The organism is Ruegeria sp. H8, from assembly GCF_056532905.1.
In genome coordinates, this window is the sequence record NZ_JBQFNY010000012.1 from 1 (window position 1) to 92,251 (window position 92,251).

A 92,251-nucleotide genomic window follows, 5' to 3' on the forward strand; every position below is an offset into this window, starting at 1 on the left:
GAACAGGCATCTCCCAACCAGCAAAATCAACCATCTTGCCGCCAAGCTCGACGTGAAGGTCATACAACGGCGTGCGCTTCGGTGTGGTCATTTCTTCAACCTTTCAATCAGCGGGACTGGTCGCGGACGACCATGACGGTGCAATGCGCATTGCGCACGACACGGGCCAGGTTCGGGCCAATCTCGTAGTTCGGGAAATCGCCCTTGGTCGATGCCATGACGATCAGATCAAAGCCTTCCTTGTAGGCAAGCTTCAGGATTTCGCGGTAAACACTGCCTTCTTCGACATGGACCGGCACGTCGGAAGCCTTGGCATGATCCAAAATCGCCTGAACCGCACCCCGCACGTGGTCTTTTGCGCCGGCACCATAGTTGGCGGGCAGGTTCGGCAGCTGGATGATCTCGGGGATGACGGCAACCGCATGCAGTTCGGCACCGTAGAATTTTGCCTGTTCCAAAGCGACCGGCAGGGCCAGTTTCCACGAGCGGTCGTCGGTGTGATCAATGGGCAGCAGGATTTTCGTGGCCATCACGTCTCTCCTCGAGATATGGAATTCTGTTTCAAAGGCGGGGGGCCGGGATGGCCCCCCGTTTTGGTGGGGCCGAGCTTATTCGGCAGGTGTGCCGCCCGGCTCTTCGGACTTGCCGCCCGAGGCGAAGAACTCTTTCGTCAGTTTGAAGACGATCGGGCTCAGCAGCGCCAGGGCGATCAGGTTCGGAATGGCCATCATGGCGTTCAGCGTATCGGCCAGCAGCCAGATGAAGCCCAGATCCGCGGTTGCGCCGAAATAGATCATCACGATCCACAGAACGCGGTAGGGCATCAGGGATTTCACACCCAGCAGGAACTCGACACATTTCTCGCCGTAGAACGACCAGCCGAGGATGGTGGTGAAGGCAAAGATCGACAGAGCGATGGCGATCAGGTACCCGCCGATACCCGGCAGCGACAGTTCGAACGCGTGGCTGGTCAGCGCCGCACCGGATTCACCCGATGTCCATGCACCCGACGCGATGATGGCCAGACCGGTGATCGAGCAGACGATGATGGTATCGATGAACGTACCCAGCATCGCGATCAGGCCCTGGTTGACCGGACCTTTGGTTTCGGCTGCGGCATGCGCGATCGGGGCCGAACCCAGACCGGCTTCGTTCGAAAACACGCCACGTGCCACACCGAAGCGGATGGCGGCCCAGACGGCTGCACCCGCGAAACCACCTTCTGCGGCGGACGGGGTAAACGCATAGGTAAAGACCAGCGACAGCGCATGTCCGATGTTGCCGATGTTGATCAGCAGAACCAGCAGGCCCGCGATGATGTAGGCAACGGCCATGAAGGGGACCAGCTTACCAGCAACCGCACCGATGCGGGTGATGCCGCCCAGGATAACGGCTGCGGTCAGGACCATCAGAACAACGCCAGTGACCGAGGTGTTCAGGCCAAAATTGGCTTCCAGCACCTGAGCAACACCGTTGGCCTGCACACCGTTGCCGATGCCGAAGGCAGCAACCGCGCCGAACAGGGCAAAAGCCACGCCCAGCCACGCCCACTTCGCACCAAGACCGTTCTTGATGTAGTACATCGGGCCGCCGACATAGTTGCCCAGCTCGTCTTTCTCGCGATATTTCACGGCGCAGACGGCTTCGGCATATTTGGTGGCCATGCCCACCAGGGCGGTCATCCACATCCAGAACAAGGCGCCCGGACCGCCCAGGAAGACAGCAGTGGCCACACCGGCGATGTTGCCTGTACCGATGGTCGCCGACAGCGAGGTCATCAGCGCGTTGAACGGGCTGATCTGCCCTTCGCCCTGACCCTCACGGCCTTTGAACAACAGGCTGAAGCCTGTGCCGATGCGAAGGATCGGCATGAATTTCAGCCCGACCTGCAGGAAGAAGCCAACGCCGAGGATGAGGACCAGCATCATCGGCCCCCACACGACGCCATTGATGGCCCCTACGATTGAATTTAACGCTTCCATGGTTTCCCTCCCATTTGCGTTTGGTTTATGCCCCGGTCGCGATGGCCCGCTGGCGGGCCTGCTTGAGAGCAGTGAAATCTTCGTCGGCATGGAACGATGAACGGGTCAGCGGCGTGGCTGACACGTGCAAAAAGCCCTTGGAACGGGCGATCTGTTCCAGTTGGGCGAACTCCTCGGGTGACCAGAACCGGTCAATCGGATGATGTTTTGGTGTCGGTTGCAGATACTGCCCGACCGTCAGAAAATCGACATTGGCCGCGCGCAGATCATCCATCACCTGACGCACGTCGTTCAGAGTTTCACCCAGCCCGACCATCAGACCCGACTTGGTGAAAATCTCGGGGTTCGAGCGTTTGGCATCGTCCAACAGCCGCAGCGAGGCATAATAGCGCGCGCCGGGGCGAACCGTCGGATACAGGTTCGGGACGGTTTCCAGGTTGTGGTTGAACACGTCCGGCGCTGCGTCAAAGACGATTTTTGCGGCGTCGCCCTTGCCCAGGAAGTCGGGGGTCAGAACCTCGACAGTGGTGCCGGGGTTCTGATGGCGTACGGCGCGGATTGTCTGGGCGATATGCTCGGCCCCGCCGTCGGCCAGATCATCGCGATCAACCGACGTGATCACCACGTGGCGCAGGCCCAGTTTCTTGACCGCCGCCGCAACCCTGCCGGGTTCGAACGCGTCCAGCGCATCGGGGCGGCCGGTGGCCACATTGCAGAACGAACAGCCCCGCGTGCAGATCTCGCCCATGATCATCATGGTTGCATGGCGCTTGGACCAGCATTCGCCGATATTGGGGCAGGCCGCTTCTTCGCAGACTGTTGCCAGACCGTGATCCCGCATCAGACGCCGGGTTTCGTAATACGCGGCGCTTTCGATCTTCTTCTTGCGAATCCATTTCGGTTTGCGCGGGATGACACTGTCGGCCTTCTTGGCCTTTTCCGGGTGACGTGGTCGAAGCTGGATGGTCATCTGGCTGTCCTCACTTACGCGTGGATTGCGCGGCCCATGGCATCGAGGCAGGCTTCCTTGACCGTCTCGCCCATCGCCGGGTGCGCATGACAGGTTGCTGCAACCTCGGCGACGGTCGCGCTTTTGGTCATGGCCAGTACCAGCTCGGCGATCAGATCGCCGCCATGGGCACCACAGATATGGGCTCCGAGGATCTTGCCATCAGAACCGGCCAGAACCTTGACCGCGCCATCTGTTTCACCCGTCGAACGCGCCCGCGAATTGGCCATAAAGGCAAACTTGCCGACAACATATTCGACGCCTGCGTCTTTCAGGGCCTCTTCGGTCTGACCAACCGAGGCCACTTCGGGATCGGTGTAGACCACACCCGGCACGGTGTTGTAATCGACATGACCGGCTTCGCCGGCCAGCATCTCGACACAGGCAACGCCGTCCTCTTCGGCCTTGTGGGCCAGCATCGGGCCGGGAACACAGTCACCAATGGCATAGATCCCGGGCACCGACGTCTGGAATGTGCTGTCGACTTCGATGAAGCCACGCGGGTTCACGGCCACGCCCAGCTCTTCCAGCGCAAGCCCGCGCGTCACCGGGCGGCGGCCCACAGCGATCAGAACCTTGTCGGCTTCGATCACTTCTTCCTTGTCCTTGCCGACGCGGTCTACGGTCAGGGTCAGGCCAGCCGCGGTTTTCTCAACCGATTTGAGGGCTCGACCCAGTTGGAACTTCAAGCCGCGTTTGGACAGCGCCCGCTGCGCCAGCTTGGCGATCTCGCCATCGATGCCGGGCAAAACGCGATCCAGATATTCGACCACGGTGACCTTGGCGCCCAGACGCGCCCAGACCTGCCCAAGTTCCAGACCGATGACACCTGCACCGATCACCACCAGATGATCCGGAACGCTCTGCAACGCGATTGCACCGGTCGAACTGAGCACATCCTGCTCATCAATCTCGATCCCCGGCAGTGAGGTCGGCTCGGATCCGGTCGCGATCAGGATGTTCTTTGCTTCGTATACGCTGTCGCCGACCTTGACTTGACCAGTGGCCGGGATGCTGGCCCAGCCTTCGATCAGATCGACGCCGTTCTTCTTGAACAGGAACGCGATGCCCTTGGTCAGATCACCGACGATCTTGTCCTTGCGCCCCATCATCGCACTGACGTCGATGCTGGCCCCCTCGACCGCAATGCCATGGGAGGAGAGATGTGCAAGCTCGGCATATTTGGCCGAGGAGGTCAGCAACGCTTTGGAGGGGATGCACCCCACGTTCAGACAGGTACCGCCCAGTGCGCCGCGCCCTTCGACACAGGCCACTTTCAGCCCCAGCTGAGCCGCGCGGATCGCGGCAACATAGCCGCCCGGTCCGCCCCCGATAACGATGAGGTCATAGGTATTCATTTCGCGCACTTTCAGTAGATCGGGTAGCTTGCGCAAAGTGCGCGAACCTGTTTGCGGGTTTCCTTTTCGACGGTTTCGTCACCGTCAGGAGACTTCGCGAGCGCCTCCAGAACATCACCGATCAGATGGCCGATCTGCCTGAACTCTTCCGGGCCAAAGCCACGGCTGCACCCGGCGGCGGTGCCAAGACGGATGCCGCTGGTGATGGTGGGTTTTTCCGGATCTCCGGGAACGCTGTTCTTGTTGCAGGTAAAGCCGGCCCGCTCGAGCGCCGCCTCGGCGTCCTTGCCGGTTACGCCGATCGGGCGCAGATCGACCAGCATCAGGTGGTTCTGGGTGCCGCCGGAAACGATGTCACATCCGCGCGCCATCATGACGCTGGCCAAGGCCGATGCGCTGTCAACGACGCGCTGCATGTATTCCTTGAATTCGGGTTTCAGTGCCTCGCCAAAGGCCACCGCCTTGCCTGCGATGACGTGCATCAGCGGGCCGCCCTGTAGGCCGGGGAAGACAGCAGAATTGATCTTTTTCGCCAGCGCCTCGTCATTGGTCAGGATGATGCCGCCACGAGGCCCGCGCAGTGTTTTGTGCGTGGTCGAGGTCACGACATGTGCGTGTCCTACGGGCGAGGGGTGCAGGCCGGTCGCCACCAATCCGGCAATATGAGCGATATCGGCCAGCAGCCATGCGCCAACCTCGTCCGCGATTTCGCGGAACCTGGCAAAGTCGATCTTTTGCGAGTAGGCGGACGCACCTGCGATGATCAGCCTGGGCTTTTCCGCCCGCGCCAATTCGGCGACCTGATCATAATCGATCAACCCTGCATCGGTCAGGCCGTACTGCACGGGCCGGAACCATTTGCCGGACTGCGCCGGTTTCGCACCGTGGGTCAGATGGCCACCTGCATCCAGCGACATGCCAAGAATGGTGTCGCTCGGGTTCAGCAGCGCCAGCTTGACGGCCCCGTTGGCCTGTGCGCCGGAATGGGGCTGAACGTTGGCATATTCACAGCCAAACAGCTTCTTGAGGCGTTCGATCGCCTCGACTTCGACCTCATCGACATATTCGCAGCCGCCATAATAGCGGCGGCCCGGATAGCCTTCGGCATATTTGTTGGTCAAGACCGAACCCTGCGCTTCGATCACGGCCTTCGAGACAATGTTCTCCGAGGCGATCAACTCGATCTGTTCCGCCTGGCGTTCACCCTCGCGCGAGATGGACGCGGCAATGACGGGATCTGCCTCAATCAGCGACGTTTTGAACATAGTCTCCTCCTTTTGCCCCGAATCCTCAGTGCGAAACTTTGTTTCCTATAGGGGAAATAATGTGCTTTAGGCAACAAAAATCTCTTATTCAAGAAGTTGCGTATATATTGGGAGGCATGTAACCTTTGATAAAACAGGGGGAATTCAATGGGCGACGAAAGCCGAAATGATGTTTCCGGACAGGAACTTCTGGATGAAGGAGAGGCTCTGGGCCGCTCCATCCGCGATGCGCGGCGCGCGAAAGGGTGGACTCTGGAAGAAGCCGGCCGCGCTGCGGGTATCGGGCGCTCGACGCTGTCCAAGATCGAAAACAACCAGACGAAGCCAAGCTTTGACATTGTACGGCGTCTGACACAGGCCCTGGATATGAGCACGCCGCAGTTGTTTCTTCAGTCGGGTCAATCCGGCATTTCAGGCCGCCGCGATTTCACTCCGAAAGGCGAGGGGGAAATCAAGGATACGCCCACTTACCTGCATGAACTGCTTTGCCCCGAACTGACCAGCAAGCGAATGCTGCCCTATATCGCGACAATCAAGGCGCGCGACCTGTCGGAGTTCGAGACGTGGATCCGACATTCCGGAGAAGAATTCATGTATGTGCTCAGCGGTGAACTCATCTTCGTGTCTGAACATTACCGCCCTTTGCCAATGAAGGCCGGTGACTCGCTTTATTATGACAGTGGAATGGGGCATGGGTGTATTTCGACCAGCGAAGAAGACGCCAAGGTGCTGTGGGTTTCGCTGGAATAGCCCCCAGGGTTCTTTGGTTTTCCAGAAAAGCGGGCATCGCCATGCGCACCCCATTCAGCCGTCAGACAGGCTTCGGTGGCGAAACGCCGTCGGTGTCTGGCCGAATTCTGCCTTGAATGCCCGCGTCATGGCGCTGGCGTTTTCATATCCGCAACGACCGGCGATTTCGGCGATGGATTGCTCAGTATCTTCTGCCAGATTGCGTGCAAGGTTCAGCCTCAGCCGGCGGTAAAGCGCCTGCGGCGTGGTCTTGAGCTCCGCCTGAACGCGCATTTCGATCCGCTTTTGCGAACACCCGATCTTGCGGGCCAGTTCCCTGATCGAAAGAGGTGTTTCAAGGTTCGCCTGCATGACAGCCAGTGCGCGATTGACCAAAGTGTCTTCGGACTTCAGAGGCAAAGGGTAATGATCCTGCCCATTTCGGCTCATCAGAAGATGCCCGACTTCCATGGACAAAAGGGGGCCGTGATCCCTGCGGATCAGGGCCGAGGCCAGATCGAACGCGGCCATCGCCCCGGAACAGGTCAGCCTGTTGCCATCGATGACAAAACGTTCCTGCACCGCATCCACGGCCGGAAAACTTTCTTCGAACCGGGAAAGTTCTTCCCAGTGAATGGTTGCCCGGTGCTCATCCAGCAAACCGGCGCGGGCCAGTAGCCAACTGCCGGTATCCAATCCGGCCACTTGCCGGTGTCTCCGGGCCGCAGCCAGCACGATGCGCGTGGTCGATCGCGTGTCCAGCTTGCGATACCCATAGGACGGCATGACCACCAGAACGTCGCCTTGCTGGTCAGAGATTGAACCATTCGGTGTAACGACAAGGCCGCTGGAACTTTGCACGGGGTCTCCGTCAATGGAACAGAAACGCCATGAATACAAAACCTGCCTCGACAGGTTGTTCGCAGCCCTGAGCGGTTCGACCATGTTTGCAAGGCAATGGTTCGAAAACCCGTTGAAGAGCAGGATGTTGTAGTGTCGCGTCAAAATTTTCGAATTTGGCATGATTTGATATCAACTCTGCATGTCGCGACCATGAGCGATGGCGTTTGGTTGGTCAACCACCGATCCAGGGAACACGCGCCATGCAGTTTGGTCTGACAGAAGAACAGGACATGATCGTCTCGACGGTCCGAAGCTTTGTTGAAAACGAAATCTACCCGCATGAAGACGCGGTCGAGCGCTCGGGAACCGTGCCTCCTGAGCTGGGTGAGCAGATCAAGCAGAAATGTATAGATCTGGGCTTTTATGCCTGCAACTTCCCCGAGGAAGTCGGCGGGGCAGGTCTGTCTCATCTGGATTTCACCTTGGTCGAGCGCGAGCTTGGCCGCGGGTCAATGGCGCTGACGCATTTCTTTGGGCGCCCGCAGAACATCCTGATGGCCTGCAACGACGAGCAGCGCGAACGGTATCTTCTGCCTGCCGTACGTGGCGACAAGATGGACGCTCTGGCGATGACCGAACCGGATGCGGGTTCGGATGTGCGTGGTATGAAATGCCAGGCGGTGCGCGATGGCGGCGATTGGGTTGTCAACGGATCGAAACATTTCATCTCGGGCGCGGAACACGCGGATTTCTTCATCGTCTTCATCGCGACCGGCGTGGACGAAACCCCCAAGGGCCCGAAGAAACGCATCACCACTTTCCTGGTGGATCGCGGTACTCCGGGGTTTGAAGTGCGCGAGGGCTACAACTCGGTCAGCCACAAGGGCTACAAGAACTATATCCTGTATTTCGACAACTGCCGTCTGCCCGACGCACAGGTTCTGGGCGAGGTTGATGGCGGCTTTGCCGTGATGAACGAATGGCTTTACGCAACCCGCCTGACGGTTGCGGCGTTCTCGGTCGGTCGCGCGCGGCGCTGCTTTGACTATGCGCTGAACTATGCGGCCGAGCGCAAACAGTTCGGCCAGCCCATCGGCAAGTTTCAGGGCGTCGGCTTCCAGATCGCCGACATGATCACCGAGATCGATGCCGCCGATTGGCTGACACTCGCGGCCGCGTGGCGTCTGGATCAAAACCTGCCATCGAACCGCGAGATTGCCTCGGCCAAGCTCTATGCCTCGGAAACGCTGGCGCGGGTGACGGATACCACACTTCAGATCTTCGGGGGTATGGGTTTGATGGACGATTTCCCGATCGAACGGTTCTGGCGCGATGCCCGGGTCGAGCGCATCTGGGACGGCACCAGCGAAATTCAGCGCCACATAATCAGCCGCGATCTTCTACGTCCCTTGGGCGCCTGACCATGAACAAAGACCTGACCCGGCTGCTGCGCCCTAAAACCATCGCCGTCATCGGCGGCGGCGCGTGGTGTCAGCAGGTTGTTCTGCAATCCGAACGCATGGGCTATGCCGGTCAAATCTGGCCGGTGCATCCCAAAGCGTCGGAAATTGCGGGCCACAAGGTTTTCGGCCACATCGAGGACCTGCCCGAAGCCCCGGATGCGGTTTTCATCGGTATCAACCGCCACGCCACCATCGAGGCCGTTCGTGTCCTGTCCAGTATGGGCGCAGGAGGGGCGGTGTGCTTTGCCTCGGGCTTTTCCGAGGCCGTTGCCGAAGATGACACCGGCGGGGACTTGCAGGATCAACTGATTGCCGCAGCCGGTGACATGCCCATTCTTGGTCCGAACTGCTATGGCTTCATCAACGCGCTGGATGGGGCGCTGTTGTGGCCGGACCAGCACGGGGCCACCCCTGTGGACAAGGGCGTGGCGATCCTGACACAAAGCTCGAACATCTCGATCAACCTGACCATGCAGAAACGTGGGTTGCCGATTGCCTACATGATGGCATGCGGAAACATGGCCCAGACCAGCCAGGCCGAAATCGCCTCGGCCTTGATCGATGATCCGCGCGTAACCGCCGTGGGTCTGCATATCGAAGGGTTCAAGGACATCCGGGAATGGGAGGCGTTGGCCGCCAAGGCTTTTTCCAAGGGCATCCCGCTGGTCGCCCTGAAAGTGGGTGCGTCGGAGCAGGCAAAGGCCGCGACTGTCTCGCACACTGCGTCGCTTGCAGGCAGCGATGCGGGCGCGCAGGCCCTTCTGGACCGGCTGGGCATTCCGCGTCTGTCTGCGTTGCCGGACTTTCTTGAGACGCTGAAACTGTTGCACTGCTATGGGCCGCTGCCGGGTGGCCGCATCGCTTCGATCAGTTGTTCAGGGGGTGAGGCGAGCCTGATCGCAGATATGGCGGTTGGTACGGGCCTGAGTTTTCCGCAGTTGAGCGATGACAAAAGGGCGCGCTTGCGTGACGCGCTTGGCCCTATGGTCGCGTTGAACAACCCGCTGGATTATCACACGTATATCTGGCGCGATGAAGAGGCGATGGCACAGGCCTGGTCAGGCATGACGGGTGACGACATCGACCTGACGTTCTCGATCGTCGACTATCCGACGACGGATCCGACCGATTGGAGTTGCGCGACCCGAGCTGCGTTGAAAGTGCGTGCCGAAACCGGCGCCCGGTTTTCGATTGTTGCGACGCTGCCTGAACTTCTGCCTGAAGACGTCGCGCAAGAGCTGATGGCCGGTGGTGTCGTTCCATTCATGGGATTGCGCGAAGCACTGGCGGCCACGCGCGCTGCGGGTCAGATTTCGCCCCCGTCCGCGCATCCTGTCTGGTTGCCTGGAACGGCTGAGGCGACCCAAACCCTGACCGAAGGCGAATCGAAACGGGCGCTGGCCGAATGCGGCCTGCAAGTTCCGCAAAGCCGCACGGTTTGCGGCCCGGCAGAGGCCCATTCGGCCGCGCAGGACATGGAAGCACCCTTTGCAGTGAAAGGAGTTGGGCTTGCGCATAAGTCCGAATACGGCGCCGTTCGGCTGGGCATCAAGGCCGAGGATGTGGCCGATGTCGCAGCCGAAATTGGCACAGATAGCATCCTGATCGAAGAGATGATCACCGGAACCGTTGCCGAATTGCTGGTCGGTGTCGTCCGTGACCCGGCGCATGGGTTTGTCCTGACATTGGGGGCGGGGGGCGTGCTGACCGAAATCCTGCGCGACACGGCGTCGGTGCTGGTGCCAAGCACGCCCGAGGACATCCGTGCCGCGCTTGGCAAATTGAAAACCGCCCCGATTCTGGCAGGCTATCGCGGCCAACGGGCGGCTGATATGGATGCAATCATCGCCGCAGTCGAGGCCGTTCAGGCCTATGTCATGCAAAATGCCGACACGCTTGGCGAGGTCGAGATTAACCCGCTCCTGTGCACGCCGGACAAGGCCGTTGCCGTGGATGCACTGATAAGAAAGGCCTGAGATATGGACCCGATCAAAACCCGCCGCGACGGAGCGATCCTTGAGGTGACGCTGGACCGGCCCAAGGCCAACGCCATCGATCTTGTCACCAGCCGCAGGATGGGTGAGGTGTTCGCCGCGTTTCGCGACGATCCAGAGCTGCGCGTGGCCATTCTGACGGGCGGCGGAGAGAAGTTCTTTTGCCCGGGCTGGGACCTGAAAGCAGCGGCCGACGGGGATGCGGTAGACGGGGATTATGGCGTCGGAGGGTTCGGCGGCCTGCAAGAGCTGCGCGACCTGAACAAACCCGTGATCGCGGCCGTCAACGGCATCGCCTGTGGCGGCGGGCTGGAGCTGGCCTTGTCAGCCGACATGATTCTTGCCGCCGATCACGCCACATTCGCCCTGCCGGAAATCCGCTCGGGGACTGTCGCGGATGCGGCCAGCGTCAAACTGCCCAAGCGCCTCCCTTACCACATCGCGATGGAGTTGCTGCTTACCGGCCGTTGGTTCGACGCAGAGGAAGCCAATCGCTGGGGTCTGGTGAACGAGATCGTCGCCGCGGATCAACTGATGGACCGCGCCTGGGAGCTGGCCCGGCTGTTGGCCTCGGGACCGCCCCTGGTTTATGCCGCGATCAAGGAAATCGTACGCGATGCCGAAGATGCCAAGTTTCAGGATGCCATGAATCGCATCACCAAGCGTCAGCTCAGAACCGTGGACGTTCTCTATGCCAGCGAAGATCAACTGGAAGGCGCGCGCGCTTTCGCCGAGAAAAGAGATCCGGTCTGGAAAGGGAAGTGAACTCTGATCGCAGAACGTGAATTTGCCATTTACTGATCCGCACGGCACGTGCACAGTTAGGCATGCCGTATTTCGAACGAAAACCATATGTTAGTGCATCTCGGGCGGTCAGCCCGATTGCGCCGCAGCTCGACGATCAACCGATTTCCGATATTGCGCGCCGCGTGCTCGACAGGGAACGGGGCCCGCAGCAGCATCTGGACGGTCCGTTCAGGTGCCGCAAAACCTGTCATCCCGGCGGCACCGCCACCATTCTGCTGTCCTTTGAAGCACCGGAAGGCGCGGCCCCTGTTCAGATGCAGTTCGAACCGGGGGATCTGACCAACCCGAACGGTGACATTCTGCCGGCCAACCGCATCAATGTGATCCCGCCACAAATCAAGCTTGAACCGGGGGAAGCAACGGATGTTGCTGTTGCCGTCACTATACCCGATCTCACCGAACCCGGTGAATATCATGGCCGGATCGCCTGTACCGGAACGGACCAGACCTCGGTCGTGGTGATTTTCGAGGTGGCGGGCGCTCAGACCTGACGGGTCACGAGATAGTCCATGAACTGTCCCAGAAACGCGCGCGGCGCGTCTTCTGTACCCGCGAACACCCGCGCGAACTCACTCCGGGCCGAGGCCAGCAGATCATTTGCCGCGTCTTGCGCATAGCGGATGCTGCCGTAATGGTTCATGCGCTCCAGCACCCAGGCGACATCTTGCGTCGACCGGGCATCGCGTGGGTTTGACAGCATCTCGGCCAACCGTGCCTGTTCGGGCTCTTCCGCCTTCAGGCCAAGCTGGCCCAGCATCAGCGTGCGTTTGCCTTCATAGATGTCGCCGCCGATTTCCTTGCCGTAACTGTCCTGAGAGCCGACGAGATTCAAGACGTCGTCCTGAATCTGAAACGCTGCACCCAGGAAAAAGCCAAAGGCATTGAAATCATCCAGATTAAGCGCACCGGACTCGACATCATGTGGCCGTGCAATCAGGGCCCCGATGCGCATCGGGTGAATGAAACTGTACCAACAGGTCTTTTTCAGACACATCCTCAGATAATCTGATGCATCGACGTTCAAACGATTGTCGCGAATCCAGCCAAGTTCCAACGCCTGACCTTCGATGGATTGCTGCAACAGATGGTCGAACTCATCAACCACGCGCATACCGGTTTCCGGGCCCAACGGTCCCAGGTTCTGACGCAGCAGGCGCAGGGCCAGCGATTGCATCCCGTCGCCGGTATTGATCGCCAGGGGAACCCCAAGCCGCTTGTGCATACATTCGCGCCCGCGCCGGAAATCGCTTTGATCTTCGATGTCGTCATGGATCAGAAAGGCATTGTGCAGCAACTCAAGAACTGCGGCCGAGACCCTCGCATTCTCGCTGTTTCCACCGAAGGCTTCGCATGTCGCCAGTAACAGCGCAGGCCTCAGACCCTTGCCCGAGGTTTCGATGTAATCGCGCATCGGGCCATACAGATAGGCCTGAGGCTCACCCGTCGGCAACAGGCCCAACAGCGTTTCGCGCGCCTGATCCCCGTAGGAGGTCAGGGTTTTCAGAAAATCCTGTTTCGCCGCAGGATCCAAATGCGCGGTTCCGGGTTTCACAGGCTCAGCCCTTCTGGGTGATGATCACGCGACTTTTGTTTTCCCGCGCACCGGATCGTTCCGAACCGGCGCCAAAAGCAGAAAGCGGTGCATCCGAAACGGGCAAGGCCCTGGACAGGGCACCTGATTGACCGCTGTCCCGACCCAGATCATACGCGACATCTTCTGCCAACTCATCCCCCGGGATCGGCAGATCGGCAGTGGGCTCGTAATTCGCGATGAGGTCGAACAGCTCTTTCGGGGGGCAGATCATTCGAAGCGCTTCGGCAATGGCTGGCTCCTCGGTGATACCGCCAGGTTTTGAGTATTCCGTTGCCGGTTCTCCTATGGCGGCAAGGGGGCCATCACCGCCACGATCAACTCCTGCCGTGTCCTGACCCATTTTCAGCGCGGCTTCGACCGCGACCGCGAACCGGTTGTCCCACGGAAGGCCAGCCTGATAGCGGGCGTAATCATAGGCACGCAGCGGTTTGAGGATGTCGGGCTCGTGCAGATCCCAAATCTGGCAGGGCTCTGCATCCGATCCACTGCGCTGGAGGATGGCGTTGACGGCACGGCGCGCGGCCTCGTTCGCCCCTTCCATCGTGGCAAGGTCGGTGAAAGTGCGCACGTAATCCGATGCCAGAAAGAAATTCGGGATCAATGTGGCCGCATCCGGGCGCAAGCGCCAGCTGTTGATACGGTTGACCAGCAAGGGTTCGACATTGCTTTGACGCTTGGGGTCGTTCGGGTCTTGAACGATATCGGGATCGAGGAACCAGTAATGCATATCCTCGTCCCGCAGAACGGTTTGGCCATCCACGTTGATGCCGCGCTTGACCTGTTCCCAAACCTCGCTTGCAATCTCTTCCCGGCTGCAATTTCGCGCTGTCTTCCCGTTCAGACCGGGTTTGTCCCATTCGGAAATGTCGATCGACAGCAGGCCTTTGGTCTTTCCTTCAGCCCAGTTGTCGAAATCAATCTGGTGCCAGAACTGTTTTTGCGACACAGCCGTCAAAGCCCATGGGCTGTCGATGAAAATGACGTGGCCATGGGTCAGTTCAACTTCCTTGGTCAGATAGAACTGAATGCCGTTCATCCATTGCACGTCATTGGCCAGCAAGGGCAACTTGGCAAGTGCGGGGTCAACCGCCATCATTTCCGGGGTCACAAGCGGTGCCATGCGTTCAATCGGCATGGCGCTGATGAACCAGTCCCCCGTGACCTGCTTTTCTTTACCATCCTGTTCGACTGTCGCGCCGATAATCCGCCCGTTCCGGCACTCGATTCCGGTGACTTTGGAGTCAAAATTGTACACGACCCCCTTGCTTGTCAGATAATCCAGCCACGGTTGAATCCAGACAAGATTGGTGGGCCCGTTCAGCAGCCTGTTGCAGTGTGGCTCGGGCGTGGCAATGCCCAGCTGAAGCTGAATAGCAATGTCCCCCACTGTCTTCGTGCTTGCCGTCGTGGCCTTGGCGGCCACCAGCGAACGGGTCAGGCCGATGGCAAGGAACTTCTGATAGGCTTCCGAACGGTCCTGCGCGCCGATGAAATCCCACCAACCGATCCGTTCATATTCGTCGAACCGGCGTTCCTTGCAGGAACTCGCGATCCGCCACATGCAGGCGACAAAATGTTCGACATCCTCATACGCGATCTGGTCCCTCGGCGACAGCGCGAAGGCAATGGTCTTGAAGGCATCCGCGACATCCTTGAGCGTGCGGGGGAACCGTTCCGGGACAATGATGCCGGGCTTGTCGAACTGGCTGACCAGAACCTGAGTGGTCGGGACCAGATTGTCAAAGCATGTGCCCTTGTCGTAATACGGCGTGCGGGCCATCGTGTCGGTGATATGCCGATAAAAGTTCGGAAAGAACCTGAACCCATGTTCGCCGGGCAGCCAGGGGCGTTTCACGCCGGGCGGATAACTGGCCCCATCCATCTCGGCCCATTTCTCCAGTGCCTTGATGTGTTTTGCTTTTGAGCCATGATCCCCTTCACCCTTCATTACGGGGATGCTGCGGGCCTTGCCGCCGGGGATCAGCTGGCGTTCGTGGACTTCGACCTCGAACCCGCGTTCAGTCAGTTCGTGCGCGGCGCTCATGCCAGCCACGCCTCCCCCAAGAATGACAACCTTGTCAGGCATCGGAAATTCCTTTCGCGGAATAGACGTCAAAGCGCAGGGTTATGTCTGACAGGCTGGCTTCGCCAATGCCAAAACCCTGCACCCGATTCATCCAGCTGAAATGCGGATTCGAGGTCAGGTAACGCGGTGCAAGCCGTACCGGAGCCGAAGCGGGCAGATTGCCCTTGGACAATGCCGCATATCCGTCCGGGCCGAAGTCACACACACCCGTATCTTCGAACAGGATCGGAGCTTGTCCGATGGACGGTCTTATAAGTGCCTTTGCATGAAGCAGCCCCACACCATCCGGCCGAACGCGCATCCAGTCTCCTCCGATCGGTTCGATCACCCCTTTCAGATGCGGGCCTTCGACGGTGCCCCCTTCTTTGATGGCGAAATGCAGCCAAATCCCGTCCGGCGTCTCGCCCGAGGGGTGAAAGCTGCTTTCGAACGGCACCACAAATTTGGCGACATGTTCCAGTACCGGCGGCGCCACTGCGGTTTTTGCCGGTTCCGGTGCGGCAGGTTCAATTTCTTTTTCGGGCCCGGGGTCAAACTCGCGCCCTCCCGACGTCAGCACCGGACGCCAGGACAAGGTTTTTTCCTGTTTGACCGACGGAAGAATGGCTGCGAATTGTTGAAACCCTGTTTGCGGGTCCCGCAACAAGGGCCACCCGCGAATGGCACGCTCGGGGCCGCCATCTTCCGAACAGATCAGACGTAGCGTGTCATGCGACGACACGGATGGACCGGCTTCCACCAACACCCGACTGAGACCGTCTGCGTTGATCGCCTCGGACCAACGCAGCGTCACGCCCCGATCTGAAAACTCGCGCACGACCCGATCTCCGGTCAACAGGTTATGGTGCGGACGGCCTTAGCTTCCTTGATCCTGAGATGGAACTTCTGCTGCACGCGGAAGACGTGCTCGCCCTCGGCAGAGGTTTGCAGATACTTCACGGCGATATCCGAGGGCACGACGATTTCCACCGGTGCACCCAGCAGGGACACAAGCACTGCCTTGTCCGGGGGCAGGGTGCTGGAACGCAGCAACGGCCCGTCCAGGAACGGGAGAATGCTGTCACGTGGCAGCACCATCGAATTCGGCAGCGGGGTCGTGACCGCACGGAACAGACCGTTGCCCATCACACAGGCATAGGGGCCCAGATAGCCATGCGTTTCCAGTGTGCTGATGCCCTCGACGACGGCCTCGAAAACATCGGTTCCGCTATAGTTCTTTTTGGTCGTGGTATTGGTTTTGTCTTCGCCCGCTTCAAGCAATCCCGGATACTTGCCACCGCCGCTGATCGTATAGATCTGCGGCAATGAGTCGGGCGCGCCGCCAGCGTGTTTGGGGGCCTGTCCGGTGCCGGGTTGACCGTTGAAAATGATGTCGTCCTCTACCCGTGCCACAACGGCGGCCGCTCGGCGGAACATGATCTGAGCCGCCGTCAGTTCCGGATCAGCCACCTGTGCGCCTTTCAGGTACACGTTCACCGATACGGTGGTAAGGCGCAACGTATCATAATCGTTCACGTCAAGACGTTCTTTGGATGCACCAGATGAGTTCTCGACCAGATCCAGCTTGTTCAGCGGGACGGACTGCGTGTCAGCGGGCAGCGGTCCGTACAGGGGCAGGAAACTGGCGGCCACCCGGGCGCGAAGCGCCTCGTCATGGACGGCCTTTCTCACGGCGCTCCACTGATCCTCATTCCAATCCAATGCATCGGTCATTGCAAATCCCTCTCGGTGCTGCTGCCCAATTCGGCGGGGCAGTCAATCTTGTTCATTTTGCTTCTTTCAATCTGTCCAGCAGATCGCGGGCCCGCTGCTCCTGAACAACGCCACGGCAATCCCGGGCAAGCGAAAGCGCTTTTTCCGCCTCGCTGATTGCAGCGTCCAAGTCCCCCTTTGCGGCAAAAGCCTTTGCCCGCACACGGTGATATTCAGGTTTGTTCAACGTCTCGCCGCGCTCCCAGCCGGGAATGCAAACGGTTTCCAGCCGGTCCAAAGCCTGATCAACATCTCCGTGATCAATCATCAACTCAGACAGAACAATCTGATTCTGAGGAAAAGTAAAGTTCCCACCAGATTTGGAAATCAGGTTCATGCATGTCTCGATGCGTTCCGGAACACCTGCGATGTCGCCCTTTCCGGCCTGCGCGAGGCCCATATAGATGTCCTGCATCGCGTGAAGGTAAAGAAACCCTTCCTCATCCGCGACTTTTCTGGCTTCTTTCATCGTCACGTCGAGCCGGTCCCATTCCCCCGCATAGGGCAGGAACATGCTGCAAGCGCCCATGACGTAGACAAGGTTGGGTGCGTGGTTCAGCGCCCTGCTGACCTCGATGGATTCCAGACGCGCGGCCTCGGCTTTTTCGAACTTTCCTTGCTGCCACAGCAGGCATCCCTGAATGGCCAGCAATGACGCGGCCGTGGAAGACTGGGTCATGGGCATCATGGCCATATCCAGCTTGGGTGTGATCAGGGCGAACGCGCGCTCCAGCTGTTGTTCGCATTCCGCAAATTCCCCGCGAAAGTAATGCGTAAAGCTCAGCGCCCGCGCCGCCAGCACATTGGCGACGGGGTCTTCGGACATGCCGGCCATCATGTCCAGCGCCTGTCCCATTTCCATCGCTCGGTTCATCTGACCGGCAACAAAGAAATGGGTCCAACGGCAGAAAGTTGCGGCAAAAAGCGTCTCGCCGTCGCCCAAAGACTGGGCCAGTTCCATCGCCCGGGCGGCAGTTTCGCCGACCTGATCGGACGACCACCCGTAGATCGCCATATAGGCGGGCAGAATGTTCATCTGAACGCGAAGCTCGAAACCGTCGCGATCCGTGTTGGCCTTCATGGTTCCGATGTTGCGCAGGGCGGCCCGGAAAGCGGAGATCGCGGGCAGGTTCGCCAGTCGGGACAACGCCAGTTCACCTGCCGTGACCCAATTGGCGACGGCTTCATCCTTCAATCCGCCAAGATCGCAGTGATGCGCGACGGTATCGGGGGCCGGGGTTCCGAATGCCTTGTGGCCGTCCAGCAATGCTTGGGCGATTTTCAGATGAACCTTCTGCCGGTCTTCCCGCAGCAACGAATTATAGGCCGTATCCTGAACCAGCGCGTGGTTGAACGTGTATGTGGCCGACCCTGAATCGCTGGTGATCAGCACGACGCCAGCCGCCATAAGCTGCATGAGGGCGCTTTCCACATCCATGTCTTTATGCGCCACCGCGTGGATCATCTGAGCCGTGAAACTGCGCCCGATGACCGATCCGAGCTGGGCGACTGGTTTGGCATGTTCCATCCGGTCAAGACGCGACATCAGCGAATCCTGAAGGGTGGCTGGGACGCTCAGCGCATCCAGAACCTCGGCGTTGATCGGGGCATCCTGGGGCAGCTGGTCCAGAACCGCCTTTGTCATTTCTTCGATATACAGCGGCACGCCATCCGCCTTCTCGATGATCTGCCTGATCAGGATGACAGGCAGGCTGTACGGCTCGGCCACGCGCCGGACCAGTTCGGATGCCTCGGTATTGCCAAGCGGAGACAGATCAATGCGCGCGGCTCGGCTTTCGAAATGTTCCGGAGGTTCGTATTCAGGTCGGTGCGACAGAACCACCAGTACCGGAAAGTTGCTCAAGGCGGATGCAAGCGCATCCAGTACGTCCAACGTGGTCGCATCGGCCCAATGAACGTCTTCGACTACCAACAACAACGTGCCGCGCCTGTCACACAGGCTGCCCAGACTGCGCAGCATCACGTCAAGGGATTTGCGCGCCTTTTTCAACGGGTCGGATTCTGACGGGGCGCCGGTCTCGATACCTGCCAGATCCAGAAGAACGGGCAAGTCCGCGTCACTCAACCGTGAGGCCGATTGCACGAAGTCCGAAATCGCCGCCCGGATACTTTCATTTGATTTGTCGCCCGAAACGCGCCTCAATTCTCCGACAATCGGGTGCAGCGGAAGACTTGTCAGGTGCGGGATGCACTGCAATATAAAGGGTTTGACCCCGATTGTTTCAGACAGTGACTTGATCAGCCTCGACTTGCCGATTCCCGCAGCCCCCCCGACAAGCGCCAGCCGGCCCGAGCCTTCCTGCGCTTCGCTCCAAAGCCGGGTCAGGGTTGAAAGATCGTCATGCCGGGCGACAAGATCGACCGCAGATTGACCCACCCGCGCGTCGAACCGGCTGGTGGACATGATTTCCGACACCACGCGATACACTTTGCGCTGATTGTCAAAGCCTTTCAGCTCGTGGCTGCCACGTGGCTCGAATTCAAAGGCACCCTGGGTCAGCCTCCGGGTCTCTGAAGAAATGATCACTTCACCCGGTTCGGCCAGCCCCTGAAGGCGGGATGCAAGATTCGCCGTTTCACCCACCAGAAAGTCCTGGGACCCCAGGCTTTTCGAAGAAACAACGCCCACGACAACCATTCCGGTCGCAATGCCTGCCCGCAGGTCGAGCTTTTCTCCAAACTCGTTTTCAAGGTTCTGAACGGCCTCGATGGTCTCCAATACGGCTCGTACGGCCCGTTCGGCATCATCTTCCATGGCCTTCGGGTATCCGAAATACACCATGATACCATCGCCCTGCCGATAGGCCAGATGGCAGCCGTGCTGTTTCAGGGTGCCGATCGCCGTGTCCAGATACAGGTTCATGATCTGCATCAGGTCTTCCGGATCATATCGCTGTGCCAGCCGGGTCGACCCCACAAGATCGCAGAAAACCAAAGTCAGTTGCCGGCGCTCGGCCTTGGACTGGACTTCGGCCCGCTTCGATGCTTCCTGCGATTTCAGCCTGGCCTGCGCCTTTCGAAAGCGCTTCCTTTCACCAACCGTCAACCCCAGATCACGCAGTTCCGGATCAGTCAATTCGTCCAGAATGTCATCGTCAACGCCCTCTCTCTGAAACAGAGTGGCATAGTCATTCAGATCTGCCAGATGAAGGACTTTTGAAATGCGTGGTGATGCCTCAAGGACTCGCGTCATTGTCTTGCGACTCCTTCCATAACTGTCCCCCTGTTTTCCCCTTAATACATATACATAATGAATATGTATAATCCAAAAATAGAGAGGAATTCATACTGAATCCATAGCAGGAAAAGGCAGCACTGTTAACTTGTTACATTGATTGGCCGCTATACGTCTAAATTACCACAGCGTCACGTGCTTTTCCTGAAAAATCATAAGGTTCAAGTCTCAAGTTGACTTTATTGGCAAGATTTTAGGGCGACCGAACGACCGGATATACCGGCTTATCCCTGACGCCACGTCAAGGCTGACAGAGGTACAAAAGTGCCGTGGTCCTGATGAGGTATCGGGCAGAAAAGCAGACTCAACCCCGGCACCAGCAAAGGGCCGACGCGCGCAAATGTGCTTCGAACAGATACACTTACGCTCCGGGCGCATCCCGTGTCATGCCCGCCCGTTCTTCATTGGGATACAGGTATCAGGGAAAGCGGCTCAAAGATCTGTGGTAAGCTAGGAAACATCCGGTATCTAGGGCGGATCTGGCTGCGGATGAAACCCTATTCCTCGGCCACGGCTTTCACATGGGCCGCAAAGGACGGGGCCAGCATCAGGGACTTGCAGCGTTCGAACCGGTTCGTGGCATAGGCCCAGAAATCTTCGGCGGGGTTTTCATCCGCATGCTGGATCAATCCCCACAGCGTCCACAGCAGGTCGCACATGGCTTTGTAGATCACCATGCGCCCGATCTGAGCCTCGCTCGGCGGGCCGTCGAAATAGGCGGTCAACATGTCCAGCTCCTGTTCGTCGGTCAGCCCGGCTTCGACCGACAGATCACCCAGATCCCAAAGGGCATCGTTCATGCCTGAATACTCGTAGTCCACGATCCACATGCGTTGGCCGTCATCCAGAAAATTCTCGCACAGAGGGTCGCAATGGCTCGGGACCAATGTCCCGGGTTTGTCCCGCAACACCTCGCGGATCGGGGCCGCCTCGGCCACGACGTCCGCGTATCCGTCCGGCAGGGTCGCGTTTTTGTCTGCAAGTACCTTCATGTAGTCGTTGATCATCGAAAACAGCTCGAACCGAAACTTGAACGGCTCGGGGGCATCGTGCAGTTGCCTCAGCGCCTTTCCCGCGCGGGCGGCAGACCCGGGGCGCGTCGCAAACATCTCGGGTGTCATCGTCACGATGTCGGGCACGCAATCACTGATCATCACGCCGGATGACGCGTCTGCCCACAGAACTTCGGGGCCGACCCCGGCTTTTGCCGCCACCTGCGCGTTGTGGATTTCAACCGCGCGGTCGATATAGGCTTCGGTGCCCTCGCCTGGGATGCGCACGATCACCGTCCTTGGCCCACCTTCGACGCGGTAGACCAGATTGGTCAACCCGCCCAGCCGGTAGGTGCGAAGGTCCGTCTCGGCAAGGGTGTCAAACCCCGCCACGTTGCGAAGGGCCTGCATGATCTCAAGTTTTGGCTCATTTTGCATCGCTCTCTCCCTCAGGCTTTCAAACGGCTGTTTGCCGGGTCGAAAAGCGGCCCGTCCACACGCTGGATGGGGTGACGCTCTCCGAACACCTCCACTTCGAATTCTGACCCACCAGCCAATCCCGCAGGCAGATAACCGTAGAGGATGGTCTTGCCGACGGTAAACCCATAGCCACCACTGCACGCCAGCGAGACTGTTTTTCCGGAATGCAGTATGGTCTCTCCTCCGGTGCTCGGCAGCCGCTCATCGGTGATGAACGTGCAGAGCTGCCGCTCGGGGCCGGTCGCTTTCTGCGCCTCCAGCACCGGTCGCCCGATGAAGCCCTGTTTGGATTTCAGATGGACCCGCGCGCCAAGGCCCGCTTCGATTGGCGAATAGTCGGGGGTGATGTCGGCGCTCCAGTAGAGATACCCTTTTTCCAGCCGCAAGGACTCGATGGTGCGGTAGCCGATGTCGCGGATGCCATGGCTTTGACCGGCCTGCCAAAGCAGGTCATAGACATGCAGGGCGAACTCGGTCGGGATATGCAGCTCCCATCCCAGCTCTCCGACGTAACCGATGCGGATCGCGCGGACCTTTGCCGTTCCCAAGGTGATCTCTCGGGCCGTTGCAAAGGGAAATGCAAGGTTCGAGACGTCTTCTTCCGCGACGGTCTGCATCACATCCCGCGCCTTGGGGCCGCAAATGTTGATGACGGCGCGTGCCGACGTCATTTCGATCAGCTGCGCGCGCCCGTCGCGGGGCAGGTGACGTCGGATCCAATCCGAGTCATGCACGCCGAATCCGGACCCGGTGACGATGTAAAAATGATCCCGCCCCAATCGGGTGACGGTGATATCGGCTTCAACCCCGCCGCGATCATTGCACAATTGGGTGTAGATCACCGTGCCATCCGGCTTGTCCATATTTGAAACGGCAAGGTTTTGAAGGGCTTCCAGTGCGCCGGGGCCGATCAGTTCGAACTTTGAGAAACTTGTTTGATCGATCAGAACGACCCCGTCGCGCGCGGCCTTGTGTTCCTGTTCGGCATAGTTTTTCCAACCCGGTGACAGGAAATCCAACTGATCCACCGGCTCGACACCGGGCGGGGCGAACCAGAGCGGCCGCTCCCAGCCATTTTTTGACCCGAACACCGCGCCATGTTGTTTCAGCCTCTCATGCAGGGGCGACAGGCGCAGGTTTCTGGCCGTTTCCGCTTCCTGCCCCGGATATCGCATCTTGTAGTGATGCGCGTAATGCTCAACCGCGCGAGGATACATGAAGGCGCGCGTGGCGTGATGCGGACTGAATCGGCGAACATCCAGAGGCCACAGATCAAGGCTCGGGCGGCCTTCGACAATCCACTCGGCGATCATCTCTCCTGCGCCACCACCTGCCGCGATGCCGTACAGAAATCCGGTCGCCAGCATCAGGTTTCGCAGCTCGGGCGCCCATCCCATGACAAAATCGCCATCCGCGGAATAAGGGATGGGGCCGTTGATCACCTGCCGGATTCCGACCGTGTTGACGACCGGCGTAACCTGACCTGCCAGTTCGGCAAGGGGGGCAAACCGCTCCAGGTTGTCGGGCAAAAGCTGCCGGACAAACGGGCCCGGAATACCCCTGTCGCCGAATGGCAGCGTGTTGTCCTCATACCCGCCGATCACAAGCCTCCCGCCTGCATCCGGTTTGTAATACACCAGCCGCTCGGGATCCCGCAGGGTTGGCAGGCGTTTTACAAGATCGAGGTCGGGCAGGGGTTCAGTTACGATGTATTGATGCTCGACAGCGCAGGCCGGGACAACAACCCCGAGTTTCGCTGCCAGTTCGCGGCTCCACATTCCGGCGGCCAGAACGACGGTGTCCGCTTCATAGTTCCCTTCCGATGTCATCACTTTGGTGATGCGATCGTTATGGATCTCAAAATCGGTGACCTCTACGGATTGGCGGATCCGGGCACCGTGCATCCGGGCACCGGACGCAATTGCCTGACACAAGCCTGCGGGATCGACATGACCGTCCGAGGGGATAAAAGCCGCGCCTTCCAGACCATTCGCGTCGACATAGGGGAAAAGCGCCTTGGCTTCGGCGGCCGAGATTATTTCCATCTCCAGATCAAAACTGCGGGCCATTGTCGCCAGGCGCTTTGCTTCCAGAAGCCGCTCTTTGCTTACCGCCAGGCGCAGGCTTCCGACTTTCTTCCAGTCGAATTCCATCCCGGTTTCTTCGGCCAGACGATCATACAGCGCCACGGACCGTTTCAGCATCCGCGTCGTGTTGCGCGATGACCGCAACTGCCCGACAAGGCCCGCCGCATGCCAGGTGGCCCCCTCGGTCAGGGACGCCCTTTCCAGAAGAACAACATCCGTCTCACCGGACCGTGCGAGGTGATACGCGATGGAGCATCCGATGATGCCCCCGCCAATGATGAGATGTCTGACCGAATGCGTTGTCATGCGTCCACCCATTTCAAATGACATGTCGTCATCAAAAGTCGCAAAGCAACAAAAAGCAACAAAAATGTTTGAAACGTGTTGAAAATGGTCGCTTGAACAGCGTCAACCTTGCAAGTAACCTGATGAAATCAACAAATATCGCGGCGCTTCATGTCGAAATACGAGCAAGACATCCTCAGCACGGTAAACCTGCATGGGCGAATTTCGGTCATGGAATTGGCGCGCATTCTCAACGTGTCGGACCAGACCGTAAGGCGAATCGTGAAGCCGATGGTCGCCAAGGGCAGCCTGTCCAAGGTGCATGGTGCATTGGTCAGCACTCAAAATGTGCTGGATCCTCCGTTTCTGGCCCGCATGGCGCAGAACCGCGCCGCCAAAGTCGCGATAGCCGACGCCGTTGCGGCGCGGATACCGGACGGTTCGGCCATTGCCATTGACACGGGTTCGACCTCGGGCTTCATTGCTCAGGCACTTCGCGCGCGCAAAAACCTCACGGTGGTGACAAACTCGGCCTTCATCGCCGCCACGTTGTCGATGGAAGAGGGCAACAGGGTCTTCATGGCGGGGACGCAGTTGCGCAACCACGACGGTGCCGCTTTCGACCGCGCCGCCTATGACGTCATTGCAGGCTTCTCGGCCCGGACGGCCATTTTGTCGGCGTCACTGGTGCATCCCAGCAAGGGCTTCATGGTTTATGATCAATGCGAAGCTGATATGGCCCGGGCGATGTCTGATATTGCTGACCAGACCTTCATGGCGGTTGATTCCACAAAATTCAACGAGGTCCAGACCAGCCCGGCGTTGCGCCTGCCCGGGTTGACGGAAAAGGATGTGCTCATCACCGATCGCACATTGCCCGCAGCCTACCGGTCCTTGCCCGGAGATGCGGAATTGGTGATCGCCGGCGTGAAATCACATGAAGACAGTCATTGACTTGGTGACGACACTGCCCGGCCCGACGTAACAAGCCGGTTCCACCGAAACCGTGAAACCGGCTGTGTTTCAGGCTGTTGCGCCCTTGATGCGAATGGCAGTGCCGAGGCTTCCTGCACAGACGCCGACCACAATAGCGATGATCAGTTCCAGTGGCTCTACATGCGCAAACCGGAAGCCTGCGAAAACCAGCGTCTCGAATACACCGACTGCGCCGCCCAATGCCGCGCCCAGCCACAGCTTGCGGGTCATCATGCCCAACGCCAGACCGAGTATGCCGGGCAAGCTCAGGACGTTGCCACCGATGGTTCCAAGTAACTCTAACATCTCTGCCCCCACATCAATTCGAGCTGTTGTTCAGGAAATCGCGGATGTCGTCACCCGCGGCGGCGTGCTCCTGCACAACTTCATCTTCCAATGCAGCAGTCACCTTTTCGTATGTTTCCAAATAGTTGGGTGGCAGGCTGTGGGCGATGCCCTGGTGGCAATCGATACAGGTCATACCATTGTCGATGGCGCGTTGGTGTTCCGAGGCAGCGCGGGTTTCCTGAATGGTGAAGTCCATGTAGTCAAAGTTGTGACAGTTGCGGCACTCGCGGCTGTCAGACGCCTTCATTTTCTTCCAGACGGCCGAGGCCATCGCCAGGCGGTGATCCTCGTATTTCTCGGGTGTGCTGATGGTGCCCACCAGTTCATGATAGACGTCCTTCACGGCCATGATCTTGGCTTTGATCTTGTGGTTCCACTCATCCGGAACGTGGCAGTCTGAGCAGATCGCACGCACGCCGGAGTGGTTGTTGTAGTGGATCGTCTCGCGATACTCACCCAGGTTCGTTTCCATCGTGTGACACGAGACGCAGAACTCTTCGGTGTTGGTCAGTTCCAGGGTCCAGTGAAACCCACCCCAGAACAGGATACCGGCCAGAAATCCGGCAAGGATCAGAAAGCCCGAACTGAACATTACCGCCGGCGTCCAGATCGCGTTCCAAAGGCGACCCAGAAAGCCGCGTTTTTCGGGGGAGTCTGCCATGTCGGTGCTCCTTTCAGTCTTGTGTTGGATCAGTTGCCGGTCGAGGGCTGGAACACGTTTTCAACAAGCGGCGGCGCGTCCGCCTGCGGAACGTGACATTGGTTGCAGAAATAACGGGTCCCGGCGACGCGGTCCAATTCGCGGCCTTCGCGATCCAGATAGTGTGTCATTGAAAGGGTCGGTGCGTTACGCTCACCTGCCTTGGACCAGTCATGGCAGGACAGGCACTGATTGGTGCGCACATCAATCTGATATTGCTCGATCGAATGCGGAATCAGCGGTGGCTGCTGGCGATAATTACGTTGCATCCGTCCTTCGACATTTTTGTGAATCTGATCCAAAGGGATCGGCTCGTCTACGTCCGCGCCCCGCAGGGTTTCGACTTGAGCGGACTGGGCAAAGGCCCATCCGCTCAGCAAAACTACGGGTAGAAGGGCAATTCCGCCTGTAACGATTGATCTTTTCATCTTGGCACTCCCCTAGATAGGTCTGGCAGCGCGCGGCTCAGGCGCGGCAACTGGATCGGAAGGTTGAACGACATGGTCGTCGAACCGGTGAGTAAAGTTGAAGACGTCGACTGCGCAGACATCGATGCAGCGTCCGCAGTTTGTGCAGTCAGGTGACAGGATCAGGGGCGAGCTTCCCGGCTTGCCTTTCAGCGCGGGTGAGATCACCTGATTTTCAGGACAGACCGCATAACAATCCATACAGTCATCACAGGCCGTGCGATTGGCGGCACTGACCCGCAGCAGGCTTTTCGACCCGATCAGCCCGTAGAACGCGCCCACGGGGCACAGATGGCCGCACCAGCCATGGCGTGAGACGAATACGTCAAACACGAAGATGGCCGCGATCATGGCCCAGACAAAGCCCATGCCGAATACCAGCCCGCGATGCAGCATGGTGATCGGGTTGACCAGCTCCCAAGCGATCACGCCGCTCAGGCCCGAGACCAGCAGCACGGTCGCCAGAATCCACAGCCGGGTGCCGCGCTTGGGTTGCCAGCCTTTCGGCAGGTCCAGTTTGCGATGCACCCAGTTGGCCGCGTCTGTCACCGGGTTTATGGGGCAGACCCAAGAACAATAGACACGGCCACCAATCAGGGCATAGACCACCAGAACGATCAGTCCACCGATCAGCGCGGTCACTTCGGGCCAATGACCTGCAACGAAGCTTTGCAACAGGATGAACGGATCGGTCAACGGCAGAACGCCCAGCGTCAGTGACCCCGCCAAATTGCCCTCGACAATCCAGATGCCGAACCACGGGCCCAGCAGAAACAGAACCAGAAAGAACAGCTGGCTTGCGCGGCGCATCAGCAAAAAGCGATGCGCCCCGATCCAGCCTTTGTCTTCAACCGCCTCCTGACCGACTGGCATGTGCGTGCGCGTACTCATTGCCCCACCCCCGGCAGATCATATTCAGGGGCAAAACCGCCGGGCGCGGCAAGATTGTCGGTTCCCGGTCCGGGCAAACGATCCGGCAGATCGATGATCCCCTCGACCACCGGCGCGCCTTTGGCGGCCTTTTCCTCCCAACCCTTGCGGTAATGCTCGGCCGAACTGCCGCGGGCCAGCCGTGCCGGCAGAACCTTGATCGCGGCCTCGGGCAGAACACAGCTTTTCTCGCACATGCCACAACCGGTACAGCGTTCGGCATGAACGGTTGGAATGAACAAGGCATGATGACCCGATCGGGTATTATGCGCCGTCTCCAAAGTGATCGCCTCGTCAATGACGGGGCAGACGCGATAGCAGACGTCGCAGCGCAGACCGAGGAAATTCAGGCAGTTTTCCTGATCGACCAGAACGGCAACACCCATCTCGGCATCGTCGATATTCTCCAGCCCAGGGTCCAGCGCCCCTGTTGGACACGCGGCGACACACGGAATGTCGTCGCACATTTCGCAGGGAACATCCCGGGCGGTGAAGAACGGTGTTCCCGTCGCCACCGCATCCGAGCCGAGCTCGGCCAGTTTCAGGGTATCGTACGGGCAGTCCCGCACGCACAAACCGCAACGGATGCAGGCCGACAGGAACTCCTTCTCGGGCAATGCGCCGGGCGGGCGCAAGGCATCGGCGGGCAGGGCGCGGGCGTCGCGGGCCAGATAGGCCAGCAACGATCCGGCGACCACGCAGCCGCCCGCCGCCCGCGCCGAGTCCTGAAGGAACCGGCGCCGCTGCGGCGAAAGGGGTTTATCGACAAGAGACATGGGAACGACCCGTTTGATCCTTGCTGGTTACGCGCGCTCGACCTTGCAGGCGCATTTCTTGAAGTCGGTCTCTTTCGACAGCGGGCAAGTTGCGTCCAGCGTCAGCTTGTTGGTCAGCTGGTGCTCATCGAACCACGGCATAAAGACCAGACCGCGCGGCACCTTGTTCCGACCCCGTGTTTCGACACGGCTGGTAACCTCGCCGCGGCGGGTCGACAGCACAATCTCCTGGCCCCGGCGCAAACCCCGGTCCTTCGCGTCCTGCGGATGCATGTAGACCACGGCAGCGGGATAGGCGCGGTGCAGCTCCGGCACCCGGCGTGTCATCGACCCTGAATGCCAGTGTTCCAGCACGCGACCGGTGCACAGCCACAGATCGAATTCCGCATCCGGCTCTTCTGCGGCAGGTTCATAGGGCGCGAAGATGATCTTGGCCTTGCCATCCTTGTGGCCATAGAATTCCACGCCGGCACCCTCGGACACGTATGGGTCATAGCCTTCGCGGAAACGATAGAGCGTTTCCTTGCCATCCACGACCGGCCAGCGCAGACCGCGGGCCTGGTGGTAGGTTTCGAATGGTGCCAGATCATGCGCATGGCCGCGTCCGAAGTTGGCGTACTCTTCGAACAGACCTTTCTGCACGTAAAAGCCGAAATGTTCGGATTCGTCGTTGTCGAAGCCTTCGGCGGTTTCCGACAGAGGGAACTTGTCGACGCTGCCATTGGCAAACAGAACCTCGTACATGGTCTTGCCGCGATGCTCGGGCATCTTGGCCAGCAACTCTTCGCCCCAGACCTCTTCGACGGTGAAGCGCTTCGAGAACTCCATCACCTGCCAAAGGTCCGATTTGGCCTCGCCCGGGGCCTTTACCTGTTGCCGCCAGAACTGGGTGCGGCGCTCGGCGTTGCCATAGGCGCCTTCCTTCTCGACCCACATGGCGGTGGGCAGGATGAGGTCAGCGGAAACCGCAGTGACCGTCGGGTAGGGGTCTGAAACAGTGATGAAGTTTTCCGGGTTGCGATAGCCGGGATAGCCTTCCTCGTTGATGTTCGGTGCAGCCTGCATGTTGTTGGTGCACTGAACCCAATAAGCGTTCAGGTCGCCATCCTTCAGCTTGCGATGTTGCAGCACGGCGTGGAAACCCGGCTTGTCAGGAATGGTGCCGGCGGGCACGTTCCATGCGGTTTCGCAGATCTCGCGGTGCTTGTCGTTCATCACCACCATGTCGGCGGGCAGGCGGTGCGCAAAGGTGCCTACCTCGCGCGCCGTACCGCAGGCCGACGGCTGACCGGTCAGCGAGAAGGGTGAGTTGCCGGGTTCCGAAATCTTGCCCACCAGCAGGTGCACGTTGTACATCAGCGAGTTCACCCAGGACCCGCGGGTATGTTGGTTGAAGCCCATGGTCCACAGGCTCATCACCTTGCGGTTGGGGTCGGCATATTGCTTGGCCAGACGCTCCAGCTTGTCAGCCGGAACACCGGACAGTTCCGAGGTGTATTCCAGCGTGTATTTCGAAACGGCTTCGGCATATTCCTCGAAGCTGATCGGCTCCAACTTGCCCGAGTTCGGGTTTTCAGCTTCTTGTTGCAGGGGGTTGTTGTCCCGCAGGCCGTAACCGATATCGGTGGCGGTTTTGGTGATGTTGACGTGGTTCTTGACGAACTCTTCGTTCACCGCGCCATTCTGGATGATGTAGTTCGCGATATAGTTCAGGATCGCCAGATCGGTTTGCGGTGCAAAGACCATGCCATTATCGGCCAGCTCGAACGAGCGGTGCTCGAAAGTCGACAGCACATGCACTTCGCAACCCGGCTTCGTCAGGCGGGTGTCGGTCAGGCGCGACCACAGAATCGGGTGCATCTCGGCCATGTTCGATCCCCACAGCACGAAGGTATCGGCGTGCTCAAGGTCGTCATAGCACCCCATCGGCTCATCAATGCCGAAAGTGCGCATGAAACCAACCACGGCCGAGGCCATGCAGTGACGCGCATTGGGATCAATGTTGTTCGACCGGAACCCGGCCTTCATCATCTTGGCGGCGGCATAGCCTTCCCAGACCGTCCACTGCCCCGAACCGAACATCCCCACGCTGGTCGGGCCTTTCTTGGCAAGGGCCTCTTTCCATTTGGCGGCCATCACATCAAAGGCTTCATCCCAGCTGACCGGTTCGAACTCGCCATTCTTGTCATACTGGCCGTTGGTCTTGCGCAAAAGCGGTGTGGTCAGGCGGTCTTTGCCGTACATGATCTTGGACAGGAAATAGCCCTTGATACAGTTCAAGCCCCTGTTCACCGGTGCGTCGGGGTCACCTTGCGTGGCCACCACTCGACCCTCTTTGGTGCCCACCAGAACCGAACAGCCTGTACCGCAGAACCGGCAAGCAGCCTTGTCCCAGCGAATATCGGGCGCGCCGACCTGAGCGTTGGCCTGACCTGCGGCCATGGGAATGCCCGCAGCCGAGGCAGTGGCTGCCGCTGCGGACGCTTTCAGAAATGTACGACGGGATTCAGAGATGGTCATTGCATGGGCCTCCTGCTGGACGGTTGGCTTGGAGCATCAGGACGCGGAGCCGTCTCCGCGAGATCTTCGAAATGGTGATAAGTCAGTGACAGTGAGATCACTCCTGGGATCTGGTGCAGATCCATGATGGTGTCCGAGGCCAGCCTGTCGGCCGTATCCTCGACAACAACTACGAAACGGCCGTCCTCGGCTTCGGCATGAAGCTCGACGCCCTGGGTTTCGGCCATCGCCGCGCGTGCGGCATCGGTGTAATCGGGGGCGATGTGGACCAGACAGCCACAAATATTCATTGGTTCACCTCCGGGTGTAGTGGGGCGGGGCGGTGCATCACGATCGCCCCAGTGGGGCAGGCGGCGGAACAACTTCCGCAGCCGATGCAGGTTTCTGTTTCAAGCGCTGGTTCCGCGCGTCCGCCCAGTTGCAGGCGAAAGCGGATGGCATCCTGTTCGCAATTGTCCTGACACAGGCGGCAGCTTACGCCGTTCGTCGACAGGCAGCTTGTGTCATCGATTCGTGCGCGCCATGGCCATTCGGCAACACGTTCCGACAGCAACGCCGGGGTCGGACAAATGTCAGCGCAGTCACCACACAAGGTGCAACCGCCTGCGGACAGGTCCAGAACGGGGAAACCGGCATCGTCGAATGTGATGATGTCTTCAGGACAAGCCGCGGCGCAGTCTTCGCAACGCGTGCATAGATCGCTGAAGCCAGTTGCAACTGCACCCGGCGGACGGATCGCATCTGGGTCCTCCCGCAGGCCACGCGCGCTTAGAAAAGCGCGTCTGCTGGTCATCTGGCTCATAGCTGGCGACTCGAAATTGGATTGATTAGGTTCGCGTCCTTACTTCCTAGCTGCCTTAAGCAGCGCACGATTTGACCTATATCATACTTTTTTAGATTTTTTTTGTTCGGTCTGAGATTTGTAATTCTTCATCAAACGTTCAATTCGATACGGGCGTCGGGGAAGAACTCCAGGATCTCTTTGGCTCTGCCGGCGGATGCCGCGCAAAGTGCAGTGGACAACCCATCCGCAATGGCCGCTTTCGGGGCAGAAACCGAAACGGTCCTGTCGCGGCTTGAAGGCCCATCCAAGGTAATGATGTGTCCGACTCCCTGGCTGATCTGAGTCGCCAGCGTTGAAGATGTCGCCACTGCCCGATCGTTCAATTCAATCCGCTTCAGAACCGTTTGGTCCGGCGCCGCCAATCCAACTTTCCAGGGCGCACCGTCACCACGCGCACCCAGGGCGGCAACCTCTCCCATATTGACCAGAACATCACGCAGACCATGAGCACGCAGCAGGTCGGCGATCCGGTCGGTGATCGCGCCCTGCGCTATACCGTTCAACGTCAGCGCCGATTTTCCGGGCACCGGAAGGCGAATGGCCGAGGCGTCGAAAACTACTTTTTCCCAGCCTATTGCCGGCTGAACTTCAACCAGATCGCCCGGGCGCGCGCCCGCAGCCAATGCCGCCCACACGGGTTGAATGCTCGGATCAAATGCGCCACCCGATGCCTGATGCAGCGCTGTGCTGAGGCTTAGCACGTCCAACAATTCAGGAGCGGGCGCCGTCAGCAAACCATCGCGATTCAACCGGCTGAGCTGCGATTGCGGGCGATACAGGCTGAAGATATCTTCCAGCCGGGCAATCTCGGTTTCCATGGCGGACATGATGGGTGCGGCCTCAGCGTCCGTCAGGCCCACCAGTCGCAAGCTGGCGGCAGCACCCAGCGCGGTTCCGTGCCAGCGCGCGTCCGAGGCCGCAAGCGGTGTGGCCGCAGCACAGGCGGCTGAGATGATCAGAAATCGGCGGCGCGACAAAGCGGTCATACGGGGGTCTCCAACGACAGTTCAAGATCGACAGGGCCAAGCACTTCGGTATCCGGGATGTCCGGCAGGCTCAGTGCCGTTCCGCCGTAAATCTCAATGAATGCCTGGGCATCGGCAGGATCGGCAAAAGGCACCACTTCGCGCGCACCCATGCCACCTGCCACATTGGCGCCGACGACAAAGGTCGCGCCATCCGCGGCGATCCAGTTCGAGATACCCGGCTGCCGCCAGCTTGGCGCAATACCCATGTCGCTGACATAGATGGCTGTGATGTCGGCATCACGTTCAGGGCTTTTGAGGTATGCCACCATGTCGCGCACCTGCGCAAAGAACAGCGGTGCGGGATATCCTTTCAGATGGATCTGCCCCTTGGGGCCGCCATGTTCGGCGATGTTCATCTGGCAGAAATAGCTCAGCGCGTCCGGGGTCAGATCCACCGGATCGGGGGCCTCGGCCAGGTCCTCCTTGCAGGCCGCCAACGCGATCAAGGCAATCAGGACGAGGGGTTTCATGGCTCGACCCTCCGGAATGCCAGCCGCGCCAGGGCAAAGCCCAGCACCGGCCAGATCAGCAGCGATGCAGGCGCGGCCCAGATGGGCAAGGCCTGTGCCGCCCCGGTCATGCCGGAGGCCATGGCCACGCCTTCCGTCGCGGCGATGTTCCACAGACGGAATGCGTCGGCCGGGTTGGCCACCATCACCCATGGAAAGACGGATTGGGTAAAGGTGCCGCCCTTGTCCATGACGACGGCCCCCAACAGGCCCAGATCATAGAGAACAACAAAAACCAGCCAGAGCCCGGCCGACAGACCCGCCGCCGCCGTAGCCCCCTTAGCCAAGGCAGACAGCAGGTATCCCAGCGCCAGAAACACGGCGCCCAGAAGGATGGATGTGAGGATGAGACGGACCAACGCCATCAGGCTTTCCGGTCCGGCACCGCCAAAGAAGGCCGCCACCGCGCCGGCGGTACCGAAACCGACCGTCATGGCAAAGGCCAGCGCTGCAAGATGTGCGGTGAACTTGCCCAACAGGATTTCTCCGCGCCCCGCAGGGTAGGACAACAGCAGCGACAGGCTGCCCCGGTCCACGTCTCCGGCGATGGCGTCGAACGAGATCATCAGCGCCAGAAGGGGCGCGAGGTAAACCGAAAGCGTGGTCATCGACGCAACCGAAACGGTCAGCATGTCAACGCCCAGCGTTCCGGTTGGCGCACTGCCCGCAAAGGTCAGCGCCAGTGCGAACAGCACCATGATCAGCGTCGCCACCAGCAGCCAGCGATTGCGGCGAAGGATCAGCATTTCGGTACGGGTAATGGCGAAGAAGCGGGTCATGGCCTCTCCTCCTGTGCATAATAGCGATAGAGGTCTTCCAGCTTGGGCGGGGTCATTTCCACATCCGCCACGGCATCGCCCAATCCGGCGATCCGGCGCAGGGCTTCCATCTTGTCGGCGGGGGAACACAGCAGCTCGACCGAAGCGCCGTTGATCCGGTTGCCGCCAAGTTCGGCGGCCAGCACGTCGGCGTTGGCGCTTGCACGTACTTTCAGACGGATCGGCAGGCCTGCAAGGGCCGACAGGTTGTTGAGCGTGTCATCCGCGACCATCCGGCCCTTGCGCATGATGGCGATGCGGTCGGTGCGGGCCTCGACCTCGGTCAAGGCATGGCTGGCGATCAGCACGGCGGTGCCCTGCGCGGCCAGCTCGTCGATGATGGCATAGAGATCCTGGCGCGAGATCGGGTCCAACCCACTGGTGGGTTCATCCAGCAAAGCCACTTTCGGCTGTCCCAGCAGAACCTGTGCCAGGCCCAGACGTTGCCGCATGCCTTTGGAATAGGTGCCGATCCGGCGGTCCAGGGCATCGCTCAGACCTACGCGCTCCAGCAGACCGGCCACATCCGCCCTGGTGCCGGACAGTTTCGCAAACAGGGTCAGTTGCTCGCGCCCGGTCAGGGCCGGGTGGAAGGATACCGCCTCGGGCAGATAGGCCGTTTCCCGCCGCGCCTGGGCGCTGCCGGGGGTGGCGTCTCCGATCCGGATGGCTCCGCCTTGGATCGGCGTCAGGCCAAGGATGGATTTGATCAGGGTCGACTTGCCAGCGCCGTTATGGCCCAGCAGCGCAACACGCTGACCGGGGGCAAGTGACAGGGTGATATCATCAAGAACGCAGGTCTTGCCTCGGTCCTTGCTGACATGGTCAATAATCAGGGCCTTATCCGTCATGAGGCACCTTTTCCATAGCTGGGGGTTCAAGGGGTTGCATCAATGGATTGCTGTCCATCACGCCACCGGGCAACAGTGCCGGAAAGGCGGATTGCGACCAGCGCACCAGCTGCACGGCAGGAGAGCCGAGCAGCAGCTTGGCTGCGGGTTGGGTCCACAGCACATGGTCCATCGAGTCATTGGGGCGATAGGGGGCATCGGCGATGCCGTTGCCATCCACATCATAGGCGGCAAAATCGGACCAGTAGTTGCCGCGCCCGTCTTCGGACCACTCGACCCATTTGGTCGAGACGTATTTCACCTGTGTCCGGTTCCCGATGAAGGAATTGCCAACGATGCGGTTGCGTTCGCTGCCGGCGGTGAAGTGGATGCCGATGCCGCATCCCTGGAACCAGTTGTCGGTGAATTCGTTCTTGTTGGAGTTATAAAGGAAGGTGCACTTTTCCTTGGCACCGATCACCACGTTACCGGTGATCTGACTCTTGTTGGCATAGTTCAGCATCACGCCATGTTCACGGTCACCGATCGAGACGTTGTCTGCGACCTTCACATTGGTCGTGAACATCACCGCATAGCCCAGATCGTTGCCGATCGAGACATTGTCGCTGACCACCGAATTATCGGCATACATGTAATGCACGGCAAAGCGCAGATCGCGGAACAAGTTGCCGGTAAAGGTATTCTTCTTGGACGAGTTCACAAAGATCCCGTCACGGCCATAGCGGATATCGTTGTCTTCAACCCGCGCGCCTGGCGCGTTCCAGACATAGACACCATTGCCGCGGTCATTCATCCGCTGGTCCTGACGTCCTTCGATCCGGTTGCCACGCACGATGCTGTCCTTGGCACCATGAATGTCGATGCCGTAAAGATTGCCCAGCAGCACATTGTCTTCGACCACCGGCGCGCGGGCCGTCTTGGTCAGCTGGATGCCACTGTCGATCCCGTCATGGCTTGAACCCGAGCCGATCACTGTCAGGCCGCGCAGGGTCACGCCCGGGCCGGTTACGGTGATGACGCTGCCGGTGCCTTGCCCGTCAATGGTGGCCTGTCCCAGCCCGTCGATCGTGACGGGCCGGTCCAGAATCAGATGTTCTGCATAAACACCGGGGCTCAGGCGGAGGGTATCTCCGTCCGCCGCCTGAGCCAGTATTTCATTGATGGCCGCCGCCCGGTTGGGCACATCCCAATCCGCCGCCCAAAGAGGCGAGCCGAGCAGGAGCGGTATGAGCAGGGGCCAGCGCATGGGTCAGGCTCCTTGCGGTTCGACCAGCATCCGGCCGCGCATTTCCATGTGCAGCGCATGGCAGAACCACTGGCAATAGAACCAGTGCACGCCCGGACGGTCGGCGGTGAAGGTGACCGAAGCGGTTGCCATCGGTGCGACTTCCATCGCGATGCCGTAGTTGCCGAGGCAGAAGCCGTGGGTCACGTCGTCCACGTCATCGAGGTTGGTGATGTAAACCGTGACCTCGTCGCCCTGTTTGACGGTGAACTTCTCAAGGCTGAAGGTCGGCGCCTGCGAGGTCATGTAGACCCGCACCTTGTTGCCGTCCCGGATCGGTTCTTCCGCGCCTTCTTCCAGATCGATGCCATCGGCTTCGGCCTGTTTGCGGGCGTCTTCCCAGGTAACATCGTTGCGATCCCAGACGTTGACCGGGTTCACGATGTCGCTGCGAACGATGATCGAGTCGTGCGGCTCGGCAAAGGTCGGGCCGTCATGCACCACTTTCATCTCATCCGACGAAATGTCGATCAGCTGTTCGTTCTCGGGTTTCAGAGGACCAACGTTCAGGAACCGGTCTTTCGAGAACTTGTTCATCGAAATCAGCCACTTGCCATCGGCTTCCTTGGTTTCACCCATGGAGGTGGAGTTGTGACCCGGCTGATAGTGCACGTCGACCTTCGAGATGATCGGGTCCACGTCCTCGCCATTGTAGGCGCGGATGGCCTTGTCGATGTTCCACTTCACGATCTGGCTGTCCAGGAACAGCGTGGTGAAGGCGTTGCCCTGACCGTCATAGGCGGTGTGAAGCGGGCCAAGGCCCAGCTGCGGCTCACCCACGATGCACGAGCGCGGGTCGGCATCGCTTTCGAACAGGGCGTCCAGCTTGGTGACGTCCATGATCGAGACGGTCGGCGACAGCTTGCCGTTGATGCAGACGTGCTTGCCGTCTGGCGCGGTGTTGATGCCGTGCGGAGAGTTCGGGATCGGGATGTAACGGGTGTATTTCTTGTTCTGACCCTTGCGCCCGTCCAGAACCTTTACGCCTTTCAGCTCCTGATAATCGCCGGCTTCGATGCCTTTTTCGATCTCGGCGATGTTGAAGACGACGACGTGGTCCAGCTCGTTCTCGGTCATCTCGGCCAGGTTCATGCCCATTTCTGAGTTGTACGAGGTCGAGAAGGCGTATTTGCCCTGATAGTCGCAGTCGGTGTTGTCGAGGTTGCCCGACACGATCACCTGCCACGCCACTTCCATGGTGTCGCCGTCCAGCGCGGTGAAGATGTTCACGTATTGCGACGGATCGTCCAGCACGCTTCCATCGTTGACCAGCGGTGTTTCATCTTCACCATTGGCAAAGACATAGCCGGTGCGCGGGAATTTCTGCGGACGCAGGCCGTGGATCGCCTTGGCGTTCGGGATCTCGGTGATCTTGTCGCATTTCATCACGTCACAGCGCACACGCGCGACGCGGGTGTTGGCCTTGTCGTTCATGAACAGATAACGGCCGTCATAGGTGCCGTCGGTGAACGACATGTGCGGGTGGTGAAGGTCGCCGTTGTCATAGGTCTTCATGCCACGCTTGGCGAGAAACTCCTTGGTTTCAGGCAGCAACCCTTCGGTCATGATCTTCAGTGACTCGTTGGTCTGACCCCAGCCCGTGGCCGAGCAGCGGTTGAACACGGGCACCCGCATCAGCTCGCGCATGGACGGAAAGCCCAGAATGCGCAGCTCGCCGGTCTGACCCGAGGACCAGAAACCGTAATACTCGTCCAGTTCGCCCGGTTCGAGATTGGCATTGGCCGCGGCGCTCGCCTGCTTCGCGGTCATCAGGGTCGAGCCCAGACCGGTCCCGGCCAGCACGGCACCGGTTGCTGTTGCACCCAGCATCCCACGGCGTGTGACTGTTAGTTTGTTGTCATGTTCCGACATGTTCGTTCCTCCTTTTAGGAAACGGATTGCGGTTTGGCGTTCGGATGGTTCGCCGGTGGTTGTCCGAGTGGGGTCTTCATCTGGACCGACCCTGTCTTGGCCCGCCGTTTCAGCTGGCGGATAACGACGGGACATTTGTCCTCGGACTGGTAGAGCACCTGACAATGCAGGCAGGTGACGCACTCGTTCGGATTGATCTCACCGGTGGGGTGGATCGCCTGAACGGGGCATTCATTGGCGCAGGTCTGACAGGGCGTGCCGCAATCCTTGTAGCGGCGCAGCCAGTCGAACATGCGAATACGGGCAGGGATCGCCAGTGCTCCGCCCAGCGGGCAGAGATAGCGGCAATAGAACCGTTCGATGAACAGCCCGATCCCCAGCAGGGCCAGCGCAAAGACCACGAAAGGCCAGTCGCGCATGAATTTCAGAATGATCGCCGTTTTGAACGGCTCGACCTCGGCATATTTCTCGGCCAACGGGATCGAGATGAAGCTGAGCCCGAAAAGACCCAGAAAGATCATGTATTTCGCGGGCCACAGGCGTTCGTTCAGACCCCAGGGCAGCGTCCATTGCGGCACTTTCAGCGCGCGCGCGATCTTGTTGGTCAATTCCTGCAACGCGCCGAAGGGGCACAGCCATCCGCAATAGGCCCCGCGACCCCAGAACAACAGTGCGGCGGCAACGGCGAACCATTGGATGAACACCAGCGGGTCCAGCAGGAACGCATCCCACGAGAATCCTGTGCGCAGGCTGCCCGCCAGTGCCATCAGGTTCACCACGCTCAGCTGCGCGTTGGCGTACCAGCCGATGAAAAACAGGGTCATTGTCAGGTAGCCGATGCGGAACCAGTAGAAGACCCGCGCATTCATCGTCGCGTGGAACTGGAAGAAGAACGTCGCGGTCAGGACCAGCAGCATGACGCCAAGAACGGCGATTTCGACGGTGCGATCCTTCCAGATGCGCTGCCACAGGGCAGCCTTGGCGGCGGCTTCGCCGGTCGCATCGTCGACAACCTTTGGGGCTGCAACCGGCAGCAGGTAACGGTCTGGCAGTTTGTAGCCCAGATCGAATGTCAGAAAGGTTTTCTCAACGGCACCCACAGCGCGCTGTACCAGCAGTTGCAGGCGGAACGGCTCGGTCGGGTCGAACTCGGCATCGGCGGGGATCTTGAAGATGTCCAGCTCTGTGAAACTGGGCGCATCCGGGGCTGCAACCTTGCCAAGGCGTACTTGCTGTTTGTCGAAGAACCGGACCGAATTGTCGCCTTGGATCAACTGGATCCGATCGAAAATCCCGCCGCGCACATAGCCTGACCCCTTGAAGCTGTAGGCACCGCGCCCCAGCACCAGAATGGCCTGTTCGCCCTCGTCCAACCAGTTCACGAGGTTCTGGTACTCGGCGTCGCCCAGCAGTGACTTGCCGATCGACGGAACCGAGACAAGCGCCATATGCATGTCGATGAAAGTGTCATCCGGTTCGCCCGGTTCCGGGCGCTTGATCGCGCGCTGGTCTCCGGTGGCCTCGAAGGCGGCATTGACCTGCCCGACATCCAGCGTCAGCCGACGGATCGAGCCGTCACCCGAAAGGGTCGACCAGTCATAGACCGCATTCTGCGCCATATCGACTTCGCGCTTTGGCCCGTCGGCCTGCAACGGCGACAGGCCGCCCAGACCCAATGCGCGCGCCACCTTGATACCGCCTCGCACAAGGCTGTCGTCGATCACCATGATCGTGACCGTCGCGCCCGAGATGATGTCGAGGTCGTGCCCCTCACCCCCAGTTTCGGCTTCAACCTTCAGGTCAAGGCCCGCATAGCCTTCGGTCAATTCAACCATGCGGGAATTGGGGATGCCGATCAGCACGATGGGTTCCGAGTGCTTGACCAGTTGCACTCCGGTCAACACGGCATCGTTGTCGATGGCGGCAACGACGTGGATCGGTTTGCCGGAATAGCCCGTCGTGCCAACAAAATCCGAGGTCAGGAATGCCCAGGCAACGGTCTCGCCGCCCTTCAGGACGGGGGCGACCTTCACGTCATCGCGCACCGGGCCAAAGGCATCGGCGCCGGGGGCCAGATCGGCAGGGTCGATGTCGGGCAGGAAACTGGCCAGGCTGTCGGCATGGGCGCTGGTCGCCATCAGGCAGGACAGAGTGAAAGCCAGCAGGAAATGGATTGCGCGACTTACGACCACGGCGCACCTCCGATTGCTAGGGTGGACGCCACGGACGCGCGCAGGGCGCGTTCAAATTCTTCTTGGGTCGCGAACGGGGGCCCTCGGGTTTCGGGCCACAGTCGCCTTGAGTTGTACAAAATGCACAGATTCCCGATTGCAGCGGGTACTATCCGTACATTTTCGGATTGCATCAGCAGCGGCAGATCCGGCAGCGGGGCTGCCGTTGTCACCGCGCACAGCGCGCAATCGGCGCATTTCGGGCAAGGCGCGGTCGGGTCATCAGTGCCTTCCTCAAGGTCCACTTCAACCCAGACCGCCCCTGCCTCCGAGCAGATCTCGATCCACATGCTGTCCCCGGGACTCGCCAGCACCGGGCCAAGCATCTGCAAAAGCAACAGGAAAATACCCACCAAACCGCACACCGCGCGGGACACGCGATCAAACAGGCTATGCGGGGGGCGGACGGTAGGCATTGAGAATCCAGCTCGGCGTTCTTTTCAAAAACTTAGGGGATTCTTCCAGGCGAAGACTTGACTTAGGTCAGGTGTCTGAAAATTTGCACCTACCCGTCGGCCTCGTCCATCAATCCGCGCAGCCACCGACCGGCCAGCCATGCCGCAGGAATGCCCAGCGGAATCGACCAGAGGATCGCCGGCACCGGTTCAATTGCGCCGAACCCGACGCTGTGCAGGATAAGCCCGAGCAAAAACAGGTTGATGGCCACGGTCAACGCCGTGGCCGGATACAGCAGAATGGCCAGTTTCCAAACTGGCCATTTCCCCTCAGTGGCTGGTTCCTTCCGAGAAGGTAATCTTGTTCCAGACATTGTATTTCCCCGAAGGTTTGCGCATCGGCAGGCGGCGGGTTTCTTCCAGCGTCTGCGCGTCATAGACGATCACCGCGCCGTCATCTTCCCAGATCGAAACCAGTGCGTGGCTGCCATCTCTGGTGAACTCGACATGGGCCACGGTCTTGCCCGGCGCAGGGCGCAGTGTTTTCACGATTTCAAGGCTTTGCTTGTCGATGACGTGCATCGCGTCCTTGTTGGGGCCAAAGAAAACGTCTGCCCAGACATAAGGCGAATTCTCATGGCTGCGCATGAAAAACCCAGGGCCTTCGGTCTTGATCCGTTTGACGGTTTCCCAGCTTTCCATGTCGATCACCGACACGGCGCCATCTGTCAGGTGCGGCGTGGCCATCACGGTCGTATCGCCGTGTTTCCATGTGATCCCCGAGCCCAGATGCGGCATTCCGGGCAAATCCAGATCGGCCACCTTGTACCCGATCACCAGATCAATCACTTGCCCGCCCTTGCCATCGCGGGACGCCCCCATGACATATTCATAACTCTGGTCGAAAAAGAAATCGTCCAGATAGTCAGCTGTGGTGATCTTGCGCACAGGGAAAGGATCAGGGTTCTTGAACTGGCCTTCGATACGGAAATCATGACCAAGCCCGGATTGCGGGGGATTGGCGCCGTAGAACACTTCCCAAATCTCGGGCACATCCTTCAGCGCCAGAACAAAGCTCTCGCGCGGCGGGGCCTGATAGACGGCAGAGACGCGGCTCGGCAGGCCCTTCTTGCTTTTGACCTCGATGACCTTTGCGACGGAAAGGTCTTCGGTGGACAATACCGTCAGGCTGTTGGGCAGGTAATTCGCCACGGCTACCCATTTGCCATCGCCCGACATTGCAATATTGCGGCTGTTCAGCCCGGCACGCACACGGCCCACCTGTTTCAGCGCCCAGATGTCGTACTTCTGGACCCACCCGTCGCGCGACATGATGAAGACATACCGCCCATCCGGGCTGAACTTGGGGCCGCCATGCACGGCGAAGGGGGTTTCGAACCGGTCCAGAACCTCGAACGTGTCGCCGTCCAGAACGCTGACATGGTGATCGCCGGTTTCCACCACCAAGGTGATGTTCATCGGGTCGCTGTCCCAGACGGGCGCATCCACCGGTACATAGTCCTCGTCCAGCGTCCGGCTGGCCAGTATCTGGGCCTCGTCCCATTCGGGGTCGGATTCCAACGGCGATTTCAACCAACCGGCCAGCTCTTCGATTTGCAGGGCATCCAGCTCGTGCGAGAAGGCCGGCATCTGTGTCGCCGCGCGCCCTTCCGCGATTACCGCGGCAACCCGGGGACCCCGCATGCGTTTGAGCGTTTCAGGGATCAGCGCGGGGCCAACACCGCCCAGACGGTTCTCGCCATGGCATGAGGCGCAATGCTCCGCATAGTCCGAAGGCGCGTCGGCCCAGGCGACACCCGCACCCAGGATCGAGCATAATGCCCCAATCTTCATCTTTTCAAAAATACTCCCGCCGGAGGTTCCCGCACGCGCCACAGGCGCAGCGGTTGAAAACCTCGCACTTACGGTGTCAAAAGAACTGATGCGCCGGATCATGGCTTTTCCCCCGAAACGGTGTGACCTGAAGGCGTTCCCCTGCATCATCCACACCGATTTCCTGGTTGGACAGGTAACAGGCTGGATCCTCGGCCCAGGGATCACCGGTCAATTGCAGGGCGCGGATGCGGGTATTGCCGCCGCACACGTCTTTGAGTTCGCAGGCTCCGCAACGCCCCTTCAGCGGGCGTGGGCGGGTGCGTAGCATGGCAAGCATCGGATCATCGCTGGTCCAGAGTTCGGAAAACGATTTGGTCTTTACGTTGCCCACCGTGTAGTCAGACCAGTAAGTGTCCGGATGGACCCGGCCGAGATTGTCGATATTGGCAACACCCAAACCACTTGAGTTTCCACCCCACGCGGCCAGGTGCGCACGCACATGTGCAGCCTTGTCGGCGTCGAAATGCGTGCGAATCCAGTTCAGGAAATATCCGGCATCAGCGTCATTGTTCCCGGTCACGATATCCAGCGGACGACCGCCCGATGCGGCTTCCCAGGCGCGTTCCAGCAACAGATCCAGGCCTTTGCGCGTGCGCTGATGCGCGGCATCTTCGCCCCGGTTCTTGTCGCCGCGCCCCGCATAGACAAGATGCGACAGGTAGAACTTGTCGACACCTTCATCATCACAAAGGCTCAGCAAGTCAGGCAAGTGATGTTGCGTGCCTTCGGTCAGGCAGAACCGCAGACCAACCTTGATGCCGCGCTTTTTACACTCTCGCACACCGCGCAGGGCGTCCGCAAAAGCGCCCTCGACGCCACGAAACCAGTCATTCGTCGCTCCGATCCCGTCCAGCGAGATGCCGACATAGTTGAAGCCCACATCCGCTATCATATCGGCGGTTTCGTCATGGATCCGGGTCCCGTTGGTCGACAAGGCCAGCATTGGCACCAGATCACGGGCGCGTTTTGCAATGTCGAAGAAATCGAACCGATCCAACGGTTCCCCACCCGAGAGGATCAGGGCCGGGACGCGAAACTGGCCCAGATCCTCAAGGGTTACCATGGCTTGCTCATGGCTGAGCTCACCCGGGAACGCGACATCCGCCGAGACGGTGTAGCAATGGCGGCACTTCAGGTTGCAGCGCCGCGTCAGATTCCAGATCACAACCGGCTTTACCGGGCCGGGGCGCCGTTTGCGCACCGGAGTCGGCTTGACCAGCTGATGCATGTATTCGGTCAGGCGGAACATGTTTCAGCCTTTCTGTTTCAGGCGCAGTCCGGTCTTTTTCAGGATGCGCGTGGAATAAAGGATGTCGCTGCCGCGGCAGGCCGATCCCAGAATCGCGGCGATCTGGCCGCGTTTGTCTTCGACCTCGTCGGGCGTGCTGCCATGAACCATGGCGAACAGGTTGTAGGGCCAGTCGGGCAGGGCACGGGGCCGTTCATAACAATGGGTGACGAAGGGCAGTGCCCCGATATGAGCGCCCAGTTCGGTGATCAGGTCATCCTGCACGTTCCAGACGGTCATGCCGTTCGACGTCATGCCCAGCTTGTAATGATTGGGGGCTGCGGCGATCCGTCGGATCACCCCGCGCGCCTTCAGCGCGGCCAGCCGGTCCAGCAGGGTGGCCTCGGTCAGGCCCAGATCGGCAGCGACCCGCGCATAGGGCGCGGCCACCAAGGGCAGTCCCCCCTGAAGCGACTCGATGATTTGTCTGTCTGTTGCGTCGATCATGCCGCCACCCGGAAGCCGATGAAAAATTCCTGAAGTTTGGGGAAACGGAGAACACTGATCCCCGTTTCCCGTTCGATGGCATCGGCGGTGGCCTCGATCCCCTCGGGTGTTTCGGTGGCCAGCACGAACCACATGTTCAGCCGGTGCGTGCGTTCATAGTTATGTGCCACCTCGGGATGTGCATTGACTTTGGTCAGGACGGTTTCGAATTCTTCGTCTGGAACGGCCATTGCGCAAAGGCAGAAAGCCCCACCCATGGCCGCAGCGTCGAAAAACGGACCGAAGCGCGTGATGACGCGGTCATCTTTCATACGTCTCAGACGCGACAGCAATTCCGCCTCGGACAGGCCAAGCTCTGCGGCGACGGTTGCGTAAGGGTGCGAAGTAAGCGGCAGATCCTCTTGCATACGATTCAGGATCGCGCGATCCGTTTGGTCCAGCGTCATGCGGCGACCTCCTTTGCTTGAATCAGCGCGCCGGTCTGTTTGAAACAGCGGGTTGAGAACAGGACCTTGTTCCGTGCTCCGGCCAATTCGGGCAATGCAATCGCACCGGCCAGAACATCCAAAGCTTCTTTGCGTGTGCGGGCGTGGATCATGGAATACAGGCGATATGGCCAGACATCGGGAACCGGATTCCGCTCATAGCACAGGGTCACTCCCGGGAAGGCTGCCAAGGCTGGCCCAGCGGTTTCAATCTGTTCTGCCGGCAGGTCCCAGACCACCATCGCATTGGCCGACCAGCCAAGCGCCCGGTGACGCACAATGACGCCGAGCCGCGAGATTATTCCGGCGGCATGCAGGGCTTCGATCCGCTCCATCACGTCGGTGACATCCCGTTTCAGCGAACGAGCCAGAGCGGCATAGGGTTCTGACACCAAAGACAGCCCGGAACTCAGAGACTGTAGCAGGCAACGATCGCCCTCGCGCATGACGGATGCATCGACCTTTCGTGCCGAGGGCACGTTTTTGGCTCCGCCAGTCATGCGAAAACCAAGATCCACGTTGAAAGGGCGCACCAGCCGCAGGTCCAGCACCTGCAATCCGGTGGATCGACTGATCCGCGCAAGGGTATCGTTGACATGCGCGCGGTCCGGCCCGGTCGCGACAAACCACAGGTTCCACGCGTCTTCGCGTTGATAATTGTGATTCACGCCGGGTTCGGCATCGATCAGGGCGGCGACCTCCTCCAACCGATCTTCCGGAGCCGCCACGGAAGCCAGGGTGCTGGCCGTCACCGCGCCGGGCGTGATGGTGGCGCCAACCCGTGTAATGCGGCCTGTGGCGCGCATCCGGGACAAGCGATGAATGACTTCGGCTTCGTCCAGCCCGAGTGCGTTACCCAGCATCTGGAACGGTCTATCGGTGATCGGGAAGTCGCGCTGAAATTCGTCCAGCAGGCGGCGGTCGATCGGGTCCGTGATATGTCGCATCGGTTACAGCCCCGTTCTGTGCGCACGGGCGGTGAAGAAGATGCCGGACGGGCTGTCCGCGTCGATCTCGCGCAGTTTTTCAAAACTGTGCGTGTCGTAGACCATGACCTTGTTGGCATCGCGCACGCTGATCCAGACTTCATGCCCGCGTGGCGTGAACTCCATGTGCAAGACTGCGGGGCCGGGCTTGAATTCGTGGATGATCTGTTTGCTGACACTGTCGATCACCTGAATGGTGTCATTCAGCGGGTGGGCGAAATTCACCCAGACCTGCCGCCCATCGGGACGGGCCATGGCAAAGACCGGTTGCCCGTGGGTTTTGGTCTGTCCCGTTTCGGTCAGAGTGTCGGCGTCGATCCACAGAACCTCGTGATGGCCGACAGCGGGCAAAACGAACTCGCGGCCCGTCAGCGCCCAGCCTTCCAGATGAGGCATCTTGTAGACCGGCATTTCTTCCTGACCACGCCCGTAATCGGGTAGAACCCGGATCGGTTCGGGGGTTTCGGCCCACAGATCCAGCGCGGTCAGGCCGTCCTCGCCAAACAGACCGGTGATATAGGTGCGGCCATTGGCAGTGATCAGCGCGTCATAGGGGTTCTTGCCCATGTCCGGGATCTTGGTGATCTCTGGTGCGCCTTTTGCGAAATCGGCAATCCAGGTTTCCCCAGTGTCCCACATCGTGAAAACGAACCGCCGACCGGGCGCATCGACCAGGCCGATGGTTTTGCTGTCGGTCGGGATGTCCGCGATCATCTCAAGCGTGTCCGCATCGAATACGCGCACGCCACCGGGTTCGTAATTCGACACCGCCACAAGCTTGCCGTCGTCCGAAATCGCCCCGCCGATGGCGTTGCCGGCCTGCACGACGCGGTTCACGATCTGGCGGGTCACGATGTCGATCTTGGTCAGCCCGCCGTCGCGGCCAAACACATAGGCATACCGTTCATCAGGCGAATAGACCAAAGACGCATGCGACAGATCACCCAATCCCTCGATCCGGGCCAGAGCTGCACGGTCGGATTGATCCACCAGCAGAACCGAGCCCTTGGCGCGTTCGATGACCAGACCAAGGTCGCCTGTCGCGGTCGGTTCAGCCTGCGCTGTGGTCATCATCAATGTGGCTGCAAGGCCAAGAATGAAGTGTTTCATTGTGCCTCCTGTTCCAGCAGGTAACGGGCGATCCATTCGGCCTCTTCTTCACTGATCAGGGGCCGCCACGGGGGCATCGCGGTGTCGGGGATGCCGTCAAGGATGACGCTGGTCAAAACATCCGCGTCGTAGTGTTCAAGTGTCTCACTGCGCAGATCGGGGCCAAGGCCGCCCTTCAGGGACAGGCCGTGACAGGAACCGCAATCCTGATGCACAAGTCTTTTCAGGGTATCGGGATCGATGACATCCGCCGCGAAAGCAGAGGTCGCGGCCAGAACCGCAATGGTCAGACAGGTTCGCGCCGCCCACCCCGAGCGACCCGGCGATCTGTCGGTGCATGTTGGGACAATCCCCTGATCTCGTCTTCCCAGCTTAGCCATGGGCCTGTTCCGGAAGCTCGGCTACAGGCCGTTCGGCATAAAGCGAAACCACCTTGCCAATGATAAACAGCGTCGGCGCCTTCAGGTCGGCTGCACGCACATCCGTGGCCAACTGGTCAAGTCGTGACACAAGACGACGCTCATCAGGTGTCGTGGCCTTGCCCACCGCCAGAACTGGTGTCGAGCCTGGCAGGTTCTCGGTCATCAACCCCATGGCGATCTGACCGATATTGGCGACGCCCATATAGACCACCAGTGTCGAGTCCGGATCGGCAAGACGTTTCCAGTCCAGATCCAGCACTTTGTCGGCCTGCCGATGTCCGGTGACATATTGAACCGAGGTCGCCAGCCCGCGATGGGTCAGCGGCACACCCGTCGAACAAGACGCCCCCTGGGCCGCCGTGATGCCCGGTGCGTATTCGACAGCGACACCGCGGGCCATCAGATAGGCGGCCTCTTCCGAGCCGCGACCAAAGATCATGGGGTCGCCGCCTTTCAGCCGGGCGACCGTGTGACCTGCGCTGGCTTCCTCAAGCAGTATTTCGTTGATGCGGTCCTGCGGAACGGTGTGGCATTTGGGGGCCTTGCCGACAGGGATCAGCCTGGCGCCTTCCGCGTGCAAGTTCAGAATGTCGGCGGACACCAGCCGGTCATAAACCACGACATCCGCTTCTTGCAGCATCCGCAGTGCGCGCAGGGTCATCAGCTCGGGGTCGCCGGGGCCTGCGCCAATCAGAAAAACCTTACCGCTCATGTGCAAACTCGCTTGGTCTGAAAGTCTTCGAGACCCGGTATTCCACGCAGATCCGCTGCGTTTGCAAGACGTTGCTGGGTGAGCCGGGCGTGTCATGGGGGAAGATTGGCCCAATTGAAAACCAACCTCCTTGACATAAGTTAAGGAGCGCGGGATTTGCGCCCGCGCTCCTTCATCTTGCCTGTATTGTGCCTTGTTTCAGGGTTCGACGGTGATCATTCCGATCATGTTCTGTGTCTCCCAATGCGGGCCGCACAGATAGTCCTGTGGGCCGGGCGTGAGTAAGGTCAGTTCAACAGATTCCTCGGGGAACAGGCGATCACTTTCAGGTTGGCTGCCATCCTTCAACAGAACGGAATGGCTGGTGCGTTTGTCGACATTCACCCATCGGACAGTTGTGCCTGCCTTCACGGTCAATTCGGATGGGCAAAAATTGTATTTGTACATCAGCACCACTTCGGCGTCTTCGACGGCCGACGAAGGCTGACCGAACAACTCGACATAGCGCTCTTCGGCCTCGGCGCAGATTTCGGCGGTTTCGTCCGCCCAGGCGGGCGCGGCCAGAAGCAGCAGCGCGGGAAGAAGGCGTTGGGGTTTCATGGTCCATGACTCCTTTCCAAGAGTGGCCGGGGCCGGTTGACCCGGCCCCGATCCGTCATTGTTTGACCACGTTGATGAACGCGCTGTCATCATCCAGCGCCAGGCTGGTATTCAGCGTCACGTGGTGGAACCTTGCGGCGGTAAAATCGTCGTGGATGGCAAAGCCAACGGTATAGGTCTTGCCTGCCTCCAATGGCACATCACCGGGCGCGCCCGAATTCAAGGGGCGCGAAAACACCACGGTCCACATGCCACCGGACAGTTCGGCCGATGCGGCGATTTCACCATCATTGACCACGCGCTGCTCCAACAGATAGCCATTGGTGGCGCTTCCGTCGGCGTAGACACGCATCAGGTCAAGATAGGTGCCGTCGGCCAGATACTGCTCGATCTGTTCCTCGGCCTTCAGCTTGTCCCAGCCCCCCAGGGCCTTGCCGCGGCGACCTTTAACCTCAACATCCGTGCGGCTTTCGCTGATGTATTTCGTAACGGTTTCCGTGGCATTGAGGCGACCGGCAACATCCGCATTGGCGGCGATCGCATCCGCTTCGGGCGCAAAGGGCATATAGGTGTTGTCGGCGTGGCACGAAGCCCAGCATCCCACCTGATCGCCCAGCTCGATACCAGTGCCGGTAATCATCATGGCAACCTTGATCTGGTTGTCCGGGTCCATCTTGCCGCCATCGACGAACGGGGCAGGGTTGTGACCCGCGTCCGGCCATTGCAGGCGAATGTACAGGTTTTCGTCGTCATGCGCCGCCTGAACGGTTGCGTCGATGACACCGCGTTTTCCCGGGATCGGAGTCGGTTCCAGATCTCCACCCGCAACGATCTTGTTGCCTATGGTGTCCAGCTCCTTGGCGTGACAGGTGGTGCACTGATCCCCGCCTTTGGTCAGGGGGCGCGCGCCACCATGGAACTTGCCGTTCTGGACCCATTCAAACGAGGCCTGACCAGGGTAGAACAGTTTCAGATCCGCCGCGGCCACTGCGTTCCATTCGATGTTGGACCCAACGTCGCTTGCTCCGCCAGAGGGCGCCGCGGCGTCTTCACCGGAGGTTTTTGCGCGTTCTTCATCCAAAGCAGCGTCAACGGCCGCAGCGATCTGGGCCTGAACAGCCTCTTGCTGAGCCTTCTTGGCGGCTTTTTCTGCTTCTGCTTCAGCGGCCTCTTTGGCTTCGATCTTTTCGAGACTGGCCAGATATTCCGGAGGGATGGGCCGGATGAAGTCCGGGTTCGGTGCTTCAAGCTTTTCCAGATACTCCTCGTCCGCCCGGTCGCGTGCATCCGAGTGTGCAATCCCCTTGTGGCAGTCGATACAGGTCTGTCCGACAGTCATCGCATTGAGGTGCTGCTGACGGGCGCGTGGTTTCTGGAATTCGGGCATCATCGATTCGAAATCGTGACAGTTGCGGCATTCGCGCGAGTCTGTGGCCTTCATCCGCTCCCATTCGTTCATGGCCAGATGTACACGTTTGGCCTCGAACTTTTCACGGGTGTTGATGGTACCGACCATCTTGCCATACAGCTCTTTGGACGCCTTGATCTTACGGATCATCTTATGTGTCCAGTCTTTGGGAACGTGGCAGTCGGAACAGACAGCCCCCACACCCGAACGGTTCACGTCATGGATCGTGCCGGTATATTCTTCGTAGACAAAATCTCGCATCTCGTGACATGAGATGCAGAATTCCTTGGTGTTTGTGGCTTCCATTGCGGTGTTGAACCCGCCCCAGAAGATGATGCCGGCGGCAAAGGCCCCGGCGATACCGGCCACAGGCATTCCCCATAGGAAATACCGGCGCCAGATCGGTTTTTTCTTTTCCGGTTCGGAGGTCATATCCGGGCTCCGTTTTGGCTGTATTGTCTGGCCCTTGGTGGCAGGCCGGTGAGTTTGGCTGATGACTCAAACAGGGAAAGGGCGGGCGAGGGGCCCGCCCTTTCCTGTGGTCGTCCTGACCTCGTCAGGTGACGTGGTTCGACCGGTTGTAGACGTTGAACTTGCCGGTCGGGGCATAAAGCCCGTCGATGCGGCCGATTTCTTCCAGCGTCTTGGCGTCGAAGATCACGATCTGACCATTGGGTTCTTTCGAGTCCGACAGGTTCCACTTGGAAACCCAGACCTCGGTACCGTCAGCGTTGAATTCGAAGTGAACAGCGGCGCTGCCTTCGTCTTCAGTGATCTGGATCGTCTTCACGATTTCGCCGGTTTCTTTCGAAATGACCTGCACGGATTGCTGCACTTCCGGTTCCGGATGCTTGGTCTGGTCAGCCCAGATGTAATCCGAGTTCGGGTGGGTGCGGACGAACAGGCCGGGGCCGTCGGTTTCCACTTCGTAGCAGACTTTCCAGGCGTCATCTGGACGGTTTTCAGGATCGTTGCCCCAAACGGTCACGGTGCCGACACCAAGGTGGGTTGTGCCCGCCACAGGTCCACAGTTCGGGTCGACCCAGTTGGCGCCCGGACCAGGGTGCGGCAGCGCGGCTGTGTCGATCATCGCCTCAAGCTTGTGGGTTTCGGTATCGACAACCACCATCTTGTTCGACGCGTTTGCGGCGATCTGGAAATACCGGCCTGTCGGATCGAAGAACCCGTCATGCAGGAACTTGGCGCTGTCGATCTTGTCGATCCGAAGGTTGTCCAGATCGGTGTAATCGACTTGCCACAACTGTCCCAGCTCTTTCACGGCAACGATCCAGGTGGGTTCATTCGGAGTGGTGTAGATGGCTGCCACACGGGCTTCTTCCACATACTCACCGTCGACGTTCACGCCGCGGGTCGATACGACCTTAACCGGTTCCATGGTCTTCGCGTCAACGATAGCAAAGTGCGGCGGCCAGTAGCCACCACCGATGACGTATTTACCATCGCCGGAAACGGCGACGTCACGGGCGTCATATGCAATCTTGACTTCGGATACCAACATTTTGTCCGGCGTCTGCCAAAGGTCGATCTTGGTCATCTTGCCGTCGCGACCCATTGTGTACCAGAAGCGGCCGGGGTGTTCCGGCTCGGTCAGGCTGTGGTGTTCGGACGCTTTCAGAACGTGCACTGCGTAGCCAGTGGGGATGTGGGTCAGCACCTCTTTGGTGTCGCCGTCGATCACGGCCACCTTGCCTACGTCACGTTCGATGACGACAAAGAAGTTTTCCCAGTTGCGGCCGTGCAGCGGCTCGGTCGGATAGTCCTCTTCTTCGACATAGACCTTACGCGTCGCCATCATCTGTTCCAGCGACATTTCAGGTGGTTTTGGCGGCTCCATCATGATGTAGGTCGCCATATCCTTGATTTCCTGCTCGGTCATGATGTCCGAGAAGTTGTTCATGCCGCCTTCGGTACCCCAGGCGATAATCTTTTCAAGGCGTTCCTGCCCCAGTTGCAAGGTGCCGCCTTCGGTTACAGTGCCGTCGGCTGCGGTCTTCTTCCAATGCGGTTCCAGGTTTTTACCCGTGGCACCTTTGCGCAATACGCCGTGGCAGCCTGCGCATTGTTCGAAATAGAGCTGTTTAGACGATTCAAAGGCTTCTTCGCTCAAAGTTGGCTCTTCGGCGAAGGTCGGAGCAGCGACGCTGCCCAACAACATTGCCAATCCGACCCCGAAGGCGCGGCCGGGTTTGTTGTAGCTGATTCCAAGTGACATGATCACTCTCCATATGCGTGGTGAGGCGGTGTCGAGAGTGAAACATCACGTGGATGTCATCCTTGACCAAAGTCAACGGCAAGGGTGCAGACAAAGCACTTTGGAAAGAAAACACAGATCAAAACCCCCAATAAATCTTGTGTTTCTCACACATGTTTAAGCCCAGTCTTGATTTTGGTTAAGGGCGCCGGGTCATGCGGGCACTACACATTGTTCAACGGCGGGAAAAGCTATGGAGAGCAGGCATGACAGCTGTAATCGCGCGTGTTTTCAGTGAAGGGTTCCGGGTCTTTTTTCTTTCGGCGGGTCTTTACGGTATGTTTGCAGGAGTCGCGTGGGGCGTATGGTTGGCGTCGCTCGACGGACTGATGCCCTACATGGAACAGAGTTACGCGATGCCCCCGGTGATGTGGCACGCGCATGAGATGATTTTTGGGTATGCAACGGCCGCCTTGGGGGGGTTTTTTCTGACCGCCGTGCCGAACTGGACCGGTGCGCCCGAGGCGCGGGCCCGCTTTATCACGCTTGTCGCATTGATCTGGATGGCCGGGCGTCTGGCGGTCTGGTTTTCCGGAGTGTTGCCACCCTTGTTCGTCGCAGTCGTGGACCTGAGCTTTGTTCCCATTCTGGCGCTGAAGATTGCCAGTCAACTGGTTCGTCGGCCCAAGCCCCAGAATATGGTGTTTCTGTATCTTCTGGTTCTGATGTTGGCCTCGAACGTTATGGTTCATTTGGAATGGATGGGGGTCACGGTGGATACGCTGAATACCGGCATTCGGGCCGGGCTTTTGACCTTGTGTTCGATGATCGCGATCCTGGGTGGCCGGATTACGCCGGCTTTTACACGCAATGCCATGAAAAGAGCGGGTCAACCCGAAGCATCGTGGCCGGTATCCGTGGCCAGGCTGGACAGGGCGACGATGATTCTGGCGCTGTTGCTGCCCCTGCTTGTGCTTGCACTTGATGTCGGGCCTGTAGCGGGGGCCGTTGCTTTGGTGATGGGCAGTGTTCAACTGATGCGCATGGCGCGTTGGAGAACAGGCTGGGCCTTGCGTCAACCGATCCTTGTCGCGCTGCATCTGGGTCTCGGGATGCTGGCGCTGGGTCTGATTCTCTGGGGGTTGGCGGCCATCGGGATGGGAAATGAGATCGGCGCGCTCCACGTTCTGGGCATTGGTTGCGTTGGTGGCATGACCCTTGCCGTAATGAGCCGCGCCGCCTTGGGCCACAGCGGTCGTCCCCTTGTCGCGCCAAAGCCCATGGCGATTGCCTATGGCTTGATGGCGGTTGCAGCGCTTGTGCGTTGGCTGGGATCCGACATGGCAGGAGGGTACATGACGGCGATGCTGACAGCGGATGGATTTTGGATCGCGGCAATGGGGCTGTATCTGTTTGCCATGTGGCCTGCCCTGACCGGCCCCCGCGCCGTGCAACAGACCTGAGGCCGGTTCAAGCGGCGCCTATCGTTCAGCGACCAGAGGCCGCGCGTTCTTGATATGACGATGGACCAAAGCCCGAGCGCGTTTCCCTTTTTCCGGTATCCGTCGTGCGGCCAGCGGAACGTAATTGCGCTGATCCAATTCAGGGAACAATTCAAGAATTTCCGCCCGTGCGTCCGGGTGAACACTGGACAAGGCCTGCGCACCGGTGAGCAGGCTTTCGGAAGGTGCGCCTTCCGCATAGATGATCTCGTGACGGTCGAACAAAAGATGGACATAGGTCACAGCACGGGTGTCATCAGCGATTGAAATGCCGGGCACGCCGACAAGAATGTGAGCAGGAACAAGAACCTCTTCGGCGTCGAACATTCTGACGGCAATCGGCGACCGGACCAGCATACGGTGTTGCGGTGACACGAAAAGATCACGCTGGGGCAAGTGATCGCCCAGTGTACCGGCCTCGATCCGGATGGGCTTCAGCCTGGGACGGGCGCGAAGCGCCGCCTGATCCAGATGTCGCGTGCCGATCCAGCGTATGTGTTGCGGTCCGTTGTCGGCGGTGACGACCGCGTCACCCACCTTCAAATCCTCGATGGACCTCGGACCTTTTGGAGTCATTATCAACGTTCCGGCTACGAAGCACGGCACGTCAATGATAGTGGTCGGATCAGTTGTGTCAGGAGCATTGGTCGGCGTAACATTCACGATGTTCATCGAGTATGTCGTGCCGGGCACAAGGGGTTCAGAGGTTATGTAACCACCCAAAGTTCCGTCAACTTCCACACGATAAACTGTAATCGTACCCCCGCCTGGTTTGGACAGAATATAGGATTCTTCCAGGTAAATTGGGCCACTAAGAAAGGTGGTCGAGCCATCAAGGGTGGTGATGGTGCCGGTCTGCGTCAGATCATCGCCGTCTTCGTTGTCGAAGCGGTCACCGTTGAAAACATCGCCAGTATCGACAATGGGTGGTCCGCCGCCGTTTTGAATAAATCCACCGGCTGCGTCTGTCACGCTGAACAAACGACGATCCGTGTCAGGATCAAAATTGACATCCAATGTAACCGTATCCGGCCCAATCGTATTCACCGTGATTACGCCGGGCGTATAACCGATATAGGAATAGTTTGCCATTTTAACCCATCACTCTTTGACACGGGATTTACACTTGTTCTCTCAAGCGCTTGGATAACTCCGCTATACTAAAATGTCGACGCGACATTCCTCACAATTGGTTCAGATATCAAGGCGAACCCCAGGCTTTTTCGTGGTTCTTGCTGTTTGTCAGGCATCTGACCTCGTTCCCGAGCATACTTGAGAAGTCTTGACTTTCGTTAAGGCACTCCCGCGTCCCGCCAGTCATGTTGCAGACACTAGCTAATCTGCGCAAAGGAGAGCGCAATGCGAGACGTCATGACAAAGAGCATGGCCCGCAATATTTTTTATGGCGGGTCACTGTTCTTCATTCTCATCTTTCTGGCCCTTTCGGCCCATTCCCACTGGTATATCGTCAATTCCGAAAATGCCGCAAAGCTGGATGACAGTGTGGTGCGGGGCAAGCATGTCTGGGAAAAACACGCCTGTGTGAACTGTCATTCGATTCTGGGTGAAGGGGCCTACTTTGCTCCGGAAGTCGGCAACGTGATGACCCGCTGGGGCGTGTTGGACGACCCGGAATCAGCCTTTGAATCCCTCAAGGGCTGGATGGAAGCACAACCGACCGGCATTCCCGGTCGTCGGCAAATGCCCAATTTCAACCTCAGCGACGAAGAACTCCGTGACCTGACCAACTTCCTGATCTGGACGGACAACATCGACGCGCAGGGCTGGCCGCCCAACGAGGCAGGCTGAGAAAGGGAACGAAACAATGAAATACGAATCCCAAAAAATCGCCTATGCCTACTTTGCGGTAGCCATGGCGTTGTTCGCGATACAGGTGATCGGCGGCCTTCTGGCCGGTTTCATCTATGTATTCCCCAATTTCCTGAGTGAGCTTCTGCCGTTCAACATCGTGCGGATGCTGCACACCAACTCTCTGATCGTCTGGCTGATCCTGGGTTTCTTTGGTGCGGCCTACTTCCTGATCCCGGAAGAAGCCGAGCGCGAGATCCACTCCCCCAAGCTGGCCTATCTGCAACTGATCATCCTTGTTGTCGGTACGTTGGGCGTGGTCGTCACCTATGTCTTCAACCTGTTCGAAGGCAACTGGCTGCTGGGCAAAGAGGGGCGTGAGTTCCTGGAACAGCCCAAATGGGTCAAGGCCGGTATCGTCGTGGCTGCATTGATCTTCCTTTACAACGTGTCGATGACCGTTCTGAAAGGCAAGAAGACAGCCATTACCAACATCCTGCTTCTGGGCCTTTGGGGTCTGGCGCTGCTGTTCCTGTTCGCCTTTTACAACCCGGGCAACCTGTCGCTGGACAAGCAATACTGGTGGTATGTCGTCCACCTGTGGGTCGAAGGTGTGTGGGAGCTGATCATGGCCTCGATCCTGGCCTATCTGATGCTCAAGCTGACCGGTGTGGACCGTGAGGTGGTCGAAAAATGGCTCTATGTCATCGTCGCCGCCGCACTGTTCTCGGGCATCCTTGGCACAGGTCACCACTATTACTGGATCGGCACGCCTGCATACTGGCAGTGGATCGGTTCGATCTTCTCGAGCCTCGAGGTGATCCCGTTCTTTGCGATGATGGCCTTTGCCTTCGTCATGGTCTGGAAGGGCCGTCGTGACCACCCCAACAAGGCCGCGCTGCTGTGGTCGCTGGGCTGTGCTACGCTGGCTTTCTTCGGTGCCGGTGTCTGGGGCTTCCTGCACACGCTGCACGGGGTGAACTATTACACCCACGGCACGCAGATCACCGCAGCCCACGGGCACCTGGCCTTCTACGGCGCCTATGTCTGCCTCAACCTTGCGATCTTCAGCTACGCTATGCCGATCCTGAAGAACCGTGATCCCTATAATCAGGTTCTGAATATGGGTTCGTTCTGGCTGATGACCAGCGGCATGGTCTTCATGACCTTCGTGCTGACCTTCGGGGGAACCGTGCAGACTCACATGCAACGTGTCGTCGGAGACTACTTCATGGACGTGCAGGACCAGATCGCGATCTTCTACTGGATGCGTCTTGGCTCTGGTCTGGTCGTTGTCCTTGGGGCGCTGCTGTTCATCTACTCGATCTGGGTTCCTCGCAAAGAGGTCATTGAACCCGGCGCAGCCGAAACCCCAGCGGAGTGACGGATATGGATGGCTCCATGAACCTGAAAGAGGGGGCGGCAAACGCCCCCTTCTACCTGGCCCAGGGCGATGAATGCGATGTCTTCACCGCCGCTTACAACAACGATCTGCCGGTTCTGCTGAAAGGTCCGACGGGTTGCGGCAAGACCCGGTTTGTGGCCCACATGGCCGCGAAACTTGGCCGCCCGCTCTATACCGTAGCGTGCCACGACGATCTCGCCGCCGCCGACCTGATCGGACGCTATCTGCTGAAGGGCGGCGAAACCGTCTGGGTCGATGGCCCCCTGACCCGCGCGGTGCGCGAAGGCGCGATCTGCTATCTCGACGAGGTGGTCGAGGCGCGCAAGGACGTGACCGTGGTGTTGCACCCGCTGACCGACGACCGGCGCATCCTGCCGATCGATCGCACCGGCGAAGAGCTTGAGGCCGCGCCCGGCTTCATGCTGGTGGCCTCGTACAACCCTGGCTATCAGAATATCCTGAAAACCCTCAAACCCTCGACCCGGCAGCGGTTCATCTCGCTGGAGTTCGACTTTCCCTCGCCCGAGATGGAGGCTGAGGTGGTCGCGCAGGAAAGCGGCCTGCCGCTGGAACGCTGCAAGCCGCTGGTGCGGCTGGCGGGCAAGCTGCGCGGGCTCAAGGGTCAGGACCTCGAGGAAGGCGTGTCCACCCGGCTGGTCGTCTATGCCGCGACGCTGATCGCGCAGGGCATGTCCACCGACCGCGCCATCCTTGCCGCCATGATCGAACCTCTGACCGATGACGAGGATATCAAACGCGGGCTCCTCGATCTTGTCACCGCCGTCTTTGGGTGAGGCCGGCGATGGTCAGGATCGACTTTGAGCCATGGGAACCCGAAGAAACGATCGGGAAACTGTGGCACACCCTTGCCAGCCGCCTCGATGCACCCCAGGTGCATGTTGGAGCCGCGGTCGACCTTTCCGAGGTCGCGGGGCGGCTGGCAGTCCTCTTTCGAGGGCTTGGGGGTAGTCCGGGCGTTGAATTGCGCCCGGTCTCACCCGAGGTTTCGCGCCACCGCCTGAGTTGGCGCCGCAAACTTGCAACCGAAGCGGAATTGATGCCGCGCGCCTCGTTCGACGGAGAGGTTTTGCGTCTGCCCGACCGTCTGGCCGTATTCCCCGCACGCGAGGCAAACGGCGCGCTCTATGTCTGGTTGGCCGCCGCCGCCGCCCATGCCGGAACCCGAATTGACGAAGATGATCCACTGCGTGCCGACCTGCGTGCCTTGATCGCCGCCCGGCATATGGTCGAGGCGACTCTGGACGATGCGCCTGGCTTGCGTCCGCTGTATACCGAGCTGTGCAAGGGCGTGCTGTTTCAGCGCGACATCCCCAGCCTGCCGCCTGCCGAGGCCGCGGTTGAAGAACTGATCCGTCATATGCTGGGCGATCCCAAGCCCCTGTCGGATCAGGCCGAGCACCTTCTGGCACTTGACGACGACCCGATCGCACCGCGCGGCTATCAGCCGATGCGTCCGGTTCCCCTGTGGCCGGAGTTGCGGGCAGTTGGGTTCTCGGAACACAACGAGGTTGAAAACCCCGATACCGAAGGCCCGCCAGAGGAATCCGGCGAAAAGACACACCGTGCCCGGCGCCGCAAATCGGATCAGGCCGAGCGCAGCGACAGTTTCATTCTGCACAAGTTCGAAGCCATCCTCAGTTGGGCCGAGTTTCTGAATATCAACCGTCGCATCGATGACGACGATCCCGACAACGCCAAGAAGGCGGCTGACGATCAGGAAGAGATCGGTCTTGGCCAGATTTCCAAGGCGCCGCCTACCAAGTTGAAGCTTCACCTTGATCTGGCGCCCGAAGACGTCAACCGCGAACGCCTGTCAGGCCGTATTCTATATCCCGAATGGGACGTGCGGACGGGTCAATACCTGCCGGATCATGTGAACGTTCTGCTTTCGGAAGCCGATATCCGCGACGATGCCGCCGAGTTCGGCAAGGATCCGGCCACTGCGCGCCGCATTCGCGCCGTCAAGCGCCAATTCGAGGCGCTGCGCCCGGGGCGCGTGATGACCCGGGGCCATCTGGACGGTGACCAGCTGGATATGGAAGCCGCCGTTCGGGCGCAGGTTGACCGCTGCGCAAATGGTGAAGGGACGGAACGCGTCTGGATGCAATCCCGCCCCGAGGCCCGCGATCTGGCGGTGTCGATCCTGCTGGATGTAAGCCGATCCACCGAAAGCGCGGTCACGGGGCGTGCCGTGATCGATATCGAACGCGAGGCGCTGGCGGCCTTGGCGTGGGGCCTCAACGCTTGCGGTGACGATTTCGCCATTCATGCGTTCAGCTCCCTCAAGCGTCAGCGCGTCTATGTGCAGCGTTGCAAACGGTTTGACGAACCGATGGGAACCAAAGTTGAACAGCGCATCGCGTCGCTGCGCCCCGGACATTATACAAGGTTGGGCGCGGCAATCCGGCACTGTTCCTCAGATCTGGCCAGCCAGTCCCGCAAGCGCCGATTGCTGCTGGTTATCACCGACGGCAAGCCAAACGACCTGGACCATTACGAGGGGCGCCACGGCATCGAAGATACCTGCATGGCCATACGCGAGGCGCGCCGGGCCGGACAGTCAGTGTTCGGCGTTACCATCGATAAAACCGGCAAAAGCTGGTTTCCGCGCATGTTCGGGCAGGGCGGTTTCGCCGTCATCCCAGATCCGCATCGCCTGACCATGGCCCTGCCGCAGATCTATCGCCAGTTGGTCGGCGCATGAGTGATGCCTCTCTGATCGACGAATTGCCGGGCGAGTTCCTGATGTGGGTTCTGATCATTTCGGAACTGCTGGTTTTTGGCGCGGGGATGATCGCCTTCATGGGGGTACGTCTGACCGATCCGGCGGGCTTTGCCGAGGCGCAGTCGCATCTGCATCGCACGGGTGCGGCCTTGAACACCGCGGTATTGGTGACATCCGGCTATCTGGCCGCACAGGCGCTGCATTGGCGGCGGAACATGCAACGTTTGCGGGCCCGATTGGCGTTGATCCTTGCGGCGCTTCTGGGTGTCGTGTTCCTGATCATCAAGGGTGCGGAATATGCCGACAAGGCGTCTCAGGGGATAGGATACGAAACGCATCCATTCTTTCTGTTCTACTATATGTTGACCGGCTTTCATGCCGCGCATGTCCTCGCCGGGGTTGGAATTCTGTTGCTGGTGGCCTGGCGCGACGACCCCACTAGCGTCGAAGCGGGCGCACAGTTTTGGCACATGGTGGACCTGGTCTGGATCATGCTGTTTCCAGTGATCTATCTGTTGGGATAGTCAGATGGCCCAACCTTCATCTTTGACCAAAGAAGAACCTCGCCAAGGGCCGCCGAACCCTCTGACCCAGGCTTGGCTTGCGCTCTTGGCCCTCAGCGTGGGATCCGCGCTGCTGACCTTGATTGGGGCACCAACCGCGATCATTGCTGGCGGTATCCTGTTGTTGGCGCTGATCAAGGCCCGCGTGATCCTGAAACACTACCTCGATTTGGAGAGCAGCCAAAGCTGGCTGCGTGGGTTCACCATGGTGTTGACGGGATTTTCCGTTGTGATTTTTGCGCTCTATCTGGTCTGAGGCAAAAAATGCCGCCCCGAGAGGCGGCATAGATCAATCAAAGGGGGCCTTGATTACTGAGCGGCCTGTGGGATCCGCGCGATCTGACAACGCTGCCAGAGCGCCGACAAGGCACCGACCAGATGATCGATATCCTCATCTGTGTGGACCGGGGACGGCGTGATCCGCAAACGTTCGGTGCCCTTGGGGACAGTGGGATAGTTGATCGGCTGGATGTAGATGCCGAATTCTTCAAGAAGCGTATCCGAGATGAACTTGCACTTCACCGGGTCGCCCACCATCACCGGGATGATATGGCTGGGGTTCGGCAGATGCGGTATCCCTTCCGCATCCAGACGGGCGCGCACCTGATCCACACGGGCCTTTTGCAGATCACGCTCGGCGCTTGACTGCTTCAGATGCCGGATAGATGCGGCAGCACCGGCCGCGGTCGAAGGCGGCAGGGCCGTGGTGAAGATGAAGCCGCTGGCAAAGCTGCGAACGAAATCGCACAGCGCGGCCGAGGCTGCGATGTAGCCGCCGACCACGCCGAAGGCCTTGCCCAGCGTGCCTTCGATCACGGTCAGGCGATCCATCAGGCCCTCACGCTCGGCAATGCCACCGCCGCGCGGGCCATAGAGGCCGACGGCGTGAACTTCGTCCAGATAGGTCATCGCGCCGTATCTATCGGCCAGGTCGCAGATTTCCTTGATCGACGCGATATCACCATCCATGGAATAGACGGATTCAAAGGCGATCATCTTGGGCGCGTCAGGGTCGGCGGCGGCCAGTTTGGCCTCCAGATCCGCAAGGTCATTATGTTTCCATATCACCTTCTGCGCCCGTGAGTGGCGGATGCCTTCGATCATCGAGGCATGGTTCAGCGCATCAGAGAAAACGATCAGACCGGGGATCTTCGCAGCCAGCGTTCCCAGAGCGGCCCAGTTTGACACATAGCCCGAGGTGAACAGCAAAGCGGCCTCTTTGCCATGCAGATCTGCCAACTCTGCCTCAAGCAGCACGTGGTCATGCGTCGTGCCCGAAATGTTGCGCGTTCCGCCCGCACCGGCGCCACAACGCTCCAGCGCGTCGTGCATGGCGTTGATGACCGCAGGGTGTTGCCCCATACCAAGGTAGTCATTCGAGCACCAGATACGCACATCCCGCCGGATCGAACCATCGGTCTGACGTGCGTTCGGGAAGGCTCCGCAACGTCGCTGCAAGTCGATGAAAACCCGATAGTTCCCTTCATCTTTCAAAGCGTCGAGGCTCTGGCTGAAAAATCGCTCGAAATCCATCTGACATGCTCCCCGGATAACTGGCTGTGAACCGACCCTAGGGCAGCGACGGGCCCCGTGACATGACAATTGTCAAGTTGATCGTCAAGAAAAAGACTGGCACTGCCACGCCGGCTTTGGCATAGCAGGGCATTGGGGATGATATCCCGGGCCATCGCCCGGACTGGATGAAGAAGGGAGTGCCTTCATGTCACACGAGGCACAAAAGGCGATTGCGCGGCAGTCTCTGCTTCTGCGCAGCCTGCCGGATCAGCATGTGGATACTTTGCTGCGGCAAGCGATTTGGCGGCAATATGACCGTGGCGAGACGATTTTTCTGCAAGAGGAAGAAGCCAAGGCCGTGCACGTCGTGCTGGCGGGTTGGGTCAAGCTGTTCCGTATCTCTCCGACCGGGGCGGAAGCGGTGGTGAGCGTTTTCACCCGCGGAGAAAGCTTTGGTGAGGCCGTTGCGCTGCGCAACGTGCCGTATCCCGTGTCCGCCGAAGCCGTCTCAGCCTGTGAAGTGATGCACATTCCCAGTCCGGTGCTGCTGTCCCTGATGAAGGAAGACCCGGAAATCGGCGTTTCAATTCTGGCTGCGACGTTCACGCATCTGCATGCTCTGGTGGCGCAGCTGGAGCAACTGAAGGCGCAAACCGGGGCGCAACGCGTTGCAGAGTTTCTGTTGAACCTGTGCGATCGCGATTCCGGTCGCTGCGAGGTGGAACTGCCTTACGACAAGATGCTGATCGCCGGACGTCTTGGGATGAAGCCCGAAAGCCTGAGCCGCGCGTTTTCGCGGTTGAAACCCGTTGGCGTCAAGATCAACAGGAACCACGCGGATATCGCTGACATGGACGATTTGCGCAACTACGCCGAAAGCGACACCAGCGAGAGGTGATTGATCACCGGCGGCCGGACCCTTCGGCGCTGCAATTTCACGGAAAACCCGTGATCCGAAACTGGCAGCTCCAATGGGGGCTTCAGTCGGGCGCTTTTGCGCGTGACCGGCTGTCTTCCACGCTTTCCTAAACCTCACTATCCTGATCAGCAGTGCCATCCATCGGCACGAGTCTTTTGCATGAAAATGAAGGGGCACCTGGTCCATGATAGACGCAGCGCTTTCAAACTATCCCCGCGCAAGGTTGATGACATCGGTCACACCGGTCGAACGGCTTGAGCGTCTTTCTGACCAACTGGGGCTGGACCTGTGGATCAAGCGCGACGACCTAACCGGGCTCAGCTTCGGCGGAAACAAGACCCGCCAGCTGGAATTTTATATGGGCGAGGCGCTGAGGCAGCGGGCGGACACCATCCTGATCACAGGTGCCGTGCAATCCAATTTCGTGCGCACCGCGGCAGCTGCGGCGGCAAAGCTGGGAATGTCATCCGTTCTTCAATTGGAAGACCGCGTGACGAATATGGGAGAGTACTACCATCGATCCGGGAATGTTCTTCTGGCACAGCTTCTGGGGGCGGAACATATTGGCTATCCCAAGGGTGAGGACGAGGCGGGCGCGGACGGCGCTCTTCACGAACGCGCCGAGGAACTGGTTGCCATGGGTCGGAAGCCATACGTGATCCATCTGGGCATAGATCACCCTCCGCTGGGGGCATTGGGCTATGTGGCGGGTGCGGCCGAGTTGCATACTCAGATCAGCGAATTCGACGCCGCAGTGGTGCCGTCGGGAAGCGGGGCAACCCATGGCGGGTTCCTGGCCGGATTGCGTTTGGTCGGACAGACTGCGCCTGTCTACGGCATATGCGTGCGTCGCGATCAAAACCAGCAGCACGCGCGACTGCAAAACGTCCTAGGGCGATTGGCGACCATGATGGGTTTCGACCCTGCTTTGGTCATGGAAGACATCTATACCTGGGACGGCGCCTTGGCGCCCGGATATGGGCGGATCGGTCGCGCAACCCGCGAGGCGTTGACCCTGATGGCGCGCTCCGAGGGCATCTTTCTTGACCCTGTTTATTCCGCCAAAACCTTTGCAGGGCTTCTTGGGCTGCTTGAACAAGGTGCCATCGAAAAAGGCCAGAAAGTTGTTCTGCTGCACACGGGCGGTCAACCTGCGTTGTTCGGATATCAGGACGAGTTGCAACCAAGTTGACGCAGCGAAGCTTTGCGCCTGTGGTCCTGCGGGGCGACAGGATGGATGGAAGGGTGCTGCCCGCCGAACTGGCCGGGTAAGTACCCTACGACACTTTCGATTGATTGAGCAAAGACATGGCCCGCGCGACATCGCGGGTCTGCGCGCCGCCAACAATCATAGCCAGAATCTTTCCAAGATCGGGCGGCGAGGCCGGTGAGCAGCCAAAGCGGTCGCAAGTTTGCACGTAATCCACCGCTGTGCGCAGTTCGAACATTATTGCCTGCTGTTTGCGTGCGGTTTCCAGAGCCTCCGTGAACAGATCATCTGCGGCAGTGTCCATGGACCGCACCAACGCCTGTATCCGATCCGTCTCGGGCTGAGCCCAGGCTTCATTGGTCAGAACCTGCTGTTCACGGGCTTCATCCAGCAGGCGCTGAGCCGCCTTCGGGTCGTTCGCCTTCAATGACGCTTCGGCAAGGGCCGTCAGGAACACCGGCTTGTAGTTTCCGGCCCCGCTGGCCCACCAGGCTTCGGACGCCTCGCGCATTGCTCGGATCGTTTCCGGGCCTGGCTTGATCTGCGCGTCCGCCCAACACCGCCAAACATTCGCCGTCAGTGTCATGAAGGGGAAGGTGTGTTTGGTCGCCAGTTCCTCGAGGCGTGCGGCAACGTCGTAAACCTGTTCAGGCTCACGCCGCAACAGGTGCAGCATACACAGATATGTCAGCGTCTGTGCCAGGCTATGAGCGTGATTGAGTTTCTGCGCCGCCGAGATCGCCTGATGCTGAATCTCGAGCGCGCGGTCGGGTTCTCCGCGCAACCAGACCGTCATGCTCAGGAAGCAGGATGTAATGGCGGCATGATCCGTGCCGTAGACATAGGCAAGACGGCTGTGCTGCTGAGGATCATACAAGCGCAACGCTTGTCGCAGATGTGCATAGGCGGCGTCCTGCTGCCCGATATGCAACAAGACGGCACCCATGGCCCGATGGGCAATCATTATGTGATGCGTTTCGTCGGTCAGCTTGGACAGGTCCAGCAACTGCGCCGCGACGTCCTTGGCAAGGTCGTATTCGCCGCGGACCAGATGATACGCATAGAGACCATTGAGCACAGGGAACAATTGTTCGGTTTCGCCCAGCCGATTGCACAGGTCGCGGATCCGGGCATACACCGCACCCGTTTCATCGGCCGCGATGCCAGCGGTCGAGCGCAGAACGCCGGCCCGCAATGTCTGGATATTGGTTTCCATGCGGTCGCGGTCAACCGAGTCTTCCTGCTGTTCAAGCAACGCCAACGCACGCCCCAGCTGCTTGGCTGCTTCAATCCCGGCCGAGCGTTCAACGGCACGTTGCCCGGCCAGATACCAGTGTTCTATCGCTTCGTCCGGCATATCTGCCATCGTGTAGTGATGAGCTAGAATTTCCGGACCGGCAGAGTTTTCGCGCAACGAGGCAGAGTTCAGTGCTTGGACCACACGCGCATGCAGCGTTCGCCTCTCGCGTTTCAGCAGGCTGTTGTAAGCGGTGTCGCGAATGAGAGCGTGACGGTAACTGAACGTTTCCTCGGGCTCTGAGTCTGAAACAATCACGATCCCGGCATCCACCAGCAAATCCAGACCGGAACGTAACGCCCGTTCATCAAAACGGGACACGCTTGCAATCATCGGATAAGAGAATTGCGGGCCAATGACAGCGCCGATCTGTGCCACTTCCTTGGCCGAGCTCAGTCGATCAAGACGAGCCATCAACGCGTCATGCAGTGTTTTCGGCACAGTGGGTGATGGCGTGGACCGGTCGATCGTATAGGCGTCGGCGCGTTCGGTCAGAAGATCGGATTCCAGCAGATCCTTCGTCACCTCTTCTACGAACAGCGGGACACCGTTGGATCTGGCGGCAATCAGACGGTGAACTTCGCCCGGGACGGTCTTGCCCTTGGCAACATCGTTCACGATCTCTTTGACTTGCGCGAAATCCAGTTGTTGAAGCGCGACGTGCATCAGGTTGTGCGATTGTGGCCAGTCCGGATCAAAGCCTGTCCGATAGCTCATGACCATCAGCAGGCGCGCGTCCTCTATCCGGGTTACAAGCTGATCAAGCAGAGTCTTTGTCGTTGGATCGATCCAATGTGCATCTTCAAACAGCAACAGGATCGGGGTTTCCTGCGCCAGGCCGATCACATGATTGACCAGCATGTCCAGCGTCTGCTTCATGATCTGCTCAGGGGTCAGGTCCAGCGGGCCAAGCCTGTCTTCAAACGGGACCGACAACAGTGCCGCAGCCAGTTTCAGAGACCCTTCAGAAGGATCGCCCAGAACGCCGTGGATCTTGTTCAATTTTTCGTCCGCACTGTCACCGGCCCGCAGTTCGGCCGCGTTTTCAAGCTGGCGAATGATCGGGTACAACGCGCTTGCGTCATGAAAGGGCGAACACTGAAATCGAAGCTGTCGGTGTTTTGCGTCCGGGATCGTGCGGCGAAGCTCTTCGATCAGCCTGGATTTTCCTATGCCCGCCTCGCCCGAGACCAGCACCACCTGACCTTGACCCTGACGGGCCAGCTTCCACTTGCTTTGAAGGGTTTCATGCTCCTGCGCGCGCCCGACCAATGAACTCATCCGGGCGTCGTCTGCCGCAAGAAAACGGCTGAGAGTCTGGCGCGTGCCGGTGACCTGCCAGGCTTCGACCTCTTTGGCAAAGCCTTTCAACTGAAACGTACCACGGCGCACATATTCGAACGCATCACCCGCCAACTCCCGTGTCGTCGGCGCGACGATCATTGTCCCCGGATCAGCCATCGATTGAAGCCGTGCGGCAAGGTTCGGGGTCTCGCCCATGGCGGTTCCATCCTCGAACATCTTCTCTCCCCGCAGGTCACCGACGACAACCAGGCCGGTCGCGATCCCTATGCGGACTTCAAGATGTGCATGCGTGCGGATTTCCGGAATTTCGCGAACGATCCTAAGACCTGCATGAATGGCGCGTTCCGGGTCGTCTTCATGCGCATGCGGAAAGCCAAAAAACACCATGATGCCGTCGCCATAGTAACTGGCGATATGCCCGTCAAAAGCGGCGACCGCAGCGGCGCAGGTCTCTTTGAACAGCCTCAGAACCTCGGCCAGATCTTCAGGATCCAGCTTTTGCGATATCGCCGTCGATCCAACAAGATCGATGAACATGACCGTCAGCTGTCTGCGCTCTGCAATGATGTTGGGTTCCTGATGCGCGCGATGTGATCCCGCAGGCTGCCCGGTTTCATCCCGTATTGCTTTCAGAAAGCGGCGTCTGGGTCCAAGGGGCAGGCCGATCGTGACAAGGTCATCGTCGCTCAGTTCCGGCAGATCACCCAGTTCGACCTCGTGCCGGGAGAAGGCGTCGACATATTTGGACAAGCCGTTTCGGATCAGCCATTCATCTATGTCAGCCATTTGACCACCATGCATGGCCGCGACCAGGCCGATCCAAGCATTCCCCATTTCCCTCTGGTTGAAAGGACCAGCCCCGGGCGCAGTCCGGGAAAACATTACTCTATCAAGGACGACCCGCGAATTCCGGTCAAGTGTTCAATTTAAGGGTGAGGAAATTTCATTGCGCGAAACGGTATCGGAGCCTGCCATCTCTATTCGTCGGTCCGAAAATCGATGTGTATGTGATTGCCGTCCGGATCCCAGACGTTCAACTGAACGGTGTCGATCGCTGTCAGTTCCACACGGCGATAGGAGACGCCATTTGTTTTGAGATGCGCTTCGAACCGATCCAACCCTGTCGCCGAAAAAGCGAAATGCTCAAGCTTCAGGTCTGCGTCCGAACCCGTGGCCTCGGCCTCGACACCGACCAGATGCACAAAGGCGTTTTCTTCGACATAAAGCCAGGCTCCGGGAAAAGGGAAGGGCGGGCGTGGCCCGATCCGCATCCCCAGCACGTTGCAGTACCATTCGATCATCTCGTCCAAACGCGTGGTGCGCAGGTTGACATGATCCAGTGACGTGATCCCCATGGCCTAGCCTCGGGTCCATTTGATCGAACATCCCATTGATGGTGTCTGATCTTGGGGGCCTTGCCCGGTCTCGGCAATTTGCAGCATCGCATTGACCAATTCTGGTTCGCGCTTGCCTGTCTGGCCGCGACCCAGATTGTCCAGACGGCCCCGGTACTGCAACTTTCCGTCCGCATTCAATCCGAAGAAATCCGGAGTGCAGACAGCACCATAAGCCTTTCCTACGGATTGATCTTCGTCCACGAGATATGGAAAGTTGAAGCCGTTCTGCCGTGCGAATTCCAACATGTTCAGCGGCGAATCTTCGGCGTAATCGCGATAGTCGTTCGACATGACCGCTAACACGCCGATACCCTTGGACATCAGCAGGTCCGTGTCCTGGGCAAGCCGGTCCGTGATCGTTTTGACATAGGGGCAATGATTGCAGATGAAGGCGATCAGCAACCCGTTTTGCAGGTGATCGGACATCTTGAAGGCCCGACCGTTCGGGTCTTTGAGCGTGAAGTCCGGGGCGTTCCAACCGAAATCGCAGATCGGAGTGTCGAGCAGCATGATTGTCCTATTTGTGACCAATTGGCATGTTCAGACCAGCTTAGCTGACGGGCGCCGTTAAGTAGAGCGAGATTTCCGGCGCCATGTCTGCGACGGAATACGCCTGCAAACGCATCTGGTTCAGATCAGCAGCGTTGACAGGCTTGGGTAATAGCTGAGCAGAAGCAACACCAAAGTTACCGCGATCAGGAAAGGCCAAAGCGATTTCAGGATCGAACCGGGCGATGTGCCGCTCATGGATGAGGCGATGTACAATCCGATCCCGACCGGGGGCGTCAGCAGCCCAAGCACAAGGTTCAGGCAGGCAACAATGCCGAACTGATAGGGGCTGATATCGTATGAACCGGTTGCAATCGGCAGCAGGATCGGAGTGATCAGGATGATCGCGGCGATGCCATCGATCACCATTCCAACCAGCAAAAGCGCCAGATTCACGATCAGCAGGAACACGAACGGGTCCGAGGTGACCGAGGTGATCAACCCAGCCAGTTGCTGAGGTATTTCCTCATAGATGATGACCCAGCCGAACACACTGGCGGCCGCGATCATGAACAGGATCATCGACGCGTTGGCCGCCGTGCGTTTGAACATCTGTGCCAGGTTGCTCGGCTTCAGGTCCCCGTAGACCAACCAGCCCACCAGAAACGCGATCAGGGACGCGATTGCGGCGGATTCGGTCGGTGTAGCGATCCCGAACAGAATGCCGCCTATGATCGACATCGGGATCAGCAGGGCAGGGGCCGCGCTGATCAAGGCCTGGACGGCTTCGGCACGCGTCATCCAATGCCCTTTCGGAAAGCTCTGCCACCACCCGATCAAGGTGATGACCGATGCAAACGCCCCGGCAAGGATCAAACCGGGAAGGATTCCTGCAATGAACATGTCACCAATCGGGATCTGAGCCAGAACACCGAAGATGACAAACATCATCGACGGCGGGATGACCGGAGCCAGCAGCCCGCCCGCGGCCGTCGTGGCAGCGGCGAACCCCTTGTCATAGCCTTCTTCTTCCATCGCGGGGACCATGGCGCGCGACATCACCGCGATCTGCGCCGTCGCAGACCCGATGATGGCCGCCATGAACATGTTTGCCAGCAAGTTGATATAGGCCAGCCCGCCGCGAAACCCGCCGACAAACACCCGGGCCAGCGCGACCAGGCGCCGGGTCATGCCGCCTTCGTTCATCAATTCTCCGGTCAACATGAACAGAGGAATTGCCAGCAGGCCGTAATTCTCAAGACCGCCGAACATTTTCTGCGCGAAGCTGTCGTAAAGAACCGTGTTGCCGCTTTCCCAGATGTACCAGATGGCCGTGATCGCCAGAACGATCGCCACGGGCACGGACAGAAGTAGAGTGGCCAGAAAGACGATGGGGCTCATGGCTGTGCCCCTTTGTCCGGGGCGCTCAGCAGATGCATGGTGGAATGCAGCGTCGCGCCCAGTGCGAAAAGCCACATCACCAACCAGAACAGATACTTTGGCAGGCCCAGGGTCAGCGTTGGCTCGGCGTAGATGAAATTGAATGTCTGACCTTGAAACGCCGCCACGTCAAATCCGCTGCTGGCGATGTCCAGCGGAAGGAACCAGCGCCAGCAGAACCACAGCATCGCAAGGGAAAAAGCAAACACGACCACGTCCACACCCTTGCGGATCAATGGTTTCGCGCGTTCGGGCACGTTGTCGGAAACGATGGAGATCGACACCGAGCTGCGATGGTGCAATGCGGAAGACGCGCCCAGAAAAGTCATCCAGACCATCGCGTAGATCGCCAGCTCATCAACCCAGAACAGGGCGTTGCCCGCCGTTCGCGTCACGACATTCAACAAAATCAGAACCGCAATGCAGACTGCCAGAAAGGCAGCGCACCACAACTCGACCCGCGCCAAGCCTGCCGACAGCCGATACAACATCGCTGTTCTCCCGTGAAAAAGGGCGCAGGATCGAGCTGCGCCCCTTTCGTCATGCCGTTTTCGTTATTTTGTTTCTGCCGCAGTCTGCCGCAAAGCGTCAAGGGAAGAGGTCTTTTGGGACCAGATCCCGTTCCACTCTTCGATCGCGTCGCCAAAGAACGAGGCATCGACCTTTTTGTAGGCTTTGCCGGTGCCCTCGATCTGCTCCAGCCATTTGGCATCGTTTTCAACGTAGGCATCAATGGTGCTGTCGACATGCTTGGCCATGAGTTCCGCGATCATCGCGCGGTCTTCTTCAGACAAACCAGCCCAGACCTTGGCCGATACCAGCCCGACCATCGGGAACATCATGTGATCCGACTGCACGATCGTGTCGGCGTGTTCGTAATATTTCAGAACCCAGATCAGCTCGGCGTCCATGTCGATGGCGTCGACCTGACCATTGGCCAGCGCATCATAGACGGCAGGCAAGGGCATGGGCGTGGGTGCCGCACCCACCGCGTTGTAGAAATCCAGAATCGGTGTGAAGGGCGTGATCCGAAGTTTCAGGCCCGACAGATCTTCGGCGGAGGAAACCTCGCCCCGGCTGACGATCTGGCGCAATCCGGCCATCCCATATCCCAGCCCAACGACACCAACCTGCCCCGGCAAGGGTTCCAGCATGGATTTGGCCGTATCAGATCGCAGGATGCGCCCCGCGTGCCCAATGTCATCTGCCAGATAGGGCGCATAGAATGCCCCCAACTCGGGCGCGCGGTTCGAAACTTCAGCCACGGTCATGAAAGCCATGTCCAACGCGCCGGTCTGCAATTGTTGCAGCATTTCGGCCTCGTTCCCCAACTGGCGAGCCGGGAAAACCGATACCGAATGAGCGCCACCACTGGCCTCATTCAACTCGGCCCCAAATGCTTCGGCGGCTTTGGTCCAGATATGCGGTGGCGGCGTGATCAGACCCAACCGAAACTCTTCGGCGTGTGCGGCCACGGACGCCAGTGCCAACACAGCCGCAGAGGCGGCGATTTTTGCAAAATGTCTCATTACTTCCCCTGTTTAATCTTGTTTTACAACGTGACCCAGCCCTCGGGCGGTTCCTTTCCCGGGTGCACAGCCTGACAATTGGGGCAGGTGCGGTCTTGTTCCGAGGCATAGAACTTCTGATAAACCGGAGGCAGGTCATCAACGATGGACTTTAGCTGCATTTCCGCTCGATGCACCAGTGATCCGCATTCAAAGCAATACCATTCGATGGCGTCCAGCTCTCCGGTCTGGCGCTTGGGTTCAATCACAAGCCCGATCGAGCCTTCCTGAGGGCGCTGTGGCGAATGGCGTACATGCGGAGGCAGCAGAAAAACCTCGCCCTCACGGATCGGAACATCATAGAACTCCTCTCCGTCATAGATTTTCAACACCATGTCGCCTTCGAGCTGGTAGAAGAATTCTTCCACCGGGTCGTCGTGGTAATCGGTTCGCTTGTTCGGGCCGCCCACAACGGTGACCATCAGATCGGCGTCTTCCCAAACCTGACGATTCCCTACGGGCGGCTTGAGCAGATGGCGGTGTTCGTCGATCCAGGCCTTAAAGTTGAACGCTTTCAGTTTTGACATGTCCCACTCCTTATCCCGAAATGTTTGGCGCGATTTTCCATGACCGCAAAGGAATTATCAGCATCTCGCTATCCGATTTCCTTATACTGCCGGGCCTCACCCAGCTCAGACGCGCAGCCCGCTTTCATCAAATGCTTTGCGAATGATCGCTTTTTCGGCGTCGGTCAGTTCCAGCATCGGCGGGCGTACATGGCCACCGACCTGACCCAGCAACTCTTGCCAGTACTTTCCGAATGCAGTGGGTTTGCCGGCAGGGCGCGCGCGTTTCATCGCGTCGCGGACAGGGTTCAGACTGTCAAAGACACGTCGCGCTTCATCGGCCTTTCCCGCAAAGGCCAGACGCGTGTATTCGTTCATCCGCTGATCGACCTTGCTTTGCAGCTGATAGGGCGGGGACGAGCAGAGATAGAGCTTCCAGTCCAGTTCCAATATGTTGTCCAGCCACTCATGTTCAGCCGAGGTCGAGACATGGATCCTGTCGCCCACCATATGGGTCAGCTTCACGTACATCTCGCGCGGGACCGAGTATTTTATCGCAACGATATTGGGTAAGTCCGCAATGCGGGCGCATTCTTCGGGTTGCATCAAATAGCCGCTGTCTGGATGGCTCCACATGGCGATGCCGATATCCAGTTCGTCACAAAAACGCTTGTAGTACTGGTACAAAACCTCTCCGCGATCCTGCACAAAGCTCAGAACCGGCGCGTGCAGAACGATGTAATCCGCGCCGCAATTCTGGGCGTGATGCGCCAGGTCCAAGGCCGTATTCATGTTCTGGTCCGAGACCGAGACGATTACACCGGCTTTGCCTGCGCATTCGTCAACGGCAATTTCGAAGTTGCGCTTGCGCTCTTCGATGCTCATCGAAAAGAACTCGCCCTGTTTGCCGGCGACGAAAAGGCCCTGGATGTCCAGATCGTCGATCCAATGGCGGATGTTGGCGCGCAGTCCCGATTCATCCAGAGACAGGTCATCATTGAACGGGTTCAGCGCCGCTGCCCATATCCCAGTCATATGTTCGCGGGCATAGGCCTTCGCGTCGTGTTTTGAGTATTTCATTTCCAACGTGGTCCCCGTGGCTTCAACAGGAACAAAACACACCAGGCGCGTCGGTCCAGTGACATTTCAGGGAAATGGATATCTGAAAAAAATATATCACCAACTTACCAATTCAGATTTTTTCAATGCTGGTCTAGGGTCCAGACATGAAGATCGCAGTCATCGGAACCGGCGCAATCGCGCAGTTTGTGCAGCGCATGTTGCCAGAACATGGGCATGAGTTGGCGGCCATTCTGGTCAGACCACACCGCGTTGATCCAAAATCGCCCAAGTCAGTCGGTTCGGTTGATGACCTGCCGGCCGGAATCGAAATTGTTCTGGATTGCGCGGGGCACGAGGCATTGGCCGGTTTGGGTCCGGACATTCTGGCACGAGGGCTGGATATCATCAGTGTCTCTGCCGGCGCACTTGCGGATCAGCAGGTCAGTGACCGGCTGGACAGGGCCGCACGAAAGGGCGGGGCGCGGCTGCATCTGGCAAGCGGTGCCATAGGCGGGCTGGACTGTCTCAGCGCCGCAGCGGTCGGGCCGCTCAAATCCGTCACATATGTGGGGCGCAAGCCGCCGGCGGGGTGGAAGGGATCCCTTGCCGAACACAGTCTTGACCTCGGCAATATCACCGCGGCTGAAACCCATTTTCAGGGTTCGGCGCGAGAGGCGGCGCTGGCTTACCCAAAGAACGCAAATGTCGCCGCCGCCGTCGCCTTGGCGGGTGTGGGGTTCGATAGCACACAGGTTCGTCTGATCGCCGATCCGACGATCCAAAAGAACATTCACGAGGTCGAGGCCGAAGGCGATTTCGGCACGTTTCAGTTCCGGATCAGCGGCACCGCGCTGCCCGACAACCCGCGAAGCTCGGCGCTTGCGGCCATGAGCGTGCTGTCCAAGCTGGATCAGCTTTGCAAGCCGATTGTGCTGTAGCCATGGTTGGGCGTCACTCTCGCATCGTTGACCGCGCCTTGACCCGCCTGAAGCTGCGCCAGCTGCGTTTGCTGGTCGCGGTGGGCGCGCATGGAAACATTCAGAATGCCGCGCGTGAGCTGGGAATATCTCAGCCAGCGGCAACCAAGATGATTCAGGATCTTGAACTGGACTTCGAAGTCAAGCTGTTCACGCGCACCAACCGAGGCGTCGTGCCAACGGTTTTTGGCGAAACTCTCATACGTCACGGGAAGCTGATATTTGCGCAGGTGTCGAATGCCGCGCAGGAAATGGACGATCTGAACGAAGGAAATTCCGGCCGTGTCGTGGTGGGCACACTGCTTGCGGCGTCAACCAGCCTGTTGCCTGCCGCCATCGAGCTGCTGCTGGAAGACCGCCCGAACGTTGCAGTCAAGATCAGCGAGGGGACCAACGAGGTGCTCATGCCCCGGCTGCTGTCGGGTGAGATCGACATGGTTGTAGGACGCCTGCCGTCGCACCGGCATCGCGACAAGATTCGACAGGAAAAACTGTTCGAGGATCGGATATTGGCCATTGTCGGCCCTCAACACCCGCTGGCTGGGCGGGACGCCGTGACCTTTGCGCAAACCAAGCCGTTTGGCTGGATTCTTCCCCCGCAAGAGACCACGTTGCGACGTCAGGCGGATCATTTTTTCGTCGGCCAACAGCAGTACGTGCCACCGGTCGCCATTGAATCCGTGTCTTACCTGACGAACCGGGCGCTGCTGCAATCCCGCGACCTGATCGGCCTTATGCCTGCCGAGGTCGTCGTCCAGGATATCGAAAACAACCATCTTGCTCAGCTGGCCTGGGAGGTTCCGTTCGGGCAGGGGCCGATTGGAGTGTCCTTCCGTGCCGACGACGATCTGTCGCCCGCGGGGCGCGCTTTCAAAACGGCTCTGCATCGGGCGGCGCAGAGCAGACAGACCAGATATTCGCCAATTTGATATCCGTATTCGCGCAATGCACTTGAACTCATGCGAGGCATCGCGCGATCAAAAATCAAGGCAAATGGAGGCGCCGGTTTCATGTATCCAGAGCTCAGGCTGTTCATTGGCGGCACGTGGCGAAAAACCGGGCGCGATATCCCGGTTGTCAACCCGGCAACCGAGGAAGAACTCGGGCGATTGCCTTGCGCATCGGTGAAAGACCTGGACGACGCGCTGCAAGCGGCCGTCGAAGGATTTAGACTGTGGCGCCGCACATCGCCGCGGGAACGCGCGGATACGATCCTGCGGGCGGCAAACTTCATGCGTCAGCGGCAGGAAGAAATCGCGCATTCCATTACTCTGGAACATGGCAAGCCTTTGAAGCAGGCCCGGCTGGAGGTCATTCGCGGCGCCGAGTTCTTTGAATGGGATGCGGGCGAGGCGATGCGAACCTATGGACGGATCATTCCGGCAGCTCAGGGTCACAAATTTGCAGTTCATCACCAGCCTGTCGGCGTTGTCGCGGCATTTTCGCCGTGGAACTTCCCCATGAGCCAACCTGCCCGGAAAATCGCCGGTGCTTTGGCCTCGGGCTGTTCGGTGATCCTGAAAGCGGCAGAAGAAACGCCTGCCGGCGCTTTGCACATAGCAAAAGCGTTCGAAGATGCCGGTCTGCCAGCAGGGGTTCTGAATTTGGTTTTCGGTGAACCATCCGAGATATCCGGCCATCTGATCCCGCAGGACCCCGTTCGCATGGTGGCCTTCACCGGATCGACAACCGTCGGGCGTCATTTGACCACTTTGGCGGCCCAACACGACACCCGAGTGCTCATGGAGCTGGGCGGCCACGCGCCGGTCATCGTTTGCGAAGATACGGATGTGCAATCGGCGGCCGTTTCAGGCGCGGTCCGCAAAATGCGCAATGCCGGTCAGGTCTGCACTTCGCCAACCCGTTTCTTCGCGCATGAGAGCATTTTTGACGCCTATGCGGCCGGGTTTGTTGCAAGGGCCAAGGCCACGGTTGTCGGCAATGGGCTTGACGCAACCGTTGAAATGGGCCCAACGGCCAACGACCGGCGCGTGCCAGCCTTGTCAGAGCTGGTTGAAGACGCAGTGGCACAAGGGGCAACGCTTGCCACAGGCGGATCGCGGCTTGGTGAGCGGGGATATTTCTTTGAACCGACGGTGTTATTGAACGTTCCTAAAGCGGCGCGGATCATGCGCGAAGAGCCGTTTGGACCGGTTGCGGTGATCAACCCGGTGGCTTCGCTGGATGAGGCGGTCGATCTGGCGAATTCAATTCCCTACGGGCTGGCGGGGTACGCTTTCACCAATCGGGCGGACTACATCGACCGTCTGATTGACGAGGTCGAGGTCGGCAATCTGTCGATCAACACGCTTGAAGCATCGATGCCGGAAACGCCCTTTGGGGGCGTGAAATCCAGTGGCTATGGTCGGGAAGGCGGAACCGAAGGCCTTGAGAATTACATGACGGTCAAGAACGTCTGGCATTCGGCCGAGATCTGCTGAAAAAGACCCCGACACCTGCACTTGTCGACTTTTCGCGACCAAGCCGGCCTTTTTCCTTTCGAAACCGACCAAAGGGCCAGCGCAGCGCTGCGGTTGTGATTTCAATACCTGCGGAATCGACAGAGGCGGCAATGTGCCCTTCCTGATGGGGCGCCCGAACGCGGATCATGACCTATGTCAATGACAGTAAACCCGCCTTGCTGTCCATTGGCCGGGAATTTCTGGCCGGACCGTGCGACAAAAACCATCGCGTCCTTTTGCCGGTGATGATCAGCGTTTCGGCTGACCTGCGGGGGGGTCCCGCCGGGCGGCCTGAGCTCCGGAGGGACGGATGAACACTTGGCTGACGCTATCTGCACCAACCCCTGCCGGGGATACCGAGGGCTTCAAGAGGTTGGCGGGGCTGCCCTCCGTAACGCCCACCCTTGGCATGAACTCTGACTGCGCGCGCGTGTTTGAGCTTTGCGGCCAACCCGAGCCGGATTTGTCGTCCGAGCAAGAAGGCGATGACGGCATAGGTCGCGCCGCGCATGGTCGGTATGGCATGGATACGCTGCCGTTCGTTGCTGATCCCAGCTCGGATTTGGAAGAATTCAAGGCCGGCCTGCCCAATCCCGATCCGGCCGAACAGCCGGGATTTGCAGGACGCTTAATATTTTCGGAGACTCAAAATGGCTGATGGATGTGCCTGTGACCGCCACGCCCACATGTATCTGACTGTCGAGGACGCCCTTGAGCGCGGTCTTTCCGTCGCCGATCCTGTCACTGAAACCGAGATTTTGCCGCTGGAACAAGCAATAGGCCGGGTTCTGGCCGAGGATTGCGCCAGCAAGGTCGATATGCCTGCCTTCGACAACTCGGCCATGGATGGCTATGCCGTCCGCACTGGTGATCTGGGTGATGGGCCGGTGTTTGAGCTGCCCATCGCCGGGCGCGTGGCCGCGGGTGACTGCGGCGACCATGATGCCCCCGAAGGCAGCGCTTTGCGCATTTTTACGGGCGCTCCGGTGCCGCCTGAATTCGATGCCGTGCTGATGCAGGAAGATTGCGATCTTCTGATCGACAGGATTCGATTCAGCCGCCGCCCGAAACCCGGCCAGCATATCCGGCGTGCGGGGGAAGATCTTTGTGCCGGGAGTCCGGTCCTGCGACGGGGCTGTCAAATTGGACCGCGCGAGATGGCCGCCCTGGCATCCGCAGGGTATGGTGAGGTCCTGGTGTTTCGAAAACTGAAGGTCACGATCTTTTCGACAGGCAGCGAACTGCGTCAACCGGGCGAACCCCTCGGCCCCGGCCAAATCTACAACTCGAACCGTTATATGCTGCTGGCGCTGTTGCAAAAACCCTGGATCGAACTGACCGACCTGGGACCGGTCGAGGATGACCCGACCCGTCTGGAACAAGTTCTGCGCGAGGCATGCGATGCCTCGGACCTCATCGCCACGACTGGGGGCGTGTCAGTCGGGGATGAAGATCACATGCCCCGGCTGTTCAGCGCGATTGGCGGTGAAACCGATGTCATGAAAGTGGCGATGAAGCCCGGTAAACCGGTCATGTTCGGGCGGCGCGGGCGCGCTCTTTACGTTGGTCTGCCCGGCAACCCGGTGTCAGCCTATGTGACATGGCAGATAATCGGGTCGCAGATGATGGCGCGGCGCGCAGGCTTGTGCCACAGACCTCAGATAACTGTTCAGGCCGTGCTGGCTGAACCCGTGCAGCGTCGCGCGGGTCGGCAGGAATATCGTCCGGTCCAGATTGACGGCACCTCGCCGCGTGGCCTTCCCAATGTACGTCTGATGGCGCCCGCCTACAGTGGCCGTGTTGCCTTGCTGGCGCAGGCAGACGGGTTGGCGATCATACCGGCCGAGATCGAAGACCTGCCCGCCGGGCATACGATTGAATTGTTGAGGTTCTGATCCCCTCAACAGGTGCGTTGCTTTTTAGTCCTGCAACCTCAACGCCGCGGTCATGGTGGACGCCCGGAAAACTGCCCGATCGCGCGCCAATCAATCTCAATACCGGCCTGAAAATTGTCGCAACCGATAAACTCCGTGACGGATTACGTCGTGACTGGGGCTTTCCCGGCGGCACATGATGCTTCGGCGCACTGAGGGTTAAGGACACATATTCATGCGGTATTCGGCACTCGCGATCATGCGGCAGGTTTTGAAAGGGCACCGGGGCTGGACACCGGCTTGGCGCGATCCTGAGCCTCAATCAAGCTATGATTTCATCGTGATCGGCGGCGGCGGCCACGGCCTTGCGACGGCATACTATCTGGCCAAGGAACACAACGCCGCCAGGGTGGCGGTTCTGGAAAAAGGCTGGATCGGTGGCGGCAACGTGGGGCGCAATACAACGATCATTCGCGCCAATTACCTGTTGGATGGCAACCAGCCATTCTATGAGCTGTCGCTGAAACTGTGGGAAAATCTTGAACAGGACCTGAACTACAATGCGATGGTCAGTCAGCGCGGTATTCTGAACCTCTGTCATACGGACGCGCAGCGTGACGCGTATCGTCGTCGTGGCAACGCGATGATGTTCACCGGCTCTGGGGCGGAAATGCTGGATGCAGAGGGCGTTCGTGCGATGTATCCGTTCCTGAACTTTGACGATGCACGCTTTCCGATCAAGGGCGGTCTGTTGCATCGCCGCGGTGGTACGGCACGTCATGACGGTGTCGCTTGGGGCTATGCCCGTGCCGCGGATCAACGGGGGGTCGACATCATCCAGAATTGCGAAGTCACCGGGTTCCGCATCGAAAACGGAAAACTGCTGGGTGTTGAAACCACACGGGGTTACATCGGCGCCAAGAAGGTGGGCGTGGCGGTTGCCGGGTCTTCCGGGCGCGTGATGGCACAGGCGGGGATGCGCCTGCCGATCGAAAGCCACGTGCTCCAGGCCTTTGTGACCGAAGGGCTGAAACCGGTGCTTGACGGAGTGATCACTTATGGCGCCGGACATTTCTATGTGAGCCAATCGGACAAGGGCGGTCTGGTCTTTGGCGGCGATATCGATGGCTACAACACCTATGCACAACGCGGCAACCTGCCCGTGGTCGAGGACGTGGCCGAAGGCGGCATGTCCCTGATGCCGATGATCGGCCGCGCGCGCCTGCTGCGGATGTGGGGCGGTGTGATGGATATGTCGATGGATGGTTCGCCGTTCATAGATCACACCGGAATTGAAAGGCTCTATTTCAATGGTGGCTGGTGCTACGGCGGGTTCAAGGCAACGCCAGCATCTGGTTTTTGTTTCGCGCATCTGATGGCCACCGACCGACCGCATGACGTTGCAACTGCCTATCGTCTGGACCGTTTCAGAACCGGGCGGATGATTGACGAAAAAGGCGTGGGCGCACAGCCCAACCTGCACTGAGGAGGCCCGGACATGATCATCAATCATCCACTGCTTGGCCCGCGTGACGCGTCGGAATTCACCTATCTGGGTGACGCGAGCCTGATCAATCGGCCCGACTGGCAATCCGACACGGCCGCCGCCGAGTTTCACGACTATGTCTACCTGCGCGACAACCCGGCAGGAACCCACCGAGAGCTGTGGTTTCACGAGCAGGGCGACCGCTCGTGGCTGGTTGTGACACGCGACACGCTGACCCATGAAATTCTGGCAACGGAACTGGCGCGGGATGTAGCCCGCAAGACGGGACGGGGAAAATGACCCAGAACAATCGTTTGCAGGGCGGTCTGATCGACCGGTCCAAAAAGCTGCGCTTTACCTTCGATGGCAAATCCTACGAAGGCTATCAGGGTGATACGCTGGCCTCGGCGTTGCTGGCCAATGACGAGCGGTTGGTTGGCCGTTCGTTCAAATACCACCGTCCACGCGGTGTGCTGGCCTCGGGCTCGGAAGAGCCCAACGCGCTGGTCGAGCTGCGCACGGGCAACCGGCAGGAGCCCAACACACGCGCGACCACGGTCGAACTGTTCGACGGGCTCGAGGCGACATCACAGAACCGCTGGCCCTCGCTCGCCTTCGATGCGCTGTCGATCAATGATCGGCTTTCGCCCTTTTTGACGGCGGGTTTCTATTACAAGACCTTCATGTGGCCCAAGGCGTTCTGGGAAAAGCTCTATGAGCCGATGATCCGCAAGGCGGCCGGTCTGGGCAGCCTGACGCAGCAGGCCGACCCGGATATCTACGACAAGGGCTATTTGCATTGCGATGTCCTGGTTATCGGCGCCGGTCCTTCCGGCCTGATCGCGGCGTTGACGGCAGCGCGGTCTGGCGCGCGGGTCATTCTGGCGGACGAAGACAGCCGGATGGGTGGGCGTCTGTTGTCTGATTGTGACCGGTTCGAGGGCATATCGAATGCCGATTGGGTCACGCAGACACTGGGAGAGCTGGCGTCGATGGACAATGTGCGCCTTCTGACGCGCACCACCGTGTTCGGCGCCTATGATCACGGCATTCACGGCGCGCTTGAGCGGGTCTCGGATCACCTTGCGGTGCCCGAGGCGGGGAAACCACGCCAGATTCTGTGGCGCATTTACGCGAAACACTCGGTGCTTTGTGCCGGCTCTACCGAACGTCCGATTGCTTTCGAAAACAACGACCGACCGGGCATAATGCTGGCGGGCGCGATGCGGGCCTATGCAAACCGCTGGGCTGTGACGCCGGGCCAGCGCGTGGCAATCTTCACCAACAACGATGAAGGACACCGCGCCGCTCAGGATCTGATCAAAGCCGGGATCAAGGTTGTTGCCGTGATCGACCCGCGCCACGATGCTCCGCGCATCGCCGAGTGTGAGTTGCTGGCCGGGGCGCATGTGACCAACGCGCAGGGTCGTCTGGGGCTGAAATCGATCACCGTGCAGATGGCCGACGGTCAGACCCGCCCCATCGAAGTCAGCGGTCTGGGCGTTTCGGGTGGGTGGAATCCGAATGTGCAACTGACATGCCACCAACGCGGTCGCCCGCAATGGTTCGAACCGCTTGCAACCTTCATCCCGCCGGCCGAACTGCCGAAGGGTATGGTCGTCGCCGGTGCCGCCGCTGGCAACCTGACCAGCCACGGGGCGGTCGCCTCGGGCACCAATGCGGCACTTGCGGCGCTTGACGGGCTGGGGATCAGGGCCTGCCCGGTCGACCTGCCGAAAGCCGAGGATGATGAGATCCGTATCACCCCGCTGTGGCACGTGCCCGGCAAAGGCCGCGCCTGGCTGGACTTCCAGAATGACGTGACCGTCAAGGACGTCAAACTGGCCGAACAGGAAGGCTTCCGCAGTGTCGAGCATCTGAAACGCTATACCACCCTTGGCATGGCGACCGATCAGGGCAAAACCGCGAATGTCGGCGCGCTGGCCGTGATGGCCGAGATCACCGGCAAGAGCATTCCCGAAACCGGCACAACCATCTTCCGGCCACCTTACACGCCGGTGGCGATGGGGGCCTGGGCCGGGCGATCGGTCGGGAAAGAATTCAAACCGACGCGACTGACGCCCAGCCACCAATGGGCCGAAGAACAGGGCGCGGTATTCGTCGAGGTGGGCCCCTGGCTGCGTGCGCAGTGGTTCCCCAAGGCTGGTGAGACCCATTGGCGCGAATCCGTGGATCGCGAAGTTCTGGCCGTACGCAGCGGTGTCGGCGTCTGCGACGTGACCACGCTGGGCAAAATCGACGTGCAGGGCGCGGATGCGGCAGAGTTCCTCAACAAGATCTATTGCAACGGCTTTGCCAAACTGCCGGTGGGCAAGACCCGTTATGGTCTGATGCTGCGCGAAGACGGTATTGCCATGGATGACGGCACCGCCGCCCGCCTGGCCGAGGATCACTTTGTGGTCACCACGACAACCGCAAACGCGGTTGGTGTCTATCGCCACATGGAGTTCGTGCGCCAATGCCTGTTTCCGGACATGGATGTGCAAATGATCTCGACCACCGACGCCTGGGCACAATATGCCATAGCGGGCCCGAAATCCCGTGAGTTGCTGCAAAAGGTCGTTGATGACGGCTATGACATCAGCAACGAAGGTTTCCCCTTCATGGCGTGTGGCGAGGTGACCATTGCCGGGGGGATCTCGGCGCGGCTGTTCCGTATCTCGTTCTCGGGTGAACTGGCCTATGAGCTGGCCGTGCCAACCCGTTACGGTGACGCGCTGATCCGACATTTGATGGCGCTTGGGGAACCCTTTGGCTTAACGCCGTATGGCACCGAAGCGCTTGGTGTTCTGCGTATCGAAAAGGGGCACGCCACCGGAAACGAACTGAACGGAACCACCAGCGCCCACGACCTAGGCATGGGGCGCATGGTCTCGGCCAAGAAAGACAGTATCGGTGCGACGCTCAGCGCTCGCGAAGCTCTGACGGATCCGGATGGCCTGGCTTTGGTCGGCATTCAGCCGGTCAACACTGCCGATACCGTGCTGGCCGGTGGCCATGTGTTCGACGAAGATGCGCCGCACGTGCCGGAAAACGATCTGGGCTATGTCACATCGGCTGCCTATTCGCCGCACCTGTCCAGCAGCATCGGCCTGGCCTTTGTAAAACGCGGGGCGCAGCGATTGGGCGACACCGTACAGATTGTCAGCCCGGTGGATGACACCAACATCAAAGCGACGCTTGTCAGCGCGCATTTCCTTGACCCCGAAGGAGAACGGCTCCGTGCGTGATTTTGTTGCCAAGACCGCCATTGGCGGCACCGAACCAAAACGGAACGTGGTCGGACCTCTGACCTTTCAGGAACAAGAGGATGTGGCACTGGCATCCGTCTCGGCCCGGCTGGGACAGGAGGAAGCCGTCAAAGCCAAACTTCAAACCGTTTGCGGAACCCCTGCGCCTGAGGCGGGGCAATGGGAAAAGGGCGAAACCAGAAACCTGCACTGGCTGGGCCCGGATCAGTATCTTTGCGAGGAAGCTTTTGCAGGCCCGTTGGAGTTGGCCAGGCGTATGGAGGCCGAGCTGGCCGGCATGGCGTCGGTGACCGATCAGTCTGACGCGTTCACACGCATCGACATGACCGGGCAGGGTGCCACAGGCTTGCTGCAACGCCTGACCGTTCTGGATGTCGAGCAGATGCAGGTTGGAGCTTTCAACCGCACTGCAATCCACCATGTGGGGTGCCTGCTGCGCTGCAATGAGGCGGGAACGGATTTCTCGGTCTACGCGCCACGCAGCTATGCGATTTCAGTTCACCACATGCTGATCGAGGTGGCCAGGGCCCTGTGAAGGACGGTGCCCAAAGGACAAAGCCGCGTGTCTGGCGCCGCGGCTTCGTTCCTTGCGTTCCTGTGTCGGCGGCAGACCGAATTCGCGCCGATAGTTGCTTGAAAACGAACTGGCGCTGTCATACCCGACCGAAAGCGCGATTTCCTGCAAAGACTGGTCGGTGTAAAGCAGCTTCTGCCGCGCCGCATCCAGTCGCAGCCTGCGATAGTACCCTCCGGGACTGATCCCGGTTTCCTTCTTGAAATGCCGTTCCAATTGCCGGATGGACATGCCAACGCGTTTCGAAACCTGCTCGATCGAGATCTTGTTTTCGATGTTGTTTGCAAACAACTCGATGGCCCGTCGAACCGGGCGCGGCAGGGCATTGCGGGTCTGATTTTTGCTGTAGCCCGGCAAAACCTGCAACGTATCCGCATCGCGCAAAGTCGCGTATTGGAACCAGCAGGCGGTTTCGACGGCAACCGCATCGGACACCTCGTCCGAAATCACGCCCAGCATGAATTCAAACACCGCTGAAGTCCCGGCAAAGGACATTCGGTTGCGATCTATCGTATAGAGCGTGTCACACAGGTTCACCCTGTCGAATTGTTCCTTCAAAGCAGCGGTATAGCAGAAATGCGCGCTACAGCTGTAACCATCGAAGAACTTTTCTTCCGCCAGCGCAAAAAGTGAGCCGCTGACCGAACCGATCCGCGCGCCACGGGACAATAGCCGCCGCAGCGCTCCGCCCGAAGCCTTGCGATCCTTCAACCGGGCTGAGGCCCCGGCAAAGACCAGCACGACGTCGGTTTCCTCCACCTCGGGCAATGCCTTGTCAGGGTTGATGCTGAGGCGTGAGCTGGACATGACCTGTTGTCCATCTTCCGAAACGACAGTCCAGCCAAGACCATCGCTGCGGCTGATCTCATTGGCCACGCGCAGCGGGTCGATGGCCATGGACAAGGCAGCAAGCGGGAAATCTTCGAGGCACAGAAAGGTGAAATGGGTCATGCTTTGTCTCTTTGCCAGCACGATACCCCAACTACACCGATTTCGTCAGAACACCAAACGATGGGCGCGGCCGCGTTCGTATAGTTTTCGGTTCAACTCATCCGCTTCGGGCGCGCCGTATTCCAGCGCGAACACAAACGCATGCGTAAGGTAAAAACAAGCGGCGTCGAGATCCTGATTTTGCTCGGCCCGGTCGGCTGCCTCGTGGTACAGCCGGATCAGCGCAGGCACATCATTATCCGGATGAGCCTGCAACAGGTGCTTGTCGAGTTCTTGCAGATCCAAGGTCAGCCTCTTTCCGGAAACGCGAAGTGAGTTGGTCTGTACGCAATCATACGCTTTCTACCTATTTTTGCGCCTGAATCCTGATTTCATAGCGCCGTCAACGATGCGGACCGGACCGTGATGAACCCATCACACGCATCCGCGTGCGTCTTTGCGCGATCGCGGAACATCGCCTGATTGCAAATGATCGAGCAGGGCGCATCCGTGGCGCCCTCAGCCCATGATTCGGCCGGAAAGCCGCTTATCCCTCGGCACGGGCTTTTTCGATCTGATTGGCCACCCAGTGGTGGAAACAATGCGTTGGGCCATCCATCGCGGGCGAGAAACGGCCGCCGTCGAATTTGACACCATGACGGCCTTTCTGCATGCCCTCGACCACGAACACATCCTCTTCGAAAACGGTTTTCCAAAGCTGCGCGTTCTTTGCGCGCAACGCTTCGTGCTCGGGCGCGTCTTCCGGTTTTTTGGCGTAGTACAGCTCGATCCTTTCGTTCGACCGCTCATGCGTGATCGGATCGATGATAAAGGCAAATCCATGGTCGCGTTGAACACCCAGCAATGTGTTCGGGTACACGACGATGTATTCCGCCCCTTCGTTCCACTTTTCGCTCAGATTCTGGAAGTCATCCAGTTTTTCGCCGTTCTGACCTTCAAACTGCCGATAGACGTAGGTGCCCTGACCCGAATACTTGCCCAGTTCATTGATGTTGTAGTGGTCTTCCAGACGCGAATAGCTGTTGAGACCCGGGTGAACCCAGGGCAGGTGATAGCTTTCGCAGAAATTTTCGACCGCCAGTTTCCAGTTCGACTCCAGCTCGAGCCGGACAGACGCGCCGGCACCGCCATGATACATGGGCTGTTCGAAATCTTTCCAGCGTTCCATCAATTCGCGATGGACCTCTTCGAACTCCGGGGCGTTGCCATCCACATTTACGAAGACAACGTCGCGCCAGACATAGGAACGTATGCGGATCAGGCCCAGTTCAGCAAAGTCCAGATCTTCATGCGTGTTCTGTCCGGGGCCACCGACATGCGGCGCAGTGCGCAGCTCGCCATTCAGGCCGTAACACCAGCTGTGATAAGGGCAACGGATCGCGCCGCGGATTTTCAGCGGCTTGTCGACCAAAATCATTCCGCGATGGCGGCAGGTGTTCTGGAAAACGCCGATCTGCCCGTCACGGTCGCGCACCATCAGAAGCGGCACACCGAGGAAGTCGATCGGAAAGGCATCTCCCGCTTCGGGAATGTCTTTGCCAAAACCGATGCCCGACCAGTTCGCGAACAGGACCGCCTCCCGTTCCTCGGCGAAGACATCGGGATCGATATAATGCTCGTTCGGCAGGCCCTTGGCGGTGTTTACCGGGGTCAGAACAGACGAAAGCGCTGAATGCTTGTTCATCGGTTGCTCCTGAGTAATTCGGAATGTGTTGAACGTTACCCCCATTGGCCGGTCGATCCGACTTCATTCAATATCAAAAAACCTCATGGCCGATTGAGGTAGACTAAACCGAACCCCCGGACAATTCATCCAGCAACCAGTTTTTCAGCGCCAGGGCACCTTCTGTCAGCTGGTCGTCCGGGCGACCGACGAGGTAAAAGTTATTCGGGGCGGGGAGGCTGAATTCTTCCAGCGCAACAAGTTTTCCTGATGTCAGCATGGGCTGGATCAAGCGTTTCCACCCCAATGCAAGCCCGGCCCCTTTCCGGGCCAACTGCAACGCCAACGCATAGCTGTTTACGCGCGACTGCACCGGTACAACTCCGGTATATCCGAGGTCGTGAAACCAAGATGGCCAGGTGGTCCAGGTGTTGTCCTGCGTTTCAAGGTGGATCAGGCGACGTTCGACCAGGTCTTCCAGACTTGCCCCCTTCAGTTCCATGGCCGTCTCGGGGCTACAGACCGGCGTCAGAGTATCACGGTACAGTTTAGTATGGTTCAGCTGCGAATTCACGTCACGACCGTAGCGGATGAAAAAGTCGATATCCGGTCTGTCCGAGAATGGCTTGTCCTGTGCCATCTGGTTCACTTTTACGTGCGGGTAGTCCTGCCAGAACCGGATGACCGACGGAGAAAGCCACAACGCCGCGACAGCGGTCGTGGACCCGACCGTCACCGGATTTTCTGAATCACCGCTGCGAATCTTTTCAAGCACCTTCGATATCTGCCGGAACGACGAACCGAGCACCTCGAACAGGTCCCGGCCATCCTCGGTCAGTTCCACGCCCCTGTGCTTTCTGACGAACAGCGCCGAACCCAATTCACTTTCCAGCGCTTTTATCTGGTGGCTGACAGCGCCCGGCGTAACCGACAGTTCGCCGGCCGCTTCTTTGAAGCTGAGATGCCGCGCGGCGGCCTCGAAGGCCGACAAAGTCGTGAGTGGTGGAAGATTATAGTGGCGTCGTGACATGGTTGCTGCGTTGCTCAAAAGGTAGAGGTGAGTTACATTCATCCGAATGTGAGAAATTTTGCAATTGAAATCTATGTTTTTTCCTGCTGTTTGCGATCGGGTACAGGACCAAAGTCGACCGAGAACGAACAGGATGTGTGATGGATACACAAGTTGCCCGCCTCGTGCGCAAAACACGGCTGAGCCCGGACACGTCCGATTTTTGCTTTGAAATCGAAAACGGCCGCTTCACAAGCCTTCAACCCGGCGCACATGTCGATATCCATCTGGCCGACGATCTGGTGCGGCAGTATTCACTGTGGAATTGGAGTCAGGACGGCCGTGTAATCAATGTCGCCGTCAAACGCGAAGATGAAGGGCGTGGCGGCTCGGTGGCCATGCACGCGCTTCAAGAAGGGGCGATGGTCGAAATCGGCGGGCCGCGGAATCACTTCAAACTCGAAAACCACGATCGGCATGTCACGTTGATCGCAGGCGGCATCGGGGCGACTCCGCTGATTGCAATGGCGCGGGAACTGATGAATCGCGGGCAGGATTTTCGGGTCTACTACCTTGTAAGATCAAGAGAATTTGCAGCGATGGACGCGCAGTTCAGGGCCCTTGGGCTGGAGGAATGGTATCATTTGCATTGCGATGACGCAGACGGCAGGTTTGATCTGGCATCGGTCATGCAATCGATGCCCGTCGGTGCGGATGTGTATACCTGCGGACCTGAACCGATGCTGAATGCTGTTTTGGAAGCAGGTGCATCCTTGCGTGGCGGGGCAATCCATTTTGAACGATTTGCACCCGCCTCTGACATTGACCACGACCCAAACGCGGAATTTCAGATCGAAATTCAGTCAACCGGCGCGGTCTACCCGGTCGGAAAGGAGGAAACCATTCTCGAAGTATTGCAAAGCAACGGCGTGCAGGTCGATTTCGGCTGCTCTGAAGGGTTGTGCGGGTCATGCATTGTTGACGTAGTGTCAGGGCAGGTCGATCACCGCGACGGAATACTTACACCGCAAGAGCAGGAAAGCCACGAATTCCTGTGCACCTGCGTTTCGCGGGCCAAGTCCGATAAACTGGTCCTGAAGCTGTGAAGGACGCAGTGGTCACAACAAATCATGTCGTCGCATTGTTCTCGCTAACATCGCAATCGAGTGAATTCGGTGGTCGCTTCATGTGATCGAAGTGTCGGATTCTCAAGTTAGAACATCTCACCCTTGCTATAGGTTTTTCGAAACTGGAAACCCAACAACCACTTTGGATGCTGCGACGATATTCAACCTCAGGCTGACTTACCACTTAGAACCGGTGATGACAGCAGGCAGCAAGTAATCGGGAGGAAATTTGCAGTAAGAGACGTAATGGGAGCACGCGTTATTACTGCAAGCCCAAGTTTGGGCTGAACACAACTCAACATCGGTTTGTGCAACGTGCATGATTGTCCACGTCGTGCAACGCGATGTTTTCCAGCACTTTTTCAGAAGAACAAAAACGACACACTCGAGGAGGAACGCGCGAATGTCGATACCCGAACCTTTCACGGACGTTGAAATAGAAACGGCTGATTCCGGATTCTATGAAAACTACAGCGTCCCAATTGCCCTGATCAGCAAGGCCATCATGGTCGGGCTGGTCCTGTGGGCCCTGGTTTTCCCAGCGAATGCAAACAGCACATTGGGCAGCCTGAACAGCCAGTTGCTGGAGGTCTTCAACAGCTTCTACATCGTCATTGTCGGTTTTTTCTTCTTCTTCCTGGCCGTTGTTGCGATCATTCCGTCCACGGGTCGTCGGATCATGGGAACGCCGGGGGAAAAGCCCGAGTTTTCGAACTTCTCATGGTTTTCCATGATGTTCGGTGCCGGTCTTGGTGTGGGGCTCATGGTTTTCGCCACAGCAGAACCGCTGGGCCTTTGGGGATCTAACCCGGTTGTCGTTTCCGGCGCGGTCGAAGGTAACACGCCTGAGGCATTGCAATCGGCTTACCGCTTCACTTTCCTGCACTATGGCTTCCACGCCTGGGCGATCTACGTTGTGACCGGTCTGTCGTTGGCTTACTACGCTTACACACGCGACATGCCTCTGACGATCCGCTCGGCGCTGACTCCGCTGTTTGGCCGTTTCGTCAACGGCTTTTTCGGCCACGTGGTCGACGTTTTGGGCGTTGTCGCGACGATTCTCGGCGTTTCCGTAACCATCGGTTATGGCGTCAGCCAGTTCATCGACGGACTTTATGCGATCACCGGCATGCAGTGGATCATGGATTTGGGCGGCGAGGTGCCGACCCCCAGCAAGGTTGGTCTGATTTCAGGCTTGGTCGTCATCATGGGCCTGTCGATCATTTCGGCGGTATCCGGTGTTGGCCGGGGTGTTAAGTACCTGTCCAACCTGAATCTGGTGCTGTCGATCATCTTGCTGGGCACTTTCGTGGTCTTCGGCTCGTTTGTCTTTGCCATGACCACTTATGGCACTGCCATGGTCGATTACATCCTGCACTTCCTGTCGCTCAGCTTCAACGCCTATGGTCCGCTGTCGGCCGAAGCATTCGCAGCTGCCCTTCCGGCCGAGGCGCAAGCACATGCCGCAGACCTGATGGGTGGGGCGACCAACGCCTGGGGTAGCTTCGACGGCTTCAAAGGCGGTCTGGAAGGTGCAGCAGCCGAGTTGGACGAAGCAACCTTGGCCGCGGCTTATGCTGCGGGTGAGCAAGGTCGTCAATTCGGCTGGCAGGCAGGCTGGACCACCTTCTACTGGGCATGGTGGATCGCGTTCTCGCCCTTCGTGGGTCTGTTCCTGGCGCGCATCTCCAAAGGTCGTACCGTTCGCGAGTTCATCTTGGGCTGCGTGTTCGCACCTGCGCTGGTGTGTTTTGCCTGGATGACCGTTCTCGGCGGCACAGCGATCGATCTGGAACTGGCAGGCGCGGCAGAAGGTGCGATCATCGGTGCATCGAACACCAACAAGCTGTTCACCACACTGTCCTACATGATCGACGGTGGGCTATTGTCCATGCTGAACGTCATGTGCGTGATCCTGATCATGACCTTCCTGGTGACCTCGGCGGACTCGGGTATTCTGGTGATGAACACCATCATGTCAGGTGGTAGCCAGGAAACCGGTATCAAGCACCGCATCATCTGGGGTGTGATCCTGACGGCAGTGATCGGTGCGCTGATCCTGGCGGCGGGTGAAAACAACCCTATGGACGCGCTGCGCAATGCCATGATCATCGGTGCGCTTCCGTTCACCATGGTGATGGGCCTGATGTGCGTATCGCTGGCCAAGGCGCTGTTCCGCGACAGTCAGCGTGACAAGCACTCTGCCAGCAGCACGCAGGCAGCCGAGTAACGCGTAGGCAAAAGAAATAAAACCTGGTCAGGCCGCCCCATCTGGGCGGCCTGTTCTTATTTGGCAAAGCGTCGCCTTTGACGTGAAAAACCCCAATATCACCCCGAGGCCAAAGCCGCACTGATCGGCGAACCAAACCTGCCCCCTGTCGACCGGCCGAATACCCCGTACGTCCGTCGCCCTTGGCTGACGTGGTGACATTTTGCACACCGGACCGGCGAGGGCCGAATCACCCGCCAGCTACACCCGCCAAGTTCGATTTCCTTGCGGTTGCAACTTAGGTTGCAGGGCCGCCTTAGTGCTATGGGCAGGGACTAGCGCTTACCTTGAACGGCATCGCTCAAAGTTTCGCCACCGATCTGGTCGTTCGCGCCTTGCGCAAGGCTGGGTGGGGCAAGGTTTTGGTCAATATCGGAGAGTATTATGCAAGTAGCCATCAGTGGCTGCTGGGTGTCTCGGATCCAGTGTACGGACCTGTCGAAGTCACGCATTTGAAAGACCGCGCCATCGCTACGTCCAGTCCCGGCGCCATGCGTCTGCGGTCCGGCAGTGCTCACGTAATCGACCCGATGGGCGAAAACGCTCCGCTTTGGTCAACGGTCAGTGTCCAGGCACCGGATGCTACAACGGCAGACGCGCTTTCAACGGCATTCTGTCATGCTTCTGAGGCTGAAATAGCAGCGACCCTTGCGCGGGCAGCCGGCGAGCGCATCGCGATCTGTGTACGCCCCAATGGGAAAGTGGTGACGCTGCAAGGATAAAAAGCCCCGGATAACACCGGGACTTTTCGATTTTCCCGACCAATTCTTTACAAGCAGTCTTCAACCGCGCGTTTGGTCATGACCGAAACAAGATGCGCCCGATACTCCTTGCTCCCATGCAGATCCGCAATCATGTTTGCCGGGTTTACACGCAGGTCCATAAGGGCATCAGGGCGAAACTCTTTGTTCAGCGCCTGTTCAGCCTCGGACCACCGGAAAACGCCGTCCTCGCTCGCGCCGGTAACCGCGACGCGCACGCCGTCCGCAAAGCGAGCCAGGTAAACCCCGACAAGCGCAAAACGCGACGCTGGCTGAAGGAACTTTTGATAGCTTGCCGCTTGCGGTACCGGGAAACGGACCGATGTGATGATTTCACCCTCATCCAGCGCCGTCGTGAACATTCCCTGGAAAAAGTCATCGGCGGGAATCTGGCGGGTATTGGTCACCACTGTCGCCCCTGATCCCAATACCCCTGCAGGATAACAGGCCGCAGGGTCATTGTTGGCAACCGAACCGCCAATCGTCCCGCGGTTGCGGACTGCCGGATCGCCGATCTGACCGGCCAGCGCTGCAAGCGCTGGATACGACCCTGCGGCCTCGCGGGCGACGACAGCGTGGGGCGTCGCACCACCGATCGACACCGATCCGTCATCCTCGATGCAAACACCTTGCATCTCGGGAATTCCGCTGACCGACACCAACTTGGACGGGGCCGCCAACCGTTGCTTCAATGTTGGGATCAGCGTCTGTCCGCCCCCCAACGCCTGCGCATCCTCGGCGGCCAGTGCAGCAACCGCATCAGCAATGGTCGAGGGTTTCTCAAACTCGAAACTGTACATTTCGTCTTTCCTTTCCGAAAGGCGCGGATCCGCCCTTCATCTGGCTGTAAATATCCCGGGGAGCGGGAGGGGCTGGCCCCTCGCTCGGACCCACGGCCCGAAACCGTGGAAGGGAACATCAATCAGGCTCTCAGCGTCTCAGGCCGAATAAGGTCGAACAAAGACAGGTTTGTCCTTTTCCGACAGGTCAGCACGA

82 protein-coding genes and 1 pseudogene are annotated in these 92,251 nt (G+C 59.2%); 27 read left to right on the forward strand and 56 right to left on the reverse strand.

Annotated features, from left to right (window positions below; translation table 11 throughout):
* Nucleotides 1-107: 107 nt before the first annotated feature.
* The 5 genes from ACR0A2_RS19790 to glyA form a co-directional block, all read right to left on the reverse strand.
* The gene (locus ACR0A2_RS19790; RefSeq protein WP_171635830.1) at nt 108-530 is read right to left on the reverse strand and encodes a universal stress protein; all 423 of its coding nucleotides are present in this window, start codon (nt 528-530) and stop codon (nt 108-110) included.
* A gap of 78 nt (nt 531-608) precedes the next feature.
* A complete protein-coding gene (locus ACR0A2_RS19795; protein ID WP_171119391.1) occupies nt 609-1,982 on the reverse strand; it encodes an alanine/glycine:cation symporter family protein in 1,374 nt (457 codons plus the stop codon).
* Between the two features lie 25 nt (nt 1,983-2,007).
* Nucleotides 2,008-2,952 carry a lipoyl synthase gene (gene lipA, locus ACR0A2_RS19800; protein ID WP_480836821.1) on the reverse strand — a complete coding sequence of 315 codons (945 nt, stop codon included), beginning with the start codon at nt 2,950-2,952 and terminating at the stop codon, nt 2,008-2,010.
* 14 nt (nt 2,953-2,966) lie between these two features.
* Nucleotides 2,967-4,349, reverse strand: a complete 1,383-nt coding sequence (gene lpdA, locus ACR0A2_RS19805; RefSeq protein ID WP_480836823.1) for a dihydrolipoyl dehydrogenase — start codon at nt 4,347-4,349, stop codon at nt 2,967-2,969.
* A gap of 11 nt (nt 4,350-4,360) precedes the next feature.
* Nucleotides 4,361-5,614 (reverse strand): serine hydroxymethyltransferase, encoded by a 1,254-nt coding sequence (glyA, locus tag ACR0A2_RS19810; protein WP_480836825.1) that lies wholly within the window; start codon nt 5,612-5,614, stop codon nt 4,361-4,363.
* 147 nt (nt 5,615-5,761) lie between these two features.
* Here glyA and ACR0A2_RS19815 point away from each other — a divergent pair, with 147 nt between their 5' ends.
* On the forward strand, nt 5,762-6,364 hold the full coding sequence (locus ACR0A2_RS19815; protein WP_171228866.1) for a helix-turn-helix domain-containing protein: 603 nt from the start codon (nt 5,762-5,764) through the stop codon (nt 6,362-6,364).
* A 54-nt stretch (nt 6,365-6,418) separates the two neighbouring features.
* On the opposite strand, the gene ACR0A2_RS19820 is transcribed toward ACR0A2_RS19815, so the two are convergent.
* On the reverse strand, nt 6,419-7,366 hold the full coding sequence (locus tag ACR0A2_RS19820) for a GlxA family transcriptional regulator (protein WP_480836827.1): 948 nt from the start codon (nt 7,364-7,366) through the stop codon (nt 6,419-6,421).
* Nucleotides 7,367-7,446: 80 nt separating this feature from the next.
* On the opposite strand from ACR0A2_RS19820, the gene ACR0A2_RS19825 reads away from it, so the two are divergent.
* The 4 genes from ACR0A2_RS19825 to ACR0A2_RS19840 all read left to right on the forward strand — a co-directional run bounded on the left by ACR0A2_RS19825 (nt 7,447) and on the right by ACR0A2_RS19840 (nt 11,941).
* Complete coding sequence (locus tag ACR0A2_RS19825) at nt 7,447-8,607, forward strand: acyl-CoA dehydrogenase family protein (protein ID WP_152460401.1); 1,161 nt, start codon at nt 7,447-7,449, stop codon at nt 8,605-8,607.
* Nucleotides 8,608-8,609: 2 nt separating this feature from the next.
* On the forward strand, nt 8,610-10,625 hold the full coding sequence (locus ACR0A2_RS19830) for an acetate--CoA ligase family protein (RefSeq protein WP_480836829.1): 2,016 nt from the start codon (nt 8,610-8,612) through the stop codon (nt 10,623-10,625).
* A gap of 3 nt (nt 10,626-10,628) precedes the next feature.
* Nucleotides 10,629-11,408: a carnitinyl-CoA dehydratase gene (locus ACR0A2_RS19835; RefSeq protein WP_480836831.1), complete on the forward strand. Its 780-nt coding sequence runs from the start codon at nt 10,629-10,631 to the stop codon at nt 11,406-11,408.
* Nucleotides 11,409-11,470: 62 nt separating this feature from the next.
* Nucleotides 11,471-11,941, forward strand: a complete 471-nt coding sequence (locus ACR0A2_RS19840; RefSeq protein WP_480836833.1) for a hypothetical protein — start codon at nt 11,471-11,473, stop codon at nt 11,939-11,941.
* Here ACR0A2_RS19840 and ACR0A2_RS19845 read toward each other — a convergent pair.
* The 7 genes from ACR0A2_RS19845 to ACR0A2_RS19875 all read right to left on the reverse strand — a co-directional run bounded on the left by ACR0A2_RS19845 (nt 11,932) and on the right by ACR0A2_RS19875 (nt 24,003).
* Complete coding sequence (locus ACR0A2_RS19845; RefSeq protein ID WP_480836835.1) at nt 11,932-13,002, reverse strand: polyprenyl synthetase family protein; 1,071 nt, start codon at nt 13,000-13,002, stop codon at nt 11,932-11,934. The two genes, ACR0A2_RS19840 and ACR0A2_RS19845, sit on opposite strands and share 10 nt — an antisense overlap.
* 4 nt (nt 13,003-13,006) lie before the next feature.
* Nucleotides 13,007-15,130 (reverse strand): hydroxysqualene dehydroxylase, encoded by a 2,124-nt coding sequence (locus ACR0A2_RS19850; RefSeq protein ID WP_480836837.1) that lies wholly within the window; start codon nt 15,128-15,130, stop codon nt 13,007-13,009.
* On the reverse strand, nt 15,123-15,947 hold the full coding sequence (locus ACR0A2_RS19855; RefSeq protein WP_171169797.1) for a DUF3237 domain-containing protein: 825 nt from the start codon (nt 15,945-15,947) through the stop codon (nt 15,123-15,125). The genes ACR0A2_RS19850 and ACR0A2_RS19855 overlap by 8 nt, the downstream gene beginning before the upstream one ends.
* 14 nt (nt 15,948-15,961) lie before the next feature.
* Nucleotides 15,962-16,843 carry an encapsulin gene (locus ACR0A2_RS19860; RefSeq protein ID WP_480836839.1) on the reverse strand — a complete coding sequence of 294 codons (882 nt, stop codon included), beginning with the start codon at nt 16,841-16,843 and terminating at the stop codon, nt 15,962-15,964.
* 52 nt (nt 16,844-16,895) lie between these two features.
* Nucleotides 16,896-20,096, reverse strand: a complete 3,201-nt coding sequence (locus ACR0A2_RS19865; protein WP_480836841.1) for an adenylate/guanylate cyclase domain-containing protein — start codon at nt 20,094-20,096, stop codon at nt 16,896-16,898.
* A gap of 539 nt (nt 20,097-20,635) precedes the next feature.
* A complete protein-coding gene (locus ACR0A2_RS19870) occupies nt 20,636-21,568 on the reverse strand; it encodes a choline/ethanolamine kinase family protein (RefSeq protein WP_171228857.1) in 933 nt (310 codons plus the stop codon).
* 11 nt (nt 21,569-21,579) lie between these two features.
* Nucleotides 21,580-24,003 carry a GcvT family protein gene (locus ACR0A2_RS19875; RefSeq protein ID WP_480836843.1) on the reverse strand — a complete coding sequence of 808 codons (2,424 nt, stop codon included), beginning with the start codon at nt 24,001-24,003 and terminating at the stop codon, nt 21,580-21,582.
* A 150-nt stretch (nt 24,004-24,153) separates the two neighbouring features.
* Between ACR0A2_RS19875 and ACR0A2_RS19880 the strand changes: the two genes are divergently transcribed.
* Complete coding sequence (locus tag ACR0A2_RS19880) at nt 24,154-24,936, forward strand: DeoR/GlpR family DNA-binding transcription regulator (RefSeq protein WP_480836845.1); 783 nt, start codon at nt 24,154-24,156, stop codon at nt 24,934-24,936.
* 69 nt (nt 24,937-25,005) lie between these two features.
* Here ACR0A2_RS19880 and ACR0A2_RS19885 read toward each other — a convergent pair whose 3' ends face one another.
* The 28 genes from ACR0A2_RS19885 to ACR0A2_RS20020 form a co-directional block, all read right to left on the reverse strand.
* The gene (locus ACR0A2_RS19885; RefSeq protein WP_152460390.1) at nt 25,006-25,263 is read right to left on the reverse strand and encodes a hypothetical protein; all 258 of its coding nucleotides are present in this window, start codon (nt 25,261-25,263) and stop codon (nt 25,006-25,008) included.
* Between the two features lie 13 nt (nt 25,264-25,276).
* Nucleotides 25,277-25,966 carry a NapC/NirT family cytochrome c gene (locus ACR0A2_RS19890; protein WP_152460389.1) on the reverse strand — a complete coding sequence of 230 codons (690 nt, stop codon included), beginning with the start codon at nt 25,964-25,966 and terminating at the stop codon, nt 25,277-25,279.
* Nucleotides 25,967-25,995: 29 nt separating this feature from the next.
* Nucleotides 25,996-26,433 (reverse strand): nitrate reductase cytochrome c-type subunit, encoded by a 438-nt coding sequence (locus ACR0A2_RS19895; protein ID WP_152460388.1) that lies wholly within the window; start codon nt 26,431-26,433, stop codon nt 25,996-25,998.
* A gap of 12 nt (nt 26,434-26,445) precedes the next feature.
* The gene (napH, locus tag ACR0A2_RS19900; protein ID WP_480618832.1) at nt 26,446-27,363 is read right to left on the reverse strand and encodes a quinol dehydrogenase ferredoxin subunit NapH; all 918 of its coding nucleotides are present in this window, start codon (nt 27,361-27,363) and stop codon (nt 26,446-26,448) included.
* Entirely contained in the window at nt 27,360-28,178 is an 819-nt protein-coding gene (napG, locus tag ACR0A2_RS19905; protein ID WP_152460386.1) for a ferredoxin-type protein NapG, read from the reverse strand. Before napG ends, napH begins: the two co-directional genes overlap by 4 nt.
* A gap of 27 nt (nt 28,179-28,205) precedes the next feature.
* The gene (gene napA / locus ACR0A2_RS19910; RefSeq protein WP_480836848.1) at nt 28,206-30,698 is read right to left on the reverse strand and encodes a nitrate reductase catalytic subunit NapA; all 2,493 of its coding nucleotides are present in this window, start codon (nt 30,696-30,698) and stop codon (nt 28,206-28,208) included.
* Nucleotides 30,695-30,988, reverse strand: coding sequence for a chaperone NapD (locus ACR0A2_RS19915; RefSeq protein WP_152460384.1), 294 nt, complete (start codon nt 30,986-30,988; stop codon nt 30,695-30,697). Before ACR0A2_RS19915 ends, napA begins: the two co-directional genes overlap by 4 nt.
* Entirely contained in the window at nt 30,985-31,491 is a 507-nt protein-coding gene (gene napF / locus ACR0A2_RS19920) for a ferredoxin-type protein NapF (protein WP_480836850.1), read from the reverse strand. The genes ACR0A2_RS19915 and napF overlap by 4 nt, the downstream gene beginning before the upstream one ends.
* Nucleotides 31,492-31,631: 140 nt before the next feature.
* Nucleotides 31,632-32,528, reverse strand: a complete 897-nt coding sequence (locus ACR0A2_RS19925) for an FAD:protein FMN transferase (protein ID WP_480836852.1) — start codon at nt 32,526-32,528, stop codon at nt 31,632-31,634.
* Nucleotides 32,525-33,040: a nitrous oxide reductase accessory protein NosL gene (locus ACR0A2_RS19930; protein ID WP_480618836.1), complete on the reverse strand. Its 516-nt coding sequence runs from the start codon at nt 33,038-33,040 to the stop codon at nt 32,525-32,527. Before ACR0A2_RS19930 ends, ACR0A2_RS19925 begins: the two co-directional genes overlap by 4 nt.
* Nucleotides 33,037-33,858 carry an ABC transporter permease gene (locus tag ACR0A2_RS19935; protein WP_480836854.1) on the reverse strand — a complete coding sequence of 274 codons (822 nt, stop codon included), beginning with the start codon at nt 33,856-33,858 and terminating at the stop codon, nt 33,037-33,039. The genes ACR0A2_RS19930 and ACR0A2_RS19935 overlap by 4 nt, the downstream gene beginning before the upstream one ends.
* Nucleotides 33,855-34,748, reverse strand: a complete 894-nt coding sequence (locus tag ACR0A2_RS19940; RefSeq protein ID WP_171228845.1) for an ABC transporter ATP-binding protein — start codon at nt 34,746-34,748, stop codon at nt 33,855-33,857. Before ACR0A2_RS19940 ends, ACR0A2_RS19935 begins: the two co-directional genes overlap by 4 nt.
* On the reverse strand, nt 34,738-35,994 hold the full coding sequence (locus ACR0A2_RS19945; protein ID WP_480836856.1) for a nitrous oxide reductase family maturation protein NosD: 1,257 nt from the start codon (nt 35,992-35,994) through the stop codon (nt 34,738-34,740). Before ACR0A2_RS19945 ends, ACR0A2_RS19940 begins: the two co-directional genes overlap by 11 nt.
* A 3-nt stretch (nt 35,995-35,997) precedes the next feature.
* Nucleotides 35,998-37,905 (reverse strand): TAT-dependent nitrous-oxide reductase, encoded by a 1,908-nt coding sequence (gene nosZ / locus ACR0A2_RS19950; protein ID WP_152460377.1) that lies wholly within the window; start codon nt 37,903-37,905, stop codon nt 35,998-36,000.
* 14 nt (nt 37,906-37,919) lie between these two features.
* Complete coding sequence (locus tag ACR0A2_RS19955; RefSeq protein ID WP_480836914.1) at nt 37,920-40,043, reverse strand: 4Fe-4S binding protein; 2,124 nt, start codon at nt 40,041-40,043, stop codon at nt 37,920-37,922.
* A 44-nt stretch (nt 40,044-40,087) separates the two neighbouring features.
* Nucleotides 40,088-40,552, reverse strand: coding sequence for a DUF2946 family protein (locus tag ACR0A2_RS19960; protein WP_480836858.1), 465 nt, complete (start codon nt 40,550-40,552; stop codon nt 40,088-40,090).
* 89 nt (nt 40,553-40,641) lie between these two features.
* Nucleotides 40,642-40,905, reverse strand: a complete 264-nt coding sequence (locus ACR0A2_RS19965) for a hypothetical protein (protein WP_152460375.1) — start codon at nt 40,903-40,905, stop codon at nt 40,642-40,644.
* The gene (locus ACR0A2_RS19970) at nt 40,862-42,385 is read right to left on the reverse strand and encodes a cytochrome D1 domain-containing protein (RefSeq protein WP_480836860.1); all 1,524 of its coding nucleotides are present in this window, start codon (nt 42,383-42,385) and stop codon (nt 40,862-40,864) included. Before ACR0A2_RS19970 ends, ACR0A2_RS19965 begins: the two co-directional genes overlap by 44 nt.
* A 76-nt stretch (nt 42,386-42,461) precedes the next feature.
* Nucleotides 42,462-43,676: a heme d1 biosynthesis radical SAM protein NirJ gene (gene nirJ / locus ACR0A2_RS19975; protein ID WP_480446451.1), complete on the reverse strand. Its 1,215-nt coding sequence runs from the start codon at nt 43,674-43,676 to the stop codon at nt 42,462-42,464.
* Between the two features lie 3 nt (nt 43,677-43,679).
* Nucleotides 43,680-44,162 carry a siroheme decarboxylase subunit beta gene (gene ahbB, locus ACR0A2_RS19980; RefSeq protein ID WP_480446450.1) on the reverse strand — a complete coding sequence of 161 codons (483 nt, stop codon included), beginning with the start codon at nt 44,160-44,162 and terminating at the stop codon, nt 43,680-43,682.
* On the reverse strand, nt 44,159-44,608 hold the full coding sequence (locus ACR0A2_RS19985) for an Lrp/AsnC family transcriptional regulator (RefSeq protein WP_480836863.1): 450 nt from the start codon (nt 44,606-44,608) through the stop codon (nt 44,159-44,161). Before ACR0A2_RS19985 ends, ahbB (ACR0A2_RS19980) begins: the two co-directional genes overlap by 4 nt.
* Nucleotides 44,605-45,594: a siroheme decarboxylase subunit beta gene (ahbB, locus tag ACR0A2_RS19990; protein ID WP_480836865.1), complete on the reverse strand. Its 990-nt coding sequence runs from the start codon at nt 45,592-45,594 to the stop codon at nt 44,605-44,607. Before ahbB (ACR0A2_RS19990) ends, ACR0A2_RS19985 begins: the two co-directional genes overlap by 4 nt.
* Before the next feature lie 3 nt (nt 45,595-45,597).
* Entirely contained in the window at nt 45,598-46,743 is a 1,146-nt protein-coding gene (locus tag ACR0A2_RS19995; protein ID WP_480446447.1) for a cytochrome D1 domain-containing protein, read from the reverse strand.
* On the reverse strand, nt 46,740-47,123 hold the full coding sequence (locus tag ACR0A2_RS20000) for a c-type cytochrome (RefSeq protein WP_171119357.1): 384 nt from the start codon (nt 47,121-47,123) through the stop codon (nt 46,740-46,742). Before ACR0A2_RS20000 ends, ACR0A2_RS19995 begins: the two co-directional genes overlap by 4 nt.
* Nucleotides 47,116-47,877 (reverse strand): uroporphyrinogen-III C-methyltransferase, encoded by a 762-nt coding sequence (cobA, locus tag ACR0A2_RS20005; protein ID WP_480836867.1) that lies wholly within the window; start codon nt 47,875-47,877, stop codon nt 47,116-47,118. The genes ACR0A2_RS20000 and cobA overlap by 8 nt, the downstream gene beginning before the upstream one ends.
* A 198-nt stretch (nt 47,878-48,075) precedes the next feature.
* The gene (locus ACR0A2_RS20010; protein ID WP_171232084.1) at nt 48,076-48,477 is read right to left on the reverse strand and encodes a cupredoxin domain-containing protein; all 402 of its coding nucleotides are present in this window, start codon (nt 48,475-48,477) and stop codon (nt 48,076-48,078) included.
* Nucleotides 48,478-48,532: 55 nt separating this feature from the next.
* Nucleotides 48,533-50,317, reverse strand: coding sequence for a NapC/NirT family cytochrome c (locus ACR0A2_RS20015; protein WP_480836869.1), 1,785 nt, complete (start codon nt 50,315-50,317; stop codon nt 48,533-48,535).
* A 124-nt stretch (nt 50,318-50,441) separates the two neighbouring features.
* Nucleotides 50,442-52,118, reverse strand: a complete 1,677-nt coding sequence (locus tag ACR0A2_RS20020; RefSeq protein ID WP_171119354.1) for a cytochrome D1 domain-containing protein — start codon at nt 52,116-52,118, stop codon at nt 50,442-50,444.
* A 245-nt stretch (nt 52,119-52,363) separates the two neighbouring features.
* Here ACR0A2_RS20020 and ACR0A2_RS20025 point away from each other — a divergent pair, with 245 nt between their 5' ends.
* Nucleotides 52,364-53,560 carry an NnrS family protein gene (locus ACR0A2_RS20025; RefSeq protein ID WP_480618841.1) on the forward strand — a complete coding sequence of 399 codons (1,197 nt, stop codon included), beginning with the start codon at nt 52,364-52,366 and terminating at the stop codon, nt 53,558-53,560.
* Nucleotides 53,561-53,578: 18 nt separating this feature from the next.
* Here ACR0A2_RS20025 and ACR0A2_RS20030 read toward each other — a convergent pair whose 3' ends face one another.
* Nucleotides 53,579-54,691, reverse strand: coding sequence for a Hint domain-containing protein (locus ACR0A2_RS20030; protein WP_480836872.1), 1,113 nt, complete (start codon nt 54,689-54,691; stop codon nt 53,579-53,581).
* 267 nt (nt 54,692-54,958) lie between these two features.
* Between ACR0A2_RS20030 and ACR0A2_RS20035 the strand changes: the two genes are divergently transcribed.
* Genes ACR0A2_RS20035 through ACR0A2_RS20060 form a run of 6 tightly spaced genes read left to right on the forward strand, consistent with a single transcriptional unit; the run spans nt 54,959 to nt 60,378 of the window.
* Nucleotides 54,959-55,408 carry a c-type cytochrome gene (locus tag ACR0A2_RS20035; protein ID WP_152460362.1) on the forward strand — a complete coding sequence of 150 codons (450 nt, stop codon included), beginning with the start codon at nt 54,959-54,961 and terminating at the stop codon, nt 55,406-55,408.
* 16 nt (nt 55,409-55,424) lie between these two features.
* Nucleotides 55,425-56,792, forward strand: a complete 1,368-nt coding sequence (locus tag ACR0A2_RS20040; RefSeq protein ID WP_152460361.1) for a cbb3-type cytochrome c oxidase subunit I — start codon at nt 55,425-55,427, stop codon at nt 56,790-56,792.
* Between the two features lie 5 nt (nt 56,793-56,797).
* Nucleotides 56,798-57,607, forward strand: a complete 810-nt coding sequence (locus ACR0A2_RS20045; RefSeq protein WP_438826502.1) for a CbbQ/NirQ/NorQ/GpvN family protein — start codon at nt 56,798-56,800, stop codon at nt 57,605-57,607.
* 8 nt (nt 57,608-57,615) lie between these two features.
* The gene (locus ACR0A2_RS20050) at nt 57,616-59,538 is read left to right on the forward strand and encodes a nitric oxide reductase activation protein NorD (protein ID WP_480836875.1); all 1,923 of its coding nucleotides are present in this window, start codon (nt 57,616-57,618) and stop codon (nt 59,536-59,538) included.
* Nucleotides 59,535-60,083 (forward strand): cytochrome c oxidase subunit 3, encoded by a 549-nt coding sequence (locus tag ACR0A2_RS20055; RefSeq protein WP_171119350.1) that lies wholly within the window; start codon nt 59,535-59,537, stop codon nt 60,081-60,083. Before ACR0A2_RS20050 ends, ACR0A2_RS20055 begins: the two co-directional genes overlap by 4 nt.
* A gap of 4 nt (nt 60,084-60,087) precedes the next feature.
* Nucleotides 60,088-60,378: a cytochrome C oxidase subunit IV family protein gene (locus tag ACR0A2_RS20060; RefSeq protein WP_152460357.1), complete on the forward strand. Its 291-nt coding sequence runs from the start codon at nt 60,088-60,090 to the stop codon at nt 60,376-60,378.
* Between the two features lie 53 nt (nt 60,379-60,431).
* Here the strand turns inward: ACR0A2_RS20060 and hemA are convergent, their stop codons facing one another.
* Complete coding sequence (gene hemA, locus ACR0A2_RS20065; RefSeq protein WP_480836877.1) at nt 60,432-61,655, reverse strand: 5-aminolevulinate synthase; 1,224 nt, start codon at nt 61,653-61,655, stop codon at nt 60,432-60,434.
* Between the two features lie 187 nt (nt 61,656-61,842).
* Here hemA and ACR0A2_RS20070 point away from each other — a divergent pair, with 187 nt between their 5' ends.
* Together ACR0A2_RS20070 and ACR0A2_RS20075 are read left to right on the forward strand one after the other, a co-directional pair.
* Nucleotides 61,843-62,535: a Crp/Fnr family transcriptional regulator gene (locus ACR0A2_RS20070; RefSeq protein WP_152460355.1), complete on the forward strand. Its 693-nt coding sequence runs from the start codon at nt 61,843-61,845 to the stop codon at nt 62,533-62,535.
* A gap of 205 nt (nt 62,536-62,740) precedes the next feature.
* Nucleotides 62,741-63,748 carry a D-cysteine desulfhydrase family protein gene (locus ACR0A2_RS20075; RefSeq protein WP_480836880.1) on the forward strand — a complete coding sequence of 336 codons (1,008 nt, stop codon included), beginning with the start codon at nt 62,741-62,743 and terminating at the stop codon, nt 63,746-63,748.
* An 85-nt stretch (nt 63,749-63,833) separates the two neighbouring features.
* Here the strand turns inward: ACR0A2_RS20075 and ACR0A2_RS20080 are convergent, their stop codons facing one another.
* The 8 genes from ACR0A2_RS20080 to ACR0A2_RS20115 all read right to left on the reverse strand — a co-directional run bounded on the left by ACR0A2_RS20080 (nt 63,834) and on the right by ACR0A2_RS20115 (nt 72,848).
* Nucleotides 63,834-67,202, reverse strand: coding sequence for an ATP-binding protein (locus ACR0A2_RS20080; RefSeq protein ID WP_480836882.1), 3,369 nt, complete (start codon nt 67,200-67,202; stop codon nt 63,834-63,836).
* A gap of 143 nt (nt 67,203-67,345) precedes the next feature.
* Nucleotides 67,346-67,723: a VOC family protein gene (locus tag ACR0A2_RS20085; protein WP_480446436.1), complete on the reverse strand. Its 378-nt coding sequence runs from the start codon at nt 67,721-67,723 to the stop codon at nt 67,346-67,348.
* 3 nt (nt 67,724-67,726) lie between these two features.
* Nucleotides 67,727-68,275, reverse strand: a complete 549-nt coding sequence (locus ACR0A2_RS20090; RefSeq protein ID WP_480446435.1) for a thioredoxin family protein — start codon at nt 68,273-68,275, stop codon at nt 67,727-67,729.
* A 120-nt stretch (nt 68,276-68,395) separates the two neighbouring features.
* Nucleotides 68,396-69,655: a TRAP transporter large permease gene (locus ACR0A2_RS20095; protein WP_171364398.1), complete on the reverse strand. Its 1,260-nt coding sequence runs from the start codon at nt 69,653-69,655 to the stop codon at nt 68,396-68,398.
* Nucleotides 69,652-70,185, reverse strand: coding sequence for a TRAP transporter small permease (locus ACR0A2_RS20100; protein ID WP_480836883.1), 534 nt, complete (start codon nt 70,183-70,185; stop codon nt 69,652-69,654). Before ACR0A2_RS20100 ends, ACR0A2_RS20095 begins: the two co-directional genes overlap by 4 nt.
* Nucleotides 70,186-70,248: 63 nt before the next feature.
* A complete protein-coding gene (locus ACR0A2_RS20105; protein ID WP_171232094.1) occupies nt 70,249-71,223 on the reverse strand; it encodes a TRAP transporter substrate-binding protein in 975 nt (324 codons plus the stop codon).
* A gap of 23 nt (nt 71,224-71,246) precedes the next feature.
* Nucleotides 71,247-71,789 carry a 3-hydroxyanthranilate 3,4-dioxygenase gene (locus tag ACR0A2_RS20110; protein ID WP_152460347.1) on the reverse strand — a complete coding sequence of 181 codons (543 nt, stop codon included), beginning with the start codon at nt 71,787-71,789 and terminating at the stop codon, nt 71,247-71,249.
* Nucleotides 71,790-71,894: 105 nt separating this feature from the next.
* The gene (locus tag ACR0A2_RS20115) at nt 71,895-72,848 is read right to left on the reverse strand and encodes a dihydrodipicolinate synthase family protein (protein ID WP_480836884.1); all 954 of its coding nucleotides are present in this window, start codon (nt 72,846-72,848) and stop codon (nt 71,895-71,897) included.
* Nucleotides 72,849-72,994: 146 nt separating this feature from the next.
* On the opposite strand from ACR0A2_RS20115, the gene ACR0A2_RS20120 reads away from it, so the two are divergent.
* The 9 genes from ACR0A2_RS20120 (at nt 72,995) to ACR0A2_RS20160 (ending at nt 83,436) form a co-directional block, all read left to right on the forward strand.
* Nucleotides 72,995-73,768 carry an aspartate dehydrogenase gene (locus ACR0A2_RS20120; protein WP_480836885.1) on the forward strand — a complete coding sequence of 258 codons (774 nt, stop codon included), beginning with the start codon at nt 72,995-72,997 and terminating at the stop codon, nt 73,766-73,768.
* Between the two features lie 2 nt (nt 73,769-73,770).
* Complete coding sequence (locus ACR0A2_RS20125; RefSeq protein WP_480836886.1) at nt 73,771-74,736, forward strand: LysR substrate-binding domain-containing protein; 966 nt, start codon at nt 73,771-73,773, stop codon at nt 74,734-74,736.
* Between the two features lie 81 nt (nt 74,737-74,817).
* Complete coding sequence (locus ACR0A2_RS20130) at nt 74,818-76,248, forward strand: NAD-dependent succinate-semialdehyde dehydrogenase (protein ID WP_480836887.1); 1,431 nt, start codon at nt 74,818-74,820, stop codon at nt 76,246-76,248.
* Nucleotides 76,249-76,579: 331 nt separating this feature from the next.
* A complete protein-coding gene (locus tag ACR0A2_RS20135) occupies nt 76,580-76,927 on the forward strand; it encodes a hypothetical protein (RefSeq protein ID WP_480836889.1) in 348 nt (115 codons plus the stop codon).
* Complete coding sequence (locus ACR0A2_RS20140) at nt 76,920-78,164, forward strand: molybdopterin molybdotransferase MoeA (protein WP_480836891.1); 1,245 nt, start codon at nt 76,920-76,922, stop codon at nt 78,162-78,164. The genes ACR0A2_RS20135 and ACR0A2_RS20140 overlap by 8 nt, the downstream gene beginning before the upstream one ends.
* Nucleotides 78,165-78,378: 214 nt before the next feature.
* Entirely contained in the window at nt 78,379-79,629 is a 1,251-nt protein-coding gene (locus ACR0A2_RS20145) for a sarcosine oxidase subunit beta family protein (protein WP_480836893.1), read from the forward strand.
* Between the two features lie 12 nt (nt 79,630-79,641).
* Nucleotides 79,642-79,929, forward strand: a complete 288-nt coding sequence (locus ACR0A2_RS20150) for a sarcosine oxidase subunit delta (protein ID WP_152460339.1) — start codon at nt 79,642-79,644, stop codon at nt 79,927-79,929.
* Nucleotides 79,926-82,880 carry a sarcosine oxidase subunit alpha family protein gene (locus ACR0A2_RS20155; RefSeq protein WP_480836895.1) on the forward strand — a complete coding sequence of 985 codons (2,955 nt, stop codon included), beginning with the start codon at nt 79,926-79,928 and terminating at the stop codon, nt 82,878-82,880. The genes ACR0A2_RS20150 and ACR0A2_RS20155 overlap by 4 nt, the downstream gene beginning before the upstream one ends.
* Entirely contained in the window at nt 82,873-83,436 is a 564-nt protein-coding gene (locus tag ACR0A2_RS20160) for a sarcosine oxidase subunit gamma (protein ID WP_480836897.1), read from the forward strand. Before ACR0A2_RS20155 ends, ACR0A2_RS20160 begins: the two co-directional genes overlap by 8 nt.
* On the opposite strand, the gene ACR0A2_RS20165 is transcribed toward ACR0A2_RS20160, so the two are convergent.
* The 4 genes from ACR0A2_RS20165 to ACR0A2_RS20180 all read right to left on the reverse strand — a co-directional run bounded on the left by ACR0A2_RS20165 (nt 83,395) and on the right by ACR0A2_RS20180 (nt 87,119).
* Nucleotides 83,395-84,426 carry a GlxA family transcriptional regulator gene (locus ACR0A2_RS20165; RefSeq protein WP_480836899.1) on the reverse strand — a complete coding sequence of 344 codons (1,032 nt, stop codon included), beginning with the start codon at nt 84,424-84,426 and terminating at the stop codon, nt 83,395-83,397. The genes ACR0A2_RS20160 and ACR0A2_RS20165 overlap by 42 nt on opposite strands.
* 45 nt (nt 84,427-84,471) lie before the next feature.
* A complete protein-coding gene (locus tag ACR0A2_RS20170) occupies nt 84,472-84,711 on the reverse strand; it encodes a hypothetical protein (protein ID WP_480836901.1) in 240 nt (79 codons plus the stop codon).
* Nucleotides 84,712-84,952: 241 nt separating this feature from the next.
* Complete coding sequence (locus ACR0A2_RS20175; RefSeq protein WP_480836903.1) at nt 84,953-86,110, reverse strand: aromatic ring-hydroxylating oxygenase subunit alpha; 1,158 nt, start codon at nt 86,108-86,110, stop codon at nt 84,953-84,955.
* 103 nt (nt 86,111-86,213) lie between these two features.
* Nucleotides 86,214-87,119, reverse strand: coding sequence for a LysR substrate-binding domain-containing protein (locus ACR0A2_RS20180; protein ID WP_480836905.1), 906 nt, complete (start codon nt 87,117-87,119; stop codon nt 86,214-86,216).
* A gap of 140 nt (nt 87,120-87,259) precedes the next feature.
* On the opposite strand from ACR0A2_RS20180, the gene ACR0A2_RS20185 reads away from it, so the two are divergent.
* The 3 genes and pseudogenes from ACR0A2_RS20185 to ACR0A2_RS20195 all read left to right on the forward strand — a co-directional run.
* Entirely contained in the window at nt 87,260-88,204 is a 945-nt protein-coding gene (locus tag ACR0A2_RS20185) for a PDR/VanB family oxidoreductase (protein ID WP_480836907.1), read from the forward strand.
* A 424-nt stretch (nt 88,205-88,628) separates the two neighbouring features.
* On the forward strand, nt 88,629-90,455 hold the full coding sequence (locus tag ACR0A2_RS20190; RefSeq protein WP_480836909.1) for a BCCT family transporter: 1,827 nt from the start codon (nt 88,629-88,631) through the stop codon (nt 90,453-90,455).
* A 320-nt stretch (nt 90,456-90,775) separates the two neighbouring features.
* A pseudogene (locus ACR0A2_RS20195) lies at nt 90,776-91,216 on the forward strand (FAD:protein FMN transferase); the annotation flags it as partial.
* 47 nt (nt 91,217-91,263) lie between these two features.
* Here the strand turns inward: ACR0A2_RS20195 and ACR0A2_RS20200 are convergent.
* Nucleotides 91,264-92,055, reverse strand: coding sequence for an FAD binding domain-containing protein (locus ACR0A2_RS20200; protein WP_480836911.1), 792 nt, complete (start codon nt 92,053-92,055; stop codon nt 91,264-91,266).
* Nucleotides 92,056-92,251: the final 196 nt, after the last annotated feature.

Bases quoted from the DNA above. Each gene is read 5' to 3' on its own strand.
- ACR0A2_RS19790 (WP_171635830.1), bottom strand. From the start codon at position 530: ATGGCCACGAAAATCCTGCTGCCCATTGATCACACCGACGACCGCTCG.
- ACR0A2_RS19795 (WP_171119391.1), bottom strand. From the start codon at position 1,982: ATGGAAGCGTTAAATTCAATCGTAGGGGCCATCAATGGCGTCGTGTGG.
- lipA (WP_480836821.1), bottom strand. From the start codon at position 2,952: ATGACCATCCAGCTTCGACCACGTCACCCGGAAAAGGCCAAGAAGGCC.
- lpdA (WP_480836823.1), bottom strand. From the start codon at position 4,349: ATGAATACCTATGACCTCATCGTTATCGGGGGCGGACCGGGCGGCTAT.
- glyA (WP_480836825.1), bottom strand. From the start codon at position 5,614: ATGTTCAAAACGTCGCTGATTGAGGCAGATCCCGTCATTGCCGCGTCC.
- ACR0A2_RS19815 (WP_171228866.1), top strand. From the start codon at position 5,762: ATGGGCGACGAAAGCCGAAATGATGTTTCCGGACAGGAACTTCTGGAT.
- ACR0A2_RS19820 (WP_480836827.1), bottom strand. From the start codon at position 7,366: ATGCCAAATTCGAAAATTTTGACGCGACACTACAACATCCTGCTCTTC.
- ACR0A2_RS19825 (WP_152460401.1), top strand. From the start codon at position 7,447: ATGCAGTTTGGTCTGACAGAAGAACAGGACATGATCGTCTCGACGGTC.
- ACR0A2_RS19830 (WP_480836829.1), top strand. From the start codon at position 8,610: ATGAACAAAGACCTGACCCGGCTGCTGCGCCCTAAAACCATCGCCGTC.
- ACR0A2_RS19835 (WP_480836831.1), top strand. From the start codon at position 10,629: ATGGACCCGATCAAAACCCGCCGCGACGGAGCGATCCTTGAGGTGACG.
- ACR0A2_RS19840 (WP_480836833.1), top strand. From the start codon at position 11,471: ATGCCGTATTTCGAACGAAAACCATATGTTAGTGCATCTCGGGCGGTC.
- ACR0A2_RS19850 (WP_480836837.1), bottom strand. From the start codon at position 15,130: ATGCCTGACAAGGTTGTCATTCTTGGGGGAGGCGTGGCTGGCATGAGC.
- ACR0A2_RS19860 (WP_480836839.1), bottom strand. From the start codon at position 16,843: ATGACCGATGCATTGGATTGGAATGAGGATCAGTGGAGCGCCGTGAGA.
- ACR0A2_RS19865 (WP_480836841.1), bottom strand. From the start codon at position 20,096: ATGACGCGAGTCCTTGAGGCATCACCACGCATTTCAAAAGTCCTTCAT.
- ACR0A2_RS19870 (WP_171228857.1), bottom strand. From the start codon at position 21,568: ATGCAAAATGAGCCAAAACTTGAGATCATGCAGGCCCTTCGCAACGTG.
- ACR0A2_RS19875 (WP_480836843.1), bottom strand. From the start codon at position 24,003: ATGACAACGCATTCGGTCAGACATCTCATCATTGGCGGGGGCATCATC.
- ACR0A2_RS19880 (WP_480836845.1), top strand. From the start codon at position 24,154: ATGTCGAAATACGAGCAAGACATCCTCAGCACGGTAAACCTGCATGGG.
- ACR0A2_RS19885 (WP_152460390.1), bottom strand. From the start codon at position 25,263: ATGTTAGAGTTACTTGGAACCATCGGTGGCAACGTCCTGAGCTTGCCC.
- ACR0A2_RS19890 (WP_152460389.1), bottom strand. From the start codon at position 25,966: ATGGCAGACTCCCCCGAAAAACGCGGCTTTCTGGGTCGCCTTTGGAAC.
- ACR0A2_RS19895 (WP_152460388.1), bottom strand. From the start codon at position 26,433: ATGAAAAGATCAATCGTTACAGGCGGAATTGCCCTTCTACCCGTAGTT.
- napH (WP_480618832.1), bottom strand. From the start codon at position 27,363: ATGAGTACGCGCACGCACATGCCAGTCGGTCAGGAGGCGGTTGAAGAC.
- napG (WP_152460386.1), bottom strand. From the start codon at position 28,178: ATGTCTCTTGTCGATAAACCCCTTTCGCCGCAGCGGCGCCGGTTCCTT.
- napA (WP_480836848.1), bottom strand. From the start codon at position 30,698: ATGACCATCTCTGAATCCCGTCGTACATTTCTGAAAGCGTCCGCAGCG.
- ACR0A2_RS19915 (WP_152460384.1), bottom strand. From the start codon at position 30,988: ATGAATATTTGTGGCTGTCTGGTCCACATCGCCCCCGATTACACCGAT.
- napF (WP_480836850.1), bottom strand. From the start codon at position 31,491: ATGACCAGCAGACGCGCTTTTCTAAGCGCGCGTGGCCTGCGGGAGGAC.
- ACR0A2_RS19925 (WP_480836852.1), bottom strand. From the start codon at position 32,528: ATGACCGCTTTGTCGCGCCGCCGATTTCTGATCATCTCAGCCGCCTGT.
- ACR0A2_RS19930 (WP_480618836.1), bottom strand. From the start codon at position 33,040: ATGAAACCCCTCGTCCTGATTGCCTTGATCGCGTTGGCGGCCTGCAAG.
- ACR0A2_RS19935 (WP_480836854.1), bottom strand. From the start codon at position 33,858: ATGACCCGCTTCTTCGCCATTACCCGTACCGAAATGCTGATCCTTCGC.
- ACR0A2_RS19940 (WP_171228845.1), bottom strand. From the start codon at position 34,748: ATGACGGATAAGGCCCTGATTATTGACCATGTCAGCAAGGACCGAGGC.
- ACR0A2_RS19945 (WP_480836856.1), bottom strand. From the start codon at position 35,994: ATGCGCTGGCCCCTGCTCATACCGCTCCTGCTCGGCTCGCCTCTTTGG.
- nosZ (WP_152460377.1), bottom strand. From the start codon at position 37,905: ATGTCGGAACATGACAACAAACTAACAGTCACACGCCGTGGGATGCTG.
- ACR0A2_RS19955 (WP_480836914.1), bottom strand. From the start codon at position 40,043: ATGGCGACCAGCGCCCATGCCGACAGCCTGGCCAGTTTCCTGCCCGAC.
- ACR0A2_RS19960 (WP_480836858.1), bottom strand. From the start codon at position 40,552: ATGCCTACCGTCCGCCCCCCGCATAGCCTGTTTGATCGCGTGTCCCGC.
- ACR0A2_RS19965 (WP_152460375.1), bottom strand. From the start codon at position 40,905: ATGTCTGGAACAAGATTACCTTCTCGGAAGGAACCAGCCACTGAGGGG.
- ACR0A2_RS19970 (WP_480836860.1), bottom strand. From the start codon at position 42,385: ATGAAGATTGGGGCATTATGCTCGATCCTGGGTGCGGGTGTCGCCTGG.
- nirJ (WP_480446451.1), bottom strand. From the start codon at position 43,676: ATGTTCCGCCTGACCGAATACATGCATCAGCTGGTCAAGCCGACTCCG.
- ahbB (WP_480446450.1), bottom strand. From the start codon at position 44,162: ATGATCGACGCAACAGACAGACAAATCATCGAGTCGCTTCAGGGGGGA.
- ACR0A2_RS19985 (WP_480836863.1), bottom strand. From the start codon at position 44,608: ATGACGCTGGACCAAACGGATCGCGCGATCCTGAATCGTATGCAAGAG.
- ahbB (WP_480836865.1), bottom strand. From the start codon at position 45,594: ATGCGACATATCACGGACCCGATCGACCGCCGCCTGCTGGACGAATTT.
- ACR0A2_RS19995 (WP_480446447.1), bottom strand. From the start codon at position 46,743: ATGAAACACTTCATTCTTGGCCTTGCAGCCACATTGATGATGACCACA.
- ACR0A2_RS20000 (WP_171119357.1), bottom strand. From the start codon at position 47,123: ATGGCTAAGCTGGGAAGACGAGATCAGGGGATTGTCCCAACATGCACC.
- cobA (WP_480836867.1), bottom strand. From the start codon at position 47,877: ATGAGCGGTAAGGTTTTTCTGATTGGCGCAGGCCCCGGCGACCCCGAG.
- ACR0A2_RS20010 (WP_171232084.1), bottom strand. From the start codon at position 48,477: ATGAAACCCCAACGCCTTCTTCCCGCGCTGCTGCTTCTGGCCGCGCCC.
- ACR0A2_RS20015 (WP_480836869.1), bottom strand. From the start codon at position 50,317: ATGACCTCCGAACCGGAAAAGAAAAAACCGATCTGGCGCCGGTATTTC.
- ACR0A2_RS20020 (WP_171119354.1), bottom strand. From the start codon at position 52,118: ATGTCACTTGGAATCAGCTACAACAAACCCGGCCGCGCCTTCGGGGTC.
- ACR0A2_RS20025 (WP_480618841.1), top strand. From the start codon at position 52,364: ATGACAGCTGTAATCGCGCGTGTTTTCAGTGAAGGGTTCCGGGTCTTT.
- ACR0A2_RS20030 (WP_480836872.1), bottom strand. From the start codon at position 54,691: ATGGCAAACTATTCCTATATCGGTTATACGCCCGGCGTAATCACGGTG.
- ACR0A2_RS20035 (WP_152460362.1), top strand. From the start codon at position 54,959: ATGCGAGACGTCATGACAAAGAGCATGGCCCGCAATATTTTTTATGGC.
- ACR0A2_RS20040 (WP_152460361.1), top strand. From the start codon at position 55,425: ATGAAATACGAATCCCAAAAAATCGCCTATGCCTACTTTGCGGTAGCC.
- ACR0A2_RS20045 (WP_438826502.1), top strand. From the start codon at position 56,798: ATGGATGGCTCCATGAACCTGAAAGAGGGGGCGGCAAACGCCCCCTTC.
- ACR0A2_RS20050 (WP_480836875.1), top strand. From the start codon at position 57,616: ATGGTCAGGATCGACTTTGAGCCATGGGAACCCGAAGAAACGATCGGG.
- ACR0A2_RS20055 (WP_171119350.1), top strand. From the start codon at position 59,535: ATGAGTGATGCCTCTCTGATCGACGAATTGCCGGGCGAGTTCCTGATG.
- ACR0A2_RS20060 (WP_152460357.1), top strand. From the start codon at position 60,088: ATGGCCCAACCTTCATCTTTGACCAAAGAAGAACCTCGCCAAGGGCCG.
- hemA (WP_480836877.1), bottom strand. From the start codon at position 61,655: ATGGATTTCGAGCGATTTTTCAGCCAGAGCCTCGACGCTTTGAAAGAT.
- ACR0A2_RS20070 (WP_152460355.1), top strand. From the start codon at position 61,843: ATGTCACACGAGGCACAAAAGGCGATTGCGCGGCAGTCTCTGCTTCTG.
- ACR0A2_RS20075 (WP_480836880.1), top strand. From the start codon at position 62,741: ATGATAGACGCAGCGCTTTCAAACTATCCCCGCGCAAGGTTGATGACA.
- ACR0A2_RS20080 (WP_480836882.1), bottom strand. From the start codon at position 67,202: ATGGGGAATGCTTGGATCGGCCTGGTCGCGGCCATGCATGGTGGTCAA.
- ACR0A2_RS20085 (WP_480446436.1), bottom strand. From the start codon at position 67,723: ATGGGGATCACGTCACTGGATCATGTCAACCTGCGCACCACGCGTTTG.
- ACR0A2_RS20090 (WP_480446435.1), bottom strand. From the start codon at position 68,275: ATGCTGCTCGACACTCCGATCTGCGATTTCGGTTGGAACGCCCCGGAC.
- ACR0A2_RS20095 (WP_171364398.1), bottom strand. From the start codon at position 69,655: ATGAGCCCCATCGTCTTTCTGGCCACTCTACTTCTGTCCGTGCCCGTG.
- ACR0A2_RS20100 (WP_480836883.1), bottom strand. From the start codon at position 70,185: ATGTTGTATCGGCTGTCGGCAGGCTTGGCGCGGGTCGAGTTGTGGTGC.
- ACR0A2_RS20105 (WP_171232094.1), bottom strand. From the start codon at position 71,223: ATGAGACATTTTGCAAAAATCGCCGCCTCTGCGGCTGTGTTGGCACTG.
- ACR0A2_RS20110 (WP_152460347.1), bottom strand. From the start codon at position 71,789: ATGTCAAAACTGAAAGCGTTCAACTTTAAGGCCTGGATCGACGAACAC.
- ACR0A2_RS20115 (WP_480836884.1), bottom strand. From the start codon at position 72,848: ATGAAATACTCAAAACACGACGCGAAGGCCTATGCCCGCGAACATATG.
- ACR0A2_RS20120 (WP_480836885.1), top strand. From the start codon at position 72,995: ATGAAGATCGCAGTCATCGGAACCGGCGCAATCGCGCAGTTTGTGCAG.
- ACR0A2_RS20125 (WP_480836886.1), top strand. From the start codon at position 73,771: ATGGTTGGGCGTCACTCTCGCATCGTTGACCGCGCCTTGACCCGCCTG.
- ACR0A2_RS20130 (WP_480836887.1), top strand. From the start codon at position 74,818: ATGTATCCAGAGCTCAGGCTGTTCATTGGCGGCACGTGGCGAAAAACC.
- ACR0A2_RS20135 (WP_480836889.1), top strand. From the start codon at position 76,580: ATGAACACTTGGCTGACGCTATCTGCACCAACCCCTGCCGGGGATACC.
- ACR0A2_RS20140 (WP_480836891.1), top strand. From the start codon at position 76,920: ATGGCTGATGGATGTGCCTGTGACCGCCACGCCCACATGTATCTGACT.
- ACR0A2_RS20145 (WP_480836893.1), top strand. From the start codon at position 78,379: ATGCGGTATTCGGCACTCGCGATCATGCGGCAGGTTTTGAAAGGGCAC.
- ACR0A2_RS20150 (WP_152460339.1), top strand. From the start codon at position 79,642: ATGATCATCAATCATCCACTGCTTGGCCCGCGTGACGCGTCGGAATTC.
- ACR0A2_RS20155 (WP_480836895.1), top strand. From the start codon at position 79,926: ATGACCCAGAACAATCGTTTGCAGGGCGGTCTGATCGACCGGTCCAAA.
- ACR0A2_RS20165 (WP_480836899.1), bottom strand. From the start codon at position 84,426: ATGACCCATTTCACCTTTCTGTGCCTCGAAGATTTCCCGCTTGCTGCC.
- ACR0A2_RS20175 (WP_480836903.1), bottom strand. From the start codon at position 86,110: ATGAACAAGCATTCAGCGCTTTCGTCTGTTCTGACCCCGGTAAACACC.
- ACR0A2_RS20180 (WP_480836905.1), bottom strand. From the start codon at position 87,119: ATGTCACGACGCCACTATAATCTTCCACCACTCACGACTTTGTCGGCC.
- ACR0A2_RS20185 (WP_480836907.1), top strand. From the start codon at position 87,260: ATGGATACACAAGTTGCCCGCCTCGTGCGCAAAACACGGCTGAGCCCG.
- ACR0A2_RS20190 (WP_480836909.1), top strand. From the start codon at position 88,629: ATGTCGATACCCGAACCTTTCACGGACGTTGAAATAGAAACGGCTGAT.
- ACR0A2_RS20200 (WP_480836911.1), bottom strand. From the start codon at position 92,055: ATGTACAGTTTCGAGTTTGAGAAACCCTCGACCATTGCTGATGCGGTT.